Raw genomic sequence first — 112019 nt, forward strand, 5'->3', positions numbered from 1 at the left:
GCGAGCTTGGCCGTGTCCGGCGTGATGGTGACGCGCTGGCCGACCTCGCCGACGAGCTGGGCGTCGTTGACGCCCGTGACGTTCTTGATGTCGGGGATGACCAGCTTGGTGATGTTGTCCGCGAGTGTGCGGGAGTCCTGGTTGCCGGTGACAGCGAGCTGGATGACAGGGAAGTCGTCGATGCTGCCGGAGAACACCTGCGGGTCGACGGAACTCGGCAGCGTGGACTTGATGCGGTTGATCGCCTGGTCGATCTTCTGCTCCGCCGTGGCGAGATCCGTGCCGTACGTGAACTTGGCGGTGATGATCGACTGGTTGGTGCTGCTCACCGCCGACGTGCTCTCGAGGTCGGGCACGCCCTGGATGGCGTTCTCGACCGGCGTGCTCACGTCGTTGTTGACCACCTCCGGCGATGCGCCAGGGTAGCTCGTGATGACCGCGAGCTGCGGGAACGAGATGGTGGGCGCGAGCTCCTGCTTGAGGTTCGTCAGCGCCAGACCGCCGAACACCGCGGCCACGATCGTGACGAGCGCGATGAGCGCGCGGTTCTTCATACTCAGGACGGCGAGAAAGTGCACAGGCTTTTCCCTTGGCAGAAAGTGGATGCGAGACATACGGCACCAACGCCGCCCGCAAAGTATGACATTGCAGCCTGTGCAAATTCCTCATGCCCTGGTACGACTTCAGGGTGGAGACGTACTCCCACGGAAGGCTCAGGCCGGTGGATGCGCCTGGTCACGACGGCTCCCACCCTCGGGACGCGAGCGTACGGAACAACAGCCCGACCAGGCGTTTCTCGGCCCGGAGATGCTCGGCGCCGATCCTGAGCACAAGTTCGCCCTCTCGCTGCAGCGCCGTCGTGCGGGTGAGGTCTGTGCGCCGAGCACCACCAGCTGCCGGATGCTCGAGCTCGCGGCCAGGTCGGCCCACGTGCGCGCCGCCGAGGTGACGGGAAGGCCGTTGGCGAAGCGGACCTCGCGCGCCCGGATGGGCCGCACGTGCGATCGCACCCCGGCGATGCGCGGAGGGCGCGCCGGGGACGGGACGGTCAGGTGGAACTCGGGCTGCGCATCCGTGGCGGGCGGCGGCTCGCCGGGCAGGCGGCGCAGGTCTGGCAACCCGAGGAGTCGCGCGGCCGTGGTGTGGGAGAGGACCGCATCCGGTTCGCGAGCGCACAGGGCGGCGCAGCGCGCCACGAAGTCCGCGGCGAGCGCGGTCGGGATGCGCGCGCCGCGGAACGGGGCGACGAGCTCGCTGCGCGACAGCCGCGCTGGCTCGACGCCGAGCACGCGCGCCTCCCTCAGCGAGAAGGGGCGGTGTCGCAACCGGGGATGGATCATGGCACCCACCATGCACGATTCCGCCGCAGAGCGTCGAAATCCATCCACAGGCCGCCCCGTCGAAGCACGAGATGCCAGTATCTGCGCCGCATCCCGGGCATGTCGCAACAGTTACTGGCATCTCGCGCGCGCGAACGTGGCGCGGCAGCGGCGCGAAACGCGGGGCGGCTAGACCACGTTGGGGAGGGGGGCCGCGTCCGGGTACGCGGCCGGCTCGCGCAGCGCGCCCGGCCACGCGCGTGACAGCGCAGCGAACGCCAGCGCCGTCTCCTCCTCCGAGTACGTGATCGGGATGCGCAGGAAGCGCTCGAACGCGCCGTCCAGCCCGAAACGAGGGCCGGCGGCGATCAGCAGCCCCTGGCTGCGAGCGCCCAGCGTGAGCGCAGAACTGACAGGCGCGCCGATCCCGACCCAGGCGGCGAGGCCGCCGTGCATCCGGGGCACGCTCCATTCCGGGAACGTCTCCGCCGCCATCCGCAGCACCCGCTCGCGCCCGGCCGCCAGCTGCGCGCGCCGGTCTTCGAGGATCTCGTCCATCTGCGGCAGCATCCGCGCCACCACGAGCTGTTCGAGCAGCGGCGTGCCGAGGTCGGTGGCCGGCTTCGCCGCCGTCAGCTTCTGGATCAACGACCGCTCCGCCCTGATCCAGCCGATCCGCAGACCGCCCCACAGGCTCTTGCTCGCCGATCCGATCAGCAGCATTGGCGCATCCCCTGCCCCCCGGGAGCCGTAGACCGGCAGCGGCAGGTGCTCGCCGAGCCTGTCGATGTCGAGATCGGCCGTCGTCTCGTCTCCGACCACGATCGTGCCCTGCGCGGCCGTCGCCGCCAGGACGCGCTCGCGCGTCGACGGGGACATGGACGCGCCCGTCGGGTTCTGGAAGTCGGGGATCAGGTAGGCCAGGGCCGGGTTCGCGCGCCGCAGCGTCTGCTCGAGCGCGTCGATGTCCCAGCCGTCGTCCTCCTCGCCGACGGGATGCGGTGCGTCCGCACCCGGCACGGTGACCGTGACGGGCACCAGCCTCGCGCCGGCGAGCCGCAGCGACTCGGTGGCGTGCGGGTAGGTGGGCATTTCGATCATCGCGCGGTCGCCGCGCCCGAGGAACGTGCGGGCGATGAGCGCGATGGCCTGTTGCGCGCCCACTGTGACGAGCACCTGGTCGGGGTCGGTGGGGAGGCCGCGACGGCGGTAGCGCTCCGCGATGGCCTCGCGCAGATGCGGCAGGCCGACGGCGTCGTAGCCGGAGTGCGGGAGGAAGTGCGGCAGCTCCTCCGCTGCGGCGCGGGCAGCGGCAGGGAGGGAGGCGGCCGCGGGCAGCGCGGCCTTGGTGAAGTCGAGCATCCCGTCGCCGCCGGGGATCGGAGCCGTGACGAGCACGGGACCGGGGAGGCGGGCGACGCTGCCCGACCCGCGAACACTGTCGAGGAATCCGGCGTCGCGCAGACCCCGGTACGCAGCGGTCACGGTGGTGCGGCTGAGTTCGAGCCGTGCCGCCAGGTCGCGTTCGGCGGGCAGGCGCGTGTCGATCGGGATGCGGCCGTCGAGCACCAACAACCGGATGCGGTCGGCGAGCGCTTGGTAGTGGGCGCCCCCTCCTCGCCACTCTCCGAGGAGCGATTCGAGCGAGCGGGCGGTGAGTTGCGCATCCGGCATAAGGCCACCTTAAGCGAATTGGACTCTTGATAAAAGGCCAATCAGGAAATTGGATAGGAGAGTGACCAGCCGCCTCCTCCTCACCAGACGCCTTGCGCAACTCCTCCTCGGGCTGTTCCTCTACGGAATCGCCATTGCGATGATGGTGCGTGCCGGCATCGGAGTGTCGCCGTGGGACGTGCTGGCGCAGGGCGTGTCGCTCAAGACCGGCCTGCTGTTCGGACTGGTCACCAACCTCGTCGGCGTCGCTGTGCTGCTGTTCTGGATCCCGCTGCGTCAGCGCCCGGGGCTCGGCACGGTGCTGAACGTGCTGCTCGTCGGGCCGAGCGCCCAGGTGGGGCTCACGATCATCCCGCAGCAGACGGAGCTGTGGGCGCAGGTGCTGCTGTTCGTCGGCGGCTTGCTGCTGCTGGCCGTCGCGACCGGCCTCTACATCGGCCCGAAGCTCGGCCCTGGCCCCCGCGACGGCCTGATGACGGGACTGCACGCCCGCACCGGCTGGCCGATCTGGGCGGTGCGCACGGGCATCGAGGTGACCGTGCTGGTGATCGGCTGGTTCCTCGGCGGCAACGTCGGCATCGGGACGCTCGCGTTCGCGCTGCTCGTCGGCCCGCTCTGCAGCATCACCCTCCCCTTCTTCGCGATCCGCCTGCCGAAGGACGCTGCAACGACTGCGGCGGCGCTGGAAAGCGAGCTCGAAGGCACGGCCGAGCAATCGGCCGGCCTCGAGGAGCAGGATGCCGCCACGTTCGACGTGCGTGACGGCATCCTGCTCGAAACCGACGCGGCCACCCGGATGCGCGACCACCGCGCATCCGACAGCAACCTCATCGGCGCGGTGCAGCCCGACCGAGAGCCCAGCCCGCGGTCGCCGCGCGGGATTCGCCCGGCGCAGGCCGTCGCGGCCTATTGGCTCGACGACCGACTGACCCGGGTCGCGAGGGCACGGGCACGCAGGCGCCCGCGCCGCGCCTGAGCCGCACCGCCCACCGTGACCGCACCGATCTCACATCCGCGCGGCGAACACCCGCAGCGCGTCGCGGACGAACACCGCGCCCGTCTCTCCTCCGTAGTTCGCTGCGAACCGCGGGTCGGCGACGTACATGTCGCCGAGGCCGGTCAGGTAGGCGGCCGTCGGGCCGTTCGCGTCGCTGCCAGGGGTTCCAGGGATCGCGCCGAGCCAGTCGTAGTGCCGCTGGGCGAGCGCCTGCGCCTCCGCGCTCTCCGGGTCGACGCCGCGGGCCGCCGCGGCCGTCCAGTCGGCCGCGAGCCGCTTCTGCAGCCGCTGCCACTCCGCGCGCTCGGCAGGCGTCTTGCTGCGCCACCACGCGTCCGACCGCGCGTACGCCTCCTTGCCCCAGCGCTCCTCCACCTCGTCCTTGTACTGCGTGTGGTCGAAACCGTCGAGCATGTCTTCCGCCATGATCTCTTCTCCCTCTCTCATCGCCTGGATGGTCGACTCGACCGACGCGATCTGTCGCGCCAGCCGTTCCCGCTCGTCGCGCAGCCACGTGAGGTGGCCCTGGAGGGCGGGGACCGCATCCACCTGGCTCGTGAGGACGTCGGCGATGGCCGGGAGGCCAAGACCGAGGTCGCGGAGCAGCAGGATGCGCTGCAACCGCACGAGGGAGTCCCTGTCGTAGTACCGGTAGCCGTTGCCGCCGATCCTGCTGGGCGGGAGGAGGCCGATGTCGTCGTAGTGACGCAGCGTCCTGCTGGTCGTTCCGGCCAGCCGTGCGATGTCTTGGATGGACCAGTCCACCGTCGTCTCCTCTCTCGTGGGATGCGAAATCCACGGTAGAGGTTGACGTTACGTCAAGGTCAAGCGGCGATCAACGCTTGGCGCGTGCGGGGACCTTCTTGGTCTCGGACGCCGGTGTGGCGGCGGGCGGAGCCTGCTCGGCCGACCCGGGGCCCTTCGCCGCGGGCGGCTGGCCGGCAGAAGCCGGTGTCCCGTGCGCGCGGGTGTGCCCGTGCTGCTTGGAGGCCGGTTCGAGCGGCCTGCGCGCGACGGGGCGCATCGGCTCTCCACGGCGGTCCTGACCGGGGAGCGGGCGGGAGCGGCGGCCGTAGATGAGCGACGACGAGTCGAGCAGCCACGGCACGAGCGCGACGGTCACGCCGTGACACAGCAGCAACTGCTGGCGGATGCGCCTGGCCCTGTGGTTGTGCAGCAACGACTCCCACCAGTGGCCGACGATGTACTGCGGCAGATACACGGTGACGACCTCGGAGCCGTGCTCCTCGCGCCGGTGCTTCAGGTACTTGATCAGCGGGTGGCCGAACTCGCGGTACGGCGACTCGATGATGGTCAGCGGCACGTGGATGTTCTGCTGGATCCACTGCTGCTGCAGCTTCTCCGTCGACTCCTCGTCGACCGCGACGTGCACGGCTTCGATCGAGTCGTGGCGCGCGGCGATGGCGTAGTCGAGGGCCTTGAGCGCCGGCTTCTGCATCTTGCCGACGAGCACGATGGCGTGGTCGCCCCTGCTGCCGAACGTGGTGACGGGGTCGACCTCGATCTCCTTCTCCACATCCCGGTAGTAGCGGTTCACGCCGAGCATGAGCAGCCACAGGATGGGCATGAAGATGAACACGAGGTACGCGCCGTGGGTGAACTTCGTGATCGTGACCACGATGAGCACGACGGCGGTGAGGAACGCGCCGAACGCGTTGATGCAGAGGCTGCGGACGATGCTGGACCGCTCACTCGGCGCGACCGTACCGGACCGCAGCAGCGTGATCCAGTGCTTGACCATCCCGGACTGCCCGAGGGTGAACGAGACGAACACGCCGATGATGTACAGCTGGATGAGCTGGGTGAGGTTGGCCTGATAGACGAGCAGCAGGGCGGTGGCGGCCAGCGCCAGCAGGATCATGCCGTTCGAGTACACGAGGCGGTCGCCGCGGGTGTTCAGCGACTTGGGGGCGTACGAATCGCGGGCGAGCACGGAGCCGAGCAGCGGGAAGCCGTTGAACGCGGTGTTCGCCGCGAGCAGCAGGACCACAGCCGTCGCCGCCTGCACGATGAAGAACAGGATGGTGTTGTTGCCGAACGTCGCCGCAGCGATCTGCGCGATGAGACTGCGCTGCGGCTCGGTGGCGCACTGGGCCCAGCCCTGCAGGTCGCAGGGGTTCTCGGCGTAATGCACTCCACTGATCAGCGCGACCGTGGTCAGCCCGGCGAACAGGACGATCGCGATGCCGCCCATCAGCGCGAGGGTCTTGCGGGCGTTCTTGATCTTGGGGGTGCGGAAGGCGGGGACACCATTGGCCACGGCTTCCACACCGGTCAGGGCGGAGCATCCACTGGAGAAGGCGCGCAGCAGCAGGAGCACCATCGCCGCCTGCGTGAGGCTGCTGGCGTGCACCTGGAAGTTGGCCGACTCGGCGATGGGGGCGTCCCCGAACGCCGTGCGGACCAGTGCGGTCACGATCATCACGAAGATGCTGCCGATGAAGAGGTACGTCGGGATGGCGAACGCTTTGCTCGACTCCCGCACACCGCGCAGGTTCACGGCGGCGATGATGACGACGAAGAGCACCGCGAGCTCGACCCGCCAGTTCGACAGGAACGGCAGGGCGGAGATGATGTTGTCGACACCGGATGCGACGGACACGGCCACGGTGAGCACGTAGTCGACCAGCAGCGCGGACGCGACGACGAGCCCGGCCTTCTCACCGAGGTTCTTGTGCGCGACCTCGTAGTCTCCGCCGCCGGACGGGTACGCCTTGACGAGCTGACGGTAGCTGAGGACAACGGTGATGAGGAGGACCACGACGGCCGCTGCGACCCACGGAGCGAAGCTCAGGAACGCAAGCCCGCCGATGAGCAGGATCATCAGGAGTTCCTGCGGGGCGTACGCGACACTCGACAGTGCGTCGGAGGCGAAGATGGGTAGGGCGAGGTGCTTCGGGAGTAGCTGTCCTTCGAGCTTTTCGCTCGGAAGCGGGTCGCCGATCAACCACCGCTTCGGGGATCTCCCCTCATTTGTCACGAGGGTCGAGAATACTCGCTGCGAAACCACTGTCAAGTCGGCGCGTCGCGGCCCGCGGAGTATGCGGATCTGCAAAGGATGGACCTTGTCTTCACGGCGTCCCGAAACGCGTTCAAAACTCGCGGAAACACGCCGGAAATACGGAAAGCGCGCCCGCACCTGAGTGTCGGACGCGCTTTCGCTGTGTGTGGCTGTGCCTGGTGCGCCGGCGGCGTGTCGTCGAATGCTCTCAGCCGCTGCCCAGCCGCGGCGCGCATCCCCCGGTTTCTCGCGCCTGCCGCCTCCGGGGTGCGCGCGCTCAGCGGCGCGAGAACGCCTCCAGGACGGATGCACGCACCCTGGCGAGCTCGGATTTGAGCTGCGGGACGACCCCATCCGGCAGCACCCCGCGCGCCGCCTGCGACCGGAAGTCTGTGCGGAGCTGCTGACGGAAGTCGTTCAGCACCGCCTCGGCTTCGCGCGCGGCCGCGTTGGCAGCCTGCCGCGCATCCCGGCCGGCGTCGCGCGCATCCCTGGCTCCGTCCCGGATGTCCCGCACGTCGACGCGAGGACCGCGGCTGGCCTCGCGCGCGGCAGAGGCCAGGTCGGCGCGCAGCGAACGCATGGCGTCGTTGACCCCGGCCCTGACCTCGTCGGCGAGACGGCGCACGGAGTCGGTGACCTCGTCCTCGATGGCGTCTAGCTCGTGCTCCCGCTCCGCCAGTTCGGCTCGTCCGGCGTCGGTGATCGCGTAGACGGTCTTCCTGCCGTCGACCGCCTTGGTCACCAGGCCCTCCTCCTCGAGCTTCGCGAGCCGAGGATAGATGGTGCCGGCGCTCGGGCTGTACGTGCCGCCGAACCGGTCGCTGAGCGCCTGGATCAGCTCGTAGCCGTGCTTGGGCGACTCGGCCAGGAGGCTCAGCAGGTAGAGGCGCAGACTCCCGTGCGCGAAGACGGGGCTCACGCCGACGCCCCGTCCTGGCCGGCGGGAGCGGAGGTCGCGCCGGACGGCGCACTGGACGGCGCGCTGCGGAGGACGTAGACATTGCCGGACACCGAGTTGGCGTTGACGTCGACCCAGGTGCCGTCGAGCGAGCCTTCCGTTCCCTGGTATGTCTTGCCTGGCATACCGTGGATGATGGTGTTGTCGAGCTGGACCTTGCCGGAGACGGTGTTCACCCGGTAGCGGGCGCCGAGGGCCTCCGGGATGCGGATGGTCAGGTCGCCGGAGACCGAGTTGCTTGCGATCGCGTCCGGCGTGCCGACGATGTCGAGCATCGTGTTGCCGGAGACGCTGTCGACCGTGAACTTGGGGATGGATCCGGATGCGGTCACATCCCCGGACACGGTGTGCGCGAAGATGCGGCCGGTGTGGCCGCGGGCGGAGAGCTCGCCGCTGACGCTGTTGAGCTCGATGTCTCCGGTGAGCCCGTCGACCACGAGGTCGCCGGAGACCGTGCTGAGCTTGGCGTCGGTGTGGAGGCCGGCGACGAGCGCTGTCGCGGAGATGACGCCGAGCTTCAGGGCGACGTCGCGGGGGACGAGGACGCTGACCTCGGCCTTGGCGTTGGACCGCATCGACTTGAAGACCTCGATGAAGTTGTCCCAGCGAAGCTGCGGGTGGTCGATCTCGAGGCGGTCGCCGTCGAGCGTGATCTTGAGGTCGCGGCCGGAGACCGAGTGGACCTCGACCCGCGCTCCCTGCTCGTCGTGCCCGATGATGTCGACCTGTCCTGCGATGAATCCGGCTTTGAGCGTCCGGACGAGCTCGATGTCGATGGTCTTGCTCTCGCCCGGCTGGATCAGCCACTTGTCCTGCGTCATGGTGCGTGCTCCTGTGTTCGTTCCGGGCTGTGGATGCGGCCCGTGTTCTCTGGTGCCGCGCGGTGGCGGACCCTCGGTGATCGCGATATATCGCGTTGTTGACAAGGTCACGATATATCGCGTTTGCGAGAGATGCAAGAGGCAGGGGCAAAAGACCTGCGGATTCAGGGTCGGGTCAGGGGAAACCCTGGGCGCTGGGACGGTCGCGCCGGGGCGCGTCCCGTCTCCGTCCCACAGGAGAACCGAGGCGCCGCGCCGACGTGCACTCCGTCCGGACGGAGAACGCGGATGGAAGCGTGCGCGAACTCCGTTCGGGCGCAGGTGGCGCGCGGCGGCGCGCGTCAGCGACGGCGCGGGCGCTGCAGCCAGGGGTGCAGGAGACGCGTGACGAAGGGGAGCAGTAAGTACGTCATCGTCGGCGTCAGGCAGAGCGTGGTGATCAGCACTGTGGCCGGGATCCAGAGCTGGTGCCAGAAGGGGATGAACGTGGTGACCAGGAACGTGAACAGCAGGGACAGCGGGAAGAAGCCGAGCCAGATCGTCACCGCCTGCTTCCAGCGCGGCGGCGCGACCGGGATGGGGCGGGCGCCCACATCGAGCGGGTCGGGCTCGCCCGCGACGGCGTCCTGCGGCTGATCGAACCAGCCCTCGATGCCCGTTCGCCGCTCGACCCTGGCGAGCTCGACCAGTTCGCGGCCGTCGAACAGCCAGGCTGCTCGGTCCTCCGAGCCCTCCCAGACGTCGAGGGCGGCGGCGTCCGCGAAGCGGTAGAGCATGTGCCACTCGTCGGAGTCGTGACCAGCGCGCACCCACCCGGAGCCGAGGAAGCCCTCATAGGTGTTGGCGATGTTGACGCCGGACTGCACCCAGCGGGTCACGTCCGGCAGTCGGGTGCTGTCGACGCGGCGGGTGATCGAGACGGTGACGGGAAGGCGACGCGCTTGTGGCGCATCCAGCAGAGACTCTTGTGGAGGCATACCTCCAGTGTCGCCGACAGAGCGTTACAAACGCATTTCAGGATGCTGCGACGTCGCCGCGCGCCCTGTCCCGCGCCGCCGCGATCACGGTCGGCCCGTCGCGCACCACCAGGCGCGGGGCGACCAGCCTGTGCATCGGGTCCGCCGTCGCCGACCCGGGATGCACGCGGCCGCCGTGCGTGCCCGTCAGCAGATCGAGCACGCCGGCCGCCACCTCGTCGAGCGGCTGCTCGACGCTCGAGAAGCCGAGGGACGCCGCGACCGGGGTGTTGTCGTAACCGACCACCTGGATGCGGCCGGCCGTCGCCATCAGCGCGCCGAGGGCGAGCGAGTCGCTGGCGCAGACCACCGCATCCACGGTGCCCGCTGAGCGTTCGAGGCGGCGCATCGCGTCCGCGCCGAAGGTGACGCCGTCTTCCGCGTCGGCTTCGAGGGAGGCGATCTCGTCGTCGGAGAGGCCACTGCCGTCCCGCATCGCCTCCAGCCAGCCGCGGCGGCGATCGTCTCCCGTGCCTGAGCCGCTCGGCCAGCCGACGTATCCGATGCGACGCGCGCCGGTGCCGAGCAGGTAGCGGGTGGCGTCGCGGAGGCCGGACGAGCCGTCGACGTCGACCCAGAGGTGCTGCGGGTCCGTCATGTCGTCGATGCCCCACGGCCGCCCGAATGTGACGAACGACTGGCCGTGCTCGATCAGCCACTCGGTGCGCGGGTCACCGTGGAAGGTGGAGGTGAGCACGAACGCATCCACGTCCGCCCCTTCGCTGAGACGGCGGAACTGCTCGATTTCGTCCTCGGGTCCGGACGCCGTGAAGAGGAGGACGCGCAGGTTCATCCGGTCGGCCTGCTCGGTGAGGGCGTGAAGGAAGCGATCCAAAATGCTGCCGGAGATGCCGTCCGTGGTGATCGGGTCGAGGCGGATGCCGATGGTGGAGCTCTTCTGGGTGCGCAGCCGCCTGGCGGAGGCGTGCGGGCGGTAGCCCAGTTCGGTGATCGCCGCCTGGACGCGCTCCCTGGTCTCCGGGCGCACGAGCTGCGGGGAGTTGAGGACGTTGGAGACGGTCTGGCGGGAGACGCCGGCGATGTCTGCGACATCGCTGACCGTGGGCTGTGCACCCATGTCTCTCCTCTCCGTCGACTGGATAAGACCCTAGCGCGGGGTCCGCTTGACACGTCGCGGGGCCCATGGTTATCTTGGCAGCACCCCGATTTGATCGTTCAAAACATAACTTAGCAGCACAAAATTTGATCGATCAAACCCGCCGTACCGACCAGAGGAGGTCCGATGCCAGCGCCGATCGCGCCGCGTCCCTCCCGTCCGCACGCACCCGCACCGCGCATGACTCGTGCCCAACCGACGGTGCAGCACCCGCGCACCGCACCGTTCGCACGAACGCTCTCCCCGCGCCCACGACTTCGCCGACGTAACCCCTGTGTGTCCGATGACGGGCACACTCACACCAAGGAGAAAACAATGCAACGACCAACACACCGGTGGCTCGCCGGCGGCGCTGTCGCCGTCGCGACCGCCCTTGCCCTCACCGCCTGCGGCTCCGGCTTCAGCGGCAGCGGGAGCAGCGACGGGGCTTCCGGCAAGCTCACGTCGTCCGACAAAGCTCTGACCGTCATGATCGGCTCGTCAGGCGACGCAGAGACCGCCGCGGTCAAGTCGGCCGTGTCCGACTGGTCCACGAGCGACGGCACCAAGGCGTCGGTGATCGCCGCCAGCGACCTCAACCAGCAGCTCTCGCAGGGCTTCGCGGCGAAGAAGCCTGCCGATGTCTTCTACCTGTCCACGGATGCGCTGGCCGGGTACGCGTCCAACGGCTCGCTCCTCGCGTACGGCGACCAGCTCTCCAACAAGAGCGACTTCTACCCGAGCCTGGTCAAGTCCTTCACATACGACGGCAAGTTCTACTGCGCGCCGAAGGACTTCTCCACGCTGCAGCTCATCATCAACACCGACATGTGGTCGGCTGCCGGCCTCACGGACAGCGACATCCCGAAGACGTGGGATCAGCTCCAGGCCGTCGCGAAGAAGCTGACTGGCGCCGGCCACGTCGGGCTCGGCATCTCCGGCGAGTACGCGCGCATCGGGTCGTTCATGACCCAGGCGGGCGGCAACCTGATGAACGAGGACAGCACCAAGGCGACCGCGAACAGCGACGCGAACGTCAAGGCGCTCGACTACGTGAAGACGCTCCTCAACGACGGCGACCTCAAGTACGCGAAGGACCTCGGCGCAGGCTGGGGCGGCGAGGCGTTCGGCAAGGGTCTCGCCGCGATGACCATCGAGGGCAACTGGATCACCGGCGCCCTCAAGTCGGACTTCCCGAACGTCAAGTACAAGGTCGCAGAGCTCCCAGAGGGTCCGGCGGGCAAGGGCACGCTGCAGTTCACCAACTGCTGGGGCATCGCAGCTGACAGCCCCAACCAGGCCGCAGCGCTGAAGCTCGTCGAGAAGCTGACCAGCAAGGACGACCAGCTCGCCTTCTCCAAGGCGTTCGGCCCGATGCCGTCGATCAAGTCGGCCGCAGACGCGTGGAAGTCGGCCAACCCCGAACTCGTCCCGTTCCTGAGCGCGGCGGATTACGCCAAGGGCGTTCCGACCGCCAAGGGTTCGGCCGACGTGGTCACCGACCTCAACAGCAAGCTGGAATCGCTGGCGACGGGTGACCCGAAGACGATCCTGGATGCGACGCAGAAGAACCTCGAAGCGCTCCTGAAGTAGCGGGAGAGCAGAGAACAATGTCGAAAACCACGAGTCGGTCTCGCCGTTCCGGAATCCGGCGCGGCGAGGCCGCCTCGGGGTGGTTGTTCACCGCCCCGGTCATCATCCTCCTGGGGGTCTTCCTCGTCGTCCCCGTGCTCATGGCACTGTGGGTGAGCTTCTCCGACTGGGGAGGCAGGGGCAGCCCCTTCTCCTCCGGCGTGAACTTCGTCGGCTTCGACAACTACTCGGCGATCCTCTCCGGGGGCGGGCTGGCCGAGCAGGACTTCGGCATGTCCCTGAAGAACAACGCCTGGTACGTGGTTCTCGTGGTCCCCATCCAGACGGCCGTCGCCCTCGGGCTGGCCGTGCTCGTCAACCGGGCGATCCTCCGCGGCCGCGGCTTCTTCCGCACCGCCTTCTACTTCCCCTCGGTCACCAGCTCCGTGGCGATCACGGTGCTCTGGCTGTTCCTGTTCAGCACCAGCGGCGCCGTCAACAAGGTGCTCTCCTGGTTCGGGATCAACGGACCCAACTGGTTCAACGACCCCAGCGGGATCGTCCACAACTTCCTCGCCCTGTTCGGCGTGAAGAACGGCCCGAGCGCTCTCACCCAGAACACCCTGCTCGGCGTCTCCTGGTGGGACTGGCTGGGCGGCCCGTCCGTCGCCATGACCGCGTTCGTCATCATGGCCGTCTTCACCACGAGCGGCACCTTCATGCTGCTCTTCATCGCCGCCCTGCAGAACCTCGGCGGCGACATCACGGAGGCCGCGATGATGGACGGCGCGAACGGCTGGCAGCGCTTCTGGCGCATCACGCTCCCGCAGCTCCGCCCGACCCTGTTCACGGTGCTCACCCTCGGGCTGATCGGCTGCTGGCAGGTCTTCGACGCCATCTACACCGGCACACGAGGCGCACCGGGCAAGACGACGCTGACCCCCGCGTTCCTTTCGTACAAGAGCTCGTTCATCGACCAGGACTGGGGACAGGGCGCGGCCATAGCGTTCATCCTGTTCGTCATCATCGTGGTCTTCACGATCTTCCAGCGCTGGGTGCTGCGCGAGCGCGGCGTCTCCAAGCGCCGGATGCGCCTCTACCAGCCGTCGATCACGGCGGCGGACGAAGCACGCACGGACAGCGCCGACAGCAAGGGAGCCCTCCGATGACCATCGGCCCCACCGCCTCCCAGACGGCGAACACCATCGCGGTCGGCGCGCTCGCCAACGCTCAGCCTCCCGTCAGCCCCCGCAGGCAGCGGTCGACCGGCGTCGTCGTGGCGTCGTCGATCACGTACGCGATCCTCGTCGTCCTCGCGATCATCTACATCGCACCGTTCCTCATCCAGCTCGCCACCTCGTTCAAGACGGATGCGGACGCCACAGCCAATCCGGTGTCGCTGATCCCGGAGACCTGGACGACCGCCGCGTACACGAAGCTGTTCATCAACTCCGACTTCCCCACCTGGTTCAAGAACTCGATCATCGTCACGCTGTTCGTCACAGCGGGACGCGTGTTCTTCAATTCGCTCGCCGGCTACGCTCTCGCCCGCCTGCACTTCCGGGGCCGTGGCGTGGTGTTCGCATCCCTCGTCGCCGTGATGTCCGTTCCCGTCGTCGTGCTGCTCATCCCGAAGTTCCTGGTGATCAACCAGCTCGGCATCTACGACTCGTACGCCGGCATGATCATCCCGCTGCTGACGGATGCGGCCGGCGTCTTCATCATGAAGAACTTCTTCGAGTCCATCCCCGCGAGCGTCGAGGAGCAGGCGCGCATCGACGGTGCGGGCACCTTCCGGGTGTTCTGGTCGATCGTGCTCCCGATGGCGCGCCCTGCGCTCATCACGATCATCATCCTGTCGTTCCAGGGTTCCTGGAACGAGCTGGCGCACTTCATCGTCTCGACGCAGGACCCGTCGCTGACCACCCTCACCAAGGGCGTCGCAGGGCTCGCGAGCGGGCAGCTCAGCCAGGGCAGCCAGTACCCGATCAAGCTCGCGGCTGCCGCCATCATGACCATCCCGGTCGCCGTGCTGTTCTTCGTCTTCCAGCGCCGCATCATGAACAGCAGCGAGGGGGCGGTGAAGGAGTGACCGCCGCCGAACCGACCATCGTCGCGACCTGCGGCGGCCTCATACCAGGAACCTGGACCGACGCCGCGTACGGCCCGCTGATCGAGCACGCGATCGAGCTCGCGCGCGTGTCGGGCCGGCGCCCGAGGGTCGTGCACGTCAACACCGCGGGCGGCGACCAGCGGCAGATCGAGGGGACCGAGCTCGAGGCAGCGCGTCTGGCAGGTGTCGACGCCGGCCACCTGCGCCTGTTCCCGCACCCGAATGTCGACGACGTGCGCGCGCACATCCTCTCCCAGGACGTGGTGTGGGTGAGCGGAGGCAGCCTCGTCAACCTCCTCGCGGTCTGGCGCGCCCACGGCCTGGATGCGGTCTTCCGCGAGGCCTGGCAGGCGGGCGTCGTGCTCGCGGGGGGCTCCGCCGGGGCGCTGTGCTGGCACAGCGGAGGCACGACAGCGTCCTTCGGCCCGCAGATCGACGCCGTTCCTGACGGCCTCGGCCTTCTCCCAGAGTCTCTCGGCGTCCACTACGACTCCGACCCGAACCGCAGGGTCGCCCACCGGGCGGCCGTGGCGGCAGGAACACTGCCGGAGGGCTACGCCCTCGACGAAGGGGTCGGCATCGTCTACGCCGGAACCAGCGTCGTCGACGTGATCGCCGAGCGTGCAGGCCAGTTCGCCTGGCGCGTCGAGCGCGACACCGAGAGCAGGATCACGCCACGCGTGCTCAGCACCACCATCACAGACAACCCCCACTCCGAGGAGGCGTGAACGCCACGATGACCCAGCCGCTCCAACCCCTACTGCACGACAGTGTCGTAGTACTTACCGCTCCCAGCCAGGCCTGGTCGACAGCGGACGGCACCGTCGACGGCCGGGGCATCCACGGCTTCTACCACTCGGATCTCCGGGTGCTCGGCGGCATCGGCCTCACCATCGACGGCGCTCTGCCAGAGCACATCGCGACAGGTTCTCCGGATGCGGCGACCGCCGTCTTCACCTCGCTCGCCCGCGCCATCGACGACCACACCGCCGACCCGCGCGTGCGCATCGACCGCACCAGGCAGGTCGTGGCCGGTTCGCTGGCCGAGACCATCACCGTGCGCAACGCCCTCGCCGAGCCCGTCCACCCCACCATCGAGGTCGCGCTGCGCGCCGACTTCAGCCCGATGCAGGTGGTGAAGGCCGGACTGAGCGGGAGCGAGCATCCCATCGCCGCGATCGCCACCTCTGACGGGGTGACGTTCACCTCCGGCGTCGTCACGGCGACGGTCGTCGCCCCCGCGTCGGAGGTGGCGGTCGACGACGTATCGGCGACCCTCACCTGGTCGGCCGAGATCCCCGCGCGCAGCGCCGCGACCTTCAGCTGGCGCATCGAGGTCGACGACCCGACCGCCGTGGTCGCCGGCGCAGAACCGTCGCCTGACTGGGCGTCCTTCACCGCGGCGACGGGCGACTCGCGCCTCGCCGCCTGGCTGCAGCGCGCCGTGGCCGACCTGCAGGCGCTCCGGATGTCCACCACCGACCGGCCGGAGGACGTCTTCCTCGCCGCCGGCGCCCCCTGGTTCTTCACCCTGTTCGGGCGCGACTCGATCTGGGCGGCCAGGATGCTGCTCCCGCTCGGCACGGACATCGCGGCGTCCACCCTCCGCGTCCTCGCCTCCATGCAGGGCACGCAGACCGTGAACGAGACGGCGGAGCAGCCGGGCAAGATCATGCACGAGCTGCGCCCTGCCGCGCTGACCATCCCCGGCGAGGGCGTCGTGCTGCCCCCGCTCTACTACGGCACCGTGGATGCGACCGCCCTGTGGATCACGCTGCTGCACGACGCGTGGAAGTGGGGCATGCCTGCCAGCGAGGTCGAAGCTCTCCTCCCCCACCTCGAAGCAGCACTCGCGTGGATGCGCGACTACGGCGACAGCGACGGCGACGGCTTCCTCGAATACGTCGACACCACGGGCCACGGCCTCGCCAACCAGGGCTGGAAGGACTCCGGCGACTCCATCCAGTGGCTCGACGGCACCCTCGCGGACGGCCCCATCGCTCTCTGCGAGGTGCAGGCGTACGCCTACGAGGCCGCTGTCGGCGGCGCCGAGCTGCTGGAGGCGTTCGGGCGAGAAGGCGCAGACGCGTGGCGCGCCTGGGCCGCCGACCTGAAGGAGCGGTTCGCCGCGTCGTTCTGGATCGACGACCCCGCCGGTGCGTACCCGGCGATCGCGCTCGACTCCGCCAAGCGCAAGGTCGACACGGTGACGAGCAACATCGGACACCTGCTCGGAACCGGCATCCTCACCGCAGAGCAGTCCGCGCTCGTCGCGCGACGCCTCGCCGGCCCCGAGCTGAACTCCGGGTACGGTCTGCGCACGATGTCGTCGGCATCGGGTGGATACTGGCCGCTCAGCTACCACGGCGGCTCCGTGTGGGCGCACGACACGGCCATCGTCGTCTCCGGGCTCGCCCGCGACGGTCACACCGCGGAGGCGGAGGCGCTGGCGAGCGGACTGCTCGCCGCAGCGGATGGCTTCGACTACCGTATGCCGGAGCTGCACTCCGGCGACGCGGCGACGGACACGGCGACGCCCATCCCGTACCCTGCGGCCTGTCGCCCGCAGGCCTGGTCGGCCGCTGCCGCGGTCGCGGTGCTCGGCGCGCGCCTCGGGCTGCGCGCGGACGCGCAGGCCGGCACGCTCGACGTCGCACCGGTTCCCGGCGTCGGCACCATGGCGGTCTCCGGCCTCCGGTTCGCCGGTGAGCCTGTGGCCATCTCGGTCGACGACGCAGGCGCCGTGACCAGGAGCTGAGCACTCCGCTCCCCCTGTCGAGTGGCCAGGAGGCGCCGCGCATCCCCCATCGCGCGCGGCGGCTCCTGGCCACTTCTCTGTCGGCGCGAAGGCGCCCCGCTCGCCCACGGGCTGTCTCACGAGCCCACCTTCGGCACGCTGCTGCTGTTCCTCGCCCTGTTCGCCTCGGTGTGGTGGTCGTGGGTCAATCTGACCTTCACCGCCAACGTCACCCCGGAGCTGACCAGGCGCGCGCTCGGTGCTGCGCTGGGCGATCTCTGCCGTCGCGCTTCCCCTCATCCTGATCGGCGTCGCGCTTGTCGCGCCAGCCGCGGTGAGCACGCTGCTGGCGGTGCTGGTCCTCGGGTTCGTGGTGGCGTCGTCCGAGCGTTCGACCAGGCGACAGACAGGACAGGCAGCAGCGGGAGCCGACCCTACAGCTGCGCCATGATCTGCCTGGCGATCACGCGCCCTGCCCGGTTGGCGCCGATGGTGCTCGCCTGCGGCCCGTATCCCGCGAGGAAGATGCGCGGGTCCTGCCACGACGCTCCGGAGGCGACGGTCAAGCCGCCGGACTTCTCGCGCAGCTTCAGCGGGGCCAGGTGACGCAGCTCCGGCCGGAACCCCGTCGCCCAGACGATCGCGTCCGCCCGCGTGAAAGAACCGTCCTGCCAGCGCACGCCGTCGCGCTCGATCGCGGCGAACATGGGACGTTCGACGAGCAGCCCGCGCTCGATCCCCGCAGCGATGCGCCGGGTGCGCGGCACGCCGGTGCCGCTCACGATGCTGGGGAGCGCCCCGCCTGCGCGCGCGGCAGCATCCTGCGCTGCGACGGCCGCGACGCCGCCCTCGATGGTCAACTCTGACTCGTCCTTGAACTCGACGGGCCTGCGGGTCGCCCACGCAACCTCTGCCGCGACGTTCTCGAGCTCCAGCAGGAAGCCGATCGCCGACGTCCCGCCGCCGACGACCACCACGGACTGCCCGGCGAACTCCTCGGCCGCGAGGTAGCCGGACGTGTGCACATGCCGCCCGGCGAAGTCGTTCATCCCCGGGTAGTACGGCACGAATGGCGCACCCCAGGTTCCGGATGCGTTCACCACCATCCGCGCGCCCGTCTCGCCGTTCGTGTGCTGCACGATCAGGTCGGCTCCCCGGTCGAACACGCTCGTCACGGTGACAGGCCGCTGCACGTTGAGCTCGAAGTGCTCCTCGTACCGGCGGTAGTACCCGGCGACGATGTCCTTGGCGGGGAGGGACCTGTCCGCGGTCTCGAAGCTGATGCCGAGCTCCGCCATGCCGGGCAGATCGTTGACGTGATGGGCACTGCCGAGCTTGAGTGCATCCCACCGGTGCTGCCACGCGCCGCCCGTGACGGGACCGCGGTCGAACACGATGAAATCGGTGCCGGGAGTGAGCTCGAACCGGCGAAGATAGTATGCGACAGCGAGGCCTGCCTGGCCAGCGCCGATGATCGCCACCTGAGTGTCGGTCCTCGTCGTTGTCACGCGCCAATCCCATCATGTCTCGCTGTGCGCAAACTAAGGGGCACTCAGGTCCCACATGCTAAACTAGACGCTAGTTTTCACTGTTCCTGTTCGGATTCCCGGGTGGCTCATCTCCCACCCGGCCTGGCACCGTAAGGGGGTCACGCATGGGGCGCGGCCGTCAAAAGGCAAAGCACACCAAGATCGCGCGCGAGCTGAAGTCTTTCAGCCCGAACGTGAACTACGACGCGCTCGAACGTGAGCTGACGGGGCATTCTCACAACGACGAGCAGTACGAGAAGTGGGCGGACTACGAGCCGGAGGGCTACAAGGACGACTACGAGGACGAGGAGACGCCGAAGCGCGCTTGACGCTTCTTCCGGCACTCGGTTCCTGTTGCATGCCTGACGCTCACGCTGACGCTGTCGCTGAAGCTGTCGGGTCGAGGCGTTTTCGCGCGCGCCCGGCCGCCTGATCCGGTTAGAGCCAGCCCTGCGATGCGGCGATCGTCGCCGCCTCCGAGCGGTTGCGCGCTCCCGTCTTGCCGATCGCGCTCGACAGGTGGTTGCGCACCGTGCCCTCGCTGAGGTGCAGCTCTCTGGCGATGTCCGTGATGCTTCCTCCGCGCCCGGCGACCGAGAGCACCTCGGTCTCCCGCGGTGTGAGAGGCGACGTCCCTGATGCGAGCGATTCCGCGGCGAGCGTCGGGTCGACGACCCGCAGCCCCTGCGCCACCCTGCGCACCGCATCCGCGAGCTGCCCTGACGGGGTGTCCTTGACCACGAACCCCGATGCGCCCGCCTCCATCGCCCTCCGCAGGTAGCCGGGGCGTCCGAACGTCGTGACGATCAGCGAACGGCATGACGGGAACTCGGAGCGCAGCGCCGCTGCGGCCTGGATGCCGTCCATGCCCGGCATCTCGACGTCGAGGAGCGCGACCTGCGCTGAGGAGGCTCTGGCCGCATCCACCACGTCGTCGCCGCGTCCCACCTGGGCGACGACCGTCAGGTCCGGTTCGAGATCGAGGAGGGCCGCGAGGGCGCCGCGCACGAGCGCCTGGTCGTCGGCAAGCAGCAGCCGGATGGGGTCGGTCACGCGTCCGCCTTCCGCACCGTGAGACGCACCCCGCCGCGGGGGCTCGCGCTGACGAGCACCCGCGCTCCGACCTCGCGAGCGCGGACGATCAGGCCGTCGAGGCCGTTGCCGCGTGCCCTGGTAAGAGCGGTGTCCGCGAACGGGCCTCCGTCTCCGGTGCCCCGGCCGTTCGCTGCGCCGCGGGCCGGCTCCGTGGTCCGGCTGTCCCCTGCTCCGATGCCGCCGCCCCTACCGAGACCGACGATGCCCACAGCGCCGACCGCGGCCATCCCCCGGCCGTCGTCGTCGATCTGCAGCATGTCGCTCGTCACGGTGACCCAGCAGTTGCGCGAGCCGGAGTGCCTGATCACGTTGGTGACGCCCTCTCGCAGCACCCAGCCGAACAGTTCCCGCAGCTCGGGGTCCACACCGTCGCCGTTGCGGGGCAGGTGCGCTTCGATGTCCGCTGCTGCGAGCGCCGCCTGAGCCGCAGCGAGCTCTGTCGAGAGGCTCATCTCGCGGTAGCCTGCGACCGCGGCGCGCAGGTCGGCGAGGGCGGAGCGGCTGAGTCGTTCGATGTCCGCGATCTCCTCCTCCGCCTTCGCAGGGTCGATGGCGACCAGGCGGCGGGCCAGCTCCGACTTCACCGTCACGACGGTGAGAGAGTGGCCGAGGACGTCGTGCATGTCGCGGGAGAAGCGGGCCCGCTCCTCGATCACGGCCAGCCTGGCGATCTCGCCCTGCGCCTGCCGCAGCGCCCGCAGCGACTCGATCTGGCGGGAGAACGCTGCCATCATCACGCCGATCGACACCGTCACGAGTGCGATGAACCAGTTGTCGTCGAACGACCCGTCGATGGCGATCGCGATCAGCTGGCCGAGCCCGATGGCCGCGATGATCACGATGGCGGTCCGCGTGCTGCGCAGGAGCATCCCCGCCGCGCAGGCGACGTAGACCCAGGTCCACGTCGTCGCCACCCCGATGAACGGGAACAGCAGGCAGGTGAACGCGAAGTACACCGCGATGCCCGTGACGCGCACCGACTCCCGCTCCCACCAGAGCAGCGGCGGCAGGAGCAGGAAGCCGAGGTAGACGACGATCAGGACGGCGGTGGCCGTCACCTTCGTGGCGAGCGCGCCGGCCGACGACCACAGACCGATCAGGACGGAGATCTGGTAGAGCAGGCCGACGACGGCGCCGGGGTACCAGCGGCGGGCCGACATGTGGGTGAGGCGTGGGACGACGCCCAGCGGCCGACCGTTCTCTGTGCTCTGCACGCTCACCAGCCTAGGCCGCGCGCCGTCAGCTGCGCGAAGCATCCCGCCGGTACCTCCAGATGATGAACGCGCCGAGCACGATCGTCCACCCGGCCAGCACGAGCGCCGGAGTCAGGACGTCGCCGCTCTGGTGAGCACCCATCTGGCCGATCCGGTTGAGCCAGTACGACGGCACGATCTGCGCCACGTTCGCGACCCAGGCCGGGAAGATCTGCAGCGGCACCCACAGGCCGCCGAGCACGGCCATGCCCATGAACACCGCCATGAACAGCGGCTGCGCGAACTCCGGCTTGGCGAACTGCCCGATCAGGATGCCGAGCAGCGCGAACGGGATCACCCCGCACCAGATGCCGAGGCCGGCAGTGAGCCAGTTCCCGAACGCGAGCGGCGGGTGGAACAGCAGTTCGGACACGGTGAAGATCACGACGATCGACACCAGAGCCATCAGCATGGCCGTGATCACTTTCGAGACCAGATAGCCGGTGCCGGTCAGCGGTGTGATGCGCAGCTGCCTGTTCCAGCCGATGGAGCGCTCCGTGACGATGTTGAACGCCTGGGACAGCGCCGCCATCATCCCGCCGTAGCTGGCCACCTGGATGGTCGTGACGACGATCCACGGCAGTTTGGTGACGGGATCGACCTGCCCGCTGCCGCCGAAGCTGCCGCCGAAGGCGACCAGCATGATCAGCGGGACGGCCAGGGTGAAGATCATCGAGCGGGCGTTCTTGAGCTGGCGGAAGGATTCCAGCCCGAGGTAGGCGATGCTCATCGGAGTGCTCCGTTCGTGATGGTGGTGTCTGAGGCGGCTGCGGTGTCTGCGGCGGCTGCGGTGTCGGTGGATGCGCCGCCTGCCGCCCCTTCTGTGAGGGCGAGGAAGGCGTCGTCCATGGTGTGCGCCGTCACCTCGATGTCGTGCACGTCGGTGTGGGCGGCGAGGAGCGCGCGCAGGGTGGCGTCGGAGTCGTCGCTGACGATGGCGACCTGCCCTGCACGGTGGTCGAGCGAGCGGACGCCGGGGAGGCGGCTGAGCGCATCCCGTGCGTCGTCCGTCCAGGCGAAGTCGATGGATGCGCGGATGCGCCTGCCGGAGACGACGGCCTTGACCTCGTTGGGTGTGCCGTCCGCCACCACGATCCCCTCGGACAGCATCACGATGCGGTCGGCGTACGTGTCGGCCTCATCGAGGTAGTGGGTGGCGAACACGACCGTGCGGCCCTCGTCGGTGAACTCGCGCATCGACTGCCAGAAGGTGCGCCTCGCCTCCACGTCCATGGCGGCGGTCGGCTCGTCGAGGAACAGCAGGTCCGGGTTCGAGACGACGGCGACCGCGAACCGCGCCCGCTGCATCTGCCCGCCGGACAGCTTGCTGACCCTCTGCTTGGCGATCTCGGTGCACCGTGCGCGTTCGAGGGCCTCCTCGACGCTCAGCGGATGCTTGTGCGCTGCGGCGACGAGGGCGACGGACTGCGCGACGGTGAGGGTCGGCAGGAGAGCCCCGCCCTGCAGCATCGCGCCGACGCGCCCTGCCTCGATCGCCGCCCGCGGATTCTCGCCGAACAGGGCGGCGGTGCCGGAGGTCGGATGCGCGAGCCCGAGCGCGAGGTCTATGGTGGTCGACTTCCCCGCACCGTTCGGGCCGAGCAGTGCGACGACCTCGCCAGGCGCGATGCTGAGGCTGACGCCGTTGACGGCCTGCAACGAGCCGAATGACTTCCGCAGGTCGGTGAGCTGGATGGCTGGTGTCTGATTCACCCTCTCAGCCTGGCGGGGCGAAAACGCGGTCGCGCAGAGCGGATGTCAGGGATGGCGGGTGACATTTGTCACGGGAAAGAGGTCGGCGGCGAGCAGAAGATACGACTCGCGGCCGTCGGGGAGAGCGATCGAATCCTCGCCGTAGACCCGGTACGCGATGTCCACCAGGGTTTCCGCGTCGGTGATGCGAACCAGGCAGATTCCGCTCCGCTGCCATCTCCGCTATCACCGCGCCGACATCGGGGCGCGGCAGGTAGACGGCATCGATGTCGGTCGTCACTCGGACGGCGTCGTCGTCTCCGTAGCGGAGCGCCATCGCCGCGCCACCGACGATCCGGATGTGCCCCGTGACACCACGCTCGCTCAGTCGTCTGGTCAGTTCATCCAGCAACTCGGCGACCTGGGCGCGGTCGAGTTCATTCTCGTCGCGACGCCTCATGCGCAACTCAGTGAGCGCTCGTCGATGTAGATGTTGAGATCACGCAGCCTCTGGGGCGTCGTCTCCCTGGCGCGTTGACGGAGAGAGTCGAACTGAGAGACATACCAGCGACGGGGGAGCTTCTGCGGCTTCGTCCAGGAGGGTCGGCGGTCCTCCGGCAGCGCATCCTCGTACATGGCGCGGAGGAACTGCTCCCATCGAGGATCGGAGAGCTGCGACGGCCGGGCGTTCAACTCTCGGTCCGTCAGCGCCTCCGGATGCTGCGCGACCATCTTCGCGGCCTGTGTGATCAGCCTCAACGCGAAGGCTGTGTCTCCGTCGGCGAGAGCTTCCGCCACCGAATCCGTGACCCTGGCAGGGGCATAGCGCGAGTACGGCGATTCCACAGCCTGGTCGACGACGAGCTGACGATCCATTGCTCGGAGAGCGCGCCGAAGAGTGTCGAGCTGGATCCGGCCTTCGCGCTCGGATCTCTCCATCTGGGAGACCGCCCCGGCCGTGACACCCAAGCGCTCGCCCAGCTCGTGGCCGGTCAGTCCGAGCTGTGCGCGCGTCGTGCGGATCAGATCAGTCATGCGTCAATTATAGCTGTAGCTATATTCAAGGCAATGTCCGCAGGCCGTCGCAACCACGGCGCCGGGTCGTTGTCCGCGTGCTGAAAGGCGCAGGAGCGGCCGGAGGGGTAGCCCAGCGGACGCCGTCACAGCGTCGAAGCAGCGGACTCGAATCGCGCTCCGCCCTCCCGGGCTCGGCCGAACCGTCAGAAGCGCGCCTCGCGCGACCCGCCGAACCGCACCAGCCCCACGACGCCGAGGATGCCGCCCGCCGTCAGCAGGGCGGCGCCGATCAGCATCGCGAGGTCCTGCGCCCCTGCGGCGGGGGCCGGGCTCGTCGGGTCGAGCGCAGGCAGGAGCGAGTCTCCGCCTGGGCCGCCGGTGCGCGACACCCCGGTGGCGAGGGCGCCCGAGGGGGTGCCTGGGACGGCGGGCAGCGTGATCGTGGCCGAGGCCGCATCCACGGTGGTCGTGGCGCGCTGCAGCAGCACGAAGAACGTGGAAGCCGGCGACCCTGCGGCCCGGGCGTGCAGCTGGACGTCGATGGCGGCTGTGGTCTGGCCCTCGCGGAAGGTGAGGCTGCCCGTGGTCGCGGTGTAATCGGCGCCGGCGATGGCGGTGCCGTCCGCTGTCGTGAAGTCGACCGTCGCTCCGCCTGCTCCGGATGCGCGGCTCACGGTCACGGTCGCGGTGCGTCCGTCGGCCGCGAGCGAGGTGGCGGTCACGCCGAGCGCGCCCGTCCCTGTGCTCACCGTGAGGGGCGCCGAGCCGGCGGAGGCGCGGAGGGAGGCGCCAGGAGCCGGCGTATACCGGGCCGTGACGGTGTGGTCGCCTGGCGGCGGAGCGGGGAGGTCGGCACGCGCGATGCCGAACGCGCCGACGGCCGCGTCCACCGGGCTGGCCCCGTCGATGGAGAAGCTGACTGTTCCGTCTGCGGGGGCGGAGAGGAACAGTCGGCCGACCGCGGCGGTCAGCGTGACCGTCGAACCCGCCGCGGCGAAGGACGGAGCGGAGAGCGCCGTCGTCGTGACCGTCGCGCAGGACGGGACGTCGCCGTCGATAGTGGCGGTCGCGCCGCCGAGACGCCACGTGGCGGACGGGACAGCGCGGCCGTCCAGCGTCAGCGACCAGACCGCGTGGTGCTCTCCCGACTCGAAGTTGGTGGGCTGACCGCGGTCCGCCGCGCCAGGGACGATCGCGTTGGCGCTGGCGGAGGCGGCGAGGCGCACGGTGTCCTGCGCCGTGCTGCGGTAGCCGAGGAGCACGGTGCGCGCGGTGAGCGAGGAGCTGATGGGCGCATCCACGATGCAGTCGACGATGGGGGTGAGCGTGCCGGCGGGAACAGTGGATGCGACGGGATCAGCGGATGCGGCGGGGCCGGCGGACGGGGTGGGCGACGGACTCGCGGTCGGCGCCGCGGTCGCCTGGGCCGCGTCGGCCGAGGTCGCCGTGACGGCCTGCACGAGCACTCCGGCGCCGCTCACCGCGACGACGAGTCCGGCAACACCGAGCATCCTTCGGATACTGGAATACTTGGCGGCCACGCGCCAACTCTAGCCGTTGGGGGCCGACCGCCGCGTCTACCAGAACGGGTGACGCGCCATCCGCCGCGCGGTCAGCTCGCGTAGGAGCCGACGAGGCGCACCGCGCCGCCGTCCACGCCCTTCGCGCCCTGCTCGAAGCCGGTGAGGTCGCGCTCCGACATCGACACCGTTCCGACGCGCCAGGCCGGGATGCCGTCGTCCTCGATCGCCCTGATGACCTGGTCGGCGGTCTGCGCCGCGACGACCGCGAGCATCCCGATGCCGAGGTTCCAGGTGCCCTCGCTCGACTCCAGGCTGGCGCCGGCCAGGTCGCTCAGGATGCGGAACACCGGGCTGGGCGACCAGCTCGCGCGGTCCACCTCCACCCAGGAGCCGACGGGGAGGACGCGCGCCAGGTTCGCCGCGATACCTCCGCCGGTGACGTGGCTCAGGGAGTGCACGGCGCCGCCGAGCGACGGCTCGCCGAGGACCCGCAGCAGCGGAGCGGTGTAGAGGCGGGTCGGCTCCAGCAGAGCCTCTCCGACCGTGCCGCCGAACGCATCCGAGTGGTCGGTGAAGCCGATGCTGTTCTTCGCCAGGATGTGACGGACGAGCGAGAAGCCGTTGGAGTGCAGCCCGGACGACGCGAGCGCGATGACCACGTCGCCGTCCTGCACCAGTTCAGCACCGAGCACGGCGTTGGCCTCGACAGCGCCGACGGCAGCGCCGGCCACGTCGTAGTCGTCCGGCCCAAGGAGTCCCGGGTGCTCTGCCGTCTCGCCGCCGACGAGCGCGGTGCCCGTCGCTTCGCAGGCGCGGGCGATCCCGGCGACGATGTCGGCGATGCGCGACGGCATCACCTTTCCGCAGGCGATGTAGTCGGTCATGAACAGCGGCTTGGCGCCAACCACCACGATGTCGTCGACCACCATGCCGACCAGATCCTGGCCGATGGTGTCGTGCTTGTCGATGGCCTGCGCGATCGCGACCTTGGTGCCGACGCCGTCGGTCGAGGTGGCCAGCAGCGGGCGGTCGAACATCTTCAGCGACGACACGTCGAACAGCCCGGCGAACCCGCCGACACCGCCCAGCACGTTGGGGCCGTGGGTGCGGGACACCGCCGCCTTCATCAGCTCGACAGCGAGGTCACCTGCTGCGGTGTCGACACCGGCTTCGGCGTATGAGGCGGACGTGGATGCTGGCTGATCGGTCACGGGTCAATCGTAACGGGGGTGGACCGCTACTCCTTGCGCCCCGGGTCGCCGAACGACGGCAGCAGCACGCTCTCGAACTCCGCGTCCGGTCCAGGGTCGCAGCCGTCTGCCGCAGCGCCCTCTCCCTCGCCGCGCGGAGCCTCCGGACGTTCGAGCAGGTTCTTGCCGAGGTGGTGCGCATCCGGGAGCTCGATCGGGTACACCCCGGTGAAGCAGGCGGTGCAGAGGCGCTCGCGCGGCTGCTCCGTCGAGGCGATCATGCCGTCCTCGGAGAGGTAGCCGAGGCTGTCCGCGCCGATGGACTGGCGCACCTCGTCCACCCCGAGCCCTGTCGCGATGAGCTCTGCGCGCGAGGCGAAGTCGATGCCGTAGAAGCACGGCCAGGTGATGGGAGGGCTGGAGATGCGCACGTGCACCTCGGCCGCCCCCGCCTCGCGGAGCATCGAGACGAGCGCGCGCTGCGTGTTGCCGCGCACGATCGAGTCGTCGACGACCACCAGGCGCTTGCCCTTGATGACCTCTTTGAGCGGGTTCAGCTTGAGCTTGATGCCGCGCTGGCGGATGGTCTGCGACGGCTGGATGAAGGTGCGGCCGACGTACGAGTTCTTCACGAGCCCCTGGCCGAACGGGATGCCGGACGCCTGCGCGTATCCGATGGCGGCCGGGGTGCCGGACTCGGGGGTCGGGATGACCAGGTCGGCCTCGACGGCGTGCTCGCGCGCGAGCTGGCGGCCCATCTCGACGCGGGCCTCGTGGACGCCGCGGCCGGCGATGGTCGTGTCAGGGCGCGCGAGGTAGACGTATTCGAACACGCAGCCCGCGCGCTTCTCCTCGGCGAAGCGCTGGCTGCGGAGGCCGTTCTCGTCGATCGCGATGAGCTCGCCAGGCTCGACTTCGCGCACGAAGCTCGCGCCGACGATGTCGAGGGCCGCCGTCTCCGATGCGACCACCCAGCCGCGCTCCAGCCGGCCCAGCACCAGAGGGCGGACGCCCTGCGGGTCGCGGGCGGCGTAGAGGGTGTGCTCGTCCATGTAGACCAGGCAGAACGCCCCGCGCAGACGGGGAAGGACCTCGAGGGACGTCGCCTCGAGCGTGTGGTCGAGGTCGCCGGTGAGCAGCGCGGTGACCACGGCGGTGTCCGTCGTGTTGCCGCGGGACAGTTCGCCGTCGTGCTCCGGGTATCGGTCGTGGACGAGCTGCATCAGCTCGGCCGTGTTGGTCAGGTTGCCGTTGTGGCCGAGCGCGACCGTGCCGCTGGAGGTGCGGCCGAGCGTCGGCTGCGCGTTCTGCCAGCTGGATGCGCCCGTGGTCGAGTAGCGCGTGTGGCCGACGGCGATGTGGCCGGTCAGCGAGTTCAGCGCGTTCTCGTTGAACACCTGCGAGACGAGACCCATGTCTTTGTAGATGAGGATCTTCGAGCCGTCGCTGGTGGCGATGCCCGCGGACTCCTGGCCGCGGTGCTGCAGCGCGTAGAGGCCGAAGTAGCTGAGTTTGGCGACTTCCTCGCCTGGCGCCCAGACACCGAAGACGCCGCAGGCATCCTGCGGACCCTTCTCGCCGGGAAGTAGATCGTGACTGAGAAGACCGTCGCCTCCGGACAAACCGGAACCCCCTTCAGGGTGTTAGCTCTCGATGGATGTGCTCGTGCCTGGTGCGCTGCCGTCCGCCGGCCGCTCGGCCGGCTTCTCGGCCGGCTGCTCGCCGAGGGTGACGCGCACGTCGATTCTATCCGCCTGGACGGTGCGCGCCCGACGGTTCGTCGCCCGGTCGACCAGCAGGGCGACGACCGCCCCGATGGTCACCCCGACGGCCACGCCGATCGCCAGCAGGAAGCCGAAGACGCTCCCGCGGTCGTACGTCGGGTTCGCCGGGAACGCGAACGTGAGAATCAGCGCGACGATCGCGAACAGGATCGCGCCGACCAGCATGAACCGGAAGTATCGCGGCGACCGCCGCACGAGCACCGAGCTCTCGGTGACCGTGGTCTGTTCGTCGTTCTCCTGGCTCATGCATCCATTGTCCCTCACCTTTTCTGTGAGGTCGGAACGCTTCAGAAGCGCAGCGGGAGGAGCCCGTCGAGGGATGCGCGCTGGCCGGACGCGTGCACGGCGCCGGACGCCAGCGCGTCCTCCCACGGCGTCGCTCCGCTCGCCAGCGCGAGCCAGGTCGGCGCGTCCATCTCCACCACGTTCGGCGGCGTTCCCCTGGTGTGCCGGGGGCCGGGGATGCACTGGGTCGCCCCGAACGGCGGCACACGCACCTCCACGGTGTTGCCTGGCGCGCGCTCGGCGAGGAGCTGCAGCAGGTAGCGCACGGCCATCGCGGTGGTGTTGCGGTCCGCTCCGCCCGCGAGCGCCGCACGAACGGCAGGGCCGCCCTCCGCATCCTGGATCTTCGCTCTGGCCATCCCCATATCCTCTCAGCCTCTACCATTGGTCGCGTGAAGATTCTGGTCCTGGGTTCCGGTGCTCGCGAGCACGCCATCGTCACGTCGCTGCTGAGCGAGGAGGCCGAGCACCGGATCGTCGTCGCCCCAGGCAACGCCGGGATCGCGGCCGATGTCGCCGTCGAGCCAGGGCTCGACCCGCTCGACGGCCAGGCCGTCACCGAGTACGCGATCGAGAACGGCATCGAACTCGTGGTGATCGGGCCGGAGGCCCCCCTCGTCGCCGGCGTCGCGGACCCGCTTCGCACGCGCGGCATCCCGGTGTTCGGGCCTGGCAAGGTCGCGGCGCAGCTCGAAGGGTCGAAGACGTTCGCCAAGCGGATCATGGATGCGGCGGGCGTTCCCACGGGCCGTGCGGTCCGCGCATCCACGCTGGTGGAGGCGGAAGAAGCGCTCGACGCGTTCGGCGCCCCGTACGTGGTGAAGGCGGACGGGCTCGCGGCGGGCAAGGGCGTGCTGGTGACCTCCGACCGGGATGCGGCCGTCGAGCACGCCGCGCACTGGCTGGCCCACGGCAGCGTGCTGATCGAGGAGTTCCTCGACGGCCAGGAGGTGTCCCTGTTCCTGGTGAGCGACGGGCACACCGTGCTGCCGCTGTCGCCTGCGCAGGACTACAAGCGGCTGCTCGACGGGGATGCCGGGCCGAACACCGGTGGCATGGGCGCGTACTCGCCGCTGCCGTGGCTTCCGGAGAACTTCGTCGACGAGGTCATCGACACCGTCGCCCTGCCGACCGTGCGCGAGCTGGCGAAGGAGCAGACGCCGTTCATCGGACTGCTCTACTGCGGCCTCATCATGACCAGCCGCGGCATCCGGGTGATCGAGTTCAACGCGCGCTTCGGCGACCCGGAGACGCAGGTCGTGCTCCCCCGGCTGGTGACGCCACTGTCCACGCTGCTTTTCGCGGCGGCGACCGGCGCGCTGGCCGGTGTTCCGCGTCCGGAGTTCGCGCTCGACACGGCGGTGACGGTCGTGCTGGCCAGCGAGGGCTACCCGGAGGCTCCGCAGACCGGTCGCCCGATCACCGGGCTGGATGCGGCAGCGGCGGTCCCCGAGGTGACCATCGCGCACGCGGCGACTGCCCGCGACGAGGCGACGGGCGCGCTGCTCGCGACCGGCGGACGCGTCCTCAGCGTCGTCGCCCGCGGCACCACGTTCGCCGAGGCGCGCGCCCGCGCGTACGAGGCGGTCGAGCTCATCGACCTCCCCGGCTCCCACTACCGCACCGATATCGCCGCCCGCGTCGCCGACTGACCCCGCGCCGCGCCCCGCTCCCCCACGCCATCGAGCCGGGAGTTGTGCACGCCCGGCGCCGGCGTGTCGCGTGCACAAGTCCCGGCTCGATGGCGTGTCAGGCGAGGAGGCGGGCGACGAAGGCGTTGCGGAAGGTGCCCGTGGGGTCGAACTCGGTGACGAGGTCGCGGAACGCGTCGAGTCGCGGGTAGAGACCGGGGACGACGCCGGCGGCGTCGAGATAGACCTTGCCCCAGTGCGGACGTGCTCCGAGGGGCAGCAGCGCGGCCTCCAGGACCGGGAGGATCGCCTCGACGCCCTCCTGGTCGCGCAGCCAGGTGAAGTGCAGCCCGACCGCGTCCGTGCCGTATGCGCTCGACAGCCACAGGTCGTCGGCCGCGACTGTGCGGATCTCGCTGATCTGCAGCAGCGGCGCGATCACCGGCGCGAGTTCGCGCACGGCCTTGATCGCCTCGACGGCGTTCGCCCGCGGCACCAGGTACTCCGACTGGATCTCCGCACCGTTCGACGGCGTGAACTCGAAGCGGAAGTGCGCCAGCCTGTCACTCCACGGCCCGAAGACGCCGAGCTGCTCCGTGGTGTTGCGCACATCCATCGTCGCGATCATGTGGCGGGCTTCTGTGAGCGCCGTCGCCCCGAAGAAGTCGTCGCCGATGTCGGTTGGGTCGTCTGCGCGCTCCTTCAGCCAGGCGAGGCTGACCGCGTCCTCCGCCCAGTCGGTGAAGAGGGACACGCTGTACGCGGAGGAGGTGATGTCGTCGAACCGGTCGATGACCGCATCCCACGGCAGGCCGCCGAACAGACGCTGCCGCACGTCGTACGTCGGCCGGATGTCCAGCGTCACCTCGGTGACCACCCCCAGCGCGCCGAGCGACACCACTGCGCCGTCGAAGCCGGGCTCACCGCGGTGGAGGTCGACCAGCTCGCCGTCCGCCCGCAGGATGCGCAGGCCGCTGACGGCGGTGGCCAGGTTGCCGTTCCTGTCGCCTGAGCCGTGCGTCGCCGTCGCGATCGCGCCGGCGATCGAGATGTGTGGCAGGGACGCCAGGTTGTGCAGCGCCCAGCCGGCGCTCTGCAGTTCGCGCGCGAGGTCGCCGTAGCGCACGCCGCCGCTGACTGTCACCTGCGATGCCGCCTCGTCGATCCGGATCGCCGACGGCAGGCCGGCGGTGCTCACGAGCAGCCGGTCGTCGTCGGCCAGATCGTTGAAGGAGTGCCTGCTGCCCAGGGCCCGCACCGAGCCGGCACCGAGCACGAGCTCCCGCAGTTCGTCGACGGACCGGGGATGCGCGATGCGCTCCGCCCTGTACGTGTAATTCCCCGCCCAGTTCTTCTCGTCCACCGTGGTCCTTCCTCGCACCGGCCGCTCCGTATGGAGTGCTGCCAGTCTGACACCGATGTGAACGTGCTCATCGCGAAATCTCCCCGCCAGATGCGCGAAAGGTTTCCAATCGAACGCGGCCGCCACCACACATCCGGACAGAAAGCAATCATTGTGCGCGGTTCTGCCCCCCGAGTAGCGTGACGCCTGTCGGATGCACCGGCGCGGAGGGAGTTCAACGTGACCGAATTCGAGTACGGCCCCGCGGAGTTCATCGTCGCCCAGTTCGAGGGCGAGCGACCGTCGCCGGGGGTGATCCAGGCCATCGTCGACCTGGTCGGCACCGGCACCGTCCGTCTCCTCGATCTGCTCTTCGTCTCGCGCTCGCTCGACGGCGACGTGGAGATCGTGGAGTTCGAGGACGCCGGAGACGAGTACGGACTGACCGAGATCACGCTCGAGGCCAGCGGGATCGCCGGATCGGAGGATGTCGACGACATCGCCGACCTCATCGACCCTGGCACCTCCGGCGCGATCCTGGTCCTCGAGCACACCTGGGCGAAAGACCTCGCCAGCAAGTTCTTCGCCGCGGGAGGGAACGTCGTCCACGCCGAGCGCATCCCCGCCCCCGTGGTCAACGCCGTCCTGGCCGAAGCGTCGGAAGAGTAGGGAGACACCATGCCGTTCATTCGTCGAGTCGGCCGTCCGGGATTGCTCGGACTGGCAGCGCGCACCGCCGTCGTCGCAGGGACGGCCACCGCCGTCAGCGGCGGAATGCAGCGGCGCCAGCAGGAGAAGGCCATGGAGCAGCAGCAGGCAGAGCAGTACCAGGCCCAGCAGCAGCAGGCCCAGATGGATGCGGCGGCTCAGCAGGCCGTCGCGCAGCAGCAGGCAGCGGCTCCGGCAGCAGCCCCGGCCCCGGCCGGTGGCGGAACCGACCTGATGGCGCAGCTCCAGCAGCTCGCCGCCCTGCACGCGCAGGGGATCCTGTCCGACGACGAGTTCTCAGCGGCGAAGGCGAAGCTCCTGGCCTGAGCCGATCCGCTCGAACCGAACCGAGCCGCTCGAACCGAACCGAACCGACCGCCGTCGACCGTCAGGCGCGGCGGTAGCCTGGATGTCCGTCCGCCGACAGCCCTGACGCACCGGCGAGCTTGCCGAGGAGCGCGGCGAAGGCCTGCTGCTCGTGGGGGTCCAGGGGTGCGAGTACGTCCGCCTGGTGCGCTTCGGCGATCACGCGGAGCTCGCCGAGCATCCGTTCTCCCTCCGCGGTCAGGGCGAGTTCGTTGTTGCGGCGGTCGGCTTCGCTGCGGGTGCGTTCGACGAGGCCGCGGGCCTGCAGGTCGTCGATGAGGGCGACGAGCCTGCTCGGGACGGTGCCGAGCCGGTGGGCGAGGTCTTTCTGACTGATGCCGGGAGTGCGCCCGAGGACGCGCAGCACACCCGCATCCCGTGCCGTCAGGCCGAGCTCGGAGACGCGTTCGCCGAACCGGTCGGCCGCGGCGGCGCCGAGCTGCGCCAGCAGGAACGCGGTGCGCGGGCTCACACCGCTCTGGCCACGATGAGGGGTGGATGCGTCGGTCACTCCCACAGAATACCTCTTGCCATTAATGATTACAATGTGTAATCATTACTCCCATGAACGAAACCATTGCTCCGTCGCGGCGCCAGGGCGGACCGCACCTCGGCGTCCTCGCCATCGTGTCGGCGGCACTCGTCGTCGCCGCCATCGTCATCGGCGCCGCGCTCGCCAGCGGCACCGTGTTCGTCTCCCCGTTCGCAGGCAAGGCAGCCGTCGCCGCATACGCGCAGCAGGACTGGGCGAGCATCCGGGTGACGGCGATGCTGCAGTTCGGCTCCGCCGTGCCGTTCGGCATCCTCGCGGCGACGGCCTTCGCCCGCCTGCAGCGGCTCGGCGTGCGCGTGCCGGGCCCGTCGATCGGCTTCACCGGCGGTCTGACCGCGGCCATCCTGCTGATGGTGTCCGCACTCGCCACCTACCTCCTCAGCCGCCCGGAACTCACCACGGACGCCACCCTCGCGCTCGCCCTGTCGTTCCTCGCGTTCGCCACGGGCGGCGTCGGCTACGTGACGGGGATGGGGCTGCTGCTCGCCGGCATCGCGGTGCCGTCGCTCATCCTGGGACTGCTGCCTCGCTGGCTCGCCTGGGCGGGTCTCGTGATCGCCGCCCTGTCGGAGCTGAGCTTCCTGTCGCTCGCGATCGAGCCGCTGCAGTTCCTCCTGCCGATCGGCCGGTTCGGCGGCCTGGCGTGGCTGATCGTCGCCGGGTTCCTCCTTCCTGTCGACCGCCGCGAGGTGCGCGACCGCGACCGCGAGGGGGCGCGGGCATGAGCTCGGCCGGCGCCGGCGCATCCCCTGTCGCGTTCGTGCTCGGCGCGAACGGCCTGATCGGCAATGCGATCTGCCACGAGCTGGGCGCTGAGGGATACACGGTCGTGCCCGCTGCGAGGGATGCGGAGGCGCTGTCAGAGCTCGCCGAGCTGCTCCGCGCATCCGGTGTCGACTGCCCGCGCACGTTCGCGTTCGACGCGACGGACGATGACGCTCTCGCCTCCGCGATCGACACGGTCGCGGCGGAGCACGGACTCTCCGTCGCCGTCAACAACGTGGGCCGCGGCCACCAGCCGACGCAACTCGCGCGGATGGAGCTGGACGAGTTCGACGCGGTGATGGCCGTCACGTTCCGCAGCGTCGCGGTCGCCATGCGGGCGGAGCTGCGCGCGCTGGCGGAGGCGACAGGACCCCGCGCCATCGTCAACGTCGCGTCCAGCGCCGGGACGGGCGCCGCTCCGGGGATGTCGGCGTACGTCGCGGCCAAGCACGCTGTCATCGGCCTGACCAGGACGGCGGCCATCGACGAGGCGCGCACCGGTATCCGGGTCAACGCCGTCGCGCCTGGCCCGATCGAATCCGGCCCGATCATGGCCAAGGACGCGAGCGTTCGCACGACGGTCGGCGGATACGTCCCGCTCGGCCGCATGGGGCTCGCGGACGAAGTCGCAGCAGCGGTGCGCTGGCTGGCGTCTCCTGCCGCGTCGTATGTGACAGGCGCCGTCCTTCCCGTGGACGGCGGCAAGTCCGCCTGAGCGCTGCCGCGCCGTACGATGGAAGCGTGACTTCCTCCCCCGAACTGGCCGACTGGTCGCACGTGTACTCCGGCAAGGTCCGCGACCTCTACGTCCCGGCCGGCCGCACCGGCCTCGGCGACACCGACGCCGTGCTCGTCGTCGCCAGCGACCGCGTCAGCGCGTTCGACCACGTGCTCGAGCCTGGCATCCCCGGCAAAGGCGAACTGCTCACGACGCTCAGCCTGTGGTGGTTCGACCAGCTCACCGAGGTGCCGAACCACCTGATCCCCGATCACGTCCTCGACGGCGAGAAGGCGATCGAGCGCATCCCGGCAGAGGTGGCAGGACGGTCGATGCTGGTGAAGCCGCTCGACATGTTCCCGGTCGAGTGCGTCGTGCGCGGCTACCTCACGGGGAGTGGCTGGGCGGAGTACCAGCAGACGCAGAGCGTGTGCGGCGTCCAGCTCCCCGCTGGCCTCACCGACGGCGACCGCCTCCCTGAGCCGATCTACACGCCGGCGTGGAAGGCTCCGCTCGGCCAGCACGACGAGAACATCAGCTTCGAGCGCACCGTCGAACTCGTCGGTCCCGAGGTCGCCGAGGAACTGCGCCGCCTCTCGCTCCTCGTCTACGCGCGCGGCGCGGCCATCGCGGAAGCGCACGGCGTGATCATCGCCGACACCAAGTTCGAGTTCGGCGCAGACCGAACGACCGGCGAGATCACGCTCGCCGACGAGGTGCTCACCAGCGACTCCAGCCGGTACTGGGATGCGGTCGCATACGCCGCCGGAACGACCCCGCGCGAGCGGATGGCCAGCTTCGACAAGCAGATCGTCCGCGACTGGCTCGCCGCCAACTGGGACAAGACGGGCACGCCGCCGGAGCTCCCCTCCGACATCGTCGAGCGCACAGCGGAGCGCTACCGCGAGCTGCTGGAGCGCCTGACCCGCGACTGAGCCGCGCCTGACCCTGGCCTGGACACGCCGCGGCCCTGCGCATCCGGATCGAGCAGATTTCGAGAAGCGACGTCCTCGTGCCCGCTCGTAGCCTGGCGACATGACCAGCATCCAGCACATCACCCTCGAGGTCCCCGACCTCGCAGCCGCCGAACGTTTCTACTCGTCCGCGTTCGACCTCGGCTCGCTCACCGCGCTCCGGCAGTCCGACGCCCCGACCAGCGGCTTCCGCGGCTTCCACATCTCGCTCACCGTCGCGCAGCCGTCCACCGTGGAGACCCTGATCGACTCGGCCGTCGCCGCGGGCGCGACGACCCTCAAGCCCGTCGCGAAGTCTCTGTGGGGCGTCGGCGGCGTGGTGCAGGCTCCGGACGGCGCCATCTGGAAGGTCGCGACCTCGGCCAAGAGGGACACCGGCCCCGCCACGCGCGCCTTCGAGTCGCTCGTGCTGCTCCTGGGCGCGGAGGACATCGTGGCGAGCAAGAAGTTCTACGTCGACCACGGGCTGACGGTCGACAAGAGCTTCGGCAAGACCTACGTGCAGTTCGCCACCCCGAAGGACACGGTCGGCTTCGGCCTCTACCGCCGCAGCGCCCTCGCGAAGGACGCGGGCGTGCCGGAGGAGGGCAGCGGCTCGCACCGCATCGTGATCGGCGGCGACGCCGGCGCGTTCACCGATCCAGACGGCTTCCCCTGGGAGTAACCGCGGCAGCCCCCGCGAGATACCAGTGACTGCCGACAACCGCATGGGGTGCGCGACAGATGCTGGTATCTCGCGAACCCGGCCCCTGGACGGCGCTAGGTTCTGAGACATGCACGAACTCACCGCACCCGTCCCGACCGCGGCCATCGCCGACGCCGCGGTGCGCCTCGGCATCCCGGTGGCCGCCGCGCCGGCAGGGCTCGTCGCCCTGCTGCCCGGCAGGCCGTTCGCCGGACTCGCCGCTCCCGTCACCCACCTCGGCAGCGTGGATGTGCTTCTCGAGACCATCGACGACGCCCCGCCGGGCGCCGTGCTCGTGGTCGACAACGGCGGCAGACGCGACGAAGCCTGCGTCGGCGACCTGATGCTGCTCGAAGCCAGAGAGGCCGGGATGCGCGGGGTGGTCGTCTGGGGACTCCACCGCGACACCGCCCAGCTGCGCGAGATCGGGTTGCCGTTGTTCAGCCTCGGCGCGTACCCGTACGGTCCACGGCGGGTGCCTCCCGCCGGGCGGGCGATGCGGAGCGCGTTCCTCGACGGCGTCCCCGTCGCGGAAGGCGACTGGATCGTCGCCGACGACGACGGCGTGCTCGTGGTCGGGCGGGACCGGCGCGACGAGCTCGTGGAGACGGCGCTGCGCATCCAGTCGGTGGAGGGAGCGCAGTCCGAGCGGATGCGCGGGGGCGCGTCGCTGAGGGATCAGCTCGACTTCGCGGAGTATCGGCGCAGGCAGGCCGCCGACCCAGAGCTGACGCTGCGCCGCTACCTGCAGGAGACCGGCGGCGCGATCGAGACGTAGGCACGGGCCGGAGCCGCCCAGGACGCGGAGCGCACGCGCCGGGCCGGGCCCCGCAGCAAGCACGCCGCCGGCTCCCTGCCGCACCGCACCGCGTTCCTTGCGATGCGCCACGGTGGTACTAGCGTGTCGGTCATGCGCACAACGGAGTCTCCCGACGAGCGTCGCCGCCACATCGCCGAGGCTGTGTGGCGGATCGTCCGTCGCGACGGGATCAACGCCGTGAGCACCCGCACGGTCGCCGCGGAGGCCGGGATGGTGCTCGGCTCGCTTCGCCACTACTTCCCCCGGCAGTCGGACGCGGTGGCGTTCGCGATGCGGCTGGTCATGGAGCGGGCGACAGGGCGCATCCGGGGCATCGTCGCCGTTGCGGGGCCGGAAGGCGCGAGCGGCCCGGAGCTACTGGAGCAGTTCCTTCCGCTCGACGAGGAGCGGAGGGAGGAGATGGAGGTCTGGCTGGTGTTCGCCGGCGCCGCCCTCGCCGACGACGCGCTCGCTCCGCTGAAGCGAGACTCGGACGCGACGATGCTCGCGATCATCCGGCGAATCGTGTCCGCCGCCGCGCCGGCGGACACTCCGCTCGACAGGGTCGAGCGGGTCGCCGACAGGATGCGGGCGCTCACGGACGGGCTCGCCGCCCACCTGGTCGGGCGATACCCGGCGCTCACGCCTGCGTCTGCACGGGCGATCCTGGCAGACGAATACCGCGGGATGTGGGCGTGAGCGGCCGCGCGCTTGGAATATCACCGCGGCTCCATGCGTTCGAATAGATCATGACCGAACTCCTTCCCGCCGACTCTGCGATGGGGGCCGTGACCCTCCGGGTCGCCGACCTCGACGCGATGACCGCCTACTATCGCGACGCCGTCACGCTCAGCGTGCTCGCGCAGGAGGGCGGCAGGACGATCCTCGGCCGCGCAGCGACGCCGGTCGTCATCCTGGAGCACGCCCCCGAACTGCGTCACGCCGGTCCGCGGGATGCCGGTCTGTTCCACACGGCCATCCTGTTCGACACCGAGGAGACGCTGGCCGCAGCCGTCTACTCTGTCGCCCGTCGCGCGCCGGGCACGTTCACCGGCAGCGCCGACCACCTCGTCAGTAAGGCGTTCTACTTCACCGACCCGGAGGGCAACGGCGTCGAGCTGTACTGGGACCGCGACCGCACGCAGTGGAGCTGGACCCATGGGCAGGTCGAGATGGCAACGCTCTACCTCGACCCCAACGACTTCCTCGGCGAGCACCTCAGCGAGCGCGCCGCCACCCTGGCGAACGCCGCAGCCGACGAGCGCTTGGGCGATGCGGTCGTCGGCCACGTTCATCTGTCCGTCGGCGATGTCGCGACGGCGCGGGCGTTCTACGTGGACCGTCTCGGCTTCGAAACCACCGCGGCGCTTGGCGACCAGGCCCTGTTCGTCAGCGCGGGCGGGTACCACCACCACATGGCGATGAACACCTGGAACAGCAAGGGAGCAGGACCCAGACGCCTCGCGCTCGGGCTCGGCGAGGTCGAGATCCAGGTGCCGACAGCGGATGACCTCGGCTCGCTCACCGAGCGGATGCGGCACTACGGAGTGCAGACCCGCGACGACGGCCGCTCGGTGGCCTTCGACGACCCGTGGGCGAACACCGTGCGCGTCGTCGCGTGAACGACGAAGCCGCCCGCCCCGAGGTGGGGCGAGCGGCTCCGGATGCGCAGTGCGCGGTGCGTGCCGCCGGTCAGTCCGTGACGGGTGCCGCGTGCACTCCGTGCGGCGGCTCCTCGTCCGGCGCGAGACCGGTCGCGGGCGGCACATCGGCGGCGTGCGAGCCGTGGGTGACCGCATCCACCGGGACGGGCGCGGCGTGCGAGCCGTGCGTCGTCGCGCCGACCGGCTCGGCGACCGGCGCATCCGCGCCGGCACCAACGGCCGCACCAGCACCGGCACCGGCACCGGCGGCCGCAGCAGCCTCCGCCACGGCGCCCGCGGATCGCGGACCCCACGCCGGCGGCTTCGGCTTCTCCCACCACACCACGATGAGCGCGCCCAGGAGGGCGACAGCCGCGGGGAGCAGCAGGGCCTCCGACATGGCCTGGGTGAATCCGGCGTGCAGGAACTGCGGCAGCTCGGTTCCCGCCGACGCCTCGGACGGGGTCGCTCCGCCAGGCGCCTTGGGCAGGTCGACGGCGAGACGGCTGGAGATCAGGGCGGCAATGGATGCGCTGCCGAGCACCGCGCCCACCTGGCGCGTCGTGTTGAACACTCCGGACCCCGCACCGGCCTGGTTCATCGGCAGGTTGCGGGTGGCCGTGGTGGAGATCGGGCCCCACACGCCGGACATCGCGATGCCGAGCAGGGCGCTCGGTGCGAGCAGCCACCAGATGGACACGTCCGGGGTCAGCAGACGCGAGTACCAGAACAGCGACAGCGCGAACAGCACGAGGCCGGTCGTGGCGAAGTAGCGCGGGTTGATCCTGTCGATCAGCTTGCCGACGAACGGCGCGAGCACACCGGAGAAGATCGCCATCGGGGCGAGCATCAGCGCAGACTCGGTCGGAGTGAGACCGCGCACCGTCTGGAAGTAGAACACCAGCGGAAGCGCCATGCAGGTCACGGCGAAGCCGACGGCGGTGATGGCACCGTTCGACAGGGAGAAGTTGCGGTCGCGGAACAGCTTGAGCGGGAGCAGCGGCTCCTTCTTGTTGAACGCCTGCCAGACCACGAACGCGATCAGCACGACGATGCCGGAGATGATCAGGCCCCACACGGTGATCGGGCCGGTGATGGTGCCCCAGTCGTACGTCCCGCCCTCCTGGATGCCGAACACCAGCAGGAACATGCCGACGGCGCTCAGGATCACGCCGAGGATGTCGAAGCTGTGCGAGTGCGTCGGCAGCTTCGGGACGAGGCGGGCGGCGAGGATGAACGCGACGACGCCGACCGGGACGTTGATGAAGAAGATCCACTCCCAGCCGAGCCCGTCGACGAGCACGCCGCCGAGCAGCGGGCCGATCAGGGTGGCGACACCGGCGACGGCGCCCCACAGCCCCATCGCCGCACCGCGGCGGTCTGGCGGGAAGATGCGGGTGATGACGGCCATCGTCTGCGGCGTCATCAGCGCGGCGCCGAGACCCTGCACGACACGGGCCGTGATGAGCATGCCGATGCCACCGCCAGGCAGGACACCGGAGAAACCGCACCAGGCCGAGGCGAGCGTGAAGATCACGAGGCCGACGAGATAGAGGTTCTTCGGGCCGAACCGGTCACCGAGGCGACCGGTGATGAGCAGAGGGACGGCGTAGGCGAGCAGGTAGGCGCTGGTCACCCAGATGACCGCGTTGTAGTCGGTGCCGAGGTCGAGACCCTTCATGATCGCCGGGTTGGCGACCGACACGATGGTCGTGTCGATGAGGATCATGAAGAATCCGATGACCAGGGCCCAGAGTGCGGGCCACGGCTTCAGTTCTTTTTCCATGGAAGTGTTCCTGTCAGTGGTGCTTCTCCTCGGACCAGGACAGTACGCCCGATTCGAGGTCGTCGATGAGGGATTCCAGCCAGGTCGCTTCGACCTCGCTGATCGCCCGGCTGTACTGGACGTTGATCCAGTACTTGCGGGGGAGCTGCTTGGCCTCGAGGTCGGCGATGCCCGCATCCATCACCGCCAGGTCGGCCCGGATGAGGGCGACCCTGTTGCGGAGGAGCTGGATGACGGACTCGACGGGCAGGTTGTGCGACTCGCCGAGAGCAAGCGGGAATTCGGGATATTCGTTGATGGGTGTTGCGATGATCTCCGCGATGCGCGCGGTGAGCACGTGATTGCCCTGTTCGGTGATCTCGTACGTCGTGCGCTCCGGCCGGTTGCCTTCGCGTTCGGTGCCGGTCGCCCGCACCAGCCCCTGACCGGCGAGCCGGTCGACAGCGTGGTACAGCGAACCTGGACGCACCTTGACCACGCGTTCCTCCGAGCGCTGCACCAGCGTCTGGTACATCTCGTACGGGTGCATCGGCCGCTCGACGAGCAGCGCGAGGGCTGCGACGCCGAGCGACGTGAGCGTGTTGGTGGATGGCATGGGGAAGGTGATCCTTGTTATTCCGGACTGATTATTCCTTGAGGAATATACGGCGCGGGGCAATGGGTTGTCAACCCCGCCGGCGTGCCGTTCCGCCGGATCGCGCGCGAGGCGGCCCGCGGCCGGTCGCCCTCCTTGACAGCACCTGCTCGCATGCTCGATAGTTCTTTTACAACGTTGTTGGTAAACGTTGTAGAACCGCAGAGGGAACGCATCCATGACTGACTCCACCATCGTCCTCAGCCGCGCGAACGCGGTCGGCCCCGTGCGCCGCCGCACCTTCGGCTCCTTCGTCGAGCACCTCGGACGGTGCGTGTACGACGGCATCTACGAGCCTGGCCACCCCACGGCGAACGAGGATGGTTTCCGGCTGGATGTCGTCGACCTCGTCAAGGAGCTCGGCTCGACCACCGTGCGCTACCCGGGCGGGAACTTCGTCTCCGGCTTCCGCTGGGAGGACTCCGTCGGCCCGCGCGAGAACCGCCCGGTGCGCCGCGACCTCGCCTGGCACTCGCTGGAGACCAACCAGGTGGGCCTGGACGAGTTCTCCCGCTGGCTGAAGCTCACGGACTCCGAACTGATGTTGGCCGTCAACCTCGGCACCCGCGGCATCGAGTCGGCGCTCGACCTGCTCGAGTACGCCAACCACCCGTCCGGCACCGCGCTGAGCGACCAGCGCGTGGCCAACGGCACGCCGGAGCCGCACAACATCCGGATGTGGTGCCTCGGCAACGAGATGGACGGCCCGTGGCAGACCGGCTACCTCACGGCCGACGACTACGGCAAGCTCGCCGCCCGCACGGCAGCCGCGATGAAGATGGCGGACAAGGACCTCGAACTGGTGGCCTGTGGTTCATCCGGCTCCGGGATGCCCACCTTCGGCGAGTGGGAGCGCATCGTGCTCGAGCACGCGTACGACCACGTCGACTTCATCTCCGCGCACGCCTACTACCAGGAGCGCGGAGGCGACCTCGGCTCGTTCCTCGCCTCCTCGGTGGACATGCAGTACTTCATCGACACCGTCGTCGCGACCGCCGATCACGTCGGCTACAAGCTCAAGAGCACCAAGAAGATCAACATCTCGTTCGACGAGTGGAACATCTGGTATCTCGACGAGCACCAGGCCAGCGACGAGATCAACGACGAGTGGCGCGTCGCCCCTCGCCAGCTCGAGGACGTCTACTCCGTCGCGGACGCCGTCGTGCTCGGCAACCTGCTGATCACCCTGTTGAAGAACAGTGACCGCGTCGCCTCCGCATCCCTCGCCCAGCTGGTCAACGTGATCGCTCCGATCATGACCGAGCCCGGCGGAGACGCCTGGCGGCAGACCACGTTCTTCCCGTTCTCCGTCACCAGCAGGCTCGCGTGCGGCACCGTCCTGCGCCCGGTGATCGTCGCTCCGACGTACAACACGGCGGTCCACGGCGACGCCGCAGTGGTGGATGCGGTCGCGACCTTCGACGAGGAGGCCGGGACGGGCGCGGTGTTCCTCGTCAACCGCGACCAGACCGCATCCCGCACCGTCAGCATCGACGTGCGCGACCTCGGCGCCTCACGGATCACGGAGGCTGTCACCCTCGCCGACGACGACGTCTACGCCAAGAACACGATCGACGACCAGACCCGCGTCGGCCTCGCGCCCAACACCTCCGCGACCATCGAGGACGGACGGCTCACCGTCGTGCTTCCTCCGGTGTCGTGGTCGGCGGTCGCGTTCGGCTGACGCCTGTCACTTCGGCTTCGACATCTTGTCGATCCAGGCCAGCGCAACGGCCGACAGGATGAAGACGCAGTGGATGACGACCTGCCAGAACACGCCCTCGCTGGTGTACTTCTCGTCGCCGAGGATGCCGCCCTTGGCCGCTCCGATGTCGGCGACAGCGATGAAGGTCTTCAGCAGGTGGATGGACGAGATGCCGATGATCGCCATCGCCAGCTTGACCTTGAGCACGTTGGCGTTGACGTGGGACAGCCACTCCGGCTGATCGGGATGTCCATCGACGTTCACGCGTGACACGAACGTCTCGTATCCGCCGATGATGACCATGATCAGCAGATTCGCGATCATCACCACGTCGATCAGCCCGAGGACCGCGAGCATGATGTCGGCTTCCTCGATGTGCGTCGGGTGGGCGATCACATCCGCGGCGATGTGCCAGAGCTCCACCATGAAGACGTAGACGTAGATCAGCTGCGCGACGATCAGCCCCAGGTAGAGCGGGGCTTGCAGCCAGCGGCTGGCGAAGATCAGCGAGCTGATCCCGCGCTGCGGCGCGTTCGGCCTGCGCGGCGCAACGGGCGCATTGGCGGTCGTGGTGACGGGTGGGGCAGTCTCTGGCACGGGGGCTTCCTCACGTATTCGGCAGGGAAAGCCTAAAGAGCCGTTTATGTGAAAACCCTCAGGATGCGTTGAGCGCCAGCACTTGCTCCGTGAACGCCCGCGCGCCGCCCTGGGCCGGATGCCGTACGGCGGGCGCATCGACCCCCTCTGCGGCGAGCGCGCCCTGCGCCTTCCTGCCGACCGCGACGATCGTCTCGATGCCGAACGCGCGCGCCAGCTCCAGCGCGACCGGTGTTCCGTCGCGCACCTCGGCGGGGCGGGGCGTGCGGTTCGTGCGCGGTTCGCCGGCGACGAACGGGTGGTGCGGGTAGATCGGCCAGGTGAGCGGGAGCGGCCCGCGCCAGTCGGCCAGCGCCGCCCAGACCACCCGGCTCGACGCCTCCCACGGGGCCTGTGGATCCTCGGGGAGCTCCAGGCCGGGGACGGCCCGTTCCGCAGGTCCGCCCTCCTCCGCCTCGCGTGCTGAGACGAACGGCACTCCTGTGACGGTCATGCCGCGCCAGCCAGGAGCCTCCGCGAGGAGGAGGACGGTCGCCCCGTCGACGGCCGCAAGGTAGCGGCGCAGGTTGCGCTCCCGCATCCTGCCGAGCTCGTCGTCGGCGTAGAGGAACTCGGCGTCCGGAGGTGCTGGGACGGCTCGCAGCAGACGGAAGAAGGTGTCGAGCATCCCTTCATGGTCGCAGACAGGGCAGAATTGTCCCACCTCGCGCTGCTGGGGCGGAGAGTCGGAGCGAAGGGTCCTGGATGCCCGCCATCATCCTCGTGGGGTTCGCCGCGATCGCGCTGTGGTCGCTGGTCGCGCACCGGTTCGAGCGCAGCGGCATCGCCGGCCCTGTCGTCCTCGCGCTGGTCGGCTCGCTCGTCGTCCTCGTGGACATCCCGGCCTTCGTGGAGGCGGTCGACAGCGACGTGGCGGAGCACGTGGTGGAGCTCATCCTGGCGGTGCTCCTGTTCGTCGACGCCTGCGAAGTGAAGGGCGGTGTGTTCGGCGGCGAGGGCAGGATGATCGCCAGGCTCGTGTTGATCGCGCTCCCGCTCTCGCTGGCCCTCGTCGTCGTGACCGGCCTCTGGCTGCTGCCCGGCGTGAACCTGTTCGTGCTGATCGTCGTGGCCTGCGTGGTCATGCCGACCGACTTCGCACCGGCGACGGCCCTGCTGCGCTCTCCTCTGATCCCGGCGCGCGTGCGGCAGATCCTCAACGTGGAGAGCGGCTACAACGACGGGCTCATCTCTCCGATCTTCGGGATGTCGCTCGCGATCGCCGTGCTCCTGCCGACCCTGATCGAAGTGGCCGACAGCGGGACGGAGCCGACCGGCTCGACCGAGACCGCGCTGGAGAAGAACGTCGAGGACTTCATCAACGCGTTCCTCGGCGCCGTTCCGGCGACCATCGTCGCGATCGTGGTCGGCGTGCTGCTCGGCGGCGTGATCGGGCTGCTCACCAGGTGGGCGTCCGGCCGCGGATTCGCGAACCAGACCGGCATCCGCATCGTGATGCTGATCACCCCGCTGCTCACCTACGGCATCGCGACGCTTCACGGGATCGGGGCGAACGGTTTCGTCGCCGCCTTCGTGGCCGGCGTGATGTTCCGCTTCACCCGCACCCGCAAGACGCGGCAGTTGTCGATCGCGCACGACGAGCTGGTGCTCGTGGAGGAGGTCGGCACGTTCGCGACCAACTTCGTCTGGTTCGTGCTCGGCGCGATGACGACGGAGATGATCGTCAGGGGTGTCGACTGGCGCCTGCTGCTGCTCGCGGCGCTCGCGCTCACCCTGTTCCGTGCACTGCCGGTGTACCTGGCGACGCTCGGCTCCTCCGTCTCGTGGCGCGACCGCACCGTGATCGGGTTCGTCGGTCCGCGCGGTGCTGCGTCGATCGTCTTCGGCCTGCTCGCCTTCAACAAGCTCCCCACCGGCGTCGGCGACGACGTCTGGGACGTCGCGGTGCTCACCGTCATCGGCAGCATCGTCCTGCACGGTCTCGCCGCCCCGTACGTCGTGAAGCGGATCGCCAGGCGCACCGGTGCGTCCGGACGCAGCGCGACGCCAGCGAGGTACTAGGGCCGGAGCGCCACCCGCGGGTGCCGTCCTGCGGCGGCGAGCGCCGCATCCACCTCGGCCAGCGGGAAGGTCTCGCCGACCTGGGCGGCGAACGGGTAGCGCTGCCACGCCTCCGCGAGGAAGCGGACGGCGGTCGCGAGGTGGTGCGGAGCGTAGTTGTGGACCCCGCGGATCGTGACGAGCCGACGGACCAGCTGTTCCGGATCGATGGCGAGGTCTGGGCCGGGCGAGACGGAGCCGACCAGCACGAGCACGCCACCGACGTCGACCGTCTGGAGGAGTGAACGGACGGCGGCCGGCGCGCCCGAGAGTTCCAGAGCGACGGTCGGTGCGGCGCCGCGTCCTCCCGCCTTGATCAGCGCTGCGGTGAGCCCGCCAGGGGCGTCGGCGGCGACGCGCGGGTCGGCGACGGCGACGGCTCCGAAGGCGAGCGCCGCCTCACGCCGCTCCGGGAGGGGGTCGCTGACGACGACGGAGGCACCCGCGTCTGTGGCCATCGCTGCCGCCGTGAGCCCGAGCATCCCCGCCCCCGCGATGAGGACGAGACCGCCCTCGAGCGGCGTGATCGCTGCCGCGGCCTCCAGCGCTGCGGCGACGGTCGCCGTCGCACAGGACGCAGGGGCGAGCACCTCGGACGGTACGTCCTCGGGAACGGCGGCCATCGGCGTGCCGTCGAGGATGTGCGCGTGGGTGGCGAATCCGCCGGACAGCTCCCAGCCGCGGCGCATCCGCTCGTGGCCGTACTTCTGCAGGTTCACGCACTTCTGCGGGAGGCCGCGGCGACACCTGGTGCAGCGCCCGCACGGCACGGCGACAGACCAGACCACTCGCTCGCCGAGGCTCACCCTGTGGCCGTCGATCGTCTTCGCTCCCCCGCGCCCGAGCGCGACCACTCTGCCGACCTGCTCGTGGCCGAGGATGAGCGGCGTCGGCGCAGAGCGGTGCCCCAGCACCGTGTGCACGTCGGAGCCGCACACCGTCGACAGCTCGATCTCCACTAGCGCGTCCCCCGGCGATAGCCGCACTCCAGGCACGGCCACCGCCTCGTGCAGATGACCCTCCCCCTGCCATACCATCGCCGTCGCAGACGGGTAGACGCTGACCCCCTTCCCCAGACGCGCAGGCGGTTCCACCACGCGCGGGGTCACCGCCCGCACGGTCATCGGCCTGCGGTGTCGTCGAGGCCGAGCAGTTCCGCGAGGTCGGCGATGCTGGGGATGACAGCGTCAGCACCGGCGTCGGTCAGGGTCTCCTCGTCGTGCGCGCCGGTGAGCACGCCGACCACCAGGCCGGCGCCCGCCGCGATTCCGGATGCGATGTCGCTCGCCGTGTCGCCGACGACGACCATGCCCTCCACGCTGGTCCCTCCGGTGCGCAGCAGTGCGGTGAGCGGCAGGTCGGGGTACGGACGGCCGCGACCCGCCTCCGCCGGGCTGAGAGTGAGGTCGGCGATGTCGCGCCAGCCGAGCGCATCCAGGACGGCATCCTGCGTCGGACGGGAGAACCCGGTGGTCAGCGCGACCTTCACGCCGAGCTGCCTCAGGTGCCGGATGAGGTCTTCTGCGCCAGGCACGGCACGCAGGCCCTCGCTCGCGGCGAGCTCGCCGTACGCGGACTCGAACAGGGCGTTGGCGTGCTGCGCCTGGTCCTCGTCGTCGGTGAGCGCGCGGAACACGGCGATCTTCGACTGGCCCATGGTGTCGCGCACGTACTCGAGCGCACGCTCGCGCTCCTCCGGCGTCTTCCCGATTCCCGCTGCGTCCGCCGCGCGCTCGAAGGCGCGCTCGACCAGGCCGTCGTCGACCACGGTGGTGCCCGCCATGTCGAGCACGACGAGCTCGAGGTCGGCGTCGAGGTCGTCGGCGTCGTCGAGGTCGTCGTCGCTGAACTCCTCGTCGTCCTCCCAGTCGTCGTCGGCGGTGGGGTCGTCCACGGCGGCGCCGATCGTTCCGGCGACGGCGATGTCGTCGAACTCGCTGGTGATGATTCCATCGCCTGCGCTCGTGGTTGCGTCTGTGCTCATGGTCGGTGCCCTTCTGTGGTGGATCTGGTGGATCTGGTGGGTCTGGTGGGTCTGGTGGGTCTGGTGGGTCTTGTGGTCTGGTGGTTTCGTGCCGGTCTGGCGGAGCTGATCGGCCTGCAGTGCGGCGAGTGGTCAGTCGGCCCGCGCGGCGCCTGCGGTCGCGAGTACGCCGGGCGCCGCCGAGAACAGCTCGTCCACCACCCGCTCCGCGAGGCCGAGGCCCGTCGTCATCCCGATGCCAGTCGTCACGGAGACGACCCGCACCTCCGGCGCTGGGGCCGCGACCAGGAAGTCGTCCGGCGCCGTCGCGTACACGCCCTGCCAGCGCTCCCGCACCCGGATGCGGTCGGTGCCGAAGAGCTGCCGGGCCAGCTCGAGAAGCTGGTCGTTCGCCGCCTCCGACTGGAACGGAGGAACGTCGGCCCCGCGGTAGTGCGTGTCCCCCACGATCAGGCTGCCGTCCGGTCGCTGTGTGTACATCTGGTTCAGGTCGAGGGCCGCCAGCTCAGGATGCTCCTCCGCCAGCCGCTCGCGCAGCGCACCGGCTGTCGGCGTGTGCGCGAACCCGGAGTAGCGCACCAGGGACCAGCCGGTGAGCAGCGGGGCGCTGAGCGGGTGGTCGAGCTCCGCATCCACCAGCATCATGTCGAGGCCGCAGCGCTCGACGCCGTGCGCCTCGGCGAGGCCGGGGAACAGCAGGTCGACGTCGTGGTTGACGGCGACCACGACCGCGTCGGCCGACAGCGTGCCACGCGAAGTGTGCACGGCGCCGGTCTGCACCCCGACGACGGCCGTGCGCCAGAAGAAGTCGACACCGTGCGCATCCAGCCAGCGGACGATCGCCGACGCCGCCTCGCGTGGGTCGACCTGAAGATCGCGGGGCAGCCAGGCCCCGCCGACCGCGACGCCGTCGGCGACGGGGATGCGGTCGCGCACCTCTGCGGGCGTCAGCAGCCGCACGTCGGAGCCGCCCCGGCGCTGCCGGAACTCGTCGAGCACGTCCAGTTCGTCCTGGGCCTGCGCGACGACGACCGTGCCGCTTTCGCGCAGCCAGAACCCGGCCTCGGGGGCGAGGGTCAGCCAGAGCTCGCGGGCCAGCTCCGCGTACGCGCGGGCCTCACCCTCCTGGCCGGTGATGCAAAGGTGCCCGAAGTTGCGCACGGACGCCCCGACGACGCTGGATGCGCGGTCGACGACGGCGACCATCAGCCCGCGTTTCAGGGCCGCGACCGCGTGCCCGAGCCCGACGATGCCGCTGCCGACGATCGCGAGGTCGTAGTGTCTGCCCATCGCTGTGCCCTTCCTTCCTGAGCCGCCGCTCATCGCAGCGCCTTCCTCATCCAGACCGCGATCCCCTCCACGATGAAGACGGTCGCCATGATCACGAGCACGAACGCGAAGACCTCGTTCCAGGCCGACACGCGCGCCGCGTTGTTCAGGTAGAAGCCGATCCCCCCGCTGCCGACGACGCCGAGCACGGTCGCGGCGCGGATGTTGCTGTCGAACAGGTAGAAGCTGTGGCCGACGAAGGCGGGAACGCTCGGCGGGACGGTCGCGGACGCGTAGACCTGCAAGCGGCGGGCGCCGACCGCGGTGAGCGCGCGCTGCGGCCCGGCAGGCACCTCCTCGATGGAGTCGGCGAACAGCTTGCCGAGAAGCCCGACGCCGCCGAAGGCCAGCGCGAACACCGCAGCGGTCGGCCCGAGCCCGGTGATGATGATGAGCACGATCGCGAGCACCAGCTCCGGAACGCCGCGCACGGCGACGAGCAGCACGCGGAACACACCGCGCGTCGGCGCGTTCGGCGCGACGTTCCTGGCGGCGAGCGACCCGACGACGAGCGAGAACAGCAGGCTGACGACCGTTGCGGCGAGCGCGATCAGCACGGTGTCGCGCATGGCGACGGCGATCTGCTCGACCGAGTACGGCTCGAACGTCGGCGGCCAGAACTTGATGAGGGGGACGTTGCGCCAGAAGGTGAGGAAGTCGCCCCAGTGCACCTGCGCGATCACCAGCGCGCCGACGATCACGACGGCCGTGAGCACCCAGGTGATGGTGTTCCTGACCCGGCGGGCGGTGAGGCTGCGCGTCGCGCCTCCCCCGAGCATCCCGCGCCGGACGGTGGACGAGACGACCTCCATCACGACACAGAGCGCGAACATGACCAGCGCGAGCGCCATCGCCGTGCGGTAGTCGAGGGTGGCGAGCGCCTTCCACATCTCGTAGCCGAGCCCGGCGACGCCGACGTAGCCGAGGATGATCGACCCGCGCAGGTTGATGTCGTTGCGGTGCAGCACGGTCGCCACCCAGCTCGGCGCGACCTGCGGCAGGATGCCGGAGAAGAACTCCTGCGACTTGCTGCCTCCTGCGGCGCGGATGGCGAGCCGCGGCCCTTCGTCGATCTGCTCGATGGCGTCGGCGAAGAGCTTCGAGATCATGCCGATCGAGTGGATGCCGATGGCGAGGATGCCGGGAAGGGTGCCGAGCGTGAAAAGCACGGCGAAGACCATGGCGAGCACCACATCCGGGATCGACCTGGTCATCACGGTGATGAACCGGCCTGCCCACTGCGCGGCGCGGTTGGGACTGGTGTTCGCGGCCGCGAGGTAGGCGACGGGCACCGAGATGATCGCGGCGAGGAGCGTGCCGAGCACGACCATCCCGAGCGTCTGGCCGATCGCCGGCCACAGCACCTCAGGCGCTGGAAGGCGCAGCGGCACGATCCTGCCGAAGAACGCCTCGGCCTTCGGGATGCTGCGGACGACGGTGTCGAAGCTGACGCCGAGCACCGGGAACGCGGCGATTCCGAGCGCGAGCAGGGCGAGCAGGACGACGACGGCCGCGATCCTGGATGCGGGGGGACGGGGGCGACGCAGCGCTGCGGAGGATGCGCGCGCGTCGGCGAGCGGGACGGTGGCCATCAGGCGCGCTGGGAGGTGTCGGCGGTGGCGGATGCGGCTAGTTCGAGCTCGGCTGCCGCATCCACCTCGGCGGCGAGCTCGCTGTCGATGGCGGTCAGTTCGCGGGTGGTGGCTGCGACCCTGCCGTAGATCTCCATCACCTGCGCCTTGTCGAGGCCGGCGGTGGGGGTGTCGAGCACGACGCGTCCGTGGCGGAGGCCGACGATGCGGTCGCCCCAGCCGAGGGCGAGGTCCACCTGGTGCAGGCTGCAGATGACCGTGAGGCCGTTGTCGGCGGCGATCTCCCTGATGAGCGCCATGACCTGCTCGCTCGACTCGGGGTCGAGGGAGGCGACGGGCTCGTCGGCGAGGAGGATCTCCGGGTCCTGCATGAGCGCACGCGCGATGGCGACGCGCTGCTGCTGACCGCCGGAGAGGGTGTCTGCGCGCTGGTATGCCTTGTCGGCCAGCCCGACCCTGTCGAGGTGTGCGATGGCGCGGCGGCGCAGCCCGGCCGGATAGGTGAAGGTGCCGAGGCGGGGACCGCGGAGCGTGGCGAGCGAGCCGGTGAGCACGTTCTCGATGACGGTCAGCGGGCCGACGAGCTCGAACTGCTGGAAGATGAAGCCGATGCGGCTGCGCAGCGTCCGCAACGGACGCGCTCCGAGCTGCGGAACGGACTGGCCGAGCACCCGCACCTCCCCGCTGGTGGGCCGCTCCAGGCCGTCCAGGTGGCGCAGCAACGTGGACTTGCCTGAGCCGGAGAGCCCCAGCAGCACCACGACCTCGCCCTTGGCGACGCTCAGGTTCACGCCGTCGAGCGCGGTCGTCTCCGCGAACCTCTTGGTGACCCCCGCCACCTCGACGATGTGCGCTGCTTCAGTCATGTCCCTCAACCCATCCCTGCCATCCGAAACCTGCGGCAACAGTAGGAGCCGGGTGCGTCCGACGACGCAACGCCCGGTTACCGTCCGGTGAACGGCGGGCGGCGCCGCGGGGTGAGCGCTCGCGCCCCTCCGTCCGGACGGAACTCCTGCGTCCGGACGGAACTCCTGCGGGACCTCCGCGCATCCATTGCCGGATGCGCGAACCGCCGCCCACCCGGAGGTGGACGGCGGTCGCGGTGCGCGGTGTCAGCGCTGTGCTACTTGACCTCGCACTGCGCGGCCTTGGTGACCTTGCAGATGTCGCGGATCTGGTCGTAGTACTTGTCGTCGACGGGGCTGAAGGCGAAGAAGGTGGCCTTGAAGCCGTCGGAGTCGGCGTTCTTGATGCCGGCCTTCTGGATGTCGGCGATGGTCACCGTGGACAGCTTGTCGCTGAGGTCCTTCTTGATCTCGTCCGGCAGCGTGTTCGAGAACACCATCGGAGCACCGGGGACCATCGTCTTCGCGACGACCTTGAGACCCGGCTGCGCGTCCACCGCGGAGTCCTCGGCGAAGCCGGCGTCGCACTCGGCGCCCTGCGAGACCTTGAGAGCGGAGGCGTCGTGCTTGCCCGCGAACACCGGGGTGATGTCCTTGGCAGGGTCGATGCCCGCCTTCAGCAGGTTGTAGGTCGGGAACAGGTAGCCGGAGGTCGAGCTCGGGTCGACGAAGCAGACCTTCTTGCCCTTGAAGTCGTCGATCGACGAGATGGAGGACTTCTCCGGCACGATGGCCTCGGAGTAGTAGCCGGGCTTCTGGCCCTCCTTGGTGATGATCGAGGCGAACGGCGTGATCTTGGCTCCGCCGTTGGTGGCGGTGACGTAGGTGAAGCCGGAGAAGCTGGCGACGTCGATCTGACCGGCGATGGCGGCCTGGATGAGCGCGGTGTAGTCGCTCGACTCACGGTACTCGACCTTCTTGCCGGTGATCTTCGCGATGTAGTCGGCGATGGGCTGGTAGTTGGACTGCGTGTTCACCGTGTCGGGAACGACGCCGAAGACGAGCGTGCTCGAGTCCTTGGCGAAGGTCGCCGCCGATGCGGTCGACGACGCGTCGTCCGTCGAGCTGGCGTTGGCCGATCCCGTACAAGCGGCGAGGCCGAGGGAGAGGACGAGCGCTGCGCCGACGGCGAGCGTCTTGGTGATGGACAGTTTCATCGAAGACCTTCCTGGTGATGCGATGCGGTGTGGTGTGGTGTGGTGTCTGCACGCCGAACGGCGCTGCTGTGTTCGTTGGAACGCTAGGGGCGGGATGCGACGCCGACGGCAACCACCGGTTACGACTCGATGAACGTGGAGCGGCGCGCAGGGAGCGCGGCCGGGCGAATCCACCCGTTGCAGTTTCGTGACGACCGGTGCAAGAATGCAGCATGGTCGTCGATGACAACACACGCGAGTTCGATCCTGGGATCGTCACGGACTTCCGGCAACGGATGTCGTACGCCTCGTACCTCGACCTGGAGACCCTGCTCAGCGCGCAGAACCCGGTGAGCGAACCAGAGCACCACGACGAACTGCTGTTCATCATCCAGCACCAGACCACCGAGCTCTGGCTCAAGCTCGTGCTGCACGAACTGGAGTCCGCCCGCGACCTCCTCCGCGCCGACCAGCTCGCCCCGTCCCTCAAGCGCATCGCCAGGGTCAAGCACATCCAGCGGACGCTCACCGAGCAGTGGTCGGTCCTCGCCACGCTCACCCCGACCGAGTACGCGGAGTTCCGCGGCTTCCTCGGCAACTCGTCCGGCTTCCAGTCCTATCAATATCGCGCTGTGGAGTTCGTGCTGGGCAATAAGAACCGCCGGATGCTCAGCGTCTTCGAGAACGACCCTGTCGCCCACGCGCTGCTCGCCGAGCTCCTCGACGCACCGAGCATCTACGACGAGTTCCTCCGCTATCTCGCGCGGGCGGGCTTCCCTGTACCGTCCGCCGTGCTCGACCGCGACGTGACGGAGGCGTACGTCTTCACCCCCGAGCTCGTTCCGGTGTTCCGCGACATCTACGAGCACGCCTCGGACAACTGGGCCGAATACGAGGCGTGCGAGGAACTGGTCGACCTGGAGGACAACTTCCAGCTCTGGCGCTTCCGCCACCTCAAGACCGTGCAGCGCACCATCGGCATGAAGACCGGAACCGGCGGCTCGACCGGCGTCGGCTTCCTCCAGAAAGCGCTCGAACTCACCTTCTTCCCCGAGCTCTTCGCCGTGCGTACGGAAATCGGCACGCCGCGATGATGTACTCCGTCGACGCTGTCTGGGACGGGAGCGCCTTCCGCGGCCCGGCCACCTACGAGGTCGACGGCGACATACTGCGCGAGGTGCGACGCGACGGCGACCCCCGCACCAGCGCCCCCGCCGCCATCCACCTCGGCGGCACCCTCATCCCCCGGCTCACCGACCACCACACGCATCTCGGCCTCACCGACCAGCGCGCGCTCTTCACGGCGGGCATCACCGACGCGGTGGACCTCGGCTGGATCCCCGACGTCGCATCCACCTGGTTGTCCGATGACCTCGACCGGCCGGCCGTCGCGATCGCCGGCGCGCTGCTGACCTCCCCCGGCGGATATCCGGTGAACGCCGGCTGGGGTCCGCGAGGGTCGAGCGCCGAGCTGACAGGGCCGGTTGATGCGCGGAATGCGGTTCGTGAACAGGTCATGCTGGGAGCCTCCCGCATCAAGGTCGCCCTGAACACAGAGGCCGGTGGAACCGTGGATGACTCCACCCTCGCCGCGATTGTGGAGGAAGCAGCCGCATCCGGTGTGCCCGTGACGGTGCACGCGCAGGGCGAAGGGCAGGTCGCCCGCGCGATCGCCGCCCGTGCCGCACAGCTGGCGCACGCGCCGTTCACCGAGCGGATCGGCGACGCCGACCTCCTGCGTGCCGTAGCCGCGGGCATGAGCTGGGTGTCGACCCTGGACATTCACGGCTGGGGCCAGCCGACCGCCGCGTTCGCCGTGGCACAGGACAATCTCCGGCGCTTCGCCGCTGCGGGCGGCAGCGTGCTGTACGGCACCGACCTCGGCAACGGGCCGCTCGCGGTGGGCGTCAACCGGCGCGAGCTGGAGGCCATCGCCGGCTGCGGGCTCGACGGCGCGGCCCTCGTGGCGTCGATCGCGAGCGCGCCGGCATCCACCTGGGTCATCGGTCCGCGCTTCGCGTTGGTCCCCACCGCGCCACCGTCCGACCCCGCCGACCTGCCGGCCTGGCTCGCCACAGCGACAGGTCGCACGGTCGCGACCCTTCCGACATCCCCCGCCGTTTCCACGTCGCCGGCCGTCCCCACGTCGCCGACCCTCCCCACGTCGCCGACCCTCCCCATGTCCCCCACCTTCCCCCTGTCCCCCGAGGAGCACGCATGACCAACCCCGCCGGCCCCGTCGACCCCGCCGCCTTCCCCACTCCGTCCGTCCCCTCCGATTTCGCCGACCCGAGCGCCATCCCCGATCCGCTCGCCGCCGCACGCGCGCTCGATGCCGCCGACCCGCTCGCCGCGTACCGCGATCGTTTCGCCGGGATCGACGACGGCACCAGCAGCGTCGTCGCCTACCTCGACGGAAACTCGCTGGGGCGTCCGACCAGGGCGAGCATCGAGCGCATCCACCGTTTTCTGCTCGACGACTGGGGCGGCCGCCTCATCCGCGGCTGGGACGAGGAGTGGCTGGAGCTGCCGTTCACGATCGGCGACGCCATCGGCCGCTCCGTCGTCGGGGCGGCGCCAGGCCAGACGTTCGTCGGCGACTCAACCACCGTGCTCCTCTACAAGCTGGCGCGCGCCGCCGTGGATGCGCAGCCCGGACGCACCGAGATCGTCCTCGACACCGACAACTTCCCCACCGACAGATACGTGCTCGACGGCATCGCCCGCGAGCGCGGCCTCACCCTGGCCTGGATCGAGGCCGACACGCACGCCGGAGTCACGCCGGAGCAGGTCGGCGCGGTGGTCGGTCCGCAGACGGCGCTCGTCGTGCTCAGTCACGTCGCATATCGTTCTGGGTTCCTCGCCGACGCGCCAGCGATCACCCGCATCGCCCACGACGCCGGCGCCCTCGTGCTCTGGGATCTCTGCCACTCGGCAGGCTCCGTTCCCGTCGAACTCGACGCCTGGGGAGTCGACCTCGCCGTCGGCTGCACGTACAAGTATCTGAACGGCGGCCCCGGTTCGCCTGCCTTCGGCTACGTGCGCTCCGGGCTGCAGGCCGACCTCGCCCAGCCGATCCAGGGCTGGATGGGAACAGCGGACATGTTCGCGATGGGGCCGGAGTACCGGCCGGCCCCGAGCATCCGGCGCTTCATTAGCGGCACGCCGCCCGTCGTGGGGATGCTCGCCATGCAGGACACGGTGGCGATGATCGCCGAGTGCGGGATCGACGCCGTGCGCGCCAAGTCGGTGGCACTGACCGAGTTCGCCATCGCGCTGTCCGACGAATGGCTCGCGCCGCTCGGCGTCACCGTGGTGAGCCCGCGCGACGCGCAACGCCGCGGCGGCCACGTGACGCTCGACCACCCGGCGATGCGCGAGGCGACCGCTGTGCTCTGGGAGCGCGACGTGATCCCGGACTACCGGGACCCGGACGGCCTCCGCCTCGGCTTGTCCCCGCTCAGCACGAGCTTCGAAGAGACGTACCGGGGCATCGTGGCCGTGCGGGATGTGCTCGGCGAGCTCACGCATGACTGACACCATCGTGGGGGCACCGCCTCCCAAATCCCCGACTGCCGCACCCGGGCCCTCCGGAGCCGCCCGCGAAGATCTCGAGGCGACCACCGGCAGCTCCACGGCCCTGCTCAGAACGATCGTCGGCGCCGTGCTGCGTCCGATCGGCGGGTGGATGAGCGCGTCCGGGGCCGTCGAACTGCTCGCCGCCCTCGACATCCCCGCCAGCACGGCCCGCTCCAGTCTCGCGCGACTCTGCGCGCGCGGGGTGCTGCAGCGCGAGGCCCGCGGGGATGTGGCTGGCTATGCCATCGACCCGGCCGCGATCCCGATGCTGGAACGCGGCGACTCCCGCATCTTCCGGCGTGTGGATGCGGGCGACACCACCACGAGCAGCACCCCCTGGTGTCTCGTCTCCTTCTCCCTGCCCGAGCGCCAGCGCGCCCGCCGCCATCAGTTGCGCCGCAGACTCTCCGCTCTCGGCTGCGGCACGGTCGCCGATGGCCTGTGGATCGCGCCGGCCGGACTCGAAGCGGAACTCGTGGAGACCATCGGCGAGCTCGGCTTGCGCGAGCAGGCCGTCCTCTTCACCAGCGCCGTCGCGCTCGGCGACCTCGCCTCCGCCCTCCCGCGCTGGTACGACCTGGCGACCATCCGTGCGGCGTGCGACGGGTTCCTGGCGCACCACGCGCATCCACTGGTCGACGCAGCGGATGCGGTCACCGGCCGTGACGCGTTCGCCAGGTGGGTGCGCGCCCTCGACGAGTATCGTGTGATCCCCTACCTCGACCCTGGCCTGCCCGTCACGGCGCTGCCTGCCGACTGGCCGGCCCCCGCCGCTGCCGCCACCTTCGGCGAGCTGCGCGCGCGGTTGGAGCCTGTCGCTGTCGCGTACGCAGCAGCGGTCGCCACCGCCCAACCGCCCCGCGCGGATGAGCACCGCGCTTCACGGTAGAATCGACGCATCCCCCCGGACCACGCGAGCGGAGTGAAGCCTTGCCAACGATCGTTGTAGAAGTCATGCCGAAAGCCGAACTGCTCGACCCGCAGGGCAAGGCCGTCGCCGGTGCTCTCGCCAGGACGGGCAAAGGTCAGTTCACCGGTGTCCGCGTCGGCAAGCGGTTCGAGCTGACCGTCGACGGCCCGATCGACGACGCCACGCGCGCCGCCGTCGAGGAGATCGCGGGCGAGATCCTGTCGAACTCCGTGATCGAAGACGTGGTGGGCATCCACTACCCCGCCGAGGTCGACGCCTGATGCGCATCGGCGTCGTCACCTTCCCCGGCTCCCTCGACGATCGCGACGCCCTGCGCGCGATCCGCCTGGCCGGTGCAGAGCCGGTCGCCCTCTGGCACGGCGAGCACGACCTGCACGGTGTCGACGCTCTCGTCCTTCCCGGCGGTTTCAGCTACGGCGACTACCTCCGTGCCGGCGCCATCGCCAGCCTCTCGCCGATCATGACCGAGGTCGTGGATGCGGCTGGCAAGGGGATGCCCGTGCTCGGCATCTGCAACGGGTTCCAGATGCTCGCGGAGGCGCACCTGGTCTCCGGCGGCCTGATCCGCAACGACCACGGCAACTTCATCCGCCGCGACCAGCACCTCACAGTCGAGAACGCCGACACTCCGTGGACGAACGGGTTCGAGGTCGGCCAGGAGATCGTCATCCCGCTGAAGAACGGCGAGGGCGGCTTCATCGCGTCCGCCGAGGAGCTGAAGCGCCTCGAAGGCGAAGGCCTGGTCGTGTTCCGCTACAAAGGCGTCAACCCGAACGGCTCGCTCGACGACATCGCCGGCGTCCGCAACGAGCGCGGCAACGTGGTCGGCCTCATGCCGCACCCCGAGCACGCCGTCGAGCCCGGCTTCGGTCCAGACACCGCCGCAGCCATGCGCTCCGGCATCGACGGTCTCACCTTCTTCACCTCCGTCATCCGCTCCACCCTCGTCGAGGCGTAGCGCTCCCGCTTTTCATCGAGCCCAGGGTTCTTCACCGCATTCTCCGGATGCGCGGCGAAAGTCCTGGGCTCGACTGCTTTCGAACTTTCGGGTGATTCGCGTGCGAGCGTCGTCGGCGAGGCTGGAAGCATGAAACCCCGTGTGCTGTACCGGACGCTCGCGATCGCAGAGGCGATCACCTGGACGCTGCTGATCAGCGGGATGCTGCTCAAGTACGTGGCGCAGGTCGGCGACTGGCCGGTGCTCGTTGCCGGGTCCATCCACGGGCTGGTGTTCATCAGCTACGCCGTGGCCTCCGTGCTGGTCGGCGTGAACCAGCGGTGGCGCATCCCCGTGATCGTCGTGGCTGTGGCGTCGGCGATCGTGCCGTACGCGACCATCCCGTTCGACCTGTGGGCGGACCGCACCGGCCGTCTCGACGGCGGCTGGCGCACCACCCCCACCGACGACCCGCGCGACCACACCGCCATCGGCCGCATGTTCCGGTGGATGCTCAACCACGTCCCCGTGCTCGCCGTCACCCTGGTCGTCCTCATCGCCGCGATCATGGCCACCCTCCTCATGATCGGCCCGCCCCGCCTGAGCTGAGCCTGCCTCAGCCGTCCGGCATCTGACGGTGCGTCAGCGGTCTGCGTCGGCAGGTGGGCCTGACTCGGTATAGCCCACGAAGACAAGCGCATACCCCGAGACGTCGCGTTGCGGCAGGTGGTAGAAGGGAGAATTGATCTGCCAGTCGTTCGATTCCGCGGTGGCCAGAAGGTGCGCGTAGACCAGTTCTGTCTGGTTCTCGAAGTCGCCTTTTACGACCCCTCTGAGCAGTGGAGACACCTCGAAGTAGGAATGAAACACGAGCCCTTCTTCGGCGTGAAACGTGTGCTGCTGAATGGGAAGGAACATCTCGATGTCGACCAGCTCCTCCATCGGCACGTTATTGAGACTGTAGAAGAAGGGCCCCGTGGGGTCGTAGCCCTTCGCCGCGATCCGTGAGACAAAACGGTCGACGTGCTCTGCCATCTCGCTGTAGTGAAACGTCGCGCGAGACGTGACCACATTCTGGTAGGCCAAACGCTCGTGAGCAGTCACATCGTGAAGCGCAGCTTTCATTACGGGTTCTCCACTTCAACGTACATATCGAGGACGGTCTCGCCATAGAAGTCAAGAATCACGTGATAGATGTTCTTGATCCTCGACCCTCCCACAGCGACCGCATTTTCAATCTCTGGATACGGCACAGGCTTTTCGATGTCGAAATGCCTGTAAAAGTAGTCCGTCCGAATCTCCAGATGCTCATCGAACTCGAAACCGGTGTCCCGGCCGCTGATGAGGTTCACCCGATTGCCCAGGGTCGTCATGATGGTGAACTCCCTCGAATCCGGAAGCGCACGAAAGACCATTGGGCCGGTGGTGTAGTAGCCGTTGTGCACGAGCACGCGCCTGAAATAGTCAGCCGTATCGTCGATAACCTCGAAAAGCTCGTCGCCGTCTCGAAGCTCCATCGTGTAACGCACCACGTTGTTCAAGCTCAACGTACGACGCTTCAGTTTCATGAACAGGGTCCCTTTCCTTCTTGCAGCCACTCACAGCCATAGCGGCAGAACTTTGCCCGATACCCAGACCAGCCCGAACGTCGCGATGACTCCGAACACCCACAAGGCGACCTTCTTGGCCACCCTGCGACGCTCCTTCTTCGTCGCCCGACGGGGACGCTCCTCCCAGTAGTCACGATCCTTCGATTTCAAGTAGGTGAGATACGCGTACTCCACCGGAAGGCTCGGCGTCACAAACGCAATGACCAGCAGCCCAACGGCCCCGAGTGAGTTCGTAAGGTATTGGCCCTGGGTCAGGACGTTCGGCACCACCGCCACCACGCCTGCGATGATCCAGAACGTCTTCGACCTGTTGGACATAGAAACCGCCCCGATGTTCCCCATCGTGCGATTCTCCGAATGCCCCACCCGCAACCGGTGCCGCAGCATCAGCACATGCACCACCGTCGACCCCACCACCAACGCCACCGCAACCAAACCAGCAACACTGAACAGCATCGCAAAGAACGGCTCACCTCTCGCTTGCACGAGCGTCGCCAACCCGAGACACATCAAACAGAGGCTGTAGACCATACAAACTGCCAGGACCGCCATGACACCCGACGAGAACACCTGAAACCGGTACGTCAACGACTTGAACATCCACAGGATGGTGAAGGCTACACAAACCCAGACGATCACCACGTTCACACCGGCGAGATGCAACAAAACCTCATAGCCTCGGTAATGAGGAGGCGGATTGAGAAAGCTGATGTTGAGTGTCACCAATACGGGGATGATTACGAAGGGGAGGCCGGAAAACATGGTTAATGACGCTCGCGAATTGGCGAGGACAATGAAGTAGGCGCGGTTCGCCTCAGCAACAGTTAGCTTCTTGTTCTTCTTCTTTGCCACTGGTCACCTATACATCTGCTTGATCGCGTCTTTGGTTCGATCCGTCGCCGACTTGCCGTCAAATATTTCAGCATTGAAGACCACGCTCATGGCAAGCCCCACACCCGCTCCGATGACGGTTCCGAGCGGGGGCAGTAAGAACGATCCGAAGGCCGCACCTACGCCTGCCGCGGCCGCCGCGCTTGCCAGGTCGACGCCGGTGTCGACCGCGAAGTCTTGGACGTCGTGCCCTTGCACCCCGTCACTGAAGTACCTGTTGGCGTTGGCCCCGACGGTCAAGGCCGTGCCTGCGATACCGAGACTTTTACCTGCTTTGCTGAGCTTGGAGGCGTCTTTCCACCCTCTGAAGTCGTCCACGGGAGCCGCAAGGGCGGCACTTCCGCCAGCCTTGAACGGCCGCTTGTAGTGCTCGATCTTGGTCCCGGTCGCCTTGTTGAAATCTTCGCCCCTGCTATACCGGTGTTTGGTCTTCGGCCTGTACAGGTACCGATCGCCCCATTTCACCCGGCCAGTAGAGTCCACAGCGAGTTTCTTGCCTGCTAAGTGGTCGAGAATGAGTCGGCGCGTCGCGAGAGCACCGAGTCCACCGGCCGTATCACCGACGAACGAGAAGCCGATCTGGGTCTCGTTCAGCTGTTTCAACAGAGCAATGGTGTCGCCGGTGGCGGCTGCCAAATTCTCGAGGCTGTCGAGGAACAATCCATTCGTGCGCGCAGAGAAGTCGCGCAGCGCCTGCAGCTTGGCCTCCAGCTCACGAATATCGTTCTCTAGCTGGGCGAGCACCAACTCCAGCTGACGATTCTTTATCTCCAAGGCATCACCCAATCCGGGCAACGCGGCAGCGGCATCACGGTTGGCCTCGATCTGACGCTCGGTCGCGTCTCGCTGATTCCTCGTCGCCATGAGCTGGGTGTTCAGCTCTTCTTCCTTCAGGACGCCGTACTGGCTGACCTTGGCGTCCTCCTGCGTGTACGCATCGAGATCCTTCTGGATGGATGCGATCTCGTCTTTCGCCCTCGATAGGCAGGGGGCAATGACCTGTGCGAACAGTTCGTCGACCGCCGAGTAGCCCTTTCCGGACAGCTCGCCATCACCCAGGGCGGCAATAAGCCGGGTGCAGGCACTATCTGTGGAATTCAGCACGGACAGAGCTGCAGCGAGATTCGTCGAGAGCGCGTTCTTCACGCTCGTCGACTCCCCCGAGTCGTAATTCAACCCCATGACGTGCCAGCCTTCTCGCGCCGTAGCCGTTCCGACTCGAACTCCGCGTGCGAGCGGATCTCTCGTGCCGTCTCCGCCAGGAGTTCTGCTTGTTCGTAGGCGAGCTGGCCGACATACGAATCGAGCTCCCTTCGCGCGGCCATCCCCTTGTGCACCGAGTGGGTCTTCGCGCCCATCCCGATGCCGGCTTCCTCGAATCGGGCAGTGTTCTCGTGCATGACCTCCCGGTAGTCATCCCACTGCTGTTCGAGAAGGCGAACCGTGGCGATGTCGTCGGCGGCCCGGTTTTCGAGCGCGCTGATCGTGTACTCACGCTCCATGTGCTTATCCGTGTTCATGGCGTGTTTTCCCAGCTCCCTGCGTCGCGGTCGTCGCGCTCCTCGATTTCTGCCGCGAGCGCAGTGACGTTATCTGCCTGGCCTTTGACTGCTGAAACCAGTTGCAAGACGCTTTTCAGCAGTTTGTTTGCGACGTTCGCGCCGTCGCTCATGCTCGCGACGGTGCTTGAGCTGAGAGTCACGTGCTGGCCGTTGCGGTCAAGGTCGACAACCGCGAACCCTGAAACGGCGTCCTGCGCGGCGCCGATGTTTGAAGACAGCTTCACTGTTCACTCCTCCGATATTCGTGGCTGGCTAATGTCCGAAGTTCAGCGAAGGGGTCTGCCAGCGCCGGAGCGCTGTCGTCATCGGCCGGATGGGCTGCTCCTGCTTCCGGAACAACGGTGAGGGCGTCGGTGAACTGCTTCGCCGGCGCAGTGATCCTTCGCCCGTTTTCCATCTGGTCGAGGAGATCCTCGAGAAAGGTTGCATCGGCGTCATCCAGGTAACCCTCGAAGACGACCTCGCGAACGTCGCTGGCCAAGACCGGGAACGTCTCCTGATCGGGGGCTTCGCCGTATGGATGCGGGCCGACCAAGTAGCGAGCTAGGACCTCGTCACGATTGCTGTCCGGCCGAAATGCTCCGCGCGCGAGAACCACGAACAGGCCGGAGACACTCTGGCTTTCCAGCCGAACGACGGACCCCAAGCCCAGGAGCATGCCTGCGAGTTCTAAGGGCATCGCTAACCTTCGCTCTCGTGCGCCATCGGAACGACAATCTGGAAGAGCTCGTCGTTCTTCAGCGAATGCAACACGCTCTTGCCATGGGTCTCCTTCTTGACCGATAGCGGCAGATTGTCGACGAAGCGCTGCGTGCTCAATTCGCCGCCGAACAGGATCTGGCCGACGTTCTCCTTCACCGGCCCGACCATGCCGAAACTGCCGTTCACCCTGGACAAGTGATCCAGCACGATCAGCTGGGCGTTCTGACTACCGACACTCAGGAGTTCAGCGACCTGATCCGTCGGAAGCGTGAGCTTGTCGAACACATCGGTCATGCCGTTGATCACGACGCACTGCCGCGTCTGAGCGCCGTTCTCCACCAGCTCCGTCAAGGCCCTCGCCACCACCGTGGCCTGACCCTTGAGCATGGTCTTTCCAACATAAAGACCCACCGCTGACCCGAGAAGCGGTTCCAGCGTGTTGTGAGCATCGATCACCACGAGATCTTCGCCAGCGGCAGCGCCCAGCATTTGACTGATCAAGAACGGATACAGCAACGCGGCTTGCTTTCCTGTCTCGGGGAAGATCGCCAGGGACTCACCCTGAAACAGCTCGAAGCCTTCGGGTGCGGCACTGCCTTTGTTCAACCCGAAGAACAGCGTGTCCGGCGACGCCTCACGGGGCACATAGCTCCGGAACGCGTCTGGCGTGAGCTCCCGCGGGACCATCGGGATCTCCGTCGGCCGTGCGCCCGTCCAGCTCTCGCCCAGCGCGGCGATCTGCTGTTCGAGGGCTGCGAGCGTCTCGGCGCCGTCCTTGCCGGGTGCGGGGAGATAGAACTGGATGGCGGTGGGGACGTCGATCAGTACCTGACCCCGACCAGGGAGATCGGCCTGGGTCAGCCGATCGCGCCCCATGAGCTGCGCGAGTTCGCTCTCTTCGTTGAGGTAGAGGCACAGCTTGGTCGACATGTTGCTCAGCATGTTCATGCGAACCGCGCCGACACGGCTCGCGCTCATCACGAGGTTCACGCCGAGGGCTGAGCCTTCGCGCAGCACCTGCAACAGCAGGGAATCGATCGCTTCCTTTCGGCGATCGTTCGCGGTGAGGTTGTCGTATCCGTCGAGCACGGTCACGACGATCGGCAGGTCTCGCCCCGTCTTCGCCCGGTACTGCTCCAGGTTCGCGACGCCGGCTTCTTTGAAGCGCTCCTTGCGCGTGGCCAGGAGCGCCGCGATCACGTCGAGCATTTTGCCGAGCTTCTCGGCCTCTTCGAGGGTGACGATGTCCGCTACATGCGGCAGGCCCCTCAGCGGCAGCAGGCCGTTGTTCCCGAAGTCGATGAGCTGCACCTGCACCTGTTCAGGCGTGCTGGTCTTCGCAAGGTTCATCACGAGGGTCTGCAGCACGGTCGATTTGCCGTAGCCGGGGCTGCCGAACAGCACGGTGTGTCCGGCCCGTGCCAGATCGAACTCGTAGTTCTCCTGCGCCTGACGGGCGGGGATGTCGAGCATGCCCAGCGGAACACTCAGGCCGCTGGTGCGGCCAGACTCGGGGGTGGGGATGCTCGCCGGCAGGTTCGGGAGCCACGGCTTATCCGGAGGCGTCAGCGCATCGTCGCTGCGGAAGATGTCGGCGATGGTGTCGATGACTGCTTCCAACTGCGAGGGGAGATCGCTCGTGTCCTTCCCCTGCGTGACCTCTTCGTCTGGGTCGTAGAACAGTTCGTACTGGCCGAGGTCGTTGATCTTGTAGATGCGCTCGTCGATCTGCTCGCTCACCACCGCATCCGGGTCGTATTGCGCACCGGCGTAGCCGTTCTGGAAGAGCTCGTAGACCTCGTTCTGTCCGACTTTGAGGAACCCACGACCCGGGTTGGTGATGTGCGCGGCGTCGGTGGTCTTCAAAAGCTCGTTGGAGTCCTGCTCGCTCGCCATCTTCAATGCGATCTTCGACGTCGAGTTCGCCTCGATCTGATCGTTGACCACCCCGCTGGGCTTCTGCGTTGCGAGAATCAGGTGCACGCCGAGGCTTCGCCCGATGCGCGCCACCGACGTGAGCTCGTCGAGGAACTCGGGCACATTCGCTTTGAGCTCGGCGAATTCGTCGGAGACGAGCACCAGATGCGGCAACGGTTTGGTCGGGTATGTGACGTCGGGCTTCGGGTCGTGCCGCTGCTTGTACAGGCTCATGTACGCGTTGATGCTGTTGACGCCGTAGATGGCGAATTCGCGCTGTCGCTTGTTGAGTTCGGCCGTGATGCTCGCGAGCGCTCGCGCAGTGCCGGCACCGTCGAGGTTCGTGATGGCGCCCATGAAGTGGGGCAGCTTGTCAAGCGTGTTTGCGATGCCCCCGCCCTTCCAGTCGATGATGAGCATTCCGATGTCTTCGGGAGAGAAGTTGATCGCGAGGCCGATGAGGTACGTGGTCAGGAACTCGGACTTGCCCGAACCCGTCGTTCCGCCGACGAGAGCGTGCGGGCCGTGCGCGCGCTCGTGCAGATCCCAGTGCACGTAGTCGGCTTTACCGCGCCAGCCGATCAGGGATGCGATCGATTTGTTCGGTTCGGCCCGGCTCCACCGCTCAGCGATCTGCAGGTCTTCAACGGTTTTCACCTCGTACTGATCCAGCAGGCTCAGCGACTCCGGCACCGCGTTCTTCTCGACCTCGAGATGGTTCAGGTTCGACAGCTTGCGAAGCGAATGCTCAAGATCGTGCGGGAGCGCGTGCGGTGTGAAGGGTGTCGCGACGTACACGCTGTTGTTCGTGGTCAGTTCGCCCCGAACGTGATGCGGCGCCTGGATGAGCGCGGTCACCGTCTCGGGCAGCAGCTTCGCGTCTTCGCTGCACCAGATCACAGTCACCCCGAGTTCGCTCACGTCGTCGGCGAGGAGCTCGTTGATGCCGTGACCGGCGAGGAAGCGGTCATCGGAGATCGTGAACACATAATGCGGCGCGAACTGCGGCATCTGCGTGCCGGCGTCTTTCCGGAGTTGCACGCGCTTCTGGAGGAGTTGATAGAAGCTGTTCAGCACCACATCACGCAGCTTCTCCGTGTGGATCAGACCGCGCATGTTGAGTTCCTGCAGTTTGAAATGCGGCAGCAACCTCCAGGTGTTCCACGTCTTCGCGTAGGCCTCGCGCGAGAGCAGACTCACGAAGTTCACGTCGCGATAGGAGTGGAAGAACGCGGTCTGAAACAGCAGCGACTGCACGTAGTCGGTGACGACTTCGGGCGGCCCGACCAGCCCGATCGTCTGCCCGGAGAGGTCGATCGGGGTCGGTACATCGCGTTGTGTCTGGAACCCCGCTGCGAGCTCCGTCACATGCTGCCCCTGCGCGCTGGCGTCCTTCTCGCTTACGTCCGAGGACACCTTCACCGCAGAAGGGCGATCAGACAGTCCCAGCGAGATGCTCAGAAAGTCCTTGTTGAAACGCTGACGCTCGTAGATTCTCGGGTCATATCGCTCGACCATCTCGGTCAGCTGCAGCGGGCTCGGCTGCTGATACCGAAGCACCTCGCGTTCGTCGTCATACGCGCGGGAGACGTCGGCCACCGTCCGCAGCAGGTAGCGGGTGTAGTCCTCCTCGGCCTGCAACGCCGACGCCTTTGCTTCCTTCTTCTCCGTGACGAACTGGGACACGGTAAAGGAAGCCGTCAGGATGCTCGCGAGCCCCATGCCGATCAACATCAGCGGGTTGTTGCCCATGATCAGGGTCGTGGCACCCATGGCCGCGATCATGGCAAACGGGGGCACCAGCATCCGCATGACGCGGTTCTTCGGCTTGGCACCCGGCCTGTCCGGGCCCTGCAGCGTGAATTCGGCCTCGGCAACTTCGAGATTCAGCTTCGGGGAGCGTCGATAGTCGGGGAAATCCGGGGGGAACTCGCTCACCGGCCGCTGGATCAGCAGCTTCGTGTGATCGAACACGAGGCCGGAACGAAGCTGCGTGATCTTGAATTGCGCTGGGCGCTTCTCGAGCAGGAATCCTTCGGCCAGCACCACCATCCCGGCAACGATGTCGAAGCTCTGCCGATCTGTGACCGCCGCGTCGTTCACGTACACGAGCCGATCGAGCGGGTCGACGATCAGCGATCCATCACGCACGATCAGCAGCGGTGAGTCCACCGCTCTGATACCGGCGTACGGCGCATCTCCGATGACGAACTCCGCGCTCTGGTCGATGGTGAAGAACTCGGTGACGGCGCGAGAAGCGGAAACCACCAGACAGGTGAGGTCACCCACCGTGTGCAGTCCATCGCTGAGGCGATCGCCATCCGCGTAAAGCGCGGCATTGATCACGCTGAGCTTGTGACCGTGATGATCGACGAATGGATGATCTTCAGTGAGCGCGAGTTTGATCGCGCGCTGACCATCGAGCACATACACGAGATACTCCAACCGGCTCGCATCGAGTCGGGAATCGAGAGCCACCTGCCGAGGGGCTCCAGGCTGCTCTACGTCGAACACGGTCATCTTTTCGCCGCCTCAGCACCCGCACCCGCACCCGCACCCGCAAGCTTCGCCGTCAGCTCGTCGATCGCCTTCGCGTAGCGGTCGAGGCGCTCCTGCTTTTTGCCGCCTGCCATCTGGGTGTCGAGCTTGGTCGCCTGATACAGGTCGGTGTATGCCAGCAGCGTGAGCTGGTCGTCGCCGAGGTTCTGCGCGAAATCGAGTGCCTGCTCGAACTCGCCTCGCCCGATAGCGATCCAGTAGTTCAGCGTGACGTCGTCGGATTTCTCGGAGACATTGTTGAGAATGGCCTGCTTCTGCGCCGTTGTGAGATCGTCCAGCTTGATGCTCGACACGGCCAATACGTACTTGGCAGAGGGCGGCAGCGCGGTGGCCGCATAGTCTTCCAGCTCACCGAGCGCCCCGGCGAAATCGCTCGCCAGGAATTTCGCCTGGGCGCCGACGACGGCCGTCTGCAGACGATTCTGGCTCTCGGCCTGCCAAGCGAACACCCCGGCGGCCAGCCCGGCAGTCACGCCGACCACGCCCATGACCCGGTACCAGGCGTAGCGGCGTCTCGAAACGCTCACCCTGGTCGCCACGGTCTCCGCGTGCTCGGCTTTCAACTGCGCATCGATGAATGTGAACAGTTCGGCCGTCGTGGTCGCCTGCCGCACTGAGTTCGAAAAATGATCCCTGAGCCCCCTAGCCCCGTCGAGGATGTGTTCGAAAGCGAGCTTCGGGCGAAAGATCTGGAGCACCATCGCCTGCAGAGACCGGAGGAACATCGACTCGTCGAAAGCCATCGGAGTGAGCATGCCCTGCAAGCCGCAGTGCACCACCCGCAGAAGGTCACCGTTGAGATAGACGTTGTCCGGGTGGACCACCGGCACTCTGAAACTGCCCCGATAGCTGACGAACGCCACGAGCTTCTGCGCCAGAGCCAGACGGTCGCGTCGAGTCATTGCCCGGCTGACGGCATCCCTGAAGCTGATTTCTCCTTCAGTGAGCGCGTAGTCGAGGTTGAGCCCTGATTCCGTCTCGCGCGCATCGACGTATCGCTGGATCACGTCGAGGTACGCCGCGTCGTAACCGTTCTTGGAGACGTCGACACGGAGAGCGCCACCACCGGCGTCAAGCTCGAGGACGTTGCCTTCCAACTCAATACGCATTGCTCACCTCTTCGTCATAATCTGCAGGCGATCACCGTTGCCGACACCGAACGATGCGATCACGTCAGAGCCGCTCAGCCCGAGAGCCTTGTCGTCGAGCGCCAGGGAGAAATCGCCGGGCAGCACCAGGCCCTTTTCGGCGAAGGCAGCTCCGATCAACCGACGCAGTCTGTCGAGCGTGACTTCGCCTGGCACGACCAGATCAATCTGCTTGCCCTGCAACACAAGGGTGATCTCGATCACGCAGCTGCTCGCTTTCGTCGCGCCCAGAGCCTCCCCAGCACCAGACCCGCCACCAGCACGAGTGGGACGCCTGCCCCCAGCACGAGGGCGTAGAGGACCGGAGACTCCGTGCGGGCTTCGCGAACCTCGGAAAGCACCGCCGTGGAGTAGTCATCGAACAGCGCTTCCCGCACAGCTTGGTGTTCGCCGGCAACGACACCGGACGGCGCGAACGTCACGGTGCCGACCACACCGAGCCGTTCGGCGTCGGCCTCTCGCTGCTCGTGTGCCCGAGCCGCGAGATCTGCCGAGAACAGCCTGCCGCGAATGGCGAAATCACCGGCGGTGCCCGTGCCGACCGACTCGTTGACCAGGACGTTGGTGTTCAGATCCAATCGCCCGGCGTCGTCGTCGGTATCGGCGGTGGCGGGCGACGCCGCGTGTGCGCCGACTGTCAGAGCGACAGCAAGCGTGCACACGAGGATGCTGTGCGCCGGGAAACGCGACCGTGGTCGCATCGTGTCTCTGTGGTGTGGAACGGGTTCAGAAGCCGAAGCTCTGCGCGTCCTGCGCGTCGCGTTCGGCGATGGTGTCGGCATATTTGTTGAGTTGCTCATTGATGTTGACCAGCAGTTCCTCGAACTTCTTCACGCTGTCGTGAAGCTGGTTGTACTGCTCGAGATATGCCTGGAAAGCCTGGCCCTTCCACTGCTCGGCAATGGTCGAGTTCATCTGGTTCACATTCTGGATCGATTGCTCGATCTCTTCCTTCGAACGCGTGTAGACCTGAGCCTGCTGCTTCAATTCTTCTGGTGTGACACTGATCTGGCCCATGTGAACCCCCTATATCATGATGAAATACCGCATTACTATTTAACGTTCTTGTACGGTTGTGCAACAAATGTTGAATGTGTTTTAACGTATAGGCGGCGAATGGCGCGCGTCAAGTCCGGGCGCATCCCAGCGGCGGCACAGTGCCGGGTCGGATAAAGTCGGAGAATGGGTCAGAACGAGGACACTGCCGAAGCGCTCGAGCGGCTGCACAGCATCCGGCAGAGCATCGACAACATCGACGCAGCGGTCGTGCACATGCTCGCCGAGCGCTTCAAGTTCACGCAGCAGGTCGGAGCGCTGAAAGCGGAGCACGGGCTCCCCGCCGCCGATCCTGAACGCGAACGCGAGCAGATCCAACGGCTACGCGCCCTCGCGGAGGAGAGCCACCTCGACCCGGCATTCGCGGAGAAGTTCCTCAACTTCATCGTCGCCGAGGTCATCCACCATCACGAACGGATCGCCACAGAGAGCGCCAGGTGACCTGGGACCCTGCCGCCGTGCCGAACGCGCACGGCAAGACGGTCGTGGTCACGGGCGCCAACGCAGGCGTCGGATACTTCGCCAGCGAACAGCTTGCAGCGGCGGGTGCCCACGTGGTGCTCGCCTGCCGCAGCCCTGAACGAGCGGAGGCGGCCGTGTCGGCGATCCGCCGCCGCGTCCCGGGTGCGAGCGTGGAGGCGACGCCTCTCGACGTGGCAGACGCGGGGTCCGTCACCGAGGCCGCAGACGCGCTCCTGCAGCGGGAGCGGGTCGACGTGCTGCTCCTCAACGCCGGCATCGTGCATCCACCGGCAGACAGAGCAGTGGATGCGCGCGGCAACGAGCTCGTGCTGTCCACCAACGTCCTCGGTCACTTCCAGCTCACCGCTCTCGCATTTCCCGTGCTCGAGCGCACGCCGGGCGCGCGGATCGTCACGCTCGGCTCCCTGGCGACCCTGCTCTCGCGCTTCCCGGTCGACGACCTGCAGCTCGACGGGAGCTACAACTCCTGGAACGCGTACGCGCAGTCGAAGATCGCGGCGCAGGTGCTCGGGTTCGAGCTGGACAGGCGGCTGCGAGCGGCCGGGAAGGACATCGCGAGCGTTGTCGTGCATCCCGGGTACTCCACCTCTGGCCGCACCCCGGGCATCCGGGGCGTGAACCAGCCGTCGAAGGCGAAGCGCTTCGCCGACAACCTCCAGGCCGCTTGGACGCAGGGCAAGGACCACGGTGCCTGGGTCCCGGTGCGCGCTGCGCTCGACCCCGAGGTGCGCGGCGGAGACTTCCTCGGCCCGCGCTGGGTGACGAAGGGCGCACCCGCCCGCGCGCTCGCCACACGCACGAGCCGCGACAGGACGGTCGGGGCGCGAGTGTGGGAGCTGCTGGAGGAGTACACGGGACAGCGGTTCACCGTCGCTCCCTGACGCCATACACCCACCCACCCCACCGGTCTCCCAGCGGCCGTTCAGAGCGCTGCTGTGTGCTGAAGGCATGGATATCGCTTACACCGCAATCGCGCACGCCACTGGTGGGGGACGGGACGGACACGTCCGCAGCGAGGACGACCGGATCGACTTCGACACCCGCCCGCCGAAGGAAATGGGCGGATCGGGTGAGGGGACCAACCCGGAGCAGTTGTTCGCCGCGGGGTACGCTGCCTGCTTCCTTGGCGCCATCCACGCCGTCGGCCGTAGCGAGAAGCTGGACACCACCGACGCCGCCGTCTCGTCGAGCGTCGGCATCGGAGGCAACGGCGAAGGTGGATTCGCGCTCGCCGTCGAGCTGGACGTGTACATCCCGCGCGTCGGCAGGGAGCAGGCAGACCTGCTCGCCGAGAAGGCGCACCAGGTGTGCCCGTACTCGAACGCCACCCGCGGAAACATCCCGGTGAAGGTCACGATCGTCGAGTAGCCGGCGTCCGCGCGCGCAGCGACGGCCACGTCAGTTCGTCGCGACCCGCCCGACCTTCTCCGTCTTGTCCCAGCGCGCCTCGACGTGCGCGAGTTCTTTCAGGTACGAGTCGAACGTGATAGCGCACAGCAGCGAACCGTAGCCGGCCAGGTAGATCAAGGTCGGCGCGAGCCAGCGGCCGGCGCGGGTGCGGTCCGCCGTGCGCGCGAGCCACGCGACCACCATCGAGAACGGGATCCAGATGTAGATGGCGAGCGTCAGCCAGAACAGGGTCGCGCCGCTGAGGGTGGCGCCGAACAGGCCTGGCAGCCACACCAACATCACCTTCGGGAACAGCGCCGTCAGCATCACCAGGATGTTGACGATGCCGGGGAACAGCAGGATCTGACCCAGCTCGCGTCTGCTGGTCGCCGCATCCGTCATCGAGCCGAGGATCAGGATGAACAGGTAGGCGAGGGCCGCGGAGATCCAGAGCACGCGGAACACGTTGGTCGCGAAGTCCTGCTGCAGGAAAAGCAGCCCGGCCAGCCCGATCGACGACGCGATCATGATGAGCGGAAGCAGCCACAGGCTGAACCAGACGATGCCGAACGTCCATGCGCCGAGGTGGTGGTTGCCGCTGGGGCGGAACCAGATGTTCTTGTAGCGCGCCGTCACCGTCACGTTGCCGCGCGCCCAGCGCAGCCGCTGCTTCCACAGCGCGTCGACCGACCTCGGCTCCTCCGCGAGCACGTGGGCGTGCGGTTCGAAGACGACCTTGCGGCCCTTGAGCTGGGTCTCGAACGTGGTGATCGTGTCCTCAGCGAGCGACGACGTGTCGATCTGACCGCCGATGGCGAGCAGGTTCTCCCTAGTGTGCAGTTGCGCGCCTCCGGCGAGGCAGGCCTGCGCACCCATCACGTTCTGTGCGCGGCGCGCTGCCGGCTGCGACAGCACGTACTCGACGCCGATGAACTTCGTCAGGAAGTTGCGGTCGCTGCTGCCCTCGCGGATGTACGCGGAAACGGCGCCGACGTCGGGGTCGGCGAAGTGGCGGGTCATGCGGCGCAGGGAGTCCGGCAGGTAGATGACGTCGGCGTCCATGATGAGGAGCGCCTCCATCCAGTCGTCCTTGAGGATCTCGCGGATGCCGTGGTTGAGGGTGTGCGCCTTGCCTTCTCCGCCCTTGTCACGGCGGAGCAGCACCACGTTGCCGGGATAGAGAGCCTCCTTCTCGCGGACCACATCCGGAGTCAGGTCGGTGCTCGCGTCGTCGACCACGAAGATGCGCAGCGCCTCACGGGGATAGTCGAGCTTCATCAGCCGGTCGATGGATGCGCCGATCACCGCGCCCTCGTTCCAGGCCGGAACCACGATCGCCACCCTCGGCAGGTACGGCTTTGCCTTGCCGTAGTGGTTGATGAACGCGTGGAACGGGATGACGACGAACGTCGCCGCCGCCGCGATGACCGGGATCAGCCCGGTGAGTGCCAGGATCAGGCACACCCAGACGCCGATCGCTTGCAGTACGGCCACCACGTCCATGTCTGCCTCCCCTTCGACGGCCACGATACCAACAGGAGACAGCCCGGTCTGCTCGCCGGTCCGGCAGGGATGCGCGGATGCGCTCCGCGCCGCGTCCGATTCCTGCCAGCGGGCGTCGGCGGGTACCGATAGCGTCGGACCGTGAAGGTCGCACTGCAGTTCATCGCCATGGGTCTCGTCTGGGGCGCCAGCTTCCTGTTCATGAAGGTCGGGCTGGAGGGCGTGAGCTTCGGTCAGGTGGTGTGGGCGCGCCTGGTCTTCGGCGCGATCACGCTGGTGGTCATCGCGATCATCACCCGCAGCAGGCTCCCGCGCGAGCCCATCGTCTGGTTGCACTTCCTGGTGGTAGCGCTCACGTACTGCGTCATCCCGTATCTGCTGTTCGCCTGGGCGGAGCAGTACGTCTCCTCCAGCCTGGCGAGCATCTACAACGCCGTCACCCCGATCACCACGGCCATCCTGGTCACGGTCGCGTTCCGGGTGGAGAAGCTGAACCGAGACCAGGTCCTCGGCGTGGCGATCGGCGTGCTCGGAGTGGTGATCGTGGTCGGTCCGTGGCAGATCGCCGCGCTCTCCGGCAGCCTGTGGGGGCAACTCGCGTGCCTCGGCGCTGTCACCTGCTACGGCTTCAGCTTCGGCTACATCCGCCGCTTCATCAGCCACAGGGCCATGCCGGCCACCACCATCGCGGTGATGAACATCGGCGTGGCCGCCGTGGTCATGCTGCTGCTGACGCCCGTCATCGCCTGGGGACCGATCACGTTCAGCTGGCCGGTGCTCCTCAGTCTGCTCGCGCTCGGAGCTCTGGGGACCGGCGTGGTCTACATCTGGAACATGAACGTGCTGCGCGCGTGGGGGCCGACGGCGACCTCCGGGGTGACCTACGTAACGCCCGTGGTCGGCGTCGCGCTCGGCATCCTGGTGCTCGGCGAGACGCTGAGCTGGAACGAGCCGGTCGGCGCGCTGGTGGTGATCGCCGGCATCCTGCTGACGCAGCAGCGCGTGCGGCTGTTCACGCGTCGGCAGGCGGAGCTGGTGGACCGGGCGGCGTAGCCGGCCGCGACATCCGCCTAGCGCAGGGCGTAGCCGCCGTCGACGTAGAGGGTCGACCCTGTCGTGTATGTGCTGGTGAACAGGTGCACCACAGCGTCGCGGCCCGCGAGACGCTCGATGCTGCACTGAGTCATGCCACTGACTTCCGCGCCTCGATGAGCGTGCGCGACGAGTACGCCACGAACGCGCCCTCCCGCTCGATCAGCTCGTGCAACGCCAGCAGGCGGTCGCGGTAGCGGTCCACCGTGAAGTCGGGCACCCACCAGATCACCTTGCGCAGGATGTAGACGACAGCGCCGATGTCGAAGAACTCCATCCGCAGCCGCTCGGTGCGCACGTTGACGATGTCGAGCCCTGCCGCACGCGCATCCCTGGTCTCGTCGTCGGGGTGGCGTCCGCGGTGGTTCGCCTCCGGCAGCGGCCCGGTGAAGAACTCGATCAGCTCGAAGGCGCTCTCCGGGCCGACGTGCTGGGCGAAGTACGTTCCGCCCGGCTGGAGCACGCGGGCGAGCTCCTCCCACCAGATCGTCGCGGGGTGGCGGCTGGTCACCAGGTCGAAGGCGGCGTCGGCGAACGGCAGCGGAGGCTCGTCGGGGTCGGCGACGACCACAGCACCCAGTGGATGCAGCAGTCGCGTCGCCACCGCGACGTTCGGCGCCCACGACTCCGTCGCGACCATCACGGGCGGGAACTGCGCAGCGGACGCGAGCACCTCGCCACCGCCGGTCTGCACGTCGAGCGCGGCACGGGCACCCAGCAGCCGGTCGGCGAGCAGGCGGGCGTACCCCCAGCTCGGCCGCTGCTCGGTGGCGCGGCCGTCCAGCCAGGAGAAGTCCCAGCCGGACACGTCGACGGCGGCCGCCTCAGCGACCAGCTCGTCGAAGCTGCGAGACGGGCGCGACATCGTGCGAGAAGGCGCCGCCGTCAGGCGACGACCGGGCCGAAGTGCTCGGGGAGGGTCGAGCGGTGGGTGCCACGCAGCTCCTCCAGGCCGACCGTGAACTGGTCCTGGACCTCGAGGACCGGCTGTGCGCCGACCTCGGCGTCCGTGACGCCGATGCGCAGCGCAGGCACCCCGCGACCCTCGCAGAGGCCCCGGAACTTCACGTCGTCCTCGCGCGGAACGGAGACCAGCACGCGGCCCGTCGACTCGCTGAACAGGGCGGTCGCCGCATCCACGCCGTCGCGCTCCATGATCTCGGTGATCCAGACGCGTGCGCCGACGCCGAAGCGCATGACCGACTCGGCGAGAGCCTGGGCGAGGCCGCCGTCCGACAGGTCGTGCGCCGACGCGACGAGACTCTCGACCGACGCGGCGTGCAGCAGCTCGGCCAGGTTGCGCTCACCGGCGAGGTCGACCGCAGGCGGACGTCCGCCGAGGTGCCCGTGGACGGTGCCCGCCCAGGCGGAGCCGTCGAGCTCTTCGCGGGTGACGCCGAGCAGGTAGATGTTGTCGCCCTCGTCCTGCCAGCCGCTCGGGATGCGGCGGGCCACGTCGTCGATGACGCCGAGCACGCCGACCACCGGGGTCGGGAAGATCGGGTTGGTGCCTGTCTGGTTGTAGAACGACACGTTTCCGCCGGTGACCGGGATCTCGAGTTCGAGGCAGGCATCCGACAGGCCCTCGACGGCCTGCGAGAACTGCCACATGACCTCGGGGTTCTCCGGGCTGCCGAAGTTGAGGCAGTCGGTGACCGCCGCGGGCACAGCACCGGATGCTGCGACGTTGCGGTACGCCTCGGCCAGGGCCAGCACAGCACCCTGCTTCGGATCGAGCTGGCAGTAGCGGCCGTTCGCATCGGTGGCGATGGCGAAGCCGAGGCCGCTCTCCTCGTCGACCCGGATCATGCCGGAGTCGTCGGGGAAGGCGAGGGCGGTGTTGCCGCCGACGAAGTAGTCGTACTGGTCGGTGATCCAGCCCTTGTCGGCCAGGTTTGCGCTGCCGAGCAGTGCGAGGAACTGGTCGCGCAGCTCGTCGCCGCTGGTCGGGCGGGCGAGACGCGAGGCACTGTCGGCCTGCAGGGCGTCGATCCAGGCCGGGTACGCGACCGGACGCTCGTAGACCGGGCCGTCGACCGCGACGGTGCGTGGCTCGACGTTGACGATCTCCTCGCCGTGCCAGTTGATGACGAGGCGGCCGGTGTCGGTGACCTCGCCGAGCACGCTGGTCTCGACGTCCCACTTCGCGGTGACCGCGAGGAACGCATCCAGCAGCTCTGGCTTGACGACGGCCATCATGCGCTCCTGGCTCTCCGACATGAGGATCTCCTCAGCGGTGAGCGTCGGGTCGCGCAGCAGCACCTTCTCCAGCTCGATGAACATGCCGCCGTCGCCGTTCGACGCCAGCTCGCTGGTGGCGCAGGAGATGCCGGCGGCGCCCAGGTCCTGGATGCCCTCGACCAGCTTGTCGCGGAACAGCTCGAGGCAGCACTCGATGAGTACCTTCTCGGCGAACGGGTCGCCGACCTGCACGGCAGGACGCTTGGTCGGGCCGCCGGCAGAGAACGTGTCGGACGCCAGGATGCTCGCGCCGCCGATGCCGTCGCCGCCGGTGCGGGCGCCGAACAGGACGACCTTGTTTCCGAGGCCTGACGCGTTGGCGAGGTGCAGGTCTTCGTGACGGAGGACGCCGACAGAGAGGGCGTTCACCAGCGGGTTGCCCTGGTATACCGGGTCGAAGTATGTCTCGCCGCCGATGTTCGGCAGGCCGAGGCAGTTGCCGTAGAACGAGATCCCGGAGACGACGCCGTGCACGACGCGGGCGGTGTCCGGGTTGTCGATGGCGCCGAACCGCAACTGGTCCATGACCGCCACGGGCCGCGCGCCCATCGAGATGATGTCGCGGACGATGCCGCCGACGCCGGTCGCAGCGCCCTGGAACGGCTCGATGTAGGAGGGGTGGTTGTGCGACTCGACCTTGAAGGTGACCGCCCAGCCCTCGCCGACATCCACGACACCGGCGTTCTCGCCCATGCCGACCATGAGGTTCTTCTTCATGGCGGGCGTGACCTTCTGCCCGAACTGCCGCAGGTACATCTTCGACGACTTGTACGAACAGTGCTCCGACCACATGACCGAGTACATGGCGAGCTCACCGCTCGTCGGGCGCCGCCCCAGGATCTCCCTGATGCGCGCGTACTCGTCCTCCTTCAGGCCGAGCGCCGCGAAGGGCTGCTCGCGCTCAGGAGTGGCGATCGCATTCTCGACGGTGTCGACGACGTGCGTGGTGGTGGTGTCGGTCACGCTGGCACTCCAAAGAGGGGAGACGGTGGCGGGGATGCGACCAGTCTACCGGGGGTGGCGGGGTGCGGAGGGCGGGGTGCGGATGGTGCCAGGATGGTCGTGTCGAGAGGACGCGGGATGCAGATTTCGAGAGAACGAGCGCGGCGATGACCAGGGCAGCGTTCCCCGGCTGGTCGCGCGCCGCAGCCGACTTCTACCTCGGGCTCGAGGCCGACAACTCGAAGGCGTACTGGAGGTCGCACAAGGAGGTGTACGAGACGCAGGTGCTCGCGCCGATGCTGGCGCTGCTCGCCGAGCTTGCCGACGAGTTCGGGAACGGGACAGTGTTCCGGCCGTACCGCGACGTGCGGTTCAGTCAGGACAAGTCGCCGTACAAGACGCACATCGGCGCACTTCTCGAACGCGGCTACGTGCAGTTCTCGGCGTCGGGGCTCGGCGTCGCAGCCGGTTATCACACGATGGCGCCGGACCAGCTCGACCGCTACCGCGCAGCCGTCGCGGACGACGAAAGCGGCCCCGCCCTCGAGGACGCGATCGCGGCGGTCGAGGCACGTGGGCTGACGGTGGTCAGCCACGACTCGCTGAAGACTGCACCGCGCGGCTACCCGAAGGAGCATTCGCGGATCGAGCTGCTCCGCCGCAAGAACCTGGCCACCTGGCGCGAGTGGCCGGCGGACACCGCGTGGATCGGGTCGAAGGCAGTCGTGGCGCACATTGCGGACGCACTGCGCGCATCCCGAGTGCTCGGGGCGTGGCTGGAGGAGCACGTGGGGGCAAGCGAGCTGGAGGGGCGCGAACGGCCGTAGGCGAGGATCGCTATCGAGGCGGCAGGGTCGGCGCTTCGCGGTCGGCCCGCGCGACGCGGTCGGGCTGGGCGGTGGGATCGCTCCGCGCTCGCAGCAGGTTGTTGAGTCCGGCGAGCGTCGCGGCGCCACTCAGCACGAGGAGTTCGACCGGCAGGTGCGTGGTGAACGCGCCGATCAGCAGGGTCAGCGCGCCGACCAGGAACACGAAGGACGACCAGCCGGCACGGTGCATGGACTCAGCGTTCCACCTCGGTGCGGCGAAATCAATCACGCTCCCGGCCTCATCGTCCCGGCCTCTCACCTGGGCTTCGTGCGGAAGGAGCGGCTGAGCGCCGTACCCAGAACGCCAGCGAGCAGGCCGACAGCGAAGACGAGCATCCAGGTGAAATCGACGGTGCCGGCGACGGCGACCCGCTCGGGGGTGATGTTCTTGGCGGCGATGGGGGCGGAGAAGAAGTCGTGGATCTTGCCGGTGTCGACACCCTGCGTCCTCGTGTTGGCCAAGACCGTTGAGAAGTTCCGGTAGAACTGCCGGCTCGTGCCCAGCTCAGTGCTGCCCGCCGACAGCAGGCCACTGACCCCGCTGTGTACCGCTTCGGCACCAGTGAACGTGGCGTTTGCGCTGTTCAGGAGCGCTTCGAACAAGAGGAGGTTGTCTGGGACGTTCAGTGTGTCGGCGGCGAGTTGTCCGCTGGTTTCCGCCGTCTGGGTCACCAGGTCGGCGATGCTCAGATACAGCGCGTCACTGTTGTCGATGTACACCCCGGCACTGTCCGGGTCGTAGGCGGTCCAGTCTTTGACCTCGAGACCGTCGACCACGCTCGCTTCGAGAACGGAATCCTTAACGGCAGTGCGTGTCCCGTCGAGCCAGCCGCCCAGATTCTCGAGATGGGTCTCGAATGCCGGGGCAGGCAGGTCGCCCACCTTCAGCGCATCCCTCGCACTCTTGAGAGATGAGACGTCCGCCTTCAGGGTGTCGAGCGCTGCCGGATCAAACGCCGGACCACCCGGAACGGTCGGTGTAGCAGGAACGAGCGGAATGCTGGGAACAGTCGGACCATTCGGAATCGCAGGAACGAGGGGAACGGTCGGAACGGTCGGAACGCCAGGACCAGGCTGGACAGGCGCGTCTGTCGGGTCGCCGGAGGGGTCGAGCAGCGCTACGAGCGCTTCCAGGTTCGTGATGCTGTCGTCCAGGCTGGTCCGCATCCCCAGCATGGTCGTCTGCAGGGAGTCGATCGCCCCGGTGTAGTCCGTGGCGTAGTCCGTGATGGCTTGTCGCAACGAGGCAAGGTGGCTCTCCAGGTGCGGAGAAACCGTGCCGTTCGCATCCGAGCACGGAGCCGCGCCCTCGGTGGAATCGGCCCGGCTCAGCCTGCAGAGGATGCTGGCTTTCAACCCATCGAATTGCGCGCCGTAGAAGGCTCGATCGGAGGCGGCTTGGTCCGTGACCCTCGTGTTGCTGTTGGCTGCGTTGATCTGCGCGATCTCCCGCTGCCGTTTCGCGTGATCGTCGATCTCGTACAGCTTGCTCGAAAAGGCCTCGCCGGTGCGGGCGAGGGTGTCAGTGACCGTCTCGGAGAGGCTGTTCTGAGCTTCGACTGTTGCAGCGTTCACGTCTTTGAGGCCGGTGGCGCTCGAGACGAAGCCGTGGAAGTCCGGCATCGTTCCCGAGAACGGCTCCTCGACGTCCGATGTCAGGGCCGCGATGAGAGCTTCCTGGTTGCCGAGGGTGGCATTCAGGTAGCCGTCGGCTTCCGCGATGTTGTCGGCAACAGAGGCGTAGTACATCTTGACGACGCTCTGGTTGAATCCGTAGACGATGTCGACGATCCTGCTCTGCAGCAGCCGGTCCGACTGCTCGTCCACCTGTGGTCGAAGCCTGTACTCGACCGTCGCCTTGGTCGGGGCGAGTTCCTGGAGCGTCAGAATGTCATGCGAGAACGACTGCGGCAGGTAGATGGCCGCGTCGACGGACCCATCCTTGTAGGCCTTCTCAGCGACTGGCCGGGAGAGAATGGTCCAGTTGTACTCGGAGTCCTTCGTGACCCTGTCGACGAAGTCCGAACCGAACGCATACGCCTTGCCGTTGAACGCAGCAGGGAGATCCTCATTGACCAGAGCCACCGTCGGCGTGAACACATGGGAGCGCTCGGCGAGCTCACCATTCACGACGAGGAAGCCGAGCACCACCGTCACGAGCAGCAGGGTTGCAGAAACAAAGCGTGCAACCCACGACTTCCGCTCCACCCCGCGGAACAGGCGCGTCATACTGATATCTCCTCATTTACTGTCTTCCCTGAAGAAATATCGTACTACACGCGGTGGTGAATTCTCGCTGTGCAATCAAGCGGGATCGAGTTGCTGCCTCACAGCGACGGCGACGGGTCTGCCAGCACACGGGCGAGCACCGGACGCGTCGCGCGGAGTCCCAGCCAGACGAGGAAGATGCCGGCGGCCAGGCATCCCGCGATCATGAGGAGGCTCGCCGGAGCGACGAGCAGGCTGAGGCCGGTGAGCGGGAAGATCACGACCGCCGCCGTCACCGCAGAGCCGATCGTGGTGATGCGCAGCGGGGAGAGGACGGCGCGGGAGCGGGCGGCGTTCATCGTCTCCACGGGCATCCCGAGCCTGTCGAGACTGACGTAGATGGCGCGGCGGTCGAGCACGGCGGACGCCTGGTTCACGCCGACGGAGCAGGCGACCATGAGGAACGACGCGACCACGGTGATGATGACTCCCGTGCGGATGTCGGCGAAGAGCTGCAGTGATTGAGCGTCCGCCTTCCCGCTGTCGGCTGCGACACCGAGCAGGGCGACCCCGACGCCGGCGAAGACGGCCATGAAGCTCGTCATCGCCACACCGGACACCTGCCGCCACGCCGCCTTGGGCGACTCCAGGATGCTGCGGGCGGCGAGCAGCCTGGTCGGCGTCTTCGCGCGCTTCGCCTGGCCGGATGCCACCAGCCTGAGCACCCACGGTCCAACGAGGTTGAGCACAGCGACCGTTCCGCCGAAGCCGACGGCCATGATCGTCAGCACCACGCCGAAGCCGGAGGCGAGCTGAAGCACGCTCATGGCCATGAAGGTCACCGCGACGACGCCCAGGCCGATGACCACCCGCATCCAGTGCATCCTGGGCGCCGTCTGGCGGGTGCGCACCCCGAGCGGCGACAGGATCACGCCGCGCAGCCCGATCACGGCGCTGAGCGCGGCGAGCGCTCCCACCGCCAGGACCACGACGGCGACGAGCAGTGGATGCAGGAAGACGGTCGCGCCGAGCGGCTCGCCCCGGAACGGGATCAGCCCGACCAGCGGCGCGGCTCCGAGCGAGACGACCACACCAGCGAGTGCGCCCACCAGGGCGAGCACGGTCGACTCGATGACGGTCAGGGCTGTGACGGTGCCCGGCGTCGCCCCGAGGAGGCGGAGGCTAGCGAGCCTGTCGTCCCTGCGACGCGCCGAGAGCCGGGCGGCGGAGCCGCCGAGCGCGACCAGCGGCACGATCAGCAGGGCGAGGGCGACGACCGCGAGCAACTGGTAGAGGAATGCGGTCTCCCCGGTCCAGGAGAAGAACGCCTGCGCCCCGCCGGCGACGATGAGCAGGAGGGCGGTGACGACGGCGAAGGCGACGACGGGCAGCACGATGGTCCCGCGGTCGGCTGCGGAGCGGCGGCCGAGCAGCCAGGCGAGCCTGAGGGTGTTCATCGGGTGACCGCCTCGTCCACGATGCGGCCGTCCGCGAGGCGGAGCACGCGCGAGCAGCGGGCGGCGACCTCCTCGTCGTGGGTGACGACCACGAGCGAGCGACCGCGACCCGTGGTCGAGCCGATCAGCGCATCCATCACCTCGACGGAGGTGTGCGAGTCGAGCGCGCCGGTCGGCTCGTCGGCGAAGACGATGGATGCGCCCGTCACCTGAGCCCGAGCGATCGCGACCCGCTGAGCCTGGCCGCCGGAGAGCTGGCCGATGCGCCGCGTCTCGTAGCCTGCGAGGCCGAGCGCGGCGAGCCAGCCTGCCGAGTTCTGCTCGGCCGCAGCTCGCGCAGCGCCTCCGAGCATGAGCGGGAGCGCGACGTTCTCGATCACAGTCAGCTCCGGCAGCAGGAAGCCCTGCTGGAACACGAACCCGAACGCCTCGCGTCGCAGTCGGGAGCGCTCCTTCTCGCCGAGCGCCGTGACCTCGAGAGGTCCGTGCGGTGTCGCGAGGGTGACGCTGCCGGTGTCCGGCTTCACGATTCCTGCGAGGACGTGCAGCAGAGTGGTCTTTCCTGAGCCGGATGCGCCCATGATCGCCACGGAGTCGCCGACGTTCAGCCGGAAGTCGACACCGGCGAGCGCGACGGCGGCGCCGTACGCCTTGGTGAGGCCGATGGCCGCGAGGGCCGGGTGCTGGACGGTGGGATCTGAGGTCATGCATCCATCGTCTTCGCCACGGACCGGGCGCACATCGGTCGGGGGCCTCATCCTGGGCGGCTGGGCGTCATCCTCGCGATGGAGGTCGGGAGCACGACAGGACCGAGAAGTTCACCGAAGGTCTTGTGCATCGGTTCATCTCGTCGTATTATCTATGCATAGATGATCTACTCCTAGACAGAAAGGCACGATCATGTGGAGCACAGAGCACACCGCAGAGACCACGCTCTCCCGCGACGCCGTCTGGGCGGCGCTGCGCGACCTGCACACCGGGGACCTCACCTACGACGGCGCAGACACCTTCGAGCTCGACGGCCCGTTCGCCGTCGGGACCGAGCTCACGATCACCCCTGTCGGGCAAGATCCGTTCCGCTCGACCATCGTCGACCTCGTCGACGGCGTCACGTACGCCGACCGCACCGTCTACGGCGACGTCACGCTCACCTTCCGGCACACCCTGACCGACACGGCAACCGGCACCAGCGTCACCCACCGCCTCGACATCACCGGCCCAGCCGCCGACGAGGTCGGCCCGGAGCTCGGCCCGCAGATCAGCGACGACTTCCCAGAGTCGATGGCCGCCCTCTTCGCGCAGGCCACACTGAGAGCATGACGAAATTCCCGGAGGGTCCGACCGCCAGCCCCGGCTTTCTGCTCTGGCACGCCACACTGCGCTGGCAGCGGGCGATGGCGGAGGCGCTCACCCCGCTCGACCTGACGCACGCGCAGTTCGTGATCCTCGCATCCACCTGGTGGCTGAACGGCGCAGGCGAGCGACCCAACCAGGCGCGGCTGTCCGAGTTCACCGGGTCGGATGCGCGCATGACCTCGGAGGTGGTGCGCCGCCTGCTCGCCAAGGGCCTCCTCGAACGCGAGCAGGACCCTGCGGACACCCGTGCGAAGGTGCTGCACGCGACCGAGGCCGGGCGCGAGCTGGCGGCGGCCGCGATCGAGGCGGTCGAGTCCGCGGACACCGCGTTCTTCACCCCCGCGGCCGCCGCAGCACCGGATGCACTGCTCCCGCTGCTGCACGCGCTCAGCGCCCGCTGAACGCGGTTCGGCAGGAACGACGGCGCGACGCGGGGCGCCGAACGTCAGTCCACGAGGTCGTGGCGCACCACGATCTCGTCGCGCGCCGGGCCGACGCCGATCGCCGAGATGCGGGCGCCGGACAGCTTCTCCAGCGCGATCACGTAATCCTGCGCGTTCTTCGGCAGGTCATCGAAGGTGCGCGCACCGCTGATGTCCTCGGTCCAGCCGGGGAACTCCTCGTAGATCGGGGCGGCGTGGTGGAAGTCGCTCTGCGACGCGGGAACCTCGTCGTGACGCACGCCGTCCACGTCGTACGCGACGCAGACAGGGATGCGCTCGATGCCGGTGAGCGTGTCCAGCTTGGTGAGCACGAAGTCGGTGACGCCGTTGATGCGCGCCGTGTAGCGGGCGACAGGCGCGTCGTACCAGCCGGTGCGGCGCGGGCGACCCGTGGTGGTGCCGAACTCGAAGCCGCGCTCGCGCAGGAACTCTCCCCACTCGTCGAACAGCTCGGTCGGGAACGGGCCGGCGCCGACACGGGTCGTGTACGCCTTGACGATCGCGATGACGCGGTCGATGCGGTTCGGGCCGATGCCGGAGCCGGTCGCCGCCCCGCCCGCGGTGGAGTTGGAGGAGGTGACGAACGGGTACGTGCCGTGGTCCACATCCAGCATCGTGGCCTGACCGCCCTCGAACAGGACGTACTTGCCTGCCTCGAGCGCCTGGTGCAGGAGCAGCGAGCTGTCGACGACCATCGGCCGGAGGCGCTCCGCGTAGCTCAGCAGCTGCTCGACGACCTCGTCGACGCTGATGGCGCGGCGGTTGTAGACCTTGACCAGCAGGTGGTTCTTCTGGTCGAGGGCTCCCTCGACCTTCTGGCGCAGGATGTTCTCGTCGAACAGGTCCTGGATGCGGATGCCCACCCTGTTGATCTTGTCGGCGTAGGTCGGGCCGATGCCGCGGCCGGTGGTGCCGATCTGGCGCTTGCCGAGGAAGCGCTCCGTGACCTTGTCGATGGTGCGGTGGTACGAGGTGATGACGTGCGCGTTGGAGCTCACCTTGAGGCGGGACACGTCGACGCCGCGGGCGATCAGCCCGTCCAGCTCCTCGAACAGCACCTCGATGTCGACGACGACGCCGTTGGAGATGACGGGCGTGACGCCCTCGGTCAGGATGCCGGACGGAAGCAGGTGCAGCGCGTACTTCTCGCTGCCGACGACCACCGTGTGGCCGGCGTTGTTGCCTCCGTTGAACTTGACGACGTAGTCGATGCGGCTGCCGAGGAGGTCGGTCGCTTTGCCTTTGCCTTCGTCGCCCCACTGGGCGCCGATGATCACGATCGCGGGCACTTTTCGGTCCTCTCGATGGGATGAGCGCGCCGGCGTCCTTCGGGTCGACCGTCGCACTCGATCCTATCAAGCCATTATCTTGCACACCGCTGTGCAAGAAGAGTATGATCGATTGCATGCCCACCTCCACCACCCGCGCCCCCCGGCGCGACGCAGCAGCGAACAGGGAGGCGATCATCGCGGCGGCCGCAACGGCGCTCAACGAGGACATCGACGCCTCCCTCGAGACCATCGCCGCCCGCGCCGGTCTCAGCCGCCGCGCCATCTACGGCCACTTCGCCACCAGGGACGACCTCCTCATCGACGTCTTCACCCGCGGCGCGGCCAGGCTCGCCGCCCTGCTCGACCCTGTCTCCCATCCGGATGCGCTGGTCGAGATCGCTCTGTTCGGCGCCACCCTCTGGGCCGAGGTCGAGCACGTGCGCGTCAGCGCGGCCCTGGCCGTGCGCGGCCCGCACCGGGAACTCGTCGGCGCGGCCCTCGACCCGGCCCGCGAGCGGCTGCGCGACACCGTCCAGCGCGGCATGGCAGCAGGGCGCATCCGCACCGACCTCGACCTGGACACCGTCACCAGACTCATCGAGAACGCCGCCGTCGCCGTGCTCGACGAGGCCACCAGCGCCAAGCTCACCAACGAGGCCGGCCACCGGCTCGTGATGCTCGCCGGACTGAGCGCAGCAGGACTCGGCTGGCGAGAAGCGGATGCGCTCATCGCCGAAACCCCCGAACTCGGCTTCCAGGAGGTCGCAGCATGAAGATCGTCCTCGACAGAGTCGCCAAAGGCGCACACAACGCCGCCCTTCCGCCCGCCACCGTGTCGTTCCAGACCGGCGAGGTGACGCTCGCCAGGGCGGAGACGGAGCAGCGGCCGTCCGTGCTCGGCCTGATCGCGTCCGGCCGGATGCGGCCGGACGCCGGAACCGTCACCATCGACGGTGCCACCGACTACTCGGCCATGCGAAAGCGCATCGCCCTCATCGACGCGCCGGACGTCTGCGAGCCTGCTGCGGACGTGACCGTGGCCGGGATCGTCGCGGAGGAGCTCATGTTCGCCGGGCGCGCCTCCAATCCCATCGCCGTCAACAGGCGGCTGGGCGAGCTGGGTGCTTCCGAGTGGGCGCGGTTCGCCATCGGCAACGTGCCGCCGACCGTGCGCATCAAGCTGCTCGCAGAGCTCGCGCTCATGAGGAAGGGCGTCGACGGTCTCGTCATCACGTCGCCGGACAGGCACGGTGGAGACCCGAACGAGTGGTGGGAGCTCGCCCGCGGGCTCGCCGCCAGGGACATCGCGGTGCTGGTCGTGGCCGGGGACGCCTCTGCGGCCGCCATCGCCGCCTCCACGATGATCACCCGCCTCGGTGAGACCGCCGCGAACGCCACCTTCGACGAAGACCCGGGGCGCGACGACACCGACGAGCTGCCAGACCTCATCGTCGCCCCAGCACTCGCACAGCGCGCAGACCGCGCAGCCACCGCAGACCGCGCAGACACCGCAGACACCCCAGAACGTGCAGACAGCGCCAAGCGCGCAGAGGAAGCCGAATGAAGATCCCCCAGATGATCGCGGCGGAGTTCCGCCGTCTCACCGCCAGCCCGATGTCGATCGTGGCGCTCATCGCCCTGATGTGCGTACCGGTGCTCTACGGCGGCCTGTACCTGTGGGCCAACCAGAACCCGTATGCGAACCTCAACAAGATCCCGGCGGCGATCGTGGTCGACGACAGCGGCACGACGGTCGACGGCAAGACGGTCAACTACGGCGACGAGGTGGCGGACGAGCTCATCAGAGACGGCTCGTTCGACTGGCACCGCGTGGAATCCGGCTCCGCCGCGAGCGGGGTGGACGACTCGAAGTACGACTTCTCCATCACCTTCCCCGCCGACTTCTCCGAAGCCCTGGCCTCCGCATCCACGTCGTCTCCGCACCGCGCGACGGTGACCCTCACGACCAACGACACCAACAGCTACCTGGCGTCCACCATCGGAACGCAGGCCGCGGAGAAGATCCGCACCTCGATCGTCAAGAAGGTCAACCAGCAGGCCGCAGAGCAGTTCCTGCTCGGGCTCGCCGACATCCGCTCCAACCTCGTGTCGGCCGTGGATGGTGCGAACAAGCTCGTCGACGGCAGCGAGACCGCGCGCTCCGGCGCATCCACTCTCGCCGACGGCACCAGCCAGCTGGCGACCGGTTCGCAGCAGTTGTCGGATGCGCTCGCCCAGCTCTCCTCCGGCGCAGGACAGGTGAGCGACGGCGCTGCGCAGGTCGCAGCGGGCAACGACCAGCTCGCCGCGAAGGCCGGCCAGGCGGGAAGCGCGGCGGCCCAGCTCGCCGCGGACGCACCGGCTGTCGGCCAGAAGCTTCTCGCGCAGTTGCAGCAGGCGGGTGCGACGCAGGAGCAGCTCGACCAGGTGTCGGCGGCGCTCGGCACGATCGACGCCAAGGTGCAGGACGGCAACGCCCAGGTGCAGACCCTCGTCGGTCAGGTCAACCAGCTCGCCGCCGGCGCCGATCAGGTCGCCTCCGGAGCATCCCAGGTGGCTTCGGGCTCGACGCAGGCGGCCGGTGGCGCCGCGCAGCTCGCCGATGGCAGCAAGCAGGCGGCGACGGGCGCATCCCAGTTGCGGGACGGCCTCACCACCCTGCACGACGGCACGGCCACGCTGCGCGACGGACTGACGAGCGGGGTCGACCAGATCCCGGACAACTCGCCGTCGCTGCAGAAGAAGCAGGCCACAACGATCGCCGACCCTGTGAACCTCAAGAACGACTCGATCACCTCGGCGGGGACGTACGGAGCCGGCCTCGCACCGTTCTTCGTGGCGCTGGCGGGCTGGATCGGCATCTACGCCCTGTTCCTGATCGTCAAGCCCGTCTCCCGCCGTGCCATCACGGCGCTGCACTCGCCGGTGAAGATCACTCTCGCCGGCTGGCTCACCCCCGGTCTGCTCGGCGCCATCCAGATGGTCGGGCTGTTCGCGATCGTCTCAGGGGCCCTCGGGTTCCGGATCGACAATCCGCTCGGGATGTACGGGCTGATGGCCCTGGCGTCTCTCACGTTCGCGGCGATCATCCTGGCGCTGAACGTGTGGCTGGGCAGCGTCGGTCAGTTCCTCGGCCTCGTGCTGATGGTGCTGCAACTCGTGACAGCGGGAGGCACGTTCCCGTGGCAGACGTTGCCTGGCCCGCTGGCTGCGCTGCACCACGTCTTGCCGATGTCGTACGCCGTCGACGGCATCCGGCAGCTGATGTACGGAGGCAATCCGGCGACCGCCTGGGCGGACGCAGGCGTGCTCGGGCTGTGGCTGCTGATCGCGCTGCTGGTCTCGGCGATCGGCGTCACGAGGATGACGCACTTCCGCACGCTGCGCGACCTGCGGCCGAGCCTGATCGGGTGACGGCGGCCGTCTGATCCGGTGACGGTGCTGCCTGATCAGGTGACGGTGCCGGGCGGTAGGGTGTCCGCGTGAGCGACACCCTCCGCATCCTGCACCTGTCGGACACCCACCTGTACGGCGACGGCCGCCTGCACTACGGGCTGGTCGACACGCTCGCTGCGCTCGACAGGGTGCTGGCGCGGGCGGCGACGCTCGAGTCGATCGACCTGGTCGTCGCGTCAGGCGACCTGTCGGACGACGGCAGCCAGGAGTCGTACCGGCTGCTGGCCGACCGGCTGGAGCCGTGGGCGTCCGAACGGGATGCGCGCGTCGTCTACGCGATGGGCAACCACGACATCGCCGCAGGCTTCGAGCAGGTGCTCGGCGCCCGCGAGACCGTCACCGACCTAGACGGCTTCCGCATCGTGACCGTCGACTCCGTGGTGCCTGGCGCGGGCTACGGACGCGTCGACGCCGCACAGCTCGAACGCCTGCGCAGCGTGCTGGCCGAGCCGTCTGCGCGCGGGACGATCCTGGTGCTGCATCACCCGCCCGTGCCGCCGACCACCGGGCTGTTCGAGACGCTCCGACTGGTCGACCCCGACGCGCTCATCGACCTCTGCACGGCCACCGACGTTCGGCTGGTGCTCGCCGGGCACTATCACCACGCGCTCGTCACCGAGGCCGGGCCGCGACGCATCCCCGTCGTGGTCGCTCCCGCCGTCGCCAACACCACCGACGTGCTCTGGACGCCAGAGCGCGAACGCGCCGTGCGAGGCTCCGGGTTCGCCGTCGTGCAGGTGCCCGTGGCCGGACCGGTGCGTGCCCACGTCGTCTCCGCGCCGGCGCCGGACGACGGGCAGACGGTCTACGACCTCTCCCCTGCCGACATCCGGCGCATCGCCGACGCATCGGGATGGACGGGACGCGCGTGACCGCCGCGGCCGGATACTCCGGCACTCCGCTCTGGAAGAAGCTCGGCCTCAAGCCAGGGATGCGCGCCCAGGTGCTGCACGCCGACGAGGGCTGGAGCATCCCGCTCGACGGCGGACCGGCGGGGATCGACTGGCTCGCACCGGAGGAGACGGAGCCGGCCGGGCTGGTGCTCGCCTTCTACCGCAGCGCCGCAGACTACCTCGCAGAACTCGACGGGCTCGGCGCGCGCATCCGGCCGGACGGGATGCTGTGGGCGGCCTGGCCGCGCAAGGCGGCCGGGCACGTGAGCGACCTCGACGAGAACCTGATCCGCGACGCAGCGCTCGACCGCGGCCTGGTGGACGTGAAGGTCGCCGCGGTGGATGCGGACTGGTCGGGGCTCAAGATCGTGTGGCGGCGGGAGAACCGCTGAGCGTTGCCCTGGACGCGCGGCGCGGCCTGCTCAGCTCGCGAACGACACGTGCTGCAGCACCCAGGCGTGCATCGCGACCGCCGCTGCCGCCGACGCGTTGATCGACCTGGTCGAACCGAACTGCGAGATCTCGACCACCGCATCCGCGGCGGCGATCGCCTCGTCCGACAGCCCTGGTCCCTCCTGCCCGAACAGCAGCACGCACTCGCGCGGGAACGAGAAGGTCTCGATGATGACGGACCCTGGGACGTTGTCGATCGCGATGATCGGCAGTCCGGCCTCCCGTGCCCAGGCGACGAACCCGGCGACGTCGTCGTGGTGCGAGACATGCTGGTAGCGATCGGTGACCATCGCGCCGCGCTTGTTCCAGCGGCGGCGGCCGATGATGTGCACCGTGTCAGCGGCGAACGCGTTGGCGCTGCGCACGATCGACCCGATGTTCATGTCGTGCTGCCAGTTCTCGATGGCGACGTGGAACGGGTGCCTGTGCTCGTCGAGGTCGGCGACGATCGCGGTCATGGTCCAGTAGCGGTAGCGGTCGATCACGTTGCGGGTGTCGCCGTGCTGCAGCAGCTCACGGTCGTAGCGCTCGTCCTCCGGCCACTCGCCCTGCCACGGCCCGACGCCGTTCGTCGTCCACTCCGCCGTTCCCGCCGCGCCCGTTTCGCTCTCCGCCACCCCCCGAGCGTATCCCGCCGTCGAGTCCTGAGTTCTTCGCGGCAAATCCTCGATTCGGGCTGAAAAACCCCGAGCTCGATCGTGGGGGTCGAGTGGGGCGAATAAGCTGGGCCTGTCGAAAGGGGATTGCGTGGCGCGACGCGACGAGATCGAATGCTGGCTCACCGACATGGACGGCGTGCTCGTGCACGAGAACCATGCTCTTCCTGGGGCGTCCGCCCTCATCCAGCAGTGGCGGGACGACGGCACCCCCTTCCTCGTGCTCACCAACAACTCCATCTTCACGCCGCGTGACCTCGCGGCCCGCCTGCGGGCATCCGGACTCGACGTGCCGGAGGAGTCCATCTGGACCTCTGCGCTCGCCACCGCCGACTTCCTCAAGTCGCAGATCCCCGGCGGCAGCGCGTACGTCATCGGCGAGGCCGGCATCACGACCGCGCTGCACGAGGCCGGCTTCATCATGACCGACACCAACCCCGACTACGTGGTGGTCGGAGAGACGCGCTCGTACTCCTTCGACGCCATCACCAAGGCCATCCGCCTCATCGGCAAGGGCGCGCGCTTCATCGCCACCAACCCGGATGCGACGGGACCGAGCGCTGACGGCCCGCTGCCGGCGACGGGCGCCGTGACCGCCATGATCACCAAGGCCACCGGCATGGAGCCGTACGTGGTCGGCAAGCCCAACCCGATGATGTTCCGCTCCGCGATGAACCGCATCGGAGCGCACTCCGAGAACACCGCGATGATCGGCGACCGGATGGACACCGACATCGTCGCGGGCATCGAGGCCGGGCTGCACACGATCCTGGTGCTCACCGGCATCAGCGACCAGAGCGAGATCGACCGCTACCCGTTCCGTCCGGACGAGATCCTGAACGGCGTGAGCGAACTGGTCGCGGCGGAACCGCACGAGACGGACCTGTAGGCCGCGATACGTCCTGACGACGCCCGCTGCCGGAGCCTGCCCGCCTAGGCCGCTGGGCCAGGTCCCGCCACGCTCGAGGTCAGCGGTTGGCCGCCGGAGCGGCTGACGAAGCAGTAGAACGAGCGCTGCCCGTCCTTCCACTGCTGCTCGGTGGCGGGGAAGGTGCCCTGCAGCTGCAGGTCGGGGTATGCGGCTGCCGCGGCCAGGTCGATGATCCCCGGCTGCGTGCACACGGCGTTGATCTGCGCCGCGAGCGCATCCGCGCCAGGGTATGGCGCAGCGATATCGGTCGAGAACAGGTTGGTGTACGCCAGCTGCGCCGTGTGCGGTGACGCGCAGTCGACCACGGCGAACGTCTCAGCCCACGGTGACGTGAACGGCTGGATGCACTCCCCGCCGCCCAGCGTGTTCCACGGGTGGGTGCCCGCGGCGACAGGGCCGGCCGGCTTGGCCTGGATGGTCGGCGTCGGTGTCGGTGTTGGGGTGGCGCTCGGCGGTGCGGTGCTCGCGGACGGCGCGGCGGACGGCTTCGCGGCTCCGAACATGTCCGGCACACGGGTGCCGAGAGCGAAGAGACCGATCAGGACGAGTACGACCGCGAGCCCGCCGGCCACCCAGAACAGGATGCGGTTCGTGCGGCGCGACCCTCCGGCGCCGGGGCCGGACGGGGCGCCGCCGCCGGTTCCGGCGCCTGTGCCGCTTGGCCCGGTGGCCGTGGCCGTGGCGGGGACCACGGCCGGAGCTACGGGGGTTGTCGCAGCGTGGCTGCCGGTCTGGGTCGCGGACTGGGGTGCGGGGGTGGACGCGGGCGCAACCGGGGGAACCAGCGCGATGGTCTCCGCAGTGGCGGGCGACGCGAGCTCCGGGAAGAGGATGGTCGCGGCCGTCGGCGCCTCACCCTCGGCGGTCGGCTCGGCGGCGGGCGGCTCACCGTCGGTCGGATCCGCGACGGCGGTAGGCTCGCTTGCCTCCCCGATGCTCTCGGCGTCCAGCGGCTGCGTCGCCGGCGACGGCAGAGCGCCGAGCAGGAAGGTCGCCTCCTCGATCGGCGGAACGGTCGCTGCCGGGGGCACCGCCGGGATGGCGCCGGTGGACTCCGTGGATTCGGATGGCTCAGCCGGTTCTTCCCGCACGCCGAAGGTGACAGGCTCCGGGTCGCCCGGCCGGGCACGGAGCAACGCCGCGATCTCGGCGGTGTCGAGCTTTGCCGTCGGGACGTCGGCTGAACTCTGCCCGGACGCGATTCCCGGCTCGAACAGCGCGGACGCGTCCGGAGGCGGAAGAACGGGGGACGCCGGAACCACAGGGGGCGTCGGCACAGCAGGGGGCGTCAGGACAGCAGGGGGCGGCGAAACCGCAGGGGGCGTCGGGACAGCAGGGGGCGTAAGGGCGCCAGGAGGAATGGGGATGATGCCGGTCGTGTCCCCGATCACCGAACGGCTGGTGGATGCTGGCTCCTCCGTGTCGTCCTCGCCGAAGAACCCGAGCAGAGCGGCAAGGCCGTGGCTCTCCTCAGCTTCCGGTGCCTGCTCCTCGTCCTCCTGGGCCTGCGGCTCCTGAGGGTGCGGCTCGGGGACGTCAGCCTCCGCCGCGGGCGGAGTGGCGAGCGGGGGTGGGGTGACGAGCGGGGGTGGGGTGAAGAGCGGTGGCGTTGCCTGCCGCTCCTCTGTTGCGGGTGTTGTGGGCTCGGTGCCTGCAGGCCCCGTTTCTGCCGCGGGCTCCGTGTCGATGTTCCAGACGGGTGGCTCCGGCAGACGGAGCGCCTCGAAGAAGCTCGGGGGCTCGAACGTGGTGGTGTCCGGCGGGGTCGGTTCGCGGTGTGCTGCCTCGGTGAAGGACGATGTCTCGGCGACGGGCGGTTCGACCATGGGAGCAGACTCGACCACTGGAGCGGTCGTCGGCTCCGCGACGGGGGCGCCCTCGTGCTCCGCCGTGGTCTCCGGCTCCTCCGCGCGCGACGCCGTGGATTCGTACGAGTCGAACGACGGAACCGGAATCACAGGGGGCACGGCGGGCGCGTCAGGTGCCGCGGGGACGTCCGGCTCGTTCGCGGGCTCGGCGTCGTCCACGGAGTCCGCCTCCGGGCTGTCGAGGTGCCAGACGGTTCCGGCCGCCGGCTCGGCCGGTTCGTCGACGAGTGGGTCGCTTCCGACCCCGGGGGTGAGGTTCCAGCTGAAGCCCTGGACCGGTTCCGCATCCTCTTCCTGCTCGCTCGCCGGAGCGACAGGCTCCGGCTCCCGCGCATCCGCAGCCTGCGGGTTGAGGAAAAGTTCGAACGTGTCCTGGTCGTTGGCGACCGGCAGAGCCGGGGTGGGCTGCTGCCCGGGCTCCTGCTCGACGGGCTCCTGCTCGATGGACCGCGACTCAACCGGTTCCGGCCGAGGCTCCCAGACCGGAGCGGTCTCCGGCACGACAGGAAGCGCGACCGTGGGCGCGGCCGCTTCCGAGGCGTCCTGGCGCGGCGCGGCACTGGCATCCGCGGCACCCGCATCCGTGGTCTCCTGCTGCTCCGCGGCGTCTTGCTGCTCCGGCGCCTCCTGCTCCGACGGCGACGACGCGATGCGCCTGCCCCCGGTGAGCTGCTGCAGCAGCCATTCCGAACTGCCGAACTCAGGCTCAGGCGCGTCGGGGCGCTCGTCGCCCTCGGCGTCGTCGCCTGTGCCAGGGTGGCGTTCGTCGGTCACTACTCGAGCCCCAGGTCCTTCAGGCCGATCGCGGCGAAGTAGGGATATCCGGCTTCTTCGATGACCTCGCGCGCTCCCGTGTTGCGGTCGACAACGACCGCGACGCCGGCGATCTCCGCGCCGACCTTCGTGAGCGCCTCGATGGCCTTGAGCGGCGATCCGCCTGTCGTGGAGGTGTCCTCGAGCACGATGACGCGCTTGCCTTCGAGGTCGGGGCCCTCGACCTGCTTGCCCCTGCCGTGGTCCTTCGGCTCCTTCCGCACGACGAACGCGTCGTACGAGAGGCCGCGGGCGGCGCCCTGGTGCAGGATCGCTGCGGCGACAGGGTCGGCGCCCATCGTCATTCCTCCGACCGCGACGACATCGGGGACCTCCGCGATCAGGTCGATCATCACCTGGCCGATGAGGGGCGCGACCCGGTGGTCGAGGCTGACTTTGCGCAGGTCGACGTAGTAAGTCGCCTTCTTGCCGCTCGTGAGGGTGAAGTCCCCGTGGAACACGGCGTCGGCCGAGATGAAGTCGATGAGCTGCTGTCTGACGTCGGTCACGTCCCCGATTCTAGAGGGGAACCCCGCGAAATCGCCTCTTCCACAGCCCGGCCGCCGAGCGCGCTGTGCACAGGTTCCGCCCGCGAACGACCGCTGTCGGCACCGGCCGATACGATCGACGCATGCGTGTTGCGACCTGGAATGTGAACTCGATCCGCACCCGAGTGGGCCGTACCGTCGACTGGATGGTCCGCGAAGACGTGGATGTGCTGGCCATGCAAGAGATCAAGTGCAAGCCGGAGCAGTTCCCCCTGCAGCAGTTCGAAGACGCAGGATACGAGGTCGTGCTGCACGGTCTCAACCAGTGGAACGGCGTCGCCATCGCGAGCCGCCTGCCGATCGAGGACGTCGAGATCGGCTTCCCGGACATGCCTGGCTTCCTCAAGGGGCACGACGGTCCAGACCTCCCCAAGGAGGCGCGCGCGATCGGCGCGACCATCGGTGGCATCCGGGTGTGGAGCCTGTACGTCCCGAACGGCCGAGCGCTCGACGACCCCCACTTCCACTACAAGCTCGACTGGCTGGCCACCCTCGCCGCCGACACGCAGCGCTGGCTCGCCGAACAGCCGGACCTCCCGCTCGCGCTGATGGGCGACTGGAACGTCGCACCGCTCGACTCTGACGTCGGAGACCCCAGCCTCATCCCCGGCGTCTCCACCCACATCTCGCCGCCGGAGCGCAGCGCCTTCAGCGCGTTCGAGGCGATCGGTCTCACGGACGTTGTCCGCCCGCTGGTGCCGGAGGGCTACACGTACTGGGACTACAAGCAGCTGCGTTTCCCGCGCAACGAGGGGCTGCGCATCGACTTCATCCTCGGTTCCAAGCCGTTCGCCGACCTGGTGACGTCCGCCAGCATCCACCGCAACGAGCGCAAGGGCGAAGCCCCGAGCGACCACGTGCCGGTGCTGGTCGAGCTCGACCTCGAAGTGGACGAGGACGACGACGACCGGCCGATGATCTTCGGCTAGCGTGTCGCGGCACCGTCAGCGCTGAGGGAGCAGGGCCCGCAGGTAGCGCCTCCTGGCGACGCGCTGCGCCACCAGGAGGAGCGGATACAACGCCCGCCACGGTTGCTGCGGTGCCGCGCGCGTCAACGACCGCACGACGATCCGCACCTCGTCGCCGTCGCGCTCGACGATGAACGCCTCCTCACCGGCCACGGGATGTCCGGGGAGCGTGCGGTACGCGAAACCGACACGATCGGCGTCCTCGACGACGCTCACCACCTCCACCGGCTCCCTCACCGTCACCCCGAGCACGCGCGCCGTTACGATCAGCCGCTCCCCCGGCGAGACCCGCCCAGGATCGACGCGGCCGGCCACGAGGAACCCGCTGGCCGTCTTGACTCGCCAGCGCAGCACGTCCGCGCGCACGCGCATCCACACGTCGTCGCCGGAGCCGAGCAGGGCTGTCGATTCCGAGCGGCGGTAGCCTGGCTCGCTGGGAGGCCAGATGGGGAGCTCAGGCGCCGTCATGTGCATCCGCTCGCCCTCATCCGCTCGCCCTCACGCGCGTACCCCCATCGACGCACCGGCCCTCCAAGCGAGCGTAGCAATCGTCGACCACACCGACCGCGACGGCCCGAGCGCTAGACGCTGCGACGCCCTCGCCGAGCGCTAGTCGCGACGACGCGACGCCCTCAGAGAGAGGACGACCACGTCGTTGCCGAACGCGCGGCGGAGCTTGGCGGTGACGGCCACCGCGTCGTGTCCTTCGACCTCGACCACGAACCGGCGCTGCTGTGCGGTCTCCACGACCGCTTCGAAGCGCTGCATCACAAGGCCGCCCTGGTGAAGCGCGCGACCCAGTCAGCGTAGGTATGGTCCTCGCCGATCGGGCATTCGCATTCGATGAGGATCAGTTCGCCGGTCACGAGGCTGGTGAATCTCTCGAAATGCGGGGCGATCGCCCCGAGCTGCGGCTGGCTGTCGGAGGGCTTGTCGGTCATAATCTTCATTCGTCTCCGGCGGAGGTGTGGTGGCCGACCATCACGGGGCGGACGACTGGGCGAGCACAGGGACCTCAGCCGGTTCCTCGACCGGTTTCGCGGCCGGTTTCGCAGCCGGTTTCGCAGTTCGTTTCGCGGTCGAGCCGGCGACCGGCGTTGCGCGCGACCGCTTCCACGCCTTCGCGAGGCCGCCGCTCAGCTCCCGGTAGGTCGCGTCGCGGATGAAGATCGCGTCGATCGCGATCATCGCCAGCGAGAACCACGGCAGCCCCATCAGCACGGCGATGCCGATGTGGAAGCTGAGCATCACGATCAGCGCGAAGATGCGCGTTCCCCTGCGCATGAGGAGGAGCGGGAAGCTCACCTGCACCATCAGGGTGAGCAGGGTCGCGAACGCGACGCCGGGACCCCAGGTGGTGACGAAATCGCTCAGCTCTGGCCACGGCCCGAACTGCGTGACATGGATCGGGTCGTAGATGGCCGTTCCGCCGGACCAGGGTGCCCCGCCCGCCTTGTACAGGCCGCCGGAGACGTAGATGAACGAGACCTGGCAGGCGAGGGCGATGATCGCGAAGTTGTGCAGGACGTTCGTGTAGTGCTCAGGGATCACCCGCTGGAAACGCCACCAGCGCACGAGGAACCCGGCGCGCGTGCCCTCCCTCTCCGACTTCTCGTCCGCGCGTCTGCGACGACGGGCGTCGAGCGACCAGCGGTCGCCAGGTGCGGTGAAGAACATCACCATCAGGGCGATGCGGGTGAGGTTGTCGCTCTGATCGTTCACGTTCGAGTTGGACTCGACCAAGGCGACCCAGAAGAAGAAGAGGAAGAACTGCGAGAGCCGCGTGCGGTAGCCGATCGCGAAGCTCACCGCCAGCGCGATGGCGATCAGGTACAGCACCGTGAACAGGAACGGGTTCTGGGCCTGGTCGTGGAACATCGTGAACGGCCACAGCTTCATGAAGTCGTTGGCGGGAAACGCGAACTGGCCGCTCCAGGCCATCCCTGCGCCCCAGGTGTAAAAGCGCGTGGAGAAGTTCGTGAGCATCAGCCCGAGCATCATTGTGCCGAGCAGGATGCGGGTGACAGCGATTCCGTACGACGCGCGCTTGCCGTCCAGTATCCAGGTCTCGCCCTGCAGGTACAGGGACGTCACGAGCGCGCGGGCCCCGCGCACGCCACGGTGGACCAGGTCGGCGATGAGCCTGCCGACCCTGGAGAAGAGGTTGGGTGTCGTCACTTCTGGGTCACTTTCGCGTTGAGGGGTGCGAATATCTCGGCGAACTGCTGTTCGTTCTGCCCTGGCATGACGATGAGTCCGCGCCAGCCGGTGTTCGCGTACTGCAGGGGCGGCAGCTTCGCGTCCGGGTTGTTGCGCTGCTCGAACGGGATGATGTTCTGGCGGCTGGTCTGGTACTGCACGCGCACGACGCTCTTGCCCCAGACCGCACGAGCGACCTGCACGGCGTACGCGTCGGTGTAGCGCTCCTGCACGATGTAGGTGGCGACGGCCATCGTGTTCTTCTGCTTGTTCACCTCGTTCATCGCGACCTGCATCCGGCCGAGCCAGCTGTCGCCCTTGAAATAGTTGAGCGCGGCGATCTTCTGCTGTTCCGGGGTCAGGGCATCCCACGCACCCTTGAGAGATGACGCCTGCTTGGTGGCGAGGTTGGAGGCGCGCGGCGGGAACAGGTTGTGCACGAGCATCTTCTGCTCGGCATCCACCGCGGAGATCCACTTCGTCGCGATCTCCGTGCCGTCATCGCCGGCGAGCACAGCGCGGATGCGCAAGTCGTAATTGCCGTTGATGGGCTCAGGGGCGAAGACGCTCCAGCTCTGCCCGAGCCACGGGATCATGTACTGCGTGAGCAGGTTGCCGGGGACCACCTGACGCAGCGGCGTCACCGGACCGATCCAGAGGAAGCTGGCGAAGATGTGCCAGGCCGTGAAAAGACCGACGATGACGACGGCGACTCGCGCACCTCTGGTGCGGCGCTTCGGCGTCGTGGACACTGCCTGGCTCCGAGCCGGCTTCCTGTTCCGCTTCTGGCCGGGCTTCTGGTCGGGCTTCTGGTTCGGCGGAGCGGCGAGGGGCTCATCGAGACGAGCATCCCCGTCCCGTTCAGGTGAAAGCACGCTCATGTCTCTGTCTTCTCCGGTCGATCTGCGAAACGTTCCATGCATTAAGAGCGCGCAGCGCGCCGCAGATAACGCCGCGCGCTCTCTTTCGGCCGCGGACGGACGCGCATATCGCCGATTCGTGCCGAGCGCACGGTTTCGTTACGCCACGTTTCGCCTGGCACTGCGTGGATGCGGGTCGACCGCTAGCGTCGAAAGACCATGCCACCCACGCCGTCCGCATACTCCGTCGAGTTCGTCGACGTGGGGCGCGCGTTCGTCGCGCCGCGGGTGAAGGGCGAGCGAGTCACCCGCACGACGCCGCGACCTGTGCTGCGCGACGTGTCGCTCACCGTCGAGGCCGGCGAGGTCGTCGCGATCCTCGGGGCGAGTGGATGCGGAAAGTCGACGCTCCTGCGCATCGCAGGAGGACTCGACAGCCCGAGCGCAGGGGCCGCACTCATCGACGGAACGGCCGTCGCCGGAATCGACGCGCGCTGCGCCGTCGGCTTCCAGGAGCCCCGCCTGCTCCCCTGGCGCTCGATCGCCGACAACGTCGCCCTCGGCCTCCCCCGCGGCTTCGACAGGACAGCGGGACGCGACCGCGTCGCCCAGCTCCTCGACCTCGTCGGGCTCTCCGCTTCCGCCGGACTGCGGCCGCGCGAGGTGTCTGGCGGCATGGCACAGCGTGCATCCCTGGCCAGGGCGCTCGCCCGCAACCCGGGCGTGCTGCTCCTCGACGAGCCGTTCGGGGCGCTGGATGCGCTCACCAGGCTCAAGATGCAGGACCTGCTCCTCGACGTGCACGGAACAGCGCCCACCACGATCCTCCTCGTCACGCACGACGTCGACGAGGCCCTCCAGCTCGCCGACCGCATCATCCTGCTGGGCGCCGAGGAAGGACGACAGGGCGCGACCATCCGTCGCGTCGTCACCGTGCCGGGCAGCCGGCCGCGCGACAGAGGCTCAGCTGAACTCGCCGAACTCCGCGCGGAACTGCTCGATGGGCTCGGCATCGACCGCCACGGGCACGCCCGCGGCATCCCGTCCACGAACACGATCCCCGCGTTCCCGTACTGATCCACGGTCGCTCCGCCGCACCTGGGCACCAGCTCGACACAGTAGCAATCCACAGCACAGCAGCGATCCACAGCACCTGCTCGATCCACAGCACAGCAGCACCCCGACTGACTACCTGAGAGGCACCATGCGCCGCACATCCACCATCGTCACCGCCGTCGCCGCGATCGCGGCCGCCGCCAGCCTGATGCTCACCGGCTGCGTCGCCGGCGAAGGCCAGGCAGCCGCCGACCCCCAGAGCTCCGCCGGGGTCACGAAGGGCGGGACGCTGAACATCGACTTCGCGACGTACAACCCGCTCAGCCTGGTCATCAAGAAGGAGGGCTGGCTCGAGAAGGCACTGAAGAAGCAGGACATCACCGTCAACTGGGTGCAGTCCGCCGGCTCCAACAAGGCCAACGAGGCGCTCCGCTCTGGCGCGATCGACGTCGGATCGACCGCAGGCTCCGCCGCGCTGCTCGCGCGCTCGAACGGCTCGGCGATCAAGACCATCGACATCTTCTCCCAGCCGGAGTGGTCGGCCATCGTGGTCGGCAAGGACTCCACCATCACCTCGGTCAAGGACCTCAAGGGCAAGCAGGTCGCCGCCACCAAGGGCACCGACCCGTACTTCTTCCTTCTCCAGGCGCTGGAAGCCAACGGGCTCTCCGCGAGCGACGTCACCATCCAGAACCTGCAGCACGCCGACGGCTGGTCCGCCCTGCAGAACGGCTCCGTCGATGCGTGGGCCGGACTCGACCCGATCATGGCGAACGCCGAGAAGTCGGGCGCGAAGCTGATCTACCGCAACGTCGCGTTCAACACCTACGGCTTCCTCAACGCCACGGAGTCGTTCGTCAAGGACAAGCCGGATGTGGCGCAGACCGTCGTGAACACGTATGAGTACGCCCGCGCCTGGGCCCTCAAGCACCCGGACGAGACGGCGAGCATCCTCTCCGAGGTCGCGTCGATCGACCCGTCCGTCGCCACCACCGTCATCACGGAGCGCACCAACCTCGACGTGTCGAACATCCCAGGCGCCGCGCAGCTCAAGGTCCTGAAGAAGGTCGGCCCGATCTTCGTCTCGACCGGAGACGTGCGCAGCCAGTCCGACATCGACAAGGCTCTCGACACGCTGCTCGACCCGACCTTCGCCAAGAAGGCCGACCCGAGCGCCATCGGAGGCTAGTCTCCGCATGAGCTATCAGAACGCACCGGAGGGCGACGGCGCGATGGTCGCCGTGTCGATGTACGGCACCGCCGTCGCACGCGACGGCGATCCGCGCGAAGAGGAGCCAGGCGACCGCCGGCGCGGCAGCCATGCGGATGCGCGCATCCCGTTCCTGTCGCGGCGCTCGACCAGGATCGTCGGCGGCTTCGTGCTCCCGCTGATCCTGCTCGCGGCGTGGCAACTCGCCTCGACCTCCGGTGCGTTCAACTCCTCCCAGCTCCCATCGCCCGCGATGGTGTGGGAGGCGGCGGTCGACCTCGCGCAGCGGGGGCTGCTCGGCCTCTACGTCGCCATCTCGACGCAGCGCGTGCTGCTCGGTTTCGCCTGCGGAGCCCTCCTCGGGCTGGTGTTCGGCGCCCTCGTGGGGCTGTCGCGGCTCTGGGACATCTTCTTCAGCTCGACGCTCAGCGCCATCCGTGCCGTCCCGTCGCTTGCGTGGGTGCCACTGCTCATCCTGTGGTTCAAGATCGGCGAGGAGTCGAAGGTCATCCTGATCGCGATCGGCGCGTTCTTCCCCGTATACACGACGGTCGCCGCCGCGCTGAAGCACGTCGACCGCCACCTCGTGGAGGCCGGACGCGCGTTCGGCCTGAGCGGTGTGCGGCTGTTCGCCACGGTGCAGCTGCCGTTCGTGCTGCCGACGGTGATCTCCGGCCTGCGACTCGCGCTCGCCCAGTCGTGGCTCTTCCTCGTGGCCGCGGAACTCATCGCTTCCTCGATGGGCCTCGGCTTCCTGCTGAACGACTCCGCGAACAACGGACGCACCGACCGCCTGTTCCTGGCGATCATCCTGCTGGCCATCCTCGGCAAGCTCAGCGACTCCCTGATCGGCCTCCTCGAACGCTGGACAGCCCGCCGCTGGGGCTGACCTCGCAGCAGTCGTCGCTCAGCGTCGGGATGCGGCGTATGTGAATGCGCGGGCGACGGCCCACAGCACCACGCCGATGGCGAGGAGCGCGAGCGCGATGCCGTACTGACCGGCCGGGCGTCCGGAGGTCCACGGGAACACCAGGTAGAGACAGGTGATCGCGCCGACGATGGGCAGCACCCGCGGCGTGCGGAAGTGCTTGTGGTCGACCGGCTGGCGGCGCAGCACGAGCACGGCGACGTTCACCACGGCGAACACCGCGAGGAGCAGCAGCGACGTCGTGCCTCCGAGGAGCGCGACGATCGAGCCCTTCGGGTCGAGCGAGACGTAGACGATCAGGCCGAGCGCCAGGGCGCTGGTGAACAGGATCGCCGCCCACGGCGTGCGGCGCTTGGGCTGCACCTTGGAGAGGAAGCCGGGGAGCACGCCCTGCTTGCTCATGCCGTAGAGCAGACGGCTCGCCATCATCATGTTGATCAGCGCCGTGTTCGCCACCGCGAACATCGAGATGAACGGGAGCAGGTCGGCGATCGGGAAGTCCGGCGCCGCCGTCTGCACCGCGGTCACCAGCGGGGTCTCGCTGCCCGCCAGCTCGCCGATCGGGACGAGCGCCACCACCGTGATCGAGACCAGCACGTAGATCACGGCGGTGATGCCGAGTCCGGTCAGCATCATCTTCGGGAAGATCTTGCTCGGGTTCTTGGTCTCCTCCGCCATGTTGACCGAGTCCTCGAAGCCCACCATCGCGAAGAACGCCAGCGACGTCGCCGTGCTCACCGCCAGCAGGATGCTCTTGTCCTCCGGCGTCTCGAACGCCACCACGCGGGAGAAGTCGGCGTTGCCTCCCCCGATCGCCCAAAGTCCGATCATGATGACGAGCAGCAGGCCGGACAGCTCGACGATCGTCAGCACCACGTTCAGCCAGACGCTCTCCGTCACGCCGCGCAGGTTGACGAGCATGATCAGCACGATGAACGCGAGCGCCACCAGCAGGGTCAACCCGTTGTCGTCCGGCAGGCCGAAGCCGACGGAGAGGTTGACCGCGAACGCCCGGGATGCGGTGGCCGCCGACGTGATGCCGGACGTCATCACGATGAAGCAGACGATGAAGGTGAAGAAGTGCACGCCGAACGCCTTGTGCGTGTACAACGCAGCTCCGGCGGCCTGCGGGTACTTGGTCACGAGTTCGAGGTAGGAGAACGCGGTCACGGTCGCGACGGCGAACGCCAGCAGGAACGGCAGCCAGGCGGCGCCACCCACCTCCGCCGCCACCTGGCCGGTGAGCGCATAGACACCCGTGCCGAGGATGTCTCCGACGATGAAGAGCAGCAGAAGACCAGGGCCGAGCGCCCGCTTCAGCTCCGGCTGCTCGCCGTCCGCGGTCTTGATGACCTGGGTCCAGGAAGGATTGCTCACGTTCGCTCCGTTGTCGATCGACGGTGGGAGCTACTTTATGTGAAAGTTCTCAGAATTGTCACCCGAACGGGGCGCGACATGCTGGTATACCCCGCAACGACGCCTCCGGGCGGCCGCCGAGCCTGCCCTCAGCGCTTGCGGCCGGTGAAGTGCTCCATCGAGGAGTAGACGCCGAACAGGTTGCCGGCCACCGCATCCCAGGCCCGCAGCGGCAGCAGCCCCCTGAGGGTGCGCGCGAGGCCGACCGACCAGGGGAGCAGCAGCATCGGCCGCCCGGCGAGCATCGCCTTCCAGACCCTGTCCACCACATACTCCGGGGTGAGGATCGGCGTGAGCAGCGGGCCGCGCGCTCCCTCGAACATCCCGGTCGAGATGTAACTCGGGGCGACCGTCGTCACCTTGACGTGCCCGAAGCCCTGTTGCAGCAGTTCCAGCCGGAGGCTGTCGCTCCAGCCGATCACGGCCGATTTGGATGCGGCGTAGACGCTCATCCGCGGGTTCGACACCGTTCCCGCCGCCGACGCGATGTTGACGATGCGCGCCTCCCTGGAACTGGAGATCATCGCCGGGAGGAATTCGCGGGTGATGTACATCGGGGCGAGAGCGTTGACCTGCATGGTCTGGCGGGTGTCCTCGCCGTTGTCGTGCTCCCAGAAGTACTTGCCACGCACGATCCCGGCGTTGTTGATGAGCACGTCGATGCCGTCCAGCTCCTTGCGGACGACCTGCGCGGTCTGCGCGATGGCGCCGAGCTCGCCGATGTCGAGCACGAACGGATGCACGGTGGTCGCCGGCCGGCCGGCCGACGAGCTCGGCGACCCTCCAGGCCCGCCCCACGGCGACGCGGAACGCTGGTCCATCACCTCGGCGCGCAGCTCGGCCGTCACCACGGCGAGCGCCGCCTCGTCGCGATCCCAGAGGACGACGGCGGAAGCCCCCTCGCGCACGGCGCGCTCGGCGTACAGCTTCCCCATCCCCGAAGCTGCCCCCGTGATCAGCACGCGGGCGCCCCGAACCGTTCTCGTCATAGGTCTATCATCCCAAGTCGCGGGCGTGCGCGTCAGCGCGAGAGGCGGAACGGGTCAGCGCCGCGCGCGGTAGTCCGCCCGCTGCTCCGCGCCGAGGTGCTCGGTGGCGTAGCTCAGCATGGTGCGCGGCATCTCGGCCGCGTGCTCGTCCAGGAAGGCGAGCAGCGCATCCCTGTCGACGCGCTTGCCCACCTCGCGGAGCATCCAGCCGACGGCCTTGTGCATCAGGTCCTCCCTGTCCTCCAGGAGGAGGGCGGCGAGCTCGAGGGTGGTGGACGCGTCGCCGTGCTTGATGAACGCGAACGAGGACAGCACGGCGACACGACGCTCCCAGAGCACCTCGCTCGCCGCGAGCTCGAAGAGCAGGTCGCGCGGACGGTCGACGAGGTATTCGCCGAGAACGAACTCGGCGGACGCGTCGACCAGGTCCCAGTTGTTCACCCGGCCGCGGCGCACGGCATCCAGATAGAAGGAGGCGATCTCCTCCCTGCGCGCCTCGTCCAGAGCACGCGGGCGACTGGCCAGCTCGAAGTCCCTGTTCAGGATGATCAGAGCGGCCAGGCGGTGCTCGTGCACCTCGCTGTCGAGCAGTTCGCGGAGCTGGTCCAGCGGCATTCCGCCGAATCGCTTGGCGACGGCGCGGGTCTGCGGAACGCGCACGCCGATGAACACGTCGCCCTCTCCGTACTGGCCGTGACCGGTCTTGAAGAAGCGCTGCAGGAAGACCGCGTCCTCCGGATCGGCGACCTCCGCGAGCGCATCCCGAACCTCTGCTGCCGTCACGAGCCCGAGCATACCGGCGGAAAAGTGCGTGGCCGAGGCGTCGGGCGCAAGGGAAGACACCGGATGGGCAAGAAAACGTCGATAGCGAGTGGATAGGCTCGAATCCGGGTGCAATCTGGCACCCGGACCAGTGCCGCAGCCGCGGACGACCAACGACGGGAGGTTCGTCATGTCACAATTCGTTTCCCAGTTCAGCGCAAACGCCATTGTCGGAGAGCCCGAGGTCGTCGAGGACGCCCGTTCCGTGCGGTCGCTGGCGACGCATCCCGCGTGGCTGGCCCTCAAAGAGGCAGCGATCGCCCTGCAGCAGGTGCAGGTCAAGGACGGCTCCGTGCCGGAGGAGGCCGACAAGGCCGGTGCTGCGCAGCAGGTGGATGCGATCATCGCGTCGATCTCCGAGCTCGCGCCGCACTTCCCGCACGACGCAGCGTACCTGGATGCGCTCCGCGCCGATTTCCGCCGCTGGGCGGACGACGGGCTCGGCGTCCCCGACTTCCTGGACGCGCTCAACGCATTCCAGCCGCAGCAGCACCGCGTCGACGGGCTCGGCCACCTGGTCGTGTTCCCGATGTACACGCAGAACGGCTCGACCAACCGCCTCGTGGAGGCCGTGCTGGTCGAGGTGATCTGGCCGGAGTTCATCGCGGAGCTGGAGGCGGGCGACTACGGCAACAAGCTGTTCGTGCCGCTCCGCTTCGTGGACTTCACGCCCGGTTACGACACCAATTCGGCCGTGCTGTTCCCCGAGACCGTCGCCATGCGGGAGATCCCCTCCTTCACCTGGGGAGCGATCTTCCAGGACCGCGAAGCCGCACGCTACCGGCGGGTGGTCAGGGCGGCATCGGAGATCACCAAGCTGGAGCTGCCGGACGATGCAGCCGCGATGCTGGACGACCAGAAGCTCGCGGAGGAGACCTTCGTGATGTGGGACCTGATCCACGATCGCAGCCACATGCGCGGCGACCTGCCGTTCGACCCGTTCATGATCAAGCAGCGGATGCCGTTCTTCCTCTACTCGCTGGAGGAGCTGCGCTGCGACCTGACCGCGTTCCGCGAGTCGGTGCGTCAGGAGCGCGAGCTGAAGGCACTGCCGGACGCCGAGCTGTCCGAGGCGCAGCGCCAGATCCGCGACCACGCGAAGCTGGTGCAGTACGCGGTGATCTTCGACCGGATCTTCCGGTTCGCGATCACCGGTTCGCGCGTCCGCAACTACGACGGGCTCGGCGGGCAGCTGCTGTTCGCGTGGATGCACCAGCACGACGTGCTGCACTGGACGGACACCCAGCTCACCATCGACTGGGAGGGCGTGCCGGAGGTCGTCGTGGCGCTGAGCGACAGGATCAACGACCTCTACTGGCGGTCCATCGACCGACCGAAGGTGTCGCACTGGCTGGCGGCGTACGAGATGCTCACGGAGACGCTCACGCCGAACCCGGCATCCCACTGGGCGCGCGGGCTTCCCGACGAGATCCTCGCCGGCGTCCCGAAGGGATACACCGACCAGGTGCTGGACGACGAGTTCCCGCTGTCGATGTTCTACGAGGCGCTGAACAAGAAGATGGCCGGAGTCATCGAGTCGACGGCCGGGATCACCGGCCACTCGGACGAGAAGTGACGGAAGGTCTGCCGCTCGACGGTCGGCTGGTGCTGGTCGCTGGTGCGACCAGCGCCAGCGGCGAGGCCGTTTCGCGTTCGCTGGTGACGGCGGGCGCGACGGTCCTCGCCGTCGGCACGCGGCCGGAGGCGCTCGACGCCCTTGCCGCTGCCGTGCCGGGCGTCGACACCAGAGTCTGCGATCTCTCCGACCGGGATGCGGTGGCCGAGCTGGCCATGCGCATCCACCTGAAGTTCGGAGCGATCGACGGGCTGATCCACCTGGTGGGCGGCTGGCGGGGCGGAGGGGGCATCGCCGGGCAGTCCGACGAGGACTGGGACTTCCTGGAGCGCGGGTTCCGCACGCTACGGAACACGACGCGGGTGTTCTACGACGACCTCGTCGCATCACCGGTTGGGCGGCTCGCGATCGTGTCGTCCACGGCAGTGGATGCGCCGTACGCGGGCGGGGCGAACTACGCGGCGGCGAAGGCGGCGGCGGACGCCTGGACGCGCGCTGTCGCGCAGGGCTTCGCCAAGGCGGCGCCGAACGCCGCCGCCGTGGTCTTCGTCGTGAAGACCCTGGCCGGGCTGGAGGAGCGGCTCGGCGCCGCTGTCGTGCGGCTGTGGGAGTCCGATCCCTCCACAATCAATGGCACGCGGGAGTTGCTCACAACTTCCGCGGACGCCGCGAACTGACTCTCACACTCCTGCAAGGATGGATACGTGACGCTACAACTCCATGACCTCAACCTGCGCGGTTTCGCCTCAGACAACTACGCGGGAGTCCACCCCGAGATCCTCGACGCCATCGCCGCGGCCAACGAGGGCCACCAGATCGCCTACGGCGAAGACGTGTACACGGCGCGACTGCACGACGTGTTCGCGGAGCACTTCGGCGACGGCGTGCAGGTGTTCCCCGTGTTCAACGGCACCGGCGCCAACGTGGTCGGGCTGCAGTCGATGATCCCGCGCTGGGGCGCTGTGGTGTGCGCGAAGACGGCGCACATCAACACGGACGAGGCGGGCGCGCCCGAGCGCGTCGCCGGGATCAAACTGCTCCAGGTCGAGACACCGGACGGCAAGCTCACCCCGGAGCTCATCGACAAAGAGGCCTGGGGCTGGGGCGACGAGCACCGCGCTCAGCCGCTCGTCGTGTCGATCACGCAGACCACAGAGCTCGGCACGGCGTACAGCGTCGACGAGGTGAAGGCCATCGCAGACCACGTTCACTCGCTCGGCATGAAGCTGCACATGGACGGCGCGCGCATCGCGAACGCCGCCGCGTCGCTCGGGGTGCCGCTGCGCGCGTTCACCACCGACGCAGGAGTGGACGTGCTCAGCTTCGGCGGCACCAAGAACGGGATGCTCTACGGCGAGGCGATCGTCGTGCTCAACCCGGAGGCGTCCGACGGGCTGCTCTACCTGCGCAAGCTGAACATGCAGCTCGCGTCGAAGATGCGGTTCATCTCCGCCCAGCTCATCGCGCTGCTCACCGACGATCTCTACCTGCGGTCGGCGTCGCACGCGAACGCGATGGCGAATCGGCTGCGCACGTCCCTCGAGGCCGGCATCGCGGACGGCAGCATCGTTGGTGTCGGATTCAGCCAGGCGACCCAATCGAACGGCGTGTTCGCCACGCTGCCCGCCGGTGTCGCCGACAGGCTGCGCGAGCACTTCCGCTTCTACGACTGGGACGCCGCACGCCACGAGGTGCGCTGGATGTGCTCATTCGACACCACAGAGCACGACATCGACGCCTTCGTCGCAGCTCTCAAGCAGGAGCTTTCGGCGTAGACAGTTCGTTTCTTGCACTACAGCGTCGGCTTTTTGACGTCAAGAGCCAGGGACACCCCAAGCGAGGGCCAGAATGACACTCCTACTGGGGTACAAATCGTGTCCTCCATTTGACCCACATTGGCTCGATCTTCGCTAGTCTGGGATAGCCGGCGGAGGAACCCGAATATCCTCCGAAGGTAACCCCGAACGTATGCCGGGCTGCGTGGATTCCCTAGGTCCACGCACCCGGCATCGCGGTGTTAACGGGCGGATGTCAAAGGGCGGATTCGCTCCAGTAGCTGTAGCTCGACGCCTGGACGAAGCCGAGCCTCTCGTAGAGGGCGACGGCGGCGGTGTTGTCCGCCATGACCTGCAGCCAGAGGCGCTCGACACCGCGGACCGCTGCGGCGTCGGCGACCGTACGGATGAGGGTGGCGGCGTGGCCACGGCGGCGTGCCTCCGGCCGCGTTGCCACGGCGAACAAGCCACCCCAGCCGTCGACGACGGCGAGCCGGGCCACCGCATCCGGGCGTTCCGCCGGGCCTGAGGCGGCGTAGAGCGCCTGGACCCCGGCGAGGATGCGCTCGGCGACGGCCTGCGCTGCCCGGTCGCCGCGGCCGTCGACCGACCACCAGAGCTCCATCCACGGCTCGGACGGGAGGGAGGCGATGGCGATGGCGACGGCAGCGGAGGCCGCCGCGATCGTCGCGCGGTCGGCGACCAGGATGCGCGTGGCCGAGTGCTCACGATAGCCGCGGGCCGCGAGTTCGGCGGGGAGGGCAGCGTCGGTGGCCGGGCTGACCTGGAAGACGGTGGGCAGGCCGCGACGACGGTATGCCTGCTCGGCGGCGGCGACGAGGTCGGGCACGGCGGCCGCATCCGCCCGGCCGGAGGGGAGGACCGAGTTGGCGCGGTTGGTGACGCCGTCCGCGAAGCGGAGCGTCCACGGGCCGAGTGCTTCGCGCTCGGGCGCCGGCCAGCCGCGGTCGGCGAGGTCGTCCAGCTCGGCGGGAGACGGGAGAGGCAGCACGACGGCAACGCTACCTCCTCCCCCGCGCGCCGCCTGCGAACGTTGCACAGTGCGCCCACACCTGCACCCATGCCTCCGCGGTCAGGTCGCGCGGCAGTGCGGACGGCGCCACCTCTGCCGCGGCGAGCGCCGACCTGCGGGCCGCAGTGGGGACGCCGACCGCGTTGGCGAGGATCGCATCCATGCCCCTGCCGTGGCCGGTGAAGACGGCTGCCACGAAGCGCTCGTATGCCCGGCGCTCGGTCGAGCGGATCAGAGGGTCGCGTCGTCGCTCGACGGTGAGGAGGCCGCCGTCGACGGAGGGTCGTGGACGGAAGCCGTCGGATGGCACTCGGGCGTGCAGCGCGAAGTCGAACCAGGGGGCGGCCTGTGCCGTCATCATGGTGCGTCCGCCGACGCCCGCGCGCTTGCGTGCCACCTCCCACTGGGTGATCACGATGGCGCTGCGCCACCGGCCGGAGCCGAGCAGGCGGCGCAGGATGGGAGTGGTCAGGTGGAACGGGAGATTGCCGACGACGACCGGCCTGTCCAGCGGGAAGCGCAGCGCGTCTGCCTGGCGGATGTCGGCGGACGGCAGCCGCTCGGCCAGACGGCGCACGCTGGCGCCGTCGAGGTCGATCGCCAGCAGGTCGCGGCCGAGCCTGGCCAGGTGCCTGGTGATGGCGCCGTCGCCCGCGCCGATCTCGAGGATCGGCCCGCGCGTCGCCCGGGTGAGTGCGACGACCCTGTCGATGGTGGCCTGGTGGACGAGGAAGTTCTGGCCGAGCTCATGCCTGCCGCCGACCGGGGCGACCGGTCGGGATGCGCGGGAGGGACGGGATGGATGGGATGGACGAGAGGAATGGGTACGCACGTGGGACTCCAGCAACGAAGGATGGAGCGCCCGCGGAACAGGTCGGAGGCAGCACGAACGGCTTCCGTATCCGGGGCGCGAAGGTCTCCGGAGGTACGGCGCGATCAGTGAATCGGTGGAAGCGCGCCGTCAGGCGCGACGCTCCCGCGCGATCACGCGTCGCCCGCAGGCGACGCTGTTCAGTGTTCCCATACACAGCACGGTAGGCCATCTGCCACCCGCGCGTCCAGAGCGGCGGGCTCGGGATGCGCGACACCGGCCGGCTCTGCACGTTCGGCTCGGTTGACTCGGCCTGGGACGCGAGTACCGTCAATGAACGCCCGAGAGCACGACCCGAAAGGACCGCAGATGACCGAGGCACTGACCGACGCCCAGGTGGAAGGACTCGGCGCGAAGACCGTCGCGCACGTCGTCCATTATCGGCGCAAGACGTACGTGACAAGGCCGTCAGAAGGGTACGCACTGCTGAAGCGCGTGCGCACCCTCCTCAAGGACGGCACCACCGACCTGGTTCCCCTCGTCCACAGGGACGGTTTCGTGTGGCTCGCCATCGGTCCAGGCATCCCGATCGCGGTGGACGAGATCGAGACGGACGCCGGGCACAGCGAGCACCACACGCTCAAGCGCCTCGGGCTCGACTGACCGGGTCAGCGCGTAGCGTGCCTGCGGCGGTAGGTCCTGGCGATCGCGATTCCGACCCCTGCGGCGGTGAGGGCGAGCGCGGCGGAGAGCGGCGCGGTGAGGTCGGAGCCGGTCTCGGCGAGGTGTTCCCTCGCTGACGGCGTCGCCGGGCCGGTGGCCGACGGCGCGGGAGTCGACGTGGCTCCGGCGGGTGCGGGTGTCAGCGTGGAGGTCGGCGTCGGGGTGGGCGTCAGAGTCGGCGTGGACGCGGGTGCCTGCCCGGTTCCCGTCCCAGCGGCCGCCGTCGTCTCCACGGTCGACTGCACGGGCGTCGATTTACCGTTCATCACCACGGTTCCCGTGTTCTTGTATGCGCCGAGCGCCGCATCCGTCACCACGGTGTCGAGGTCGAGCCTGGTGTATTTGCCCGCTGGCACATCCACCCAGGTGACCGTCACGCCGGCCGGCGTGCAGTCGACAGCGGCGGGATAGTCGGCGCTCCGGTCCGGCTGCGCGATGGCTCCCGTCGCCGGGTCCCACATGCCGATCGTCGGGGCGACGCTCGTGCAGTCGATCGACGTTCCGCCCGCCGGGGTGTCCGTGATCGTGACCGTGTTCACGGTGTCGGTGGTCGCCGGATCCTCGATGAACGAGTGGATTCGGGTCTGCGCGGTGTCCGCCCAGTATCCGTTCTTCGACGCCGTCGTGGGAGCGGCGGTCTCGCACGAGCTGGTGCACGGTCCAGCCTCGACGACATCGATCGGGTAGACGGTCGATCCGACCGTGAACTGCAGAGTGGTCGGACCCGCCTGGGTCTGCTCGGCGGTGAACAGCGTCGTGAAGGCGCAGGTGCCGTTCACCGAGTGGGGATGCGTCGACACGAAGCTCGTGAGGATGAAGGTGACCAGACCGGAGGCGTCGGCGTGGGCCGTGGCGACCACATCCCCCGCCGTGTCCTTCAGATCGAAGTCGGCCGTGCCGAACCAGGAGAGCTGTTGCGGGAGCTGGAGGGTGAACGTGTCGCCGGCGGACGAGCCGTCCGGAACCGCCCAGGTGCAGTCGAAGGTCGACGTGGCGTATCTGCCGACCGAGGGCGTGGACGTGAGGGAGACGCCGGTGATGGCGTTGGGGATGACGGCAGCCTCCGCCGTCGGGGCGGCGAGGAGGCTCAGCCCGCTCAGGCCGAGAAGGCCGACGGCGGAGAGGACGATAGCGAGCAGTTTTCGGGACACGGGTGCACATCCATTCGGGTAGATGGCCGCCGACGACAGCGGCACCCGAAGAGATGCACGGCCCTCGCGTTCATGACGCGAGGGCCGTGA

The 112019-nt window shown here is 68.5% G+C and carries 115 protein-coding genes (1 of these 115 only partly in view); 49 read left to right on the plus strand and 66 right to left on the minus strand.

Features of this window, described 5'->3' with window-relative positions:
- From ACIRCZ_RS09050 to ACIRCZ_RS09060, 3 genes are all read right to left on the minus strand, one after another.
- On the minus strand, positions 1 to 578 hold the 5' end (the start) of the coding sequence (locus tag ACIRCZ_RS09050; RefSeq protein WP_402852057.1) for an efflux RND transporter permease subunit. It extends 2890 nt beyond the left edge of the window; 578 of the gene's 3468 nt are visible here — the first part of the coding sequence; its start codon is at positions 576 to 578; the stop codon falls past the left edge of the window.
- Positions 579 to 713: 135 nt separating this feature from the next.
- Positions 714 to 1289, minus strand: a complete 576-nt coding sequence (locus ACIRCZ_RS09055; protein WP_402852060.1) for a hypothetical protein — start codon at positions 1287 to 1289, stop codon at positions 714 to 716.
- Positions 1290 to 1508: 219 nt separating this feature from the next.
- The gene (locus ACIRCZ_RS09060) at positions 1509 to 2993 is read right to left on the minus strand and encodes a PLP-dependent aminotransferase family protein (RefSeq protein WP_402852063.1); all 1485 of its coding nucleotides are present in this window, start codon (positions 2991 to 2993) and stop codon (positions 1509 to 1511) included.
- Positions 2994 to 3054: 61 nt separating this feature from the next.
- Between ACIRCZ_RS09060 and ACIRCZ_RS09065 the strand changes: the two genes are divergently transcribed.
- Positions 3055 to 3969: a YitT family protein gene (locus ACIRCZ_RS09065; protein ID WP_402852066.1), complete on the plus strand. Its 915-nt coding sequence runs from the start codon at positions 3055 to 3057 to the stop codon at positions 3967 to 3969.
- A 30-nt stretch (positions 3970 to 3999) separates the two neighbouring features.
- Here the strand turns inward: ACIRCZ_RS09065 and ACIRCZ_RS09070 are convergent, their stop codons facing one another.
- The 6 genes from ACIRCZ_RS09070 to ACIRCZ_RS09095 all read right to left on the minus strand — a co-directional run bounded on the left by ACIRCZ_RS09070 (position 4000) and on the right by ACIRCZ_RS09095 (position 10888).
- Positions 4000 to 4755, minus strand: a complete 756-nt coding sequence (locus tag ACIRCZ_RS09070) for a MerR family transcriptional regulator (RefSeq protein WP_402852069.1) — start codon at positions 4753 to 4755, stop codon at positions 4000 to 4002.
- A 70-nt stretch (positions 4756 to 4825) separates the two neighbouring features.
- Complete coding sequence (locus ACIRCZ_RS09075) at positions 4826 to 6958, minus strand: APC family permease (protein ID WP_402853585.1); 2133 nt, start codon at positions 6956 to 6958, stop codon at positions 4826 to 4828.
- Positions 6959 to 7289: 331 nt separating this feature from the next.
- A complete protein-coding gene (locus tag ACIRCZ_RS09080; RefSeq protein WP_055898421.1) occupies positions 7290 to 7934 on the minus strand; it encodes a PadR family transcriptional regulator in 645 nt (214 codons plus the stop codon).
- Positions 7931 to 8794: a DUF4097 family beta strand repeat-containing protein gene (locus tag ACIRCZ_RS09085; protein ID WP_402852074.1), complete on the minus strand. Its 864-nt coding sequence runs from the start codon at positions 8792 to 8794 to the stop codon at positions 7931 to 7933. The genes ACIRCZ_RS09080 and ACIRCZ_RS09085 overlap by 4 nt, the downstream gene beginning before the upstream one ends.
- Before the next feature lie 341 nt (positions 8795 to 9135).
- Positions 9136 to 9771 carry an antibiotic biosynthesis monooxygenase gene (locus tag ACIRCZ_RS09090; RefSeq protein WP_055898415.1) on the minus strand — a complete coding sequence of 212 codons (636 nt, stop codon included), beginning with the start codon at positions 9769 to 9771 and terminating at the stop codon, positions 9136 to 9138.
- A gap of 37 nt (positions 9772 to 9808) precedes the next feature.
- Complete coding sequence (locus tag ACIRCZ_RS09095) at positions 9809 to 10888, minus strand: LacI family DNA-binding transcriptional regulator (protein WP_402852077.1); 1080 nt, start codon at positions 10886 to 10888, stop codon at positions 9809 to 9811.
- Positions 10889 to 11242: 354 nt separating this feature from the next.
- Here ACIRCZ_RS09095 and ACIRCZ_RS09100 point away from each other — a divergent pair, with 354 nt between their 5' ends.
- From ACIRCZ_RS09100 to ACIRCZ_RS09125, 6 genes are all read left to right on the plus strand, one after another.
- The gene (locus tag ACIRCZ_RS09100; RefSeq protein ID WP_402852080.1) at positions 11243 to 12499 is read left to right on the plus strand and encodes an extracellular solute-binding protein; all 1257 of its coding nucleotides are present in this window, start codon (positions 11243 to 11245) and stop codon (positions 12497 to 12499) included.
- 17 nt (positions 12500 to 12516) lie between these two features.
- Positions 12517 to 13647: a carbohydrate ABC transporter permease gene (locus tag ACIRCZ_RS09105; protein ID WP_055898405.1), complete on the plus strand. Its 1131-nt coding sequence runs from the start codon at positions 12517 to 12519 to the stop codon at positions 13645 to 13647.
- Positions 13644 to 14570: a carbohydrate ABC transporter permease gene (locus tag ACIRCZ_RS09110; protein WP_055898402.1), complete on the plus strand. Its 927-nt coding sequence runs from the start codon at positions 13644 to 13646 to the stop codon at positions 14568 to 14570. The genes ACIRCZ_RS09105 and ACIRCZ_RS09110 overlap by 4 nt, the downstream gene beginning before the upstream one ends.
- A complete protein-coding gene (locus ACIRCZ_RS09115) occupies positions 14567 to 15319 on the plus strand; it encodes a Type 1 glutamine amidotransferase-like domain-containing protein (protein WP_402852084.1) in 753 nt (250 codons plus the stop codon). The genes ACIRCZ_RS09110 and ACIRCZ_RS09115 overlap by 4 nt, the downstream gene beginning before the upstream one ends.
- Positions 15316 to 17349, plus strand: a complete 2034-nt coding sequence (locus ACIRCZ_RS09120) for a glycogen debranching N-terminal domain-containing protein (RefSeq protein WP_321164266.1) — start codon at positions 15316 to 15318, stop codon at positions 17347 to 17349. Before ACIRCZ_RS09115 ends, ACIRCZ_RS09120 begins: the two co-directional genes overlap by 4 nt.
- Before the next feature lie 238 nt (positions 17350 to 17587).
- Positions 17588 to 17779 (plus strand): hypothetical protein, encoded by a 192-nt coding sequence (locus ACIRCZ_RS09125; protein ID WP_402852088.1) that lies wholly within the window; start codon positions 17588 to 17590, stop codon positions 17777 to 17779.
- Here ACIRCZ_RS09125 and ACIRCZ_RS09130 read toward each other — a convergent pair.
- Entirely contained in the window at positions 17763 to 18836 is a 1074-nt protein-coding gene (locus ACIRCZ_RS09130; RefSeq protein ID WP_402852091.1) for an NAD(P)-binding domain-containing protein, read from the minus strand. The two genes, ACIRCZ_RS09125 and ACIRCZ_RS09130, sit on opposite strands and share 17 nt — an antisense overlap.
- A 146-nt stretch (positions 18837 to 18982) precedes the next feature.
- Here ACIRCZ_RS09130 and ACIRCZ_RS09135 point away from each other — a divergent pair, with 146 nt between their 5' ends.
- On the plus strand, positions 18983 to 19186 hold the full coding sequence (locus tag ACIRCZ_RS09135) for a DUF3073 domain-containing protein (protein WP_055898390.1): 204 nt from the start codon (positions 18983 to 18985) through the stop codon (positions 19184 to 19186).
- Positions 19187 to 19295: 109 nt separating this feature from the next.
- Here the strand turns inward: ACIRCZ_RS09135 and ACIRCZ_RS09140 are convergent, their stop codons facing one another.
- From ACIRCZ_RS09140 to ACIRCZ_RS09155, 4 genes are read right to left on the minus strand one after another with little or no spacing between them, the layout of a single operon-like run.
- A complete protein-coding gene (locus ACIRCZ_RS09140; RefSeq protein ID WP_055898386.1) occupies positions 19296 to 19910 on the minus strand; it encodes a response regulator transcription factor in 615 nt (204 codons plus the stop codon).
- A complete protein-coding gene (locus ACIRCZ_RS09145; protein ID WP_402852096.1) occupies positions 19907 to 21166 on the minus strand; it encodes a sensor histidine kinase in 1260 nt (419 codons plus the stop codon). Before ACIRCZ_RS09145 ends, ACIRCZ_RS09140 begins: the two co-directional genes overlap by 4 nt.
- 25 nt (positions 21167 to 21191) lie before the next feature.
- Positions 21192 to 21935 (minus strand): ABC transporter permease, encoded by a 744-nt coding sequence (locus ACIRCZ_RS09150; protein WP_055898383.1) that lies wholly within the window; start codon positions 21933 to 21935, stop codon positions 21192 to 21194.
- Positions 21932 to 22918, minus strand: a complete 987-nt coding sequence (locus ACIRCZ_RS09155) for an ABC transporter ATP-binding protein (protein WP_402852100.1) — start codon at positions 22916 to 22918, stop codon at positions 21932 to 21934. The genes ACIRCZ_RS09150 and ACIRCZ_RS09155 overlap by 4 nt, the downstream gene beginning before the upstream one ends.
- A gap of 157 nt (positions 22919 to 23075) precedes the next feature.
- On the opposite strand from ACIRCZ_RS09155, the gene ACIRCZ_RS09160 reads away from it, so the two are divergent.
- A complete protein-coding gene (locus ACIRCZ_RS09160; RefSeq protein ID WP_402852103.1) occupies positions 23076 to 23387 on the plus strand; it encodes a hypothetical protein in 312 nt (103 codons plus the stop codon).
- On the opposite strand, the gene ACIRCZ_RS09165 is transcribed toward ACIRCZ_RS09160, so the two are convergent.
- The 6 genes from ACIRCZ_RS09165 to ACIRCZ_RS09190 form a co-directional block, all read right to left on the minus strand.
- A complete protein-coding gene (locus ACIRCZ_RS09165; RefSeq protein WP_402852106.1) occupies positions 23354 to 23932 on the minus strand; it encodes a helix-turn-helix domain-containing protein in 579 nt (192 codons plus the stop codon). The genes ACIRCZ_RS09160 and ACIRCZ_RS09165 overlap by 34 nt on opposite strands.
- 185 nt (positions 23933 to 24117) lie before the next feature.
- Positions 24118 to 25455, minus strand: coding sequence for a Calx-beta domain-containing protein (locus ACIRCZ_RS09170; protein WP_402852109.1), 1338 nt, complete (start codon positions 25453 to 25455; stop codon positions 24118 to 24120).
- 71 nt (positions 25456 to 25526) lie between these two features.
- Positions 25527 to 26648, minus strand: a complete 1122-nt coding sequence (gene purM / locus ACIRCZ_RS09175; RefSeq protein ID WP_402852112.1) for a phosphoribosylformylglycinamidine cyclo-ligase — start codon at positions 26646 to 26648, stop codon at positions 25527 to 25529.
- Between the two features lie 26 nt (positions 26649 to 26674).
- The gene (gene purF / locus ACIRCZ_RS09180; RefSeq protein ID WP_402852115.1) at positions 26675 to 28249 is read right to left on the minus strand and encodes an amidophosphoribosyltransferase; all 1575 of its coding nucleotides are present in this window, start codon (positions 28247 to 28249) and stop codon (positions 26675 to 26677) included.
- Between the two features lie 21 nt (positions 28250 to 28270).
- Complete coding sequence (locus tag ACIRCZ_RS09185; RefSeq protein WP_402852118.1) at positions 28271 to 28657, minus strand: hypothetical protein; 387 nt, start codon at positions 28655 to 28657, stop codon at positions 28271 to 28273.
- A 41-nt stretch (positions 28658 to 28698) separates the two neighbouring features.
- Positions 28699 to 29055: a sterol carrier family protein gene (locus tag ACIRCZ_RS09190; protein ID WP_055898364.1), complete on the minus strand. Its 357-nt coding sequence runs from the start codon at positions 29053 to 29055 to the stop codon at positions 28699 to 28701.
- Positions 29056 to 29088: 33 nt separating this feature from the next.
- Between ACIRCZ_RS09190 and purD the strand changes: the two genes are divergently transcribed.
- Positions 29089 to 30348 (plus strand): phosphoribosylamine--glycine ligase, encoded by a 1260-nt coding sequence (gene purD / locus ACIRCZ_RS09195; protein WP_055898361.1) that lies wholly within the window; start codon positions 29089 to 29091, stop codon positions 30346 to 30348.
- A gap of 97 nt (positions 30349 to 30445) precedes the next feature.
- Here purD and ACIRCZ_RS09200 read toward each other — a convergent pair whose 3' ends face one another.
- A complete protein-coding gene (locus tag ACIRCZ_RS09200) occupies positions 30446 to 31690 on the minus strand; it encodes an FAD-binding protein (RefSeq protein ID WP_402852123.1) in 1245 nt (414 codons plus the stop codon).
- A gap of 219 nt (positions 31691 to 31909) precedes the next feature.
- Between ACIRCZ_RS09200 and ACIRCZ_RS09205 the strand changes: the two genes are divergently transcribed.
- Together ACIRCZ_RS09205 and ACIRCZ_RS09210 are read left to right on the plus strand one after the other, a co-directional pair.
- Positions 31910 to 32338: a DUF6325 family protein gene (locus ACIRCZ_RS09205; RefSeq protein WP_055898353.1), complete on the plus strand. Its 429-nt coding sequence runs from the start codon at positions 31910 to 31912 to the stop codon at positions 32336 to 32338.
- Between the two features lie 9 nt (positions 32339 to 32347).
- Positions 32348 to 32704 (plus strand): SHOCT domain-containing protein, encoded by a 357-nt coding sequence (locus tag ACIRCZ_RS09210; protein ID WP_055898350.1) that lies wholly within the window; start codon positions 32348 to 32350, stop codon positions 32702 to 32704.
- A gap of 61 nt (positions 32705 to 32765) precedes the next feature.
- Here the strand turns inward: ACIRCZ_RS09210 and ACIRCZ_RS09215 are convergent, their stop codons facing one another.
- On the minus strand, positions 32766 to 33254 hold the full coding sequence (locus ACIRCZ_RS09215) for a MarR family winged helix-turn-helix transcriptional regulator (RefSeq protein WP_235500630.1): 489 nt from the start codon (positions 33252 to 33254) through the stop codon (positions 32766 to 32768).
- Between the two features lie 53 nt (positions 33255 to 33307).
- Between ACIRCZ_RS09215 and ACIRCZ_RS09220 the strand changes: the two genes are divergently transcribed.
- The 7 genes from ACIRCZ_RS09220 (at position 33308) to ACIRCZ_RS09250 (ending at position 38859) form a co-directional block, all read left to right on the plus strand.
- Entirely contained in the window at positions 33308 to 34021 is a 714-nt protein-coding gene (locus ACIRCZ_RS09220; protein ID WP_200949691.1) for a hypothetical protein, read from the plus strand.
- Entirely contained in the window at positions 34018 to 34776 is a 759-nt protein-coding gene (locus ACIRCZ_RS09225; protein WP_402852129.1) for an SDR family NAD(P)-dependent oxidoreductase, read from the plus strand. Before ACIRCZ_RS09220 ends, ACIRCZ_RS09225 begins: the two co-directional genes overlap by 4 nt.
- The gene (locus tag ACIRCZ_RS09230; protein ID WP_402853588.1) at positions 34773 to 35714 is read left to right on the plus strand and encodes a phosphoribosylaminoimidazolesuccinocarboxamide synthase; all 942 of its coding nucleotides are present in this window, start codon (positions 34773 to 34775) and stop codon (positions 35712 to 35714) included. The genes ACIRCZ_RS09225 and ACIRCZ_RS09230 overlap by 4 nt, the downstream gene beginning before the upstream one ends.
- A gap of 100 nt (positions 35715 to 35814) precedes the next feature.
- Positions 35815 to 36417: a glyoxalase gene (locus ACIRCZ_RS09235; protein WP_402852132.1), complete on the plus strand. Its 603-nt coding sequence runs from the start codon at positions 35815 to 35817 to the stop codon at positions 36415 to 36417.
- 109 nt (positions 36418 to 36526) lie between these two features.
- Complete coding sequence (locus ACIRCZ_RS09240; protein WP_402852135.1) at positions 36527 to 37216, plus strand: RraA family protein; 690 nt, start codon at positions 36527 to 36529, stop codon at positions 37214 to 37216.
- Between the two features lie 132 nt (positions 37217 to 37348).
- Complete coding sequence (locus tag ACIRCZ_RS09245) at positions 37349 to 37936, plus strand: TetR/AcrR family transcriptional regulator (protein WP_162255991.1); 588 nt, start codon at positions 37349 to 37351, stop codon at positions 37934 to 37936.
- 50 nt (positions 37937 to 37986) lie between these two features.
- Positions 37987 to 38859: a VOC family protein gene (locus ACIRCZ_RS09250; RefSeq protein ID WP_402852139.1), complete on the plus strand. Its 873-nt coding sequence runs from the start codon at positions 37987 to 37989 to the stop codon at positions 38857 to 38859.
- A 70-nt stretch (positions 38860 to 38929) separates the two neighbouring features.
- On the opposite strand, the gene ACIRCZ_RS09255 is transcribed toward ACIRCZ_RS09250, so the two are convergent.
- Together ACIRCZ_RS09255 and ACIRCZ_RS09260 are read right to left on the minus strand one after the other, a co-directional pair.
- Positions 38930 to 40666 carry a DHA2 family efflux MFS transporter permease subunit gene (locus ACIRCZ_RS09255; protein WP_402852142.1) on the minus strand — a complete coding sequence of 579 codons (1737 nt, stop codon included), beginning with the start codon at positions 40664 to 40666 and terminating at the stop codon, positions 38930 to 38932.
- A 13-nt stretch (positions 40667 to 40679) separates the two neighbouring features.
- The gene (locus ACIRCZ_RS09260) at positions 40680 to 41261 is read right to left on the minus strand and encodes a PadR family transcriptional regulator (protein ID WP_055898326.1); all 582 of its coding nucleotides are present in this window, start codon (positions 41259 to 41261) and stop codon (positions 40680 to 40682) included.
- Positions 41262 to 41478: 217 nt separating this feature from the next.
- On the opposite strand from ACIRCZ_RS09260, the gene ACIRCZ_RS09265 reads away from it, so the two are divergent.
- A complete protein-coding gene (locus ACIRCZ_RS09265) occupies positions 41479 to 42984 on the plus strand; it encodes an alpha-N-arabinofuranosidase (RefSeq protein ID WP_402852146.1) in 1506 nt (501 codons plus the stop codon).
- Positions 42985 to 42990: 6 nt separating this feature from the next.
- Here ACIRCZ_RS09265 and ACIRCZ_RS09270 read toward each other — a convergent pair whose 3' ends face one another.
- Positions 42991 to 43602 (minus strand): TIGR00645 family protein, encoded by a 612-nt coding sequence (locus tag ACIRCZ_RS09270; RefSeq protein WP_402852149.1) that lies wholly within the window; start codon positions 43600 to 43602, stop codon positions 42991 to 42993.
- Positions 43603 to 43660: 58 nt separating this feature from the next.
- Entirely contained in the window at positions 43661 to 44269 is a 609-nt protein-coding gene (locus tag ACIRCZ_RS09275; RefSeq protein WP_402852152.1) for a uracil-DNA glycosylase, read from the minus strand.
- Between the two features lie 77 nt (positions 44270 to 44346).
- Here ACIRCZ_RS09275 and ACIRCZ_RS09280 point away from each other — a divergent pair, with 77 nt between their 5' ends.
- Positions 44347 to 45663, plus strand: a complete 1317-nt coding sequence (locus tag ACIRCZ_RS09280; protein ID WP_402852155.1) for a cation:proton antiporter — start codon at positions 44347 to 44349, stop codon at positions 45661 to 45663.
- Here the strand turns inward: ACIRCZ_RS09280 and ACIRCZ_RS09285 are convergent.
- From ACIRCZ_RS09285 to ACIRCZ_RS09310, 6 genes are all read right to left on the minus strand, one after another.
- Complete coding sequence (locus ACIRCZ_RS09285) at positions 45660 to 46811, minus strand: alcohol dehydrogenase catalytic domain-containing protein (RefSeq protein ID WP_402852158.1); 1152 nt, start codon at positions 46809 to 46811, stop codon at positions 45660 to 45662. The two genes, ACIRCZ_RS09280 and ACIRCZ_RS09285, sit on opposite strands and share 4 nt — an antisense overlap.
- Positions 46812 to 46822: 11 nt before the next feature.
- On the minus strand, positions 46823 to 47686 hold the full coding sequence (locus ACIRCZ_RS09290) for a phosphonatase-like hydrolase (RefSeq protein ID WP_402852160.1): 864 nt from the start codon (positions 47684 to 47686) through the stop codon (positions 46823 to 46825).
- Between the two features lie 132 nt (positions 47687 to 47818).
- Positions 47819 to 49009 (minus strand): TIGR03364 family FAD-dependent oxidoreductase, encoded by a 1191-nt coding sequence (locus tag ACIRCZ_RS09295; protein ID WP_402852162.1) that lies wholly within the window; start codon positions 49007 to 49009, stop codon positions 47819 to 47821.
- Positions 49006 to 50607: a phosphonate ABC transporter, permease protein PhnE gene (gene phnE, locus ACIRCZ_RS09300; protein WP_402852164.1), complete on the minus strand. Its 1602-nt coding sequence runs from the start codon at positions 50605 to 50607 to the stop codon at positions 49006 to 49008. Before phnE ends, ACIRCZ_RS09295 begins: the two co-directional genes overlap by 4 nt.
- Complete coding sequence (phnC, locus tag ACIRCZ_RS09305) at positions 50607 to 51473, minus strand: phosphonate ABC transporter ATP-binding protein (RefSeq protein WP_402852167.1); 867 nt, start codon at positions 51471 to 51473, stop codon at positions 50607 to 50609. The genes phnE and phnC overlap by 1 nt, the downstream gene beginning before the upstream one ends.
- A gap of 257 nt (positions 51474 to 51730) precedes the next feature.
- Positions 51731 to 52669: a phosphate/phosphite/phosphonate ABC transporter substrate-binding protein gene (locus ACIRCZ_RS09310; protein ID WP_402852170.1), complete on the minus strand. Its 939-nt coding sequence runs from the start codon at positions 52667 to 52669 to the stop codon at positions 51731 to 51733.
- Positions 52670 to 52881: 212 nt separating this feature from the next.
- On the opposite strand from ACIRCZ_RS09310, the gene kynA reads away from it, so the two are divergent.
- The 7 genes from kynA to ACIRCZ_RS09345 all read left to right on the plus strand — a co-directional run bounded on the left by kynA (position 52882) and on the right by ACIRCZ_RS09345 (position 58704).
- Positions 52882 to 53742 (plus strand): tryptophan 2,3-dioxygenase, encoded by an 861-nt coding sequence (gene kynA, locus ACIRCZ_RS09315; protein ID WP_402852173.1) that lies wholly within the window; start codon positions 52882 to 52884, stop codon positions 53740 to 53742.
- Positions 53739 to 54869, plus strand: coding sequence for an amidohydrolase family protein (locus ACIRCZ_RS09320; protein WP_402852176.1), 1131 nt, complete (start codon positions 53739 to 53741; stop codon positions 54867 to 54869). Before kynA ends, ACIRCZ_RS09320 begins: the two co-directional genes overlap by 4 nt.
- Positions 54866 to 56185: a kynureninase gene (locus ACIRCZ_RS09325; protein ID WP_402852179.1), complete on the plus strand. Its 1320-nt coding sequence runs from the start codon at positions 54866 to 54868 to the stop codon at positions 56183 to 56185. The genes ACIRCZ_RS09320 and ACIRCZ_RS09325 overlap by 4 nt, the downstream gene beginning before the upstream one ends.
- Positions 56178 to 57116 carry a PaaX family transcriptional regulator C-terminal domain-containing protein gene (locus ACIRCZ_RS09330; protein ID WP_402852182.1) on the plus strand — a complete coding sequence of 313 codons (939 nt, stop codon included), beginning with the start codon at positions 56178 to 56180 and terminating at the stop codon, positions 57114 to 57116. Before ACIRCZ_RS09325 ends, ACIRCZ_RS09330 begins: the two co-directional genes overlap by 8 nt.
- 41 nt (positions 57117 to 57157) lie before the next feature.
- Positions 57158 to 57418: a phosphoribosylformylglycinamidine synthase subunit PurS gene (locus tag ACIRCZ_RS09335; protein ID WP_055898292.1), complete on the plus strand. Its 261-nt coding sequence runs from the start codon at positions 57158 to 57160 to the stop codon at positions 57416 to 57418.
- Positions 57418 to 58116: a phosphoribosylformylglycinamidine synthase subunit PurQ gene (gene purQ, locus ACIRCZ_RS09340; protein ID WP_402852186.1), complete on the plus strand. Its 699-nt coding sequence runs from the start codon at positions 57418 to 57420 to the stop codon at positions 58114 to 58116. The genes ACIRCZ_RS09335 and purQ overlap by 1 nt, the downstream gene beginning before the upstream one ends.
- A 129-nt stretch (positions 58117 to 58245) precedes the next feature.
- Positions 58246 to 58704, plus strand: a complete 459-nt coding sequence (locus ACIRCZ_RS09345; protein WP_402852189.1) for a DUF3817 domain-containing protein — start codon at positions 58246 to 58248, stop codon at positions 58702 to 58704.
- Between the two features lie 33 nt (positions 58705 to 58737).
- Here the strand turns inward: ACIRCZ_RS09345 and ACIRCZ_RS09350 are convergent, their stop codons facing one another.
- The 12 genes from ACIRCZ_RS09350 to ACIRCZ_RS09405 form a co-directional block, all read right to left on the minus strand.
- Positions 58738 to 59220 (minus strand): DUF5085 family protein, encoded by a 483-nt coding sequence (locus tag ACIRCZ_RS09350; RefSeq protein ID WP_402852192.1) that lies wholly within the window; start codon positions 59218 to 59220, stop codon positions 58738 to 58740.
- Positions 59220 to 59663, minus strand: a complete 444-nt coding sequence (locus tag ACIRCZ_RS09355; RefSeq protein ID WP_402852195.1) for a hypothetical protein — start codon at positions 59661 to 59663, stop codon at positions 59220 to 59222. Before ACIRCZ_RS09355 ends, ACIRCZ_RS09350 begins: the two co-directional genes overlap by 1 nt.
- 30 nt (positions 59664 to 59693) lie before the next feature.
- Positions 59694 to 60557, minus strand: coding sequence for a hypothetical protein (locus ACIRCZ_RS09360; protein WP_402852198.1), 864 nt, complete (start codon positions 60555 to 60557; stop codon positions 59694 to 59696).
- A 3-nt stretch (positions 60558 to 60560) separates the two neighbouring features.
- A complete protein-coding gene (locus tag ACIRCZ_RS09365; protein ID WP_055898273.1) occupies positions 60561 to 61778 on the minus strand; it encodes a T7SS effector LXG polymorphic toxin in 1218 nt (405 codons plus the stop codon).
- The gene (locus ACIRCZ_RS09370; protein WP_055898270.1) at positions 61769 to 62098 is read right to left on the minus strand and encodes a hypothetical protein; all 330 of its coding nucleotides are present in this window, start codon (positions 62096 to 62098) and stop codon (positions 61769 to 61771) included. The genes ACIRCZ_RS09365 and ACIRCZ_RS09370 overlap by 10 nt, the downstream gene beginning before the upstream one ends.
- Before the next feature lie 14 nt (positions 62099 to 62112).
- Positions 62113 to 62382, minus strand: a complete 270-nt coding sequence (locus tag ACIRCZ_RS09375) for a hypothetical protein (RefSeq protein WP_055898268.1) — start codon at positions 62380 to 62382, stop codon at positions 62113 to 62115.
- Positions 62379 to 62837, minus strand: a complete 459-nt coding sequence (locus ACIRCZ_RS09380; protein WP_402852203.1) for a DUF4176 domain-containing protein — start codon at positions 62835 to 62837, stop codon at positions 62379 to 62381. Before ACIRCZ_RS09380 ends, ACIRCZ_RS09375 begins: the two co-directional genes overlap by 4 nt.
- Positions 62838 to 62839: 2 nt before the next feature.
- Positions 62840 to 67297: a type VII secretion protein EssC gene (gene essC / locus ACIRCZ_RS09385; RefSeq protein ID WP_402852206.1), complete on the minus strand. Its 4458-nt coding sequence runs from the start codon at positions 67295 to 67297 to the stop codon at positions 62840 to 62842.
- Positions 67294 to 68445 (minus strand): type VII secretion protein EssB, encoded by a 1152-nt coding sequence (essB, locus tag ACIRCZ_RS09390; RefSeq protein WP_402852209.1) that lies wholly within the window; start codon positions 68443 to 68445, stop codon positions 67294 to 67296. Before essB ends, essC begins: the two co-directional genes overlap by 4 nt.
- Positions 68446 to 68448: 3 nt before the next feature.
- Complete coding sequence (locus ACIRCZ_RS09395; RefSeq protein ID WP_055898255.1) at positions 68449 to 68688, minus strand: EsaB/YukD family protein; 240 nt, start codon at positions 68686 to 68688, stop codon at positions 68449 to 68451.
- A complete protein-coding gene (locus ACIRCZ_RS09400) occupies positions 68685 to 69062 on the minus strand; it encodes a hypothetical protein (RefSeq protein ID WP_402852214.1) in 378 nt (125 codons plus the stop codon). Before ACIRCZ_RS09400 ends, ACIRCZ_RS09395 begins: the two co-directional genes overlap by 4 nt.
- Before the next feature lie 148 nt (positions 69063 to 69210).
- The gene (locus ACIRCZ_RS09405) at positions 69211 to 69501 is read right to left on the minus strand and encodes a WXG100 family type VII secretion target (protein ID WP_402852218.1); all 291 of its coding nucleotides are present in this window, start codon (positions 69499 to 69501) and stop codon (positions 69211 to 69213) included.
- A gap of 165 nt (positions 69502 to 69666) precedes the next feature.
- On the opposite strand from ACIRCZ_RS09405, the gene ACIRCZ_RS09410 reads away from it, so the two are divergent.
- The 3 genes from ACIRCZ_RS09410 to ACIRCZ_RS09420 all read left to right on the plus strand — a co-directional run bounded on the left by ACIRCZ_RS09410 (position 69667) and on the right by ACIRCZ_RS09420 (position 71391).
- Positions 69667 to 69981: a chorismate mutase gene (locus ACIRCZ_RS09410; protein WP_055898246.1), complete on the plus strand. Its 315-nt coding sequence runs from the start codon at positions 69667 to 69669 to the stop codon at positions 69979 to 69981.
- The gene (locus ACIRCZ_RS09415) at positions 69978 to 70904 is read left to right on the plus strand and encodes an SDR family NAD(P)-dependent oxidoreductase (protein ID WP_402852222.1); all 927 of its coding nucleotides are present in this window, start codon (positions 69978 to 69980) and stop codon (positions 70902 to 70904) included. Before ACIRCZ_RS09410 ends, ACIRCZ_RS09415 begins: the two co-directional genes overlap by 4 nt.
- Before the next feature lie 67 nt (positions 70905 to 70971).
- The gene (locus ACIRCZ_RS09420; RefSeq protein WP_055898238.1) at positions 70972 to 71391 is read left to right on the plus strand and encodes an organic hydroperoxide resistance protein; all 420 of its coding nucleotides are present in this window, start codon (positions 70972 to 70974) and stop codon (positions 71389 to 71391) included.
- Positions 71392 to 71421: 30 nt separating this feature from the next.
- Here the strand turns inward: ACIRCZ_RS09420 and ACIRCZ_RS09425 are convergent, their stop codons facing one another.
- Positions 71422 to 72915, minus strand: a complete 1494-nt coding sequence (locus ACIRCZ_RS09425) for a glycosyltransferase (protein WP_402853591.1) — start codon at positions 72913 to 72915, stop codon at positions 71422 to 71424.
- Between the two features lie 141 nt (positions 72916 to 73056).
- Here ACIRCZ_RS09425 and ACIRCZ_RS09430 point away from each other — a divergent pair, with 141 nt between their 5' ends.
- Positions 73057 to 73968: a DMT family transporter gene (locus ACIRCZ_RS09430; RefSeq protein WP_402852226.1), complete on the plus strand. Its 912-nt coding sequence runs from the start codon at positions 73057 to 73059 to the stop codon at positions 73966 to 73968.
- 130 nt (positions 73969 to 74098) lie between these two features.
- Here the strand turns inward: ACIRCZ_RS09430 and ACIRCZ_RS09435 are convergent, their stop codons facing one another.
- Together ACIRCZ_RS09435 and purL are read right to left on the minus strand one after the other, a co-directional pair.
- A complete protein-coding gene (locus tag ACIRCZ_RS09435) occupies positions 74099 to 74872 on the minus strand; it encodes a class I SAM-dependent methyltransferase (RefSeq protein WP_402852229.1) in 774 nt (257 codons plus the stop codon).
- Between the two features lie 20 nt (positions 74873 to 74892).
- Positions 74893 to 77211, minus strand: coding sequence for a phosphoribosylformylglycinamidine synthase subunit PurL (gene purL / locus ACIRCZ_RS09440; protein ID WP_055898224.1), 2319 nt, complete (start codon positions 77209 to 77211; stop codon positions 74893 to 74895).
- A gap of 146 nt (positions 77212 to 77357) precedes the next feature.
- On the opposite strand from purL, the gene ACIRCZ_RS09445 reads away from it, so the two are divergent.
- Positions 77358 to 78017 (plus strand): DUF2461 domain-containing protein, encoded by a 660-nt coding sequence (locus ACIRCZ_RS09445; RefSeq protein WP_402852232.1) that lies wholly within the window; start codon positions 77358 to 77360, stop codon positions 78015 to 78017.
- 10 nt (positions 78018 to 78027) lie between these two features.
- On the opposite strand, the gene ACIRCZ_RS09450 is transcribed toward ACIRCZ_RS09445, so the two are convergent.
- From ACIRCZ_RS09450 to ACIRCZ_RS09465, 4 genes are all read right to left on the minus strand, one after another.
- A complete protein-coding gene (locus ACIRCZ_RS09450; RefSeq protein ID WP_055898215.1) occupies positions 78028 to 78249 on the minus strand; it encodes a hypothetical protein in 222 nt (73 codons plus the stop codon).
- A gap of 65 nt (positions 78250 to 78314) precedes the next feature.
- Positions 78315 to 80288 (minus strand): hypothetical protein, encoded by a 1974-nt coding sequence (locus ACIRCZ_RS09455; protein WP_402852236.1) that lies wholly within the window; start codon positions 80286 to 80288, stop codon positions 78315 to 78317.
- Between the two features lie 98 nt (positions 80289 to 80386).
- Entirely contained in the window at positions 80387 to 81724 is a 1338-nt protein-coding gene (locus tag ACIRCZ_RS09460) for an FtsX-like permease family protein (RefSeq protein WP_402852239.1), read from the minus strand.
- On the minus strand, positions 81721 to 82431 hold the full coding sequence (locus ACIRCZ_RS09465) for an ABC transporter ATP-binding protein (protein WP_402852242.1): 711 nt from the start codon (positions 82429 to 82431) through the stop codon (positions 81721 to 81723). The genes ACIRCZ_RS09460 and ACIRCZ_RS09465 overlap by 4 nt, the downstream gene beginning before the upstream one ends.
- A 193-nt stretch (positions 82432 to 82624) precedes the next feature.
- Here ACIRCZ_RS09465 and ACIRCZ_RS09470 point away from each other — a divergent pair, with 193 nt between their 5' ends.
- Complete coding sequence (locus tag ACIRCZ_RS09470) at positions 82625 to 83044, plus strand: polyketide cyclase (RefSeq protein WP_402852245.1); 420 nt, start codon at positions 82625 to 82627, stop codon at positions 83042 to 83044.
- Positions 83041 to 83481 (plus strand): MarR family winged helix-turn-helix transcriptional regulator, encoded by a 441-nt coding sequence (locus tag ACIRCZ_RS09475; RefSeq protein WP_055898195.1) that lies wholly within the window; start codon positions 83041 to 83043, stop codon positions 83479 to 83481. Before ACIRCZ_RS09470 ends, ACIRCZ_RS09475 begins: the two co-directional genes overlap by 4 nt.
- A gap of 44 nt (positions 83482 to 83525) precedes the next feature.
- Here the strand turns inward: ACIRCZ_RS09475 and ACIRCZ_RS09480 are convergent, their stop codons facing one another.
- Complete coding sequence (locus ACIRCZ_RS09480; protein ID WP_402852248.1) at positions 83526 to 84812, minus strand: adenylosuccinate synthase; 1287 nt, start codon at positions 84810 to 84812, stop codon at positions 83526 to 83528.
- 116 nt (positions 84813 to 84928) lie between these two features.
- Here ACIRCZ_RS09480 and ACIRCZ_RS09485 point away from each other — a divergent pair, with 116 nt between their 5' ends.
- The 5 genes from ACIRCZ_RS09485 to ACIRCZ_RS09505 all read left to right on the plus strand — a co-directional run bounded on the left by ACIRCZ_RS09485 (position 84929) and on the right by ACIRCZ_RS09505 (position 89535).
- Complete coding sequence (locus tag ACIRCZ_RS09485) at positions 84929 to 85567, plus strand: TetR/AcrR family transcriptional regulator (RefSeq protein WP_055898187.1); 639 nt, start codon at positions 84929 to 84931, stop codon at positions 85565 to 85567.
- Positions 85564 to 86358, plus strand: a complete 795-nt coding sequence (locus tag ACIRCZ_RS09490; protein WP_402852252.1) for a hypothetical protein — start codon at positions 85564 to 85566, stop codon at positions 86356 to 86358. Before ACIRCZ_RS09485 ends, ACIRCZ_RS09490 begins: the two co-directional genes overlap by 4 nt.
- A complete protein-coding gene (locus ACIRCZ_RS09495) occupies positions 86355 to 88208 on the plus strand; it encodes a YhgE/Pip family protein (RefSeq protein ID WP_402852255.1) in 1854 nt (617 codons plus the stop codon). Before ACIRCZ_RS09490 ends, ACIRCZ_RS09495 begins: the two co-directional genes overlap by 4 nt.
- 68 nt (positions 88209 to 88276) lie before the next feature.
- Entirely contained in the window at positions 88277 to 89122 is an 846-nt protein-coding gene (locus ACIRCZ_RS09500) for a metallophosphoesterase (protein WP_402852258.1), read from the plus strand.
- A complete protein-coding gene (locus ACIRCZ_RS09505; RefSeq protein ID WP_402852261.1) occupies positions 89119 to 89535 on the plus strand; it encodes a DUF3052 domain-containing protein in 417 nt (138 codons plus the stop codon). Before ACIRCZ_RS09500 ends, ACIRCZ_RS09505 begins: the two co-directional genes overlap by 4 nt.
- Before the next feature lie 30 nt (positions 89536 to 89565).
- Here ACIRCZ_RS09505 and ACIRCZ_RS09510 read toward each other — a convergent pair whose 3' ends face one another.
- Positions 89566 to 90213 (minus strand): TrmH family RNA methyltransferase, encoded by a 648-nt coding sequence (locus ACIRCZ_RS09510; protein ID WP_055898172.1) that lies wholly within the window; start codon positions 90211 to 90213, stop codon positions 89566 to 89568.
- 130 nt (positions 90214 to 90343) lie between these two features.
- Between ACIRCZ_RS09510 and ACIRCZ_RS09515 the strand changes: the two genes are divergently transcribed.
- Entirely contained in the window at positions 90344 to 91141 is a 798-nt protein-coding gene (locus ACIRCZ_RS09515) for an HAD-IIA family hydrolase (RefSeq protein WP_157480454.1), read from the plus strand.
- 44 nt (positions 91142 to 91185) lie between these two features.
- On the opposite strand, the gene ACIRCZ_RS09520 is transcribed toward ACIRCZ_RS09515, so the two are convergent.
- Together ACIRCZ_RS09520 and pyrE are read right to left on the minus strand one after the other, a co-directional pair.
- On the minus strand, positions 91186 to 93825 hold the full coding sequence (locus ACIRCZ_RS09520; protein ID WP_402852266.1) for a hypothetical protein: 2640 nt from the start codon (positions 93823 to 93825) through the stop codon (positions 91186 to 91188).
- Complete coding sequence (gene pyrE / locus ACIRCZ_RS09525) at positions 93825 to 94373, minus strand: orotate phosphoribosyltransferase (protein WP_055898165.1); 549 nt, start codon at positions 94371 to 94373, stop codon at positions 93825 to 93827. The genes ACIRCZ_RS09520 and pyrE overlap by 1 nt, the downstream gene beginning before the upstream one ends.
- A 122-nt stretch (positions 94374 to 94495) precedes the next feature.
- Between pyrE and ACIRCZ_RS09530 the strand changes: the two genes are divergently transcribed.
- Complete coding sequence (locus ACIRCZ_RS09530; protein WP_055898162.1) at positions 94496 to 95341, plus strand: exodeoxyribonuclease III; 846 nt, start codon at positions 94496 to 94498, stop codon at positions 95339 to 95341.
- A gap of 15 nt (positions 95342 to 95356) precedes the next feature.
- Here the strand turns inward: ACIRCZ_RS09530 and ACIRCZ_RS09535 are convergent, their stop codons facing one another.
- The 5 genes from ACIRCZ_RS09535 to ACIRCZ_RS09555 form a co-directional block, all read right to left on the minus strand.
- A complete protein-coding gene (locus ACIRCZ_RS09535) occupies positions 95357 to 95848 on the minus strand; it encodes a DUF1990 family protein (protein ID WP_402852271.1) in 492 nt (163 codons plus the stop codon).
- Between the two features lie 141 nt (positions 95849 to 95989).
- Positions 95990 to 96148 carry a hypothetical protein gene (locus ACIRCZ_RS09540; RefSeq protein ID WP_157480448.1) on the minus strand — a complete coding sequence of 53 codons (159 nt, stop codon included), beginning with the start codon at positions 96146 to 96148 and terminating at the stop codon, positions 95990 to 95992.
- Positions 96148 to 96321 carry a hypothetical protein gene (locus ACIRCZ_RS09545; RefSeq protein ID WP_157480446.1) on the minus strand — a complete coding sequence of 58 codons (174 nt, stop codon included), beginning with the start codon at positions 96319 to 96321 and terminating at the stop codon, positions 96148 to 96150. The genes ACIRCZ_RS09540 and ACIRCZ_RS09545 overlap by 1 nt, the downstream gene beginning before the upstream one ends.
- 40 nt (positions 96322 to 96361) lie before the next feature.
- Positions 96362 to 97558 carry an HTTM domain-containing protein gene (locus tag ACIRCZ_RS09550; protein WP_055898156.1) on the minus strand — a complete coding sequence of 399 codons (1197 nt, stop codon included), beginning with the start codon at positions 97556 to 97558 and terminating at the stop codon, positions 96362 to 96364.
- Complete coding sequence (locus ACIRCZ_RS09555) at positions 97555 to 98460, minus strand: DUF5819 family protein (RefSeq protein WP_402852276.1); 906 nt, start codon at positions 98458 to 98460, stop codon at positions 97555 to 97557. The genes ACIRCZ_RS09550 and ACIRCZ_RS09555 overlap by 4 nt, the downstream gene beginning before the upstream one ends.
- A gap of 198 nt (positions 98461 to 98658) precedes the next feature.
- Between ACIRCZ_RS09555 and ACIRCZ_RS09560 the strand changes: the two genes are divergently transcribed.
- The 3 genes from ACIRCZ_RS09560 to ACIRCZ_RS09570 all read left to right on the plus strand — a co-directional run bounded on the left by ACIRCZ_RS09560 (position 98659) and on the right by ACIRCZ_RS09570 (position 101594).
- Positions 98659 to 99516: an ABC transporter ATP-binding protein gene (locus ACIRCZ_RS09560; RefSeq protein ID WP_402852279.1), complete on the plus strand. Its 858-nt coding sequence runs from the start codon at positions 98659 to 98661 to the stop codon at positions 99514 to 99516.
- 127 nt (positions 99517 to 99643) lie between these two features.
- Positions 99644 to 100684, plus strand: a complete 1041-nt coding sequence (locus ACIRCZ_RS09565) for an aliphatic sulfonate ABC transporter substrate-binding protein (protein ID WP_055898147.1) — start codon at positions 99644 to 99646, stop codon at positions 100682 to 100684.
- A gap of 7 nt (positions 100685 to 100691) precedes the next feature.
- Positions 100692 to 101594 (plus strand): ABC transporter permease, encoded by a 903-nt coding sequence (locus tag ACIRCZ_RS09570; protein ID WP_402852284.1) that lies wholly within the window; start codon positions 100692 to 100694, stop codon positions 101592 to 101594.
- Between the two features lie 18 nt (positions 101595 to 101612).
- Here the strand turns inward: ACIRCZ_RS09570 and ACIRCZ_RS09575 are convergent, their stop codons facing one another.
- The 3 genes from ACIRCZ_RS09575 to ACIRCZ_RS09585 form a co-directional block, all read right to left on the minus strand.
- Positions 101613 to 103010, minus strand: a complete 1398-nt coding sequence (locus ACIRCZ_RS09575; protein WP_055898144.1) for an APC family permease — start codon at positions 103008 to 103010, stop codon at positions 101613 to 101615.
- 128 nt (positions 103011 to 103138) lie between these two features.
- Positions 103139 to 104038: an SDR family NAD(P)-dependent oxidoreductase gene (locus ACIRCZ_RS09580; RefSeq protein ID WP_055898141.1), complete on the minus strand. Its 900-nt coding sequence runs from the start codon at positions 104036 to 104038 to the stop codon at positions 103139 to 103141.
- A 54-nt stretch (positions 104039 to 104092) separates the two neighbouring features.
- Positions 104093 to 104821, minus strand: a complete 729-nt coding sequence (locus tag ACIRCZ_RS09585) for a DNA alkylation repair protein (protein WP_200949689.1) — start codon at positions 104819 to 104821, stop codon at positions 104093 to 104095.
- Positions 104822 to 104990: 169 nt separating this feature from the next.
- Between ACIRCZ_RS09585 and ACIRCZ_RS09590 the strand changes: the two genes are divergently transcribed.
- The 3 genes from ACIRCZ_RS09590 to ACIRCZ_RS09600 are packed head-to-tail and all read left to right on the plus strand — an operon-like array spanning position 104991 to position 108211.
- A complete protein-coding gene (locus tag ACIRCZ_RS09590; RefSeq protein ID WP_402852290.1) occupies positions 104991 to 106436 on the plus strand; it encodes a DUF6421 family protein in 1446 nt (481 codons plus the stop codon).
- Positions 106433 to 107113 (plus strand): SDR family NAD(P)-dependent oxidoreductase, encoded by a 681-nt coding sequence (locus ACIRCZ_RS09595; protein WP_402852293.1) that lies wholly within the window; start codon positions 106433 to 106435, stop codon positions 107111 to 107113. Before ACIRCZ_RS09590 ends, ACIRCZ_RS09595 begins: the two co-directional genes overlap by 4 nt.
- A 27-nt stretch (positions 107114 to 107140) precedes the next feature.
- Entirely contained in the window at positions 107141 to 108211 is a 1071-nt protein-coding gene (locus ACIRCZ_RS09600; protein ID WP_055898132.1) for a low specificity L-threonine aldolase, read from the plus strand.
- Between the two features lie 256 nt (positions 108212 to 108467).
- Here the strand turns inward: ACIRCZ_RS09600 and ACIRCZ_RS09605 are convergent, their stop codons facing one another.
- Complete coding sequence (locus ACIRCZ_RS09605; protein ID WP_402852298.1) at positions 108468 to 109223, minus strand: GNAT family N-acetyltransferase; 756 nt, start codon at positions 109221 to 109223, stop codon at positions 108468 to 108470.
- A 10-nt stretch (positions 109224 to 109233) separates the two neighbouring features.
- A complete protein-coding gene (gene erm / locus ACIRCZ_RS09610) occupies positions 109234 to 110076 on the minus strand; it encodes a 23S ribosomal RNA methyltransferase Erm (RefSeq protein WP_055898129.1) in 843 nt (280 codons plus the stop codon).
- A 348-nt stretch (positions 110077 to 110424) separates the two neighbouring features.
- On the opposite strand from erm, the gene ACIRCZ_RS09615 reads away from it, so the two are divergent.
- Positions 110425 to 110718 carry a hypothetical protein gene (locus tag ACIRCZ_RS09615; RefSeq protein WP_235500577.1) on the plus strand — a complete coding sequence of 98 codons (294 nt, stop codon included), beginning with the start codon at positions 110425 to 110427 and terminating at the stop codon, positions 110716 to 110718.
- Positions 110719 to 110723: 5 nt separating this feature from the next.
- Here the strand turns inward: ACIRCZ_RS09615 and ACIRCZ_RS09620 are convergent, their stop codons facing one another.
- Complete coding sequence (locus ACIRCZ_RS09620) at positions 110724 to 111929, minus strand: Ig-like domain-containing protein (protein ID WP_402852303.1); 1206 nt, start codon at positions 111927 to 111929, stop codon at positions 110724 to 110726.
- Positions 111930 to 112019: the final 90 nt, after the last annotated feature.

This window comes from Leifsonia sp. NPDC102414 (assembly GCF_044765685.1).
Classification (GTDB): domain Bacteria; phylum Actinomycetota; class Actinomycetes; order Actinomycetales; family Microbacteriaceae; genus Leifsonia.

Excerpts from the sequence above, each read along its gene's own strand:
- ACIRCZ_RS09495 (WP_402852255.1), top strand. The coding sequence starts at position 86,355 with ATGAAGATCCCCCAGATGATCGCGGCGGAGTTCCGCCGTCTCACCGCC.
- ACIRCZ_RS09250 (WP_402852139.1), top strand. The coding sequence starts at position 37,987 with ATGACCGAACTCCTTCCCGCCGACTCTGCGATGGGGGCCGTGACCCTC.
- ACIRCZ_RS09555 (WP_402852276.1), bottom strand. The coding sequence starts at position 98,460 with ATGAGCGTGCTTTCACCTGAACGGGACGGGGATGCTCGTCTCGATGAG.
- ACIRCZ_RS09465 (WP_402852242.1), bottom strand. The coding sequence starts at position 82,431 with ATGACCTCAGATCCCACCGTCCAGCACCCGGCCCTCGCGGCCATCGGC.
- ACIRCZ_RS09320 (WP_402852176.1), top strand. The coding sequence starts at position 53,739 with ATGATGTACTCCGTCGACGCTGTCTGGGACGGGAGCGCCTTCCGCGGC.
- ACIRCZ_RS09240 (WP_402852135.1), top strand. The coding sequence starts at position 36,527 with ATGCACGAACTCACCGCACCCGTCCCGACCGCGGCCATCGCCGACGCC.
- ACIRCZ_RS09295 (WP_402852162.1), bottom strand. The coding sequence starts at position 49,009 with ATGAGCGGCGGCTCAGGAAGGAAGGGCACAGCGATGGGCAGACACTAC.
- ACIRCZ_RS09190 (WP_055898364.1), bottom strand. The coding sequence starts at position 29,055 with ATGGCCAGAGCGAAGATCCAGGATGCGGAGGGCGGCCCTGCCGTTCGT.
- ACIRCZ_RS09570 (WP_402852284.1), top strand. The coding sequence starts at position 100,692 with ATGAGCTATCAGAACGCACCGGAGGGCGACGGCGCGATGGTCGCCGTG.
- ACIRCZ_RS09405 (WP_402852218.1), bottom strand. The coding sequence starts at position 69,501 with ATGGGCCAGATCAGTGTCACACCAGAAGAATTGAAGCAGCAGGCTCAG.
- essC (WP_402852206.1), bottom strand. The coding sequence starts at position 67,297 with ATGACCGTGTTCGACGTAGAGCAGCCTGGAGCCCCTCGGCAGGTGGCT.
- ACIRCZ_RS09535 (WP_402852271.1), bottom strand. The coding sequence starts at position 95,848 with ATGACGGCGCCTGAGCTCCCCATCTGGCCTCCCAGCGAGCCAGGCTAC.
- ACIRCZ_RS09420 (WP_055898238.1), top strand. The coding sequence starts at position 70,972 with ATGGATATCGCTTACACCGCAATCGCGCACGCCACTGGTGGGGGACGG.
- ACIRCZ_RS09445 (WP_402852232.1), top strand. The coding sequence starts at position 77,358 with ATGACCAGGGCAGCGTTCCCCGGCTGGTCGCGCGCCGCAGCCGACTTC.
- ACIRCZ_RS09410 (WP_055898246.1), top strand. The coding sequence starts at position 69,667 with ATGGGTCAGAACGAGGACACTGCCGAAGCGCTCGAGCGGCTGCACAGC.
- ACIRCZ_RS09310 (WP_402852170.1), bottom strand. The coding sequence starts at position 52,669 with ATGAAACTGTCCATCACCAAGACGCTCGCCGTCGGCGCAGCGCTCGTC.
- ACIRCZ_RS09530 (WP_055898162.1), top strand. The coding sequence starts at position 94,496 with ATGCGTGTTGCGACCTGGAATGTGAACTCGATCCGCACCCGAGTGGGC.
- ACIRCZ_RS09475 (WP_055898195.1), top strand. The coding sequence starts at position 83,041 with ATGACGAAATTCCCGGAGGGTCCGACCGCCAGCCCCGGCTTTCTGCTC.
- phnC (WP_402852167.1), bottom strand. The coding sequence starts at position 51,473 with ATGACTGAAGCAGCGCACATCGTCGAGGTGGCGGGGGTCACCAAGAGG.
- ACIRCZ_RS09135 (WP_055898390.1), top strand. The coding sequence starts at position 18,983 with ATGGGGCGCGGCCGTCAAAAGGCAAAGCACACCAAGATCGCGCGCGAG.
- phnE (WP_402852164.1), bottom strand. The coding sequence starts at position 50,607 with ATGGCCACCGTCCCGCTCGCCGACGCGCGCGCATCCTCCGCAGCGCTG.
- ACIRCZ_RS09160 (WP_402852103.1), top strand. The coding sequence starts at position 23,076 with ATGTCCACCAGGGTTTCCGCGTCGGTGATGCGAACCAGGCAGATTCCG.
- ACIRCZ_RS09615 (WP_235500577.1), top strand. The coding sequence starts at position 110,425 with ATGACCGAGGCACTGACCGACGCCCAGGTGGAAGGACTCGGCGCGAAG.
- ACIRCZ_RS09100 (WP_402852080.1), top strand. The coding sequence starts at position 11,243 with ATGCAACGACCAACACACCGGTGGCTCGCCGGCGGCGCTGTCGCCGTC.
- ACIRCZ_RS09350 (WP_402852192.1), bottom strand. The coding sequence starts at position 59,220 with ATGAAAGCTGCGCTTCACGATGTGACTGCTCACGAGCGTTTGGCCTAC.
- ACIRCZ_RS09435 (WP_402852229.1), bottom strand. The coding sequence starts at position 74,872 with ATGTCGCGCCCGTCTCGCAGCTTCGACGAGCTGGTCGCTGAGGCGGCC.
- ACIRCZ_RS09105 (WP_055898405.1), top strand. The coding sequence starts at position 12,517 with ATGTCGAAAACCACGAGTCGGTCTCGCCGTTCCGGAATCCGGCGCGGC.
- ACIRCZ_RS09090 (WP_055898415.1), bottom strand. The coding sequence starts at position 9,771 with ATGCCTCCACAAGAGTCTCTGCTGGATGCGCCACAAGCGCGTCGCCTT.
- ACIRCZ_RS09095 (WP_402852077.1), bottom strand. The coding sequence starts at position 10,888 with ATGGGTGCACAGCCCACGGTCAGCGATGTCGCAGACATCGCCGGCGTC.
- ACIRCZ_RS09485 (WP_055898187.1), top strand. The coding sequence starts at position 84,929 with ATGCCCACCTCCACCACCCGCGCCCCCCGGCGCGACGCAGCAGCGAAC.
- essB (WP_402852209.1), bottom strand. The coding sequence starts at position 68,445 with ATGCGTATTGAGTTGGAAGGCAACGTCCTCGAGCTTGACGCCGGTGGT.
- purQ (WP_402852186.1), top strand. The coding sequence starts at position 57,418 with ATGCGCATCGGCGTCGTCACCTTCCCCGGCTCCCTCGACGATCGCGAC.
- ACIRCZ_RS09185 (WP_402852118.1), bottom strand. The coding sequence starts at position 28,657 with ATGAGCCAGGAGAACGACGAACAGACCACGGTCACCGAGAGCTCGGTG.
- ACIRCZ_RS09460 (WP_402852239.1), bottom strand. The coding sequence starts at position 81,724 with ATGAACACCCTCAGGCTCGCCTGGCTGCTCGGCCGCCGCTCCGCAGCC.
- ACIRCZ_RS09260 (WP_055898326.1), bottom strand. The coding sequence starts at position 41,261 with ATGCCATCCACCAACACGCTCACGTCGCTCGGCGTCGCAGCCCTCGCG.
- ACIRCZ_RS09110 (WP_055898402.1), top strand. The coding sequence starts at position 13,644 with ATGACCATCGGCCCCACCGCCTCCCAGACGGCGAACACCATCGCGGTC.
- ACIRCZ_RS09565 (WP_055898147.1), top strand. The coding sequence starts at position 99,644 with ATGCGCCGCACATCCACCATCGTCACCGCCGTCGCCGCGATCGCGGCC.
- ACIRCZ_RS09540 (WP_157480448.1), bottom strand. The coding sequence starts at position 96,148 with ATGCAGCGCTTCGAAGCGGTCGTGGAGACCGCACAGCAGCGCCGGTTC.
- ACIRCZ_RS09455 (WP_402852236.1), bottom strand. The coding sequence starts at position 80,288 with ATGACGCGCCTGTTCCGCGGGGTGGAGCGGAAGTCGTGGGTTGCACGC.
- ACIRCZ_RS09220 (WP_200949691.1), top strand. The coding sequence starts at position 33,308 with ATGAACGAAACCATTGCTCCGTCGCGGCGCCAGGGCGGACCGCACCTC.
- ACIRCZ_RS09235 (WP_402852132.1), top strand. The coding sequence starts at position 35,815 with ATGACCAGCATCCAGCACATCACCCTCGAGGTCCCCGACCTCGCAGCC.
- ACIRCZ_RS09210 (WP_055898350.1), top strand. The coding sequence starts at position 32,348 with ATGCCGTTCATTCGTCGAGTCGGCCGTCCGGGATTGCTCGGACTGGCA.
- ACIRCZ_RS09165 (WP_402852106.1), bottom strand. The coding sequence starts at position 23,932 with ATGACTGATCTGATCCGCACGACGCGCGCACAGCTCGGACTGACCGGC.
- ACIRCZ_RS09580 (WP_055898141.1), bottom strand. The coding sequence starts at position 104,038 with ATGACGAGAACGGTTCGGGGCGCCCGCGTGCTGATCACGGGGGCAGCT.
- ACIRCZ_RS09590 (WP_402852290.1), top strand. The coding sequence starts at position 104,991 with ATGTCACAATTCGTTTCCCAGTTCAGCGCAAACGCCATTGTCGGAGAG.
- ACIRCZ_RS09255 (WP_402852142.1), bottom strand. The coding sequence starts at position 40,666 with ATGGAAAAAGAACTGAAGCCGTGGCCCGCACTCTGGGCCCTGGTCATC.
- ACIRCZ_RS09355 (WP_402852195.1), bottom strand. The coding sequence starts at position 59,663 with ATGAAACTGAAGCGTCGTACGTTGAGCTTGAACAACGTGGTGCGTTAC.
- ACIRCZ_RS09085 (WP_402852074.1), bottom strand. The coding sequence starts at position 8,794 with ATGACGCAGGACAAGTGGCTGATCCAGCCGGGCGAGAGCAAGACCATC.
- ACIRCZ_RS09470 (WP_402852245.1), top strand. The coding sequence starts at position 82,625 with ATGTGGAGCACAGAGCACACCGCAGAGACCACGCTCTCCCGCGACGCC.
- kynA (WP_402852173.1), top strand. The coding sequence starts at position 52,882 with ATGGTCGTCGATGACAACACACGCGAGTTCGATCCTGGGATCGTCACG.
- ACIRCZ_RS09290 (WP_402852160.1), bottom strand. The coding sequence starts at position 47,686 with ATGAGCACAGACGCAACCACGAGCGCAGGCGATGGAATCATCACCAGC.
- ACIRCZ_RS09225 (WP_402852129.1), top strand. The coding sequence starts at position 34,018 with ATGAGCTCGGCCGGCGCCGGCGCATCCCCTGTCGCGTTCGTGCTCGGC.
- ACIRCZ_RS09450 (WP_055898215.1), bottom strand. The coding sequence starts at position 78,249 with ATGCACCGTGCCGGCTGGTCGTCCTTCGTGTTCCTGGTCGGCGCGCTG.
- ACIRCZ_RS09265 (WP_402852146.1), top strand. The coding sequence starts at position 41,479 with ATGACTGACTCCACCATCGTCCTCAGCCGCGCGAACGCGGTCGGCCCC.
- ACIRCZ_RS09490 (WP_402852252.1), top strand. The coding sequence starts at position 85,564 with ATGAAGATCGTCCTCGACAGAGTCGCCAAAGGCGCACACAACGCCGCC.
- ACIRCZ_RS09150 (WP_055898383.1), bottom strand. The coding sequence starts at position 21,935 with ATGAGCATCGCCTACCTCGGGCTGGAATCCTTCCGCCAGCTCAAGAAC.
- ACIRCZ_RS09545 (WP_157480446.1), bottom strand. The coding sequence starts at position 96,321 with ATGACCGACAAGCCCTCCGACAGCCAGCCGCAGCTCGGGGCGATCGCC.
- ACIRCZ_RS09330 (WP_402852182.1), top strand. The coding sequence starts at position 56,178 with ATGACTGACACCATCGTGGGGGCACCGCCTCCCAAATCCCCGACTGCC.
- ACIRCZ_RS09245 (WP_162255991.1), top strand. The coding sequence starts at position 37,349 with ATGCGCACAACGGAGTCTCCCGACGAGCGTCGCCGCCACATCGCCGAG.
- ACIRCZ_RS09280 (WP_402852155.1), top strand. The coding sequence starts at position 44,347 with ATGCCCGCCATCATCCTCGTGGGGTTCGCCGCGATCGCGCTGTGGTCG.
- ACIRCZ_RS09425 (WP_402853591.1), bottom strand. The coding sequence starts at position 72,915 with ATGGACGTGGTGGCCGTACTGCAAGCGATCGGCGTCTGGGTGTGCCTG.
- ACIRCZ_RS09345 (WP_402852189.1), top strand. The coding sequence starts at position 58,246 with ATGAAACCCCGTGTGCTGTACCGGACGCTCGCGATCGCAGAGGCGATC.
- ACIRCZ_RS09380 (WP_402852203.1), bottom strand. The coding sequence starts at position 62,837 with ATGCCCTTAGAACTCGCAGGCATGCTCCTGGGCTTGGGGTCCGTCGTT.
- ACIRCZ_RS09370 (WP_055898270.1), bottom strand. The coding sequence starts at position 62,098 with ATGGAGCGTGAGTACACGATCAGCGCGCTCGAAAACCGGGCCGCCGAC.
- ACIRCZ_RS09560 (WP_402852279.1), top strand. The coding sequence starts at position 98,659 with ATGCCACCCACGCCGTCCGCATACTCCGTCGAGTTCGTCGACGTGGGG.
- ACIRCZ_RS09060 (WP_402852063.1), bottom strand. The coding sequence starts at position 2,993 with ATGCCGGATGCGCAACTCACCGCCCGCTCGCTCGAATCGCTCCTCGGA.
- ACIRCZ_RS09325 (WP_402852179.1), top strand. The coding sequence starts at position 54,866 with ATGACCAACCCCGCCGGCCCCGTCGACCCCGCCGCCTTCCCCACTCCG.
- ACIRCZ_RS09365 (WP_055898273.1), bottom strand. The coding sequence starts at position 61,778 with ATGGGGTTGAATTACGACTCGGGGGAGTCGACGAGCGTGAAGAACGCG.
- ACIRCZ_RS09275 (WP_402852152.1), bottom strand. The coding sequence starts at position 44,269 with ATGCTCGACACCTTCTTCCGTCTGCTGCGAGCCGTCCCAGCACCTCCG.